The organism is Corallococcus sp. RDP092CA (assembly GCF_041903675.1).
Taxonomy (GTDB): Bacteria; Myxococcota; Myxococcia; order Myxococcales; family Myxococcaceae; genus Corallococcus.
In genome coordinates this window covers 513,458-608,674 of the sequence record NZ_JAYESI010000001.1, presented here as the reverse complement: position 1 = coordinate 608,674, position 95,217 = coordinate 513,458, and the positions used below count along the sequence as shown (strand labels likewise).

Here is a 95,217-nt window from a genome sequence, read left to right as displayed (position 1 = left end):
GGTAGTTGGACACGCCCCGGTGCTCAATCGCCACGCCCTTGGGCTTGCCCGTGCTGCCCGACGTGTAGATGACGTAGGCCAGGTTGCCCGCCCCCACCGTCGTCACCGGCGCGTCTTCACGCTCGCGGGCAATGCTCCGCTCCCAGTCCCCATCCAGGCTGATGAGCTGCTGGGTGGTGACGGGCAATTCATCCGCCAGCGCGTCCTGCGTCAGCACCACCGGCACCTGTGTGTCCTCCAGCATGAAGGACAGCCGGTCCAACGGGTACTTCGGGTCCAACGGCACATACGCGCCGCCCGCCTTCAGCACGCCCAGCACCCCGATGACCATCTCCAGCGAGCGCTCCAGGCACAGGGCCACCTTCACCTCGGGGCCTACGCCCAACCGGCGCAGGTGGTGCGCCAGTTGGTTCGCCTTCGCGTCCAGCTGCCGGTACGTCAGCTGCTCTCCCTCGAACGTCGCGGCAACCGCGTCCGGCGCCAGCTCCACCTGCGCCTCGAAGCGCTGGTGGATGCACGCCTCTCGCGGGAAGTCGGCCCGCGTGTCGTTCCACGTCTCCAACAACTGCTTGCGCTCGCCCTCGGTGAGCAGCGGCAGGCGCTGGATGGGCGCGTCGGGCGACGCCGCCACGCCCTCCAACAGCACCGCCAGGTGCGAAAGCATGCGCTCGGCGGTGCTCGCGTCGAACAGGTCGGAGTTGTACTCCATCGCTCCGCGCAGCTCGCCGTCGACCTCCGAGTGCGTCATGTTCAGATCGAACTGGGCCGTGCGGTGCTCCAGCGGCACGGCGCGCAGCGTGAGCCCCGGCACCTTCAGCTCCGGCACCGGAGCGCCGCGGAACGACAGCAGCACCTGGAACAGCGGCGTGCGACTGGTGTCGCGCGTGGGCGCCAGCTCCTCCACCAGCTTCTCGAACGGCACGTCCTGGTGCGCGTAGGCACTCAGGGTCGTCTCGCGCACCTGCGCCAGCAGCTCGCGGAAGCTCGGGTTGCCCCCCAGCTTCGCGCGCAGCACCAGCGTGTTGACGAAGAAGCCGATGAGCCCCTCCGTCTCCGTCCGGCCACGGCCCGCGATGGGCGTGCCGACGGTCACGTCGTCCTGGCCGGAGTAGCGCGACAGCAGCACCTGCCAGGCCGTCAGCAGCACCATGAAGGGCGTCACGCCCTCCTTCAATGCCAGCGCCTTCAGCGCCTCCGTCGCCTGCCTGCCCATCCGGAACTGGATGCTGGCGCCCCGGTACGTCTGCACCGCCGGACGCGGCCGATCCGTGGGCAGCTCCAGCGCGGACGGCGCGCCCGTCAACTGCTGCTTCCAGTACCCGAGCTGACGCGCGAGCACGTCGCCCTGCAACCAATCGCGCTGCCAGCCCGCGTAGTCGGCGTACTGCACCGGCAGCTCCGGCAGCGACGGCGTCCGACCCGTGGCGAACGCCTCGTAGAGGGCCGCCATCTCCCGCACCAGCACGCCCAGCGACCAGCCGTCCGAGACGATGTGGTGCATCGTCACGAGCATCACGTGCTGCTCCGCGCTCAGCTTGAACAGCTTCACGCGCAACAGCGGGCCCGTGTCGAGCCGGAACGGCCGCTGGGCCTCTTCATTGGCCTGCCGCGAGGCCTCGGCCTCACGCTGGGCCTCGGGCACCCCGGACAGGTCCACCTTCGTCACCGAGAACGGCGCCGGAGAATGGACGACCTGGGCGGGCTGGCCTTCTCGCGTCGGGAAGGTGGTGCGCAGCGATTCGTGCCGACGCACCAGCTCCGTGAACGCCTGCTCCAACGCCGCCACGTCCACCGTTCCGTCCAGCCGGACGGACAGCGGCATGCTGTAGAAGGCGCTGTCCGGTTCCAGTTGGTTGAGGAACCACAGGCGCTGCTGCGCGAACGACAGCGGCATCCGCTCCGCCCGGGTCAGCGCCACGAGCGGCGGCGCCTGCACGCCCCGCCCCTGCGCCACCAGCACGTCCACGCGCCGCGCGAGCTCCGCGACGCTGGGCGCCTCGAAGAGCATGCGCAGCGGCAGCTCCACGCCGAAGGCCTCGCGGATGCGCGAAGCCACCTGCATGGCCAGCAGCGAGTGCCCGCCCAACTCGAAGAAGTTGTCGTGCGCCCCCACCCGCTCCACGCCGATCAGCCGCGACCACAGGGCCGCCAGCAGCTCCTCCGTGGGCGTGCGCGGCGCCACGTACACCGGACGCGCGTCCGACGCGTCCTGCTCCGGCGCGGGCAGCGCGCGGCGATCCACCTTGCCGTTGGACGTCAGCGGCAGGGCCGCCAGCATCACGAAGGCGGACGGCATCATGTAGTCCGGCAGCCGCGACTTCAGGCCCTGGCGCAGCGCCCCGGCGTCCAGCGTGTGGCCGGGCACCGCGACGACGTAGGCCACCAGGCGCTTGTCGCCCGGCACGTCCTCGCGCGCCAGCACGACGACCTCCGCCACGCCGGGCAGGCCGCTCATCGCCGCCTCGACTTCAGGCAGCTCGATGCGGAAGCCGCGCACCTTCACCTGGAAGTCGACGCGGCCCAGGAACTCCAGCGCGCCGTCTGGCAGGTAGCGCACGCGGTCACCCGTGCGGTACACGCGCGCGCCCGGCACCGGATGGAACGGATCCGCGAGGAAGCGCTCCATCGTGAGGCCCGGCTGGCCCAGGTAGCCCCGGGCCACGCCCGCGCCGCCGATGAAGAGCTCACCCGGCACGCCCACGGGGACGGGCTGCATGGCCGCGTCCAGCACGTACATGCGCGCGTTGGGCAGCGGGCGGCCCAGCGGCACGGAGGCCGTCGCCGCGAGCTGCGTTCCCCGCGCCACCTTCCACGTCAGCACGCCGACCGTCGTCTCGGTGGGGCCGTAGTGGTTGAACACCTCCAGGCCGGGCGCGAGCGCGTGCACGCGGGCGACGAGCGCGGGGTCGGAGGCCTCGCCGCCCAGCACCAGCCGCTTGCGCGGCAACACGCGCTCGGGCGACGGCGACGCCAGGAGCGCCGTGAGGTGCGAAGGGACGATCTTGAGGCAGTCCACCGCGTGGCGCTGGAAGTAGTCGCCGAGCGCGGCCGGGTCCGTCGCCCGCTCCTTGGAGATGAGGTGCAGCGTCCCGCCGCCGCTCAACGTCGGGAACACGGCGGTGTGGCCCAGGTCCGCTGCCAGCGTGGACACCGACGCGAAGCTCGCCGCGGGCGGCAGCTCCAGGCGCAGCGTCACGCCGTCCACGTAGTGGTTGAGCTGGCGGTGCTCGACGGCGACACCCTTGGGCCGGCCCGTGGAGCCGGACGTGAAGATGACGTAGGCCAGCGAGCTGGAATCCCCCAGCCGCGCGGGGGTGTCTTCACGCTCGCGCGCGAGCATCGCGGCGTCGGTGTCCAGGCACACGTGTCCCCTGGAGGCGTCCGCCACGCTCGCGGCGAGCGAGGCCTGCGTGACGACGAGTGAAGCCGCCGCATCCTCCAGCACCGTGCACAGGCGCTCCGCCGGGTGCGACGGCTCCAGGGGCACGTAAGCGCCGCCGGCCTTGAGGATGCCCATCATGCCGACGATGGCGTCCGGGGTGCGCTCGGTGAGCAGGCCCACGCGCGCATCCGGCCCCACGCCGCGCGCGCGCAGCCAGTGCGCGAGCTGGTTGGCCCGGCGGTTCAGCTCGCCGTAGGTGAGCCGGCCGTCGTCGCAGACCACCGCCACCGCGTCGGGCGTGCGGGCCGCGTGAGCCGCGAAGCGCTCATGGACGCAGGTGTCATCCGCGGGCGCCGCGTCCGTGGCGTTCCACTCCACCAGCAGCTTCTGGCGCTCCGCGTCCGGCAACAGCAGCGCACGCTCGTGGCGCGAGTGCGGGTAGGCAGCCATCGCTTCGAGAGCGCGGAAGTAGTAGCCCGCCAGCGCCTCCGTCTGGTCCGCGTCGCGCTGCGTGCCATTGGTGCGCAGCACGAGCATCAGCGCGCCGGTGTCCGGGCGCTGGAGGAACAGCGTGCTCAGCGGCAGCTCCATCCACGCGGTGGACGGCGTCTCCTCCAACAGGCGCACGCCCTCCAGCTGCGACAGGCCTCCGGCCACGTGGAAGTGGACGAAGTTGAAGAGGTTATCGAACAGGCGCTGCCCCCCCAGCTGCTGCTGCAACCGCCCCATGGGGTAGCGGCGGTGCGGCCAGATGTCGGCGTCCGCCTTCGAGACCTGGCGCACCAGATCCAGCCACGTGCCGTCCTCCAGCGTCACCGGGAACGGGATGCTGTTGAGGAACAGGCCCACCATGCGCTCACTGTCGGCCGTCTCCGGACGACCGTTGGCGACCACGCCCGTCACCACCGAGCGGCGGCCCTCCATCAGCGCGCGCACGCGCAGGTGCGCCGCCAGCAGCACGGTCTTGAGGGGCACGCCGGCCACCTGCGCCACGCGCTGGAGTCCTTCCTGGAGCGCGGCGGGCACGTCCAGCTGCCGCATGCTCAGCACCGGCGCCTGTCCCTCGGGCAGCGGCGCGCGCGGCGCGGGACGGTCCACTTCCGCGAGGCGCGACTTCCAGAACCGCTCGCCCTCGCCGGACGTGAGCGACTGGTGCTCCAGCGCGACGAACTGGCGGTAGGTGACGGCCAGCGGCGCCGCCTCCGGGGCCGGCGTGCCGCGCAGCAGGTTCACGTAGCCGCGGAACAGCTCCGACAACAGCGTCGCGAGGCTCCAGCCATCCAGGATGGCGTGGTGGAAGATGAGCGAGAACTGGAGCGTCTTCTCCGTGCGGCGGTAGAGCGCGAAGCGCAGGAGCGGCGCGCGGCTCCAGTCGAACGGGCGGCAGCGGTCCTCCTCCACGAGCCTGCGCAACAGCGCGTCCTGCTCCGAGGCGGGGACGTGGCGCACGTCGTGGATGGACAGCGGCACCTGCGCCTCGCGGTGCACGAGCTGCAACGGCTGCTCGTAGCCGGTGAGGTCGAACGAGGTGCGCAGGAGGGAGTGACGACGGGCCAGCTCGGCCAGCAACTGGCGCAGCTTCGCCTCATCCAGCGCCATCTCCAGGTGGTAGCTGGTGGCGTCGTGGTACATGCCCGACGCCTGGTCCAGCTGACTCTGGAAGAGCATGCCGGCCTGGAGCACGGCCACCGGGTACGCGTCCTCCACGTCCGCGGGCAGGCGCGCGCGGTCCGCGTCGGACAGCAGGCTGAAGGGCTCCGAGCCCGGGACGGCCTGCCCCGCCGCCTTCGAGGGCGCCGCCTGCACCAGGTTCCCGAGCGCGCGGATGGTGGGCTGGCGCAGCAGCTCCATCATGGGCAGATCCAGCCCGCGCTCGCGCAGCTTCGCGATGAGCTGGATGCTGCGGATGGAGTCACCGCCCAGGTCGTAGAAGCTGTCGTCGATACCGACGCGCTCCACGCCAAGCACCTCTGCCCAGACCTCGCACAGCGCGGTCTCCTCCGGCGTGCGCGGGGCGGCGTACTCGGTGGCCATCTGCGGACGCTCGCTGCCGGGCACGGGCAGCGCGCGGCGGTCCACCTTGCCGTTGGGGGTGAGCGGCAGCGCGTCCAGCGCCATCAGCGCCGTGGGCACCATGTACGCGGGCAGCTTGTCGTGCAGGAACGCACGCATCGTGTCCACGCCCAGCGGCTCCGCGCCCTCCTCCGTGACGACGTAGGCCACCAGCGCCTTCTCGCCCGCGACCTCCTGCACGGCAACGGTGACGTCCAGCACGGACGGGTGTCCGCGCAGCACGGTCTCAATCTCTCCCGGCTCGATGCGGAAGCCGCGCACCTTCACCTGCTGATCGATGCGGCCGAGGAACTCCAGCGCGCCGTCCGCGCGGAACCGGACCTGGTCGCCGGTGCGGTACAGCCGCGCGCCCGGCGCGGTGCTGAACGGATCCGGGATGAACTTCTCCGCCGTCAGCTCCGGCTGGTTCAGGTAGCCATGCGCCAGGCCGTCGCCGCCCGCGAAGAGCTCGCCGGGGGCGCCCAGGGGCACGGGCTCCAGGGACGCGTTGAGGACGTGCACGCGCGTGCCGTTGATGGGACGGCCGATGGGCACGGAGCCGCCCAGCGCGCCCGCGCCCTCCACCGGGTAGCACGCGGTGAACGTCGTGTTCTCCGTGGGGCCGTAGCCGTTGATGACGCGGCAGCCCGGCAGCTCCTCCATCACGCGCAGCACGTGCGCGGGGGACAGCACGTCACCACCGGCCAGAAGCTGCCGCACGGGACGCAGGCCCTCCAGGTTGCCGTCCACCATCTGGTGGAACAGCCCCGCGGTGAGCCACAGCGTGCTCACGCCCTCGCGGGCGATGACCTGGCCCAGCTCGTCCAGCGTGGGCGCGCGCGGCGGGAACACCGCGAGCTTCGCGCCGTTGAGCAGCGCGCCCCACACCTCGAAGGTGGACGCGTCGAACGCGAGCGGCGCCAGCTGGAGGAAGACCTCCTTCGACGACAGGCTCACCCACTCAGGACCGCACACCAGCCGCACCACGGCGCGGTGGGGCACCGACACGCCCTTGGGGCGGCCCGTGGAGCCGGAGGTGTAGAGGACGTACAGCTCGTCCTCGCCCGCCGGAGCGGTGTCGAGGTTCGCGTCCGGGCGCTTCGCGAGCGCGGCCGCGTCGTCGTCCAGGCAGACCACCTGGAGCCACTGCGCTGGCAGCTCGTCCGCGAGCGCGGAGACGCTGACGAGCGCGGACAGGCCCGCGTCCTCGATGAGCAGCGACAGGCGCTCTGTGGGGAAGCTGGGGTCGAGCGGCACGTACGCGCCGCCCGCCTTGGCGATGCCCAGCACCGCCACGACGAGGTCCAGCGACCGCTCCAGGCACACGCCCACGCGCTTGCCAGGCCTGACGCCCAGGGCGCGCAGGTGGTGCGCGAGCTGGTTGGCGCGCGCGTTGAGCCGCGCGGCGGTGAGCGCCTCACCCTCGAAGCTCACCGCCACCGCGTCCGGGGCGCGAGCGGCCTGCGCCTCGAAGATGCGCGACACAGGCTGGCCGTGCGGGTACGTCCGCGGGCGGTCATTCCACGCGGCGAGCGTGTCGCGCTCGTCCCGCGTGAGCAGCGGCAGCGTGCCGATGCGCCGCTCGGGGTCGTCCACGACGGCGCGCAGCAGCGACTCGAAGTGGGCGAACAGGCGCTCCACCGACGCGCGGTCGAGCACGTCCGTGTTGTGCTCCACCGTGACGGTGAGCCCGCCCTGCCACGGGAACACGACGACGAGCAGATCCCACTTGGCGGTCCCATTCGTCTCCGCGTCCAGCAGGCTCAGCTCCAGGCCCGGCAGTTGGAGCGGCGGCAGCGGCGCGTTCTCCAGCACGAACTTCACGTTGAAGAGCTGCCCGCCCGGCTCGCGCGGCGGCTTGAGCGCCTGCACCAGGGTGCCGAAGGGCAGGTCCTGGTGTTCGTAGGCGTCCAGCGTCCCCTTGCGCACGCGCTCCAGCAGCGCGCGGAAGGACAGGTCGCCCGTCACCTGCGTGCGCAGGACGAGCTGGTTCGTGAAGAAGCCGACCAGCGACTCCAGCTCCTCGCGGGCGCGGTTCGCGATGTCCGTGCCCACGACGATGTCGTCCTGGCCGGTGCGCCGGTGCAGGAGCGCGTCGAACGCGGCGAGCAGCACCATGAACAGCGTGGCGCCCTCCCCGCGTCCCAGCGCCTCGATGCGGGCCGTGAGGTCCGGGGGCAGGTGGAAGCGGCGGCTGTCACCGTGGAAGCGGTCGCCCGCGGGGCGCGGCGCGTCCGTGCGCAGCGCGATGCGAGGCGCTCCGGCGAGCTGCTGCTTCCACCAGGCGATCTGCTGTTCCAGCACGTCGCCGCTCAGCCACTGGCGGTGCCAGAGGGTGTAGTCCGCGTACTGCACGGGCAGCGCGGGCAGCGGCGAGGGCTCGCCGCGCAGGAACGCGGTGTAGAGCGCCTGGAGCTCGTGCATGAACACGCCCACGGCCCAGCCATCCACCACGATGTGGTGCTGGACGAGGCACAGGACGTGCTCACGCGCGCTCAGCCGCAGCAGTTGGGCGCGCAGGAGCGGTCCCTCGACGAGGTCGAAGGGCCGCGCGGCCTCCGCGTTCAGCTGCTTGCGGGCCTCGGCCTCCGCCTGCGCGGCGGGCAGCGAGGACAGGTCCACCAGGGGCAGCACGAACGGCTTCGCGGGCAGGATGACCTGCGTGGGAGCGCCGGATGCGTCCTGGCGGAAGACGGTGCGCAGCGCCTCATGGCGCCGGACGATCTCCTCCAGGCCCCGGCGGAGCACCTCGGCGTCGAGGTCTCCGCTCAGGCGGGCCGCGCTGGGCACGTTGTAGATGGGCGTGCCCGGCGTGAGCTGCTCGAAGAGCCAGAGGCGCTCCTGGTCGAACGACAGCGGCAGCGCGCCGTCGCGGGGCGCGGGCTGGAGCGGCGGCGTCTTGAACTTCCGCTCGGCGCCAGGGGCCTCGTCCACGCGGGCGGCCAGGGCGGCCACCGTCGGGGACTCGAAGAGCGCGCGCAGGGGCAGCTCCACCTGGAACTCGCCGCGCAGGCGCGACACGAGCTGCGTGGCCATCAGAGAGTGGCCCCCCAGCTCGAAGAACGAATCCTCCGCGCCCACGCGCTCCACCGTGAGCACGCGCGCGAAGAGGGCCGCCACGCGAGCCTCCGTCGTCGTGCGTGGGGCCACGTAGGCATCGGGACGCGTGAGCGCACCCGAGGGAGCCGGCAGGGCCTTGCGGTCCACCTTGCCGGCGGGCGTCATCGGCAGCGCGCCCAGCACCACGAAGGCCGACGGCACCATGTACTCCGGCACGCCGTCCTTCAGGTGCTTGCGCAGCGATGCTGCGTCCACCGTCCGCTCCGGCTGCGGGACGACGTAGCCCACGAGGCGCTTGTCGCCCGGCACGTCCTCGCGCACCACGGCCACCGCCTCACGCACGTCCGCGTGGCGCAGCAGCACGGCCTCGATCTCACCCAGCTCGATGCGGAAGCCACGCACCTTCACCTGGTGGTCGATGCGGCCCAGGTATTCGAGCTCGCCCTCCGGCAGCCAGCGCACGCGGTCGCCGGTGCGGTACAGCCGCGCGCCGGGCGCCGGGCTGAACGGGTCGGGGACGAACTTGTCCGCCGTCATGTCCGGCCGGCCCTGGTAGCCGCGCGCGAGGCCCTCGCCCGCGACGTACAGCTCACCCGGGACCCCCACGGGCACCGGGTGGTGCTGGGCGTCCAGGACATACACGCGCACGTTCGCCAGGGGCCTGCCGATGGTCAGGCGCTCCGCCCGGACCCCGCCGTGGGTGAGCGTCGCGCAGACGGTGGTCTCGGTGGGGCCGTAGGCGTTGATCAGCGTCCTCCCCTGCCCCCACTTGCGCGCCAGCTCCACGCTCAGCGCCTCGCCGGCGGAGACGATGGTGGACAGGCCCTCCAGCCCGTCCGTGCTCAGCTGCGCGAGCACCGACGGCGTCAGCGTCACGGTGCTGATGCGCTGCGCCTTGAGCAAGGTGCGCAGCGGCTCATCCGGCAGCAGCCGGTCGCGAGGCGCGAGCACCAGGGTGGCCCCGGACACGAGCGTGCTGAACACCTCCCACACGCTGGCGTCGAAGCTGGACGCCGCGTACTGCAACACGCGGCGGCCCGTGCCCAGGCCCTTCGCCTCGGCGGCCTGCCGGGCGGTGTTGTTGAGGCCCCGGTGCGGCAGGAGCGTGCCCTTGGGGCGGCCCGTGGAGCCGGACGTGTAGATGACGTACGCCAGCGAGTCGGCGCTGGCGCCGGAGACCGGAGCGGACTCCGGCAGCGTCTGGAGGTGCGCCGCGTCCACGTCCATGCGCACCACGCGTCGGCCCTCGGCGGGCAGCTGCTGGCTCAGCGAGTCCTGCGTCACCAGCACGGGCGCGCCGCTGTCCTCCAGCATGAAGGACAGGCGCTCGCGCGGGTAGGACGGATCCAGCGGCACGAAGGCGCCTCCGGCCTTCTGGATGCCGAGCATCGCCACCGCGAGGTCCAGCGAGCGCTCCACGCAGAGCGCCACGCGCACCTCGGGCCCGACGCCCAGCGTGCGCAGGTGGTGCGCAAGCTGATTCGCCCGCGCATCCAGCCGCGCGTACGTCAGCGAGGCCTCCTCGAACACCAGCGCCTGCGCGTCCGGCGCGCGACGCACCTGGGCCTCGAAGAGCGCTGGGAACGTCACATCGCCCGCGAGCTCGCCGCGCGTGTCGTTCCACGCCACCAGCACCTGGTGACGCTCCTGCGCTCCCATCAGCGCGAACTGGGACACCTTCGCCATGGGCCGCACGACCACGGACTCCAGCAGCACCCGCAGGTGCTCCGTCATCCGCCGCGCCGTCGCCGCCTCGAACAGGTCCGTGTTGTACTCCAGCGTCCCTTCCAGCCCGCTCGCCGTCTCCGTCAGCGACAGCGTCAGGTCGAACTTCGCCGTCTTCGCCTCCACCTCGTACGGCGACAGCTCCACTCCCGACAGCTTCAGGTGCGGCAGCACGTCCTGCTGCAACGCGAACATCACCTGGAACAGCGGCGCGTGGCTCAGGCTGCGCTGCGGCTGCAACTCCTCCACCAGCTTCTCGAACGGCACGTCCTGGTGCGCATACGCCCCCAGCGTCGTCTCCTTCACCTGCCGGAGGACCTCCTGGAAGCTCGGGTCGCCCGAAAGCTTCGTGCGCAGCACCAGCGTGTTGACGAAGAAGCCGATGAGCCCCTCCGTCTCCGCCCGCGTCCGGCCCGCGATGGGCGAGCCCACGCTGATGTCGTCCTGCCCGCTGTAGCGCGACAGCAGCACCTGGAACGCCGCCAGCAGCAGCATGTACGGCGTGACGCCTTCCTGCTTCGCCAGCGCTCCCAGCGCCCTGCTCAGCTCCGCGCCCACCTTCACCGGCACCGTCGCCCCCCGGTACATCTGCACCGCCGGGCGCGCGAAGTCCGTCGGCAGCTCCAGCAGCGCCGGCGCCCCGGCAAGCCGCTGCTTCCAGTAGCCGACCTGCTCCTCCAGCGCCCCTCCCAGCAGCCACTCCCGCTGCCACTGCGCGAAGTCCGCGTACTGCACCGACAGCTCAGGCAGCGGAGACTGCTGGTTGAGGACCTGGGCCTCGTAGAGCGCGGCGACTTCACGCACGAGCACGCCCAGCGACCAACCATCGGAGACGATGTGGTGCATCGTCACCAGCAGCACGTGCTTCGCCTCCCCCAGCTTCAACAGCTTCGCGCGGAACAGCGGGCCCGTCCCCAGATCGAACGGGCGCGCGGCCTCCTCCTCCGCCAGCCGCCGCGCTTCCGCGTCCTGTGCACCGGAGACCTCCACCACCGGCAGCTCGAAGGCCTTCGCTGTGTGGACGACCTGCACCGCCTGACCGTCTTCACCGCGGAACGTCGTGCGCAGCGACTCATGTCGGCGGACGATCTCTTCCAGGGCCCGCCGCATGGCTTCCACATGCAGCGCGCCATCCAGCTTCACGCCCCCCGCGACGTTGTAGAAGGCGCTGCCCTGCTCCAGCTGATCCAGGAACCACAGGCGCTGCTGCGCGAATGACAGCGGCTCCGCGGCACTCCGGGGCCGAGGCGTAATCGCCGGAGCATCGGACGCATCACGGCCCGAGATGGCCATGTCCACGGCCGCGGCCAGCGTCGCCACCGAGGGCGACTCGAAGATCGCACGCACGGGGAGCTCGACGCCGAAGGCCGCGCGCAGCCGGGAGACCAGCTGCATCGCCAGCAGCGAGTGTCCCCCCAGCTCGAAGAATGAGTCCTCCGCCCCGACCCGCTCCACGCGCAGCAACTGTGCGAAGAGCGTCGCGACTTGCTCTTCCGTCGCCGTGCGCGGCGCCACGTACTGGCCCTGCGCCGACTGGGCCTCCGGCACTGGCAGCGACTTGCGGTCCACCTTCCCGTTTGGATTCAGAGGTAGCGCGTCCAGCACCACGAACGCAGACGGCACCATGTACTCCGGCAGCCGCGACTTCAGTCCCTTGCGCAGCTCCGCCACGTCCAGCGACGCGCCCGCCACATACGCCACCAGGCGCTTGTCGCCCGGCACGTCCTCGCGCACCACCACCACCGACTCACGCACTCCGGCTTGCGAGGACAGCACCGACTCCACTTCGCCCAGCTCGATGCGGAAGCCACGCACCTTCACCTGGAAGTCGATGCGGCCCAGGTACTCCAGCTCGCCTGTCGCCAGCCATCGCACCCGGTCGCCCGTGCGGTACATCCGCGCGCCTGGCTCCTGGCTGAAGGGATTGGGGATGAACCTCTCCGCTGTGAGCGACGGCCTGGCCAGGTAGCCACGCGCGAGACCCGCGCCCGCGATGTACAGCTCGCCCGGCACGCCCTGCGGCACCGGGCGCAGCCATGCATCCAGCACGAACCCCCGCGAGCCCGTCAGGGGGCGGCCCACGGTCGGCTCCCGCGCCGCACCCTTCTCCACTCGCAAGTACGTGGAATACGTCGTGTCTTCCGTCGGACCGTAGAGGTTGTAGACGCTCTCCACGTTCTTCAGTCCGTACACCGCCTGCACCAGCCGGTTCAGCAGCGGCTCGCCCGCGAGGTTCACCGTCCGCACGGACTCCGGCACGCCCTGGCTGCGCACCAACTCCGCCATCGCGGAAGGAACCGTGTTCAGCAACGTCACGCGGCTCGCGTCCTTCAGCGTCGGCAATGCCAGCGCGTTCTCCGCGACGATGACGGCACCCCCGACGCTCAGCGGCGCGAAGATCTCGAACACCGAGATGTCGAAGTTCAGCGACGTCGACGCCAGCACACCCGCGAGTTGTTGCGGCGTGAAGAACGTCGTCGCCCAGCGCAGGAAGGCCACCACGCTGCGCTGCTCGATGGCCACACCCTTCGGGCGGCCGGTCGAACCCGAGGTGTACAGCACGTAGGCCAGGTTCCTCACGCCCGTGCGCGCATCGACGGGCGAAGCAGGGTTCTTGGAGAGGTTCTCCCAATCGGTATCCAGGAACACGTTGCGCGCCGAGTGCTCGGGGAGCACGCCCAGCAGCTTCTGCTGCGTCAGCAGCACCGGCGCCTGCGCATCCTCCAGCATCCAGCCCAGGCGCTCCCGTGGGTACGCAGGATCCAGCGGCACGTACGCGCCGCCAGCCTTCAGCACCCCCAACAGCGCCACCACCATCCGCGACGAACGCTCCAGGCTCACCCCTACCAGCGTGTCCGGGCCAACCCCCATTCCGCGCAGGTGGTGCGCCAGTTGGTTCGCCTGCGCGTCCAGCTGCGCGTACGTCAGCGACTCCCCATCGAAGAGCACGGCAGGCGCATCCGGAGTCCGCGCCGCCTGCGCCTCGAAGAGCGCCTGCATCGTCCCGCTCACCGGGCCCGGCAGGTCCGTCCCCGACACGTCCTTCAGCAGCGCTTGCTGCTCCTGCGCTCCCATCAGCGCGAACTGGGACACCTTCGCCATGGGCCGCACGACCACGGACTCCAGCAGCACCCGCAGGTGCTCCGTCATCCGCCGCGCCGTCGCCGCCTCGAACAGGTCCGTGTTGTACTCCAGCGTCCCTTCCAGCCCGCTCGCCGTCTCCGTCAGCGACAGCGTCAGGTCGAACTTCGCCGTCTTCGCCTCCACCTCGTACGGCGACAGCTCCACTCCCGACAGCTTCAGGTGCGGCAGCACGTCCTGCTGCAACGCGAACATCACCTGGAACAGCGGCGCGTGGCTCAGGCTGCGCTGCGGCTGCAACTCCTCCACCAGCTTCTCGAACGGCACGTCCTGGTGCGCATACGCCCCCAGCGTCGTCTCCTTCACCTGCCGGAGGACCTCCTGGAAGCTCGGGTCGCCCGAAAGCTTCGTGCGCAGCACCAGCGTGTTGACGAAGAAGCCGATGAGCCCCTCCGTCTCCGCCCGCGTCCGGCCCGCGATGGGCGAGCCCACGCTGACGTCGTCCTGCCCCGAGTAGCGCGACAGCAGCACCTGGAACGCCGCCAGCAGCAGCATGTACGGCGTGACGCCTTCCTGCTTCGCCAGCGCTCCCAGCGCCCTGCTCAGCTCCGCACCCACCTTCACCGGCACCGTCGCCCCCCGGTACGTCTGCACCGCCGGGCGCGCGAAGTCCGTCGGCAGCTCCAGCAGCGCCGGCGCCCCGGCAAGCCGCTGCTTCCAGTAGCCGACCTGCTCCTCCAGCGCCCCTCCCAGCAGCCACTCCCGCTGCCACTGCGCGAAGTCCGCGTACTGCACCGACAGCTCAGGCAGCGACGGCGTGCGCCCCGTCGCGAACGCCTCGTAGAGCGCCGCCATCTCCCGCACCAACACGCCCAGCGACCAGCCGTCCGAGACGATGTGGTGCATCGTCACCACCAACACGTGCTTTGCTTCGCCCAGCTTCAGCAACCGCGCGCGCACCAGCGGGCCCGTGCTCAGCTCGAAGGGCCGCAGAGCCTCCTCGTCCACGCGGCGCTGGGTCTCCGCCTCGCGGTCCGCTTCATCCACGGACGACAGCTCCACCACGGGCAGCTCCATCCGACTTGCGGCATGGATGATCTGCACCGCCTGACCGTTGTCCTCCCGGAACGTCGTACGCAGCGACTCGTGCCGCGCGACGATCTCCTGGAGCGTCAGCCGCAGGGCCTCCACGTCCAGCTCGCCATCCAGGCGCACCGCGCCCGGGACGTTGTAGAGCGCGCTGCCCTGCTCCAGCCGGTCCAGGAACCACAAGCGCTGCTGCGCGAACGACAGCGGCTGCGCGCCCCCACGAGCCCTCCGCTCCAGCGGCGGCAGGCTCGCGGCCCCCGCCTGCTGCCTCCTCCCGTCGATGAACGTCGCGAGCGACGCCACTGTGTTCAGCTCGAAGAGCGAACGCAACGGGACCTCGACGCCGAAGGCGGCACGCAGCCGGGAGACCAGCTGCATCGCCAGCAGCGAGTGTCCTCCCAGCTCGAAGAATGAGTCCTCCGCCCCGACCCGCTCCACGCGCAGCAACTGCGCGAAGAGCGTCGCGACTTGCTCTTCCGTCGCCGTGCGCGGCGCCACGTACCGGGCCTGCGACGGGCCCTCCGGCACAGGCAGCGCCTTGCGGTCCACCTTCCCGTTCGGCGTCAAAGGCAGCGCGTCCAGCACCACGAACGCCGACGGCACCATGTACTCCGGCAGCCGCTGCTTCAGCCCCGCGCGCAGCTCCGCCACGTCCAGCGACACGCCCGCCACATACGCCACCAGACGCTTGTCGCCCGGCACGTCCTCGCGCACCACCACCACCGACTCGCGCACTCCGGCTTGCGAGGACAGCGCCGACTCCACCTCGCCCAACTCGATGCGGAAGCCGCGCACCTTCACCTGGAAGTCGATGCGGCCCAGGTACTCCAGCTCGCCCGTCGCCAGCCACCGCACCCGGTCTCCCGTGCGGTACATCCGCGCGCCCGGCTGCGCCGAGAACGGGTTCGGCACGAAGCGCTCCGCCGTCAGCGAAGGTCTGGCCAGGTAGCCACGCGCGAGGCCCGCCCCCGCGAGGTACAGCTCGCCCGGCACGCCTCGCGGCACCGGCCGCATCCACGCGTCCAGCACGTACGCACGCGAGCCCGTCAGCGGGCGCCCAATCGTCGGCTCTCGCCCTGCATCCCTCTCCACGCGCGAGTACGTCGAATACGTCGTGTCTTCCGTCGGGCCGTAGAGGTTGTAGACGCCCTCCACGCCCTTCAGCCCGTACAGCGCTTGAGCCAGGCGGTTGAGCAGCGGCTCACCAGCGAGGTTCACCGTCCGCACAGACTCCGGCACGCCCTGGCCGCGCACCAACTCCGCCATCGCCGACGGCACCGTGTTCACTAGCGTCACGCGCCCCGCGTCCTTCAGGGTCGGCAATGCCAGCACGTTCTCCGCGACGATGACGGCCCCACCGCTGCTCAGTGGCGCGAAGACTTCGAACACCGACAGGTCGAAGTTCAGCGACGTCGCCGCCAGCACGCCCGCGAGCTGCTCCGGCGTGAACGCCGCCGTCGCCCAGTGCAGGAAGGCCACCGCGCTGCGCTGCTCGATGGCCACGCCCTTCGGACGACCCGTCGAACCCGACGTGTAGAGCACATACGCCAGGTTCCCCACGCCCGTGCCCGCATCGACGCGCGAAGCAGGGTTCCGAGCAATGGTCTCCCAATCCGTATCCAGGCACACGCTGCGCGCGGCGTGTTCAGGCAGCACGCCCAGCAGCTTCTGCTGCGTCAGCAGCACCGACGCCTGCGCGTCCTCCAGCATCCAGCCCAGGCGCTCCCGTGGGTACGCAGGATCCAGCGGCACGTAGGCGCCACCCGCCTTCAGCACGCCCAGCAGCGCCACGACCATCCGCGCAGAGCGCTCCAGGCTCACCCCCACCAGCGTGTCCGGGCCTACGCCCATTCCACGCAGGTGGTGCGCAAGCTGATTCGCCTGCGTGTCCAGCTGTGCGTACGTCAGCGCCGCCCCATCGAAGAGCACGGCAGGCGCATCCGGAGTCCGCGCCGCCTGCGCCTCGAAGAGGCCCTGCATCGTCCCGGTCACCGGGCCCGCAAGGTCCGTCCCCGACACGTCCCTCAGCAGCGCTTGCTGCTCCTGCGGCCCCATCAGCGGAAGCTCCGACAGCTTCCCGCCCGGATTCGAGACCAGCGACTCCAGCAGCCCCCGCAGGTGCTCCGTCATCCGCCGCGCCGTCGCCGCCTCGAACAGGTCCGTGTTGTACTCCAGCGTCCCTTCCAGCCCGTTCGCCGTCTCCGTCAGGTAGAGCGTCAGGTCGAACTTCGCCGTCTTCGACTCCACCTCGTACGGCGACAGCTCCACGCCCGGCAGCCGGAAGTGCGGCAGCACGTCCTGCTGCAACACGAACATCACCTGGAACAGCGGCGCATGGCTCAGGCTGCGCTGCGGCTGGAGCTCCTCCACCAGCTTCTCGAACGGCACGTCCTGGTGCGCGTATGCGCCCAGCGTCGTCTCCTTCACCTGGGCCAGCAGCGCACGGAAGCTCGGGTTGCCCTCCAGGTTCGTGCGCAGCACCAGCGTGTTGACGAAGAAGCCGATGAGCCCCTCCGTCTCCGCCCGCGTCCGGCCCGTGATGGGCGAACCGACGCTGAGGTCCTCCTGCCCCGAGTAGCGTCCCAGCAGCACCTGGAACGCCGCCAGCAGCAGCATGTACGGCGTGACGCCTTCCTGCTTCGCCAGCGCTCCCAGCGCCCTGCTCAGCTCCGCGCCCACCTTCACCGGCACCGTCGCGCCCCGGTACGTCTGCGCCGCTGGACGCGCGAAGTCCGTCGGCAGCTCCAGCAGCGCGGGCGCTCCGGCCAACCGCTGCTTCCAGTAACCGACCTGCTTCTCCAGCACCCCGCCCAGCAGCCACTCCCGCTGCCACTGCGCGAAGTCCGCGTACTGCACGCGCAGCTCCGGCAGCGGCGAGCCACGGCCCGCACGGAACGCGTCGTAGAGCGCGGCCACTTCACGCACGAGCACGCCCATGGACCAGCCGTCGGAGACGATGTGGTGCATCGTCACCAGCAGCACGTGCTTCGCTTCGCCCAGCTTCAGCAACCGCGCGCGCACCAGCGGGCCCGCGCCCAGGTCGAACGGGCGCACGGCCTCCTCATCCACACACCGCCGCGCCTCCGCCTCGCGCGACGCCTCCGGGAAGCCCGTCAGGTCCACCACCGGCAGCTCGAAGGCCTTCGCCGGATGGATGAGCTGCACCGCCTCGCCGTTCTCCTCGTGGAACGTCGTGCGCAGCGACTCGTGCCGGCGGACGATCTCCTCCAGGCTCCGCCGCAGCGACTCCGCGTCCAGCGCGCCGTCCAGGCGCACCGCGCCCGGGATGCTGTAGAGCGCGCTGCCCTGCTCCAGCCGGTCCAGGAACCACAGGCGCTGCTGCGCGAACGACAGCGGCTGCGTGGCGCCCCTCGGCCCGGGCGCGAGCACCGCCGCCTTCGTCGCGTCCTGCTTGGAGGCCGCGATGCGCTTCGCCAGCTCCACCAGGCTTGGCCCCTGGAGCAGCAGCTCCATGGGCAGCGCTGTCCCCAGGCCCTTCTCCACCGCGTGCGCCAGCTCCACCGCGCTCAGCGAATCCAGGCCGTAGCGCGTGATGGGCTCACGCACGTCCACCGTCTTCGCCGGCACCTTCAGCTGCTCCGCCACGCGCTCCACCAGCCACGCCAGCGTGGCCCGCACGGGCTCCGGCACGTCCTCCCGGACCGGCGCCGCGACCGGCGCCGCGGACGCGGTGGGCTCCGTCTCTTCCGCCTCCTCGAACCCCGGCTCGCGCCACACCAGCACCGTGCGCAGCTCGTCCGTGAGGAACTGCGCCTTGCACGCGTGCCGCTGGATCTTCCCGCTGGAGGTCTTCGGGATGCTGCCGGGCTCGATCAGCGCCACGGCGTGCACCTGCACCTCGTGGCGCTCGGCGACGCGCTGGCGGATCTCCTTCACCGCCGCCTCCGCCATGTCCACCTGCTTGCGCAGGTTGCCCGCCTTGCGCAGGTCGATCTCCTGCACCACCACCAGGCGCTCCTCGCCCGCCACCTCCAGCGACACCGCCGCGACGCTCCCGGCGCGCAGCGCGGGGTGGCTCTCCTCCACCGTCTGCTCGATGTCCTGCGGGTAGTGGTTGCGGCCACGGATGATGATCAGGTCCTTGGCCCTGCCCGTGACGAACAGCTCACCGTCCCGCAGGAAGCCCAGGTCGCCCGTGCGCAGGAACGGGCCTTCGTCCGTGCCCTTCACCCGCGCCTGGAACGCCTCGGCCGTCGCCTCCGGCTTGTTCCAGTAGCCCTGCGCGACGCTGGGGCCGCGCACCCAGATCTCCCCCACGCCACCGGGCGCGCACGCCTCGCGCGTCTGGGGATCCACGATGACGACGGGGTGCCCCGGCCGCTGCTCGCCGCAGCCCACCAGGACGCGCGCCTCCGGCTTCGCCGCGTCCACCAGCACCGCCCGGCGCTGCTCCAACGCGGGAGCATCCAGCGCGCACCGCACCGGCGGCGCCTCCACGCGCCCCCCCGACACCAGCAGCGTCGCCTCCGCCAGGCCGTAGCACGGGTAGAAGAACTCGCGCTTGAAGCCGTGCGGCCCGAAGGCTTGCTCGAAGCGCTCCAACGTCGCAGGCCGGATGGGCTCCGCGCCCGTGAACGCCACGCGCCAGGAGCCCAGGTCCAGCGTCTGGCGATCCTCCGCCGGGATGCGCCGCACGCACAGGTCGAACGCGAAGTTCGGCCCGCCGCTGACCGTCGCCTTGTAGCGGGTGACGGCCTCCAGCCACACGCGCGGGTTCTTGAGCATCGTCAGCGGCGACATCAGCGCCGCGTGGAACGTCGCATACAGCGGCGTGAGGATGCCGCCGATGAGCCCCATGTCGTGGTACGGCGGCAGCCAGATGACGCCCGAGCTCGTGGCGTCCAACTGGAACGCGTCGGAGATCAGCGCCAGGTTGTGCGCCAGGTTGCCGTGGCTCAGCATCACGCCCTTCGGCGAGCCCGTGGACCCCGACGTGTACTGGAGGAACGCCAGCGTCGCCGCGTCCACCGCCGGCGGCGCCCAGTCCACCTCTCCGCCCACCGGAAGCTCGTCCGTCGCCACCCAGTGCAGCGAGCGCAGGTCGGGCGCCTGCTCGAAGACGAACTCCGTCATGCCCAGGATGCCGGACGTGGTGAGCACCACCGTCGCGTCCGCGTCCTGGATGATCGCGCGCAGGCGCGGCAGCGTGCGCTCCAGCCGCATCGGATCCGGCGGATACGCCGGCACCGCGATGAGCCCCGCGTAGAGGCACCCGAAGAACCCCGCCACGTACTCCAGGCCGGGCGGATACAGCAGCATCACGCGCTCACCGGGCTTCGCCACCGCCCGCAGCGCCACCGCGATCCGCCGCGCCCGAGCGTCCAGCCCCGCGTAGCTCAGCGTCCCGTCTTCCTGACCCGCATCATCCAGGAAGGTGTACAGCGGTTGTTCGGACCGCGCTTCGGCCCGGCTCCGCAAGACATCGACGAGGGTGGACTGCGAGGGCGTCAACTCGAGGGAACGCGACAAGGAAGAACCCATCAGGAAGGCCAGAGCACATCGCAAGAGGTCCCGAGGGCCGTCGGTTCATGTCACAGGCACGCACTCCGCGTGCGTGACACGGGCGCCCTTGCAATGGGTCTGGGGGAGCAGGACTGCGTACGAGATTACCACTGCGATAGGGTTCTACCGAACTTGAAAACTTTGCTCGAATCGCTCAGATTCGCTCGCTAGCCCTGCTTCCTGCTTTTCAGCACGCACCGTGTCCTTCCTTGACTCCGCGAGTTCCATCTTCGGAACCGCTGTGAGTCTTGTCCGGAGATAGGTGCCTCCCTCGATCGCACACCATGACCGCTCCCCTGTATCGCCTCGCGGACGCCACCCTCGTCGAACCGCTCGTCCAGGACTTCCAGGCCTGGTGGATGACGGTGGCGCCCATGCCCGCGAGCCTGCACCTCCAGGCCTACCTGTTGCCGTTGCTGAAGGCCTACCTGCAGACGCCGGACTTCCACGCGAAGGCGGCGAAGGATCCGGCGCTCAGCGGCAGCTCGTTCGTGGGCATCGCGCCCGAGCGCGCGAACGAGGTGCGGGCGCTCGTCCAGCGGATCACCACCGCGCAGGAGGACCGCCTCAAGCTGGCGGAGGCGTTCGACGAGTTCCAGACGCAGCTGCTGGCGGAGGCCAAGGGCCAGTCCCTGGAGCCGCTGTACGCGCGGCTGCCGGAGCCGCTCAAGGGCGTGGTGGAGCTGGTGTACGACTACGTGAACCGCCCGTCCATGCGCGTGCACGAGGGCCTGCTGTACCGCGGGCGCCACCACAAGACGGAGCTCCAGTCGATGCGGCTGCGCCGGCTGAAGGCGGACTCGGCGCGCGACTCGCTGCTCACCACGCCGCGCCTGCTGGAGGCGGGGCAGCTGGACTGGAAGGTGCCGTTCCACGACGAGCGCCTGGACAAGCTGTTCAGCCTGGACCTGGAGCCCCGGCCGCTGGCGTGGATCCGCGACGTGCTGGGCGACGCGGTGACGTCCGACGCGGACCTGCTGCCCCTGCTCACGGAGGCGCCGCAGACGGCCTCCGACACCTGGAACGGGCCGGGCCCGCGCATCCGCTACGTGGGCCACGCGTGCGTGCTGGTGGAGTGGAAGGGCACGTCCATCCTCATCGACGCGGTGGTGCCGGTGCGGCCGGAGACGATGGGCCCGCTGGCGCGCATGTCCTTCGCGGACCTGCCCCGCCGCATCGACTACGTGCTCATCACCCACAGCCACCCGGATCACCTGGACATCGAGACGCTGCTGCGCCTGCGCCACCGCATCGGCACGCTGATGGTGCCGCGCGCCAGCGGCGCCCTGGCCGGGGACTACTCGCCGCGGCTCCTGGGCAGGTCGCTCGGCTTCCGCGACGTGCTGGAGCCCTACTTCTACGAGTCCCTGCCCCTCCCGGACGGAGAGATCATCGCCGCGCCGTTCCTGGGCGAGCACGGCGACGTGGCCCACGCCAAGACGGCGTGGATCATCCGCACGGGCGAGGAGCGCCTGTTCTTCTCCGCGGACTCCATGTGCGTGGACGAGACCACGTACCGCGACCTGCGCGACACCGTGGGCGAGCTGCACACGGTCTTCATGAACACGGAGATCGAAGGCGCGCCGCACACCTGGATGATGGAGGGCTTCTTCCCCAAGAAGCGCGACCGCAAGCTGGAGAAGAACCGCCGCTGCCGCGGCAGCAACTCCACCGAGGGCCTGCGCCTGCTGGAGCTCGTCGGCGCGAAGCGGCTCTTCAACTACGCCATGGGCCTGGAGCCCTGGATGGAGCACATCATCGGGCCCGCCGCCACGCCGGAGACGCCCCGCATGAAGGAGTCGGACGTGCTGCTCGCCACCGCCCGCGAGCGCGGCCTCCAGGCCGAGCGGCTCCAGGGCGCGCAGCAGGTCCACCTGAGGACCTGAGCGGCCAGCCCTCCCTCCCCGCTCCCAGGTCACGCTCGACGGGGCAACCACAACCGGTATGCTCCGGAACATGAGGAATCCCAGGAAAGAAACCCTCACGTTCATCGCGGTGACGCTGGCGGTGAGCTGGACGATGGCGGTCCTCTTCATCGCCGGGGGCGAGCAATCCCCATGGCTGATGCGCTGGATGATGTGCGTGCCCGGCATCGTGGGCCTGGGGTGCTCGTGGCTCTTCCGGCGCGAGCCCCCGTCCGCGGTGGGCTTCGCCTTCCCCGGCTGGGGGTGGTGGTTCCTGGGGCTGGCGCTGCCCCTGGCGTACGGCGCCGTCATCGCGCCGCTGGCCTACGCGGTGCGGTTCGTGACCGGGGACGCGGCCTTCGTCCGCTACCAGCCGGAGCTGCTCAAGGGGCCGTTCGGCGTGACGGGCGTCGCGACGGTGCCGGTGATGATCCTCTTCTTCTGGGCGCTGACCGTGACGTGGTGGCTGGCCGCGGCGGCCGTGCGCTGGCGCTGGGTGGAGAAGCTGGGCGCGAGGCTCCCCGAGCGCTGGCGCTGGCTGCGCTACGGCCTGGCGGCCCTGGTGTGGTGGCCCGTCGTGGGCTTCGGCGTCCCCAGCGAGCTGGGCGAAGAGGTGGGCTGGCGCGGGACGCTGCTGCGCTGGTGGATGGATCGGCCGGCGCTGGCCGCGGCCATCACCATGCCGGTGTGGGCCGCCTTCCACCTGCCCCTCATCTTCTCCGCCACGCAGCGCGGGCACGTGGCGCAGAACGTGACGTTCCTCCTGTCCATCGCCGCGGCCGCGGTGGTGTTCGCGCAGCTCTACATGGCGTCGCGCTCCATCTGGCCGCCCGCCCTGTTCCACATCAGCTGGAACCTCATCAACCCGCTCCTCTTCGGCAGCGTCTACAACGGCCGGCCGGGGCTCTTCGGGGGGCAGGTCTGGGTCTTCAACGGCGAGGGCGTGTTCGGGCTGCTGCTCCACGGACTGGTGGCCGCGTGGCTCTTCCGCCACTGGCGGCGCAGCGCCCGGAGCGCGGAGCGCGGCGTGGTACCGGAGTCCGCCGCCACGCCCGCCTGAGCCCGTGCGGCCCGGCGAGCGCAGGCTTTTCCGCATGTGACATCCCGGGCGGGGTCCAGTTACTCTCCCGCGCGCGATGACCCCTGCCGCCCGGGCCGACATGGAAGCACGTGCCGACCGCGCCCTGCGCCGGGGCGAGCTGGCGGAGGCCTTCGAGCTCTTCGAGCACCTGCTCGCCGCCTTCCCCCGCGAGGAGGCCCTGGCCGTCAAGGTGGCCCACCTGCGCGACAGCCTCCAGCCGGAGGAGCTTCAGCACCTGAAGAACCGCGTGCGCGAGCCCCAGCACCTCCCGCTGGGCCCGCCCTCGCCCATGCAGGAGGGCGAGCGCCTCTTCATGCTGGGGGACTACGTGGGCGCCGCCGCCGCGTACCGCCGGGCGCTCCAGGAGCGCCCCGGCAACGAGCTGGTGCTGGAGCGGCTGGAGGAGCTGTACCAGATGGCCCGTGAGATGCCCTTGCAGTCCCCCACGGATCGGGCCCTCCCCCCGAAGAAGGAGGACCGCCTCCAGGCGCTCCTGGACCGGCTGGCCTCCCGCCGCCGCCTCAAGCGCGGCTGAGGGCCGGCCCCGCATTCCAGCGAGCGCGGATCCGACGTTCCCCGCTGATTCGCGCGTTGCACCCCCCTGGGGTGGCACCTACAATCCGCACCGACGTTGCTGTCATAGTGCCGCCCGTCCCCACTGACACCCGCGTCCGACTTTCCACGATCCCATGGCTCGACCTCTACGACTTGGCGTCCTCACCGGCGGTGGCGATTGTCCGGGGCTCAACGCGCTCATCCGAGGCCTCGTCCGCCGGGGCGTGCACGAGTTCGGCCACTCGTTCGTGGGCATCGAGAACGGCTACATGGGCCTGGTGGAGCCGGAGCTCGTCCGCCCGCTCGGCGTGGAGGACACGCGCGGCATCCTGCCCAAGGGCGGCACCATCCTCGGCACGTCCAACAAGGCGAACCCGTTCCGCTACCCCGTGCGTGAGGGCTCCGGCTGGGTGGAGCAGGACGTGTCGGATCAGGTCCTGCGCCGCTGCGAGGAACTGCGGCTGGACGGCCTGGTCGCCATCGGCGGGGACGGCACGCTGACCATCGCGCACCAGTTGGCGGAGAAGGGGCTGAAGGTCGTCGGCTGTCCGAAGACCATCGACAACGACCTGTCCGGCACGGACCAGACGTTCGGGTTCGACACGGCGCGGCTCATCGTCACGGAGGCGCTGGACCGGCTGCACTCCACCGCGGAGGCGCATGATCGCGTGATGGTGGTGGAGATCATGGGCCGCCACGCGGGGTTCCTCACGCTGGAGAGCGGCATCGCGGGCGGCGCGGACCTCATCCTCATCCCGGAGATCCCCTACCGGGTGGAGGCCCTGCTGGAGACGCTGAAGCGCCGGGCCACGCGCCGGCGCAGCTTCTCCATCATCGCCATCTCCGAGGGCGCGTACCCAGAGGGTGGCGCGCTGTCCGTGCTGGCGGAGGCCGCGGACATCCCGGGCCGGGGCGTGGTGCGGCTGGGCGGCTCCGGCAAGGTGTGCGCGGATCTGCTGGCGCGGCACATCGACGCGGAGATCCGCGTCACGGTGCTGGGCCACCTCCAGCGCGGCGGCAGCCCCAGCGCGGCGGACCGGGTGCTGGCCACGCGCTACGGGTGCAAGGTGCTGGACCTGGTGCGGGACGGACAGTGGGGGCACATGGTGGCGCTCCGGAACAACGACGTCGTCCCCGTGCCGCTCAGCGAGTCGCGCAAGGAGCGACGCGTGGACGTCCAGGGAGACCTGGTGCGGTTCGCGCGGAGCATGGGCATCGGGTTCGGGGACTGAGGGGAGCGCACGCGCCAACGCCATGACGCTCGTCGGCCGCCATATCGGTCGCTATCGCATCCTGGAGGAGCTGGGCTCCGGGGGCATGAGCGTCGTGTACAAGGGCCTGGACACGGCCCTGGACCGCGAGGTCGCGGTGAAGGTGCTGCACCCGCACCTGGCCGGCAAGGACGAGTCGCGGCGGCGCCTCGCTCGCGAGGCCCGCGCGGTGGCCAAGCTGCACCACCCCAACATCCTGGAGGTGTTCGACTTCTCCTCGGCGGAGGCGCACGACGCCTTCATCGTCACCGAGTACATCCGCGGCCGGACGCTCAAGACGTACCTGGATGAAGGCCCGCTGGAGCCGCCGGAGCTGGCGGCGATGATCATCCACGAGCTGGCGGCGGCGCTGGCGCACGCGCACGAGGCGGGCGTCATCCACCGCGACCTGAAGCCGGAGAACGTCATGGTGCGCGAGGACGGGGTCCTCAAGCTCATGGACTTCGGCATCGCGCGGCTGCTGGACATCGAGGACCGGATGACGGTGACGGGCGCGCTGGTGGGCTCGCCCGCGCACATGTCGCCGGAGATCATCGAGGGCCTGGAGGCCGGGCCGGAGGCGGACGTCTTCAGCCTGGGGATCATGTTCTACGCGCTGATGACGGGCCGGCTGCCGTTCACCGCGTCGAACACCACGGCGACGCTGAAGCGCATCCTGGACGGGGCCTACGAGGACCCGCGCCGCCGCGTGCCCGCGCTGTCGGACGAGCTGGCGGAGATCTGCGCCACGTGCCTCCAGCGCGACCCGGCGCGGCGCTACCCCAACGCGGGGAAGCTGCGGGACGCGCTGGCGGATGCGCTCGCGGGACTGGGGTTCCCCCGGGTGGGCGAGGAGCTGATCTCCTTCTTCGCGGATCCGCCGTCGTACCAGCGGCTCGCGCGCCAGCGCATCGTGGCGGCGCTCCTGGAGCGCGGGGAGCGGCAGCTCGAGGAGAAGCGGACGCCGCGCGCGCTGGCGAGCCTCAACCAGGTGCTCGCGCTGGACGCGACGAACGAGCGGGCGCTCGGGCTGCTCAAGGGCATCCAGCGCCAGCAGCGGCGGCGCACATGGCGCAGGCGCGGCATCCGCGCGGGCATCGGGGCGGGCGTGGCGCTCGCGCTGGGGCTGGGGGGCTGGCAGCTCTCCCGGATGAACGCGAGCGCGCCCGAGACGCCGGAGGAGGGAGCGGCGGATCCGCGCGCTGACGGCTCGAAGGCCCCGGGCGCCCAGCTCGCGACCGGCGCCGCCGCGTCCACGGGCACGCAAGCCCCGGGTGCACCGGATGGCACCGGCACTCCGAGCGGCGCACGAGGCGCAGGCCCCGTTGCGGGCGCGCAGGGCTCGGCGGGCTCGCCCGACGGCACGGGAGCCACTCGCGGCACGCACGGCACCGGCCCCGTCGCCGGCGCGCAGGGCACGGCGGGTACACCGGACGGCACGGGCACTCCGAGCGGCGCCCACGCCACGGGCGGCGCCACCGGCCCGCCGGGCGGTGCACCGGGCGCGGGCGAGGACCCGGGCGGCGCACGGACCGCGAGCGCCCCGGGCACGCCGAGCGGCGCGCGTCCCTCCGGCGCGCAGGGCACGGGCGGCACCGGCCGCGACGCCCTCGGGACTCCGAATGAACCCGCCCCGCGCGTCGCCGCCCCCCCGGACCGCGCGCCTTCGCGCCCCACCGTCGTCGCGAGCGCCGAGCCGCAGGACGACACCAAGCACCCGCGCGGCGGCAGGCTCCCCGTGTCCATCCTCGTGCGCCCCTACGGCTCCATCCGCGTGGACGGCGGCCCCTCCGGCACCCAGCAGCTGGCGCAGCACGATCTGCAGCTGGCCCCGGGGGAGCACATCGTCACCGTGTCCTGCGGCTACTGCGAGGACGCCACGGAGACCATCTCCGTGAAGCCGTACGGCGAGAACGTCTTCCGCCTGCGCGCGCTGCTGAAGCCCGCGCAGCTCGCCATGGACTACGAGCCCCCGGACGCCACCGTGCGCGTGGGCGACGTGGAGCGCACCGCGAGCGACAGCCTCCAGCACCCCTTCGACATCCGCTCCCCCCGAGGCCCCGCCAGCTTCCAGCACCGCGTGGAGGTGGAGATCTCCTCCCCCGGCTACAAGACGGAGAAGCGCGTCGTCCTGCTGGAGCCCGGCAAGCCCACCACCCTGCGCGGGAGCCTGGCCCCCGAATGATCCGCGGCCCGCTGCTTCTCTTCCTCCTCGTGGCCCTGCTCGGCCCCGCGTCCGCGCGCGCCCAGACGGGCACGCCCGCGGATCCGGAGGTCGCCGCCCTGCGCTCGTCGTTCGAGTACGGCAAGTACGCCGAGGTGCTGGAGCGCGCCGGCCAGCGCATCGACCGGGGCGACCTGCCGGAAGAGGACCTGGTGGAGCTGCACAAGCTCGCGGGCCTGTCCGCCTTCAACCTCAACAAGACCGAGGACGCGGAGCGCCACCTGCGCGCCGTGCTCCGGCTGGACCCCGACTTCAGCCTGGACCCCTTCGTCGTCCCGCCCCCGGCCGTCGCCTACTTCGAGGACCTGAAGAACCAGATGTCCGGCGAGCGCGAGTTCCTCCGCCAGGAGCAGCGCCTGCGCCTGGAGCGCGAGAAGGCCGAGCAGGAGCGCCGGGAGCAGGAGCGCGTCGCCCTGGAGACGCAGCGCCGGCGCGCGGAGGAGCTGGCCCGCCAGGTCACCGTGCGCACCGTGGAGAAGCGCAACTTCCTGGTCAACTTCGTCCCCTTCGGCGCCGGCCAGTTCCAGCAGGGCCGCAACGGCATGGGCATCGCCTTCGCCGCCACCGAAGGCGTGCTGGCCATCACCAGCATCATCGCGTTCTTCGCGTACGACTCGCTGTTCGAGGAGCGGCTCGTCAACCTGGACAACGTCCTGGACGAGGACGGCCGCGCCTCCATCCCGGTCCGCTACATCCCCACGGACCGCGCCCGGCAGGCGGACACCTGGCAGCTGCTCAAGCTCGCGTCCGCCACCGGCTTCTACACCGTCTACACCCTGGGCGTGGTGGACGCCGTCTACCACCACGAGGACCAGGTGGTGACCAGCACCACCGTCGAGTCCCGTCCCGAACCGAAACCCGCTCCCGCCGTCTCCCAGGCCGCGCCGCCGCGCGTGCGGCTGTACTCCACCCGCGGTGGCCTGGGCGCCGGCTTCTCCCTCACGTTCTAGCCCTCACCCAACGCAAAGTCCGCCCATGGCCAGCCTCACCGTCCGCACCCCCGATGGAAAGGTCCGCACGGTCTCCCTGCTCAAGCGCATCACCAGCCTGGGACGGGGATCCGACAACGACGTGCCGCTGGAGGACGCCAGCGTCCCCGCCAGCGCCCTGCACGTCACCTTCGACGGCACCCGCTACGAGGTAGGCAGCCTGGGCGCCACCTTCCACGTCAACGGCAAGCGCCGCGACAACCACGCGCTCTCCACCGGCGACGTGGTGAAGGTGGGCGGCACCGAGCTGACCTTCTCCCGCGAGGACGCCCCCCGCGAGCCCCCGCGCCGCGACGTGCCCGAGCGCGAGGTGCCCCTCTCCGCCGCCACCACGGCCTCGTCGGATTCCCACACCGCGGAGCTGCCCGGCGTGGTGGGCCGCGAGCTGGTGCTGCTCAAGCGGCTCACGGCGTTCAGCGAGCGGCTCTTCGGCAGCTACGACGTGGACCGCATCCTGGAGAGCCTCCTGGACGAGGCCATCGAGGTCACCCGCGCCGACAAGGGCTTCCTCATCCTGATGGAGAGCGGCGAGCCGCGCGTGAAGGCCGCGCGCAACGTGGCCCGGGAGAACATCGAGGACGCGGTGGAGAAGCTGTCGGACTCCATCATCGCCAAGGTGGTGAAGGACCAGAAGGCCATCATCGTCGCGGACGCGCTGGACGCGCCGGAGTTCAAGGCCAGCGAGTCCGTGGTGAACCTCAAGGTCCACTCCGTCATGTGCGTGCCCGTGATGCACAAGGGCGACCTGTTCGGCGTGCTGTACGTGGGCAATGACCGGCTGGTGAACCGCTTCGAGCCCAAGAGCCTGGACATGCTCACCGTGTTCGCGGCGCAGGCGTCCCTGCTGTTGCAGAACGCGCTGCTCGTGAACGACCTGAAGCTCGACAACACGGAGCTGCGCCGCAAGCTGGAGGACCAGCGCTACGGCGACATCGTGGGCGCGTGCCAGGGCATGCGGGACGTCTACAAGCGCATCGACAAGATCGCCCCCACGGACATCTCCGTCCTCATCACCGGCGAGACGGGCACGGGCAAGGAGCTCATCGCCCGGGAGATCCACCGCCGCTCGCCGCGGACGAAGGGCCCGTTCATCACGGTGAACTGCGGCGCCATCCCGGAGAACCTGCTGGAGAGCGAGCTGTTCGGCCACGCCAAGGGCGCCTTCACCGGCGCGGTCGCCACGCGACCCGGCAAGTTCCAGGCGGCCATCGGCGGCACCCTCTTCCTGGACGAGATCGGCGAGATGCCGCTCCAGCTCCAGGTGAAGCTGCTGCGCGCGCTCCAGGACAAGGTCGTCTACAAGGTCGGCGAGAACCGCGGCGAGCCGGTGGACATCCGCGTGGTGGCCGCGACGAACAAGATCCTGGAGGAGGAGGTGAAGCGGAACACCTTCCGCGAGGACCTCTACTACCGGCTCAACGTCGTCACCGTGAAGCTGCCCCCGCTGCGCGAGCGCGGCGAGGACGTCATCGTCCTGGGCCGCTTCTTCCTCCAGAAGTACGCGCGCGAGTTCAACTCCAAGGCGCGCGGCTTCACGCCCGCGGCCGCCGTGTCCATGAAGAAGTACGGCTGGCCGGGCAACATCCGCGAGCTGGAGAACCGCCTGAAGAAGGCCGTCGTGCTGGCGGACAAGCCGCTCCTGGGCCCGGACGACCTGGACCTCAAGCCGGAGAACCTGGAGCCCATCATGCCGCTGCTCCAGGCGAAGGAGGAGTTCCAGAAGCGCTACATCAACGAGGTGCTGGCGCGGAACAACGGCAACCGCACCAAGACGGCCAAGGACCTGGGCGTGGATCCGCGCACCATCTTCCGCCACCTGGAGAAGCTGGAGGCGGAGAAGACGGGCGGACCGCTTCCTCCCGACGAGCACGAGGAATTGCTATAGCGTTCCCCGTCCACGCCATGCACCGTCACGCGACGCGACAGTCCCGGGGCCTCCTCCAGCCGCTCGTGGCGGCCCTGGCGCTGGCGGTGAGCGCGGCGGGCTCCGGCTGCCTCATCCCCCAGGACGAGGCGCTGCTGGAGAGCGTGCCCCAGTTCAAGAACCGGCCGCCGCGCATCGTGGAGGAGCAGGTGGAGCCCTCCGAGCGCATCCTGCGCGCCTTCGGCGTGGGCGGCTGCACCCAGGACTTCGGCGTGGTGGTGGAGGACCTGGACGTGGACGACCAGATCATCGTGGAGTGGTACGTGGACTACAACCCGTCCGCGCCCAAGGGCCCCGACCTCCAGCTCGCGCTCGCCGCCACCGGCCAGCCCCGGCGCGACAGCCGCGGCACGCTGCACGTGGACCTGCGCACGGCCAACAGCCCGCTGGCCCCGCCGGGCATCCACCTGGTGGAGGCGCTCGTCACGGACCGGCACCTCATCAACCGCCAGCCGGCGCCGCCGGACGACGTGCTCCTCCCGGACGGCGGCGTGGTGAAGGACCCGGGCTTCGTCACCTCGTATTCGTGGGTGGTGAACACCGTGGCGGGGGACTGCCAGTGAGGCGCGCGCTCCGGGCCCTGGCGCTGGCGCTCGGGCTGACCGGGGCCGGGTGCGCCTTCTTCGAGGATGAGCCGCCGCCGGAGCAGCTCGTGTGCCGCTCCGACGCGGAGTGCGCCCCCGGCCAGGTGTGCTTCGTGGACGGCTGCGGCGACCCCGGCGGCGACATCGTGGTGGAGGTGCAGGCCCTGCCCCGGGCGGGCCTGTACGCGCAGGACTTCCCCGTGGACCGGCTGCGGCCGGAGCAGAACCTGGAGCTGTTCAGCCCCGTGCGCCTGCGGGGCACCGTGACGCGAGGCACCGCCGCCACGGCGGACGGCGGCGCCGAGCCCGCCCCCTACCGCGGCCCCATCCACCTGCTGGCCACGGGCGAGAGCCGCCTCATCCCCGGCGTCGCGCGGCGCTACGAGGCGACGCTCGACCCGCTGGACGGCACGTGGGCGCTGCCCGTGGGCAGCGGCGACTACACGGTGACGCTCACGCCGAAGGACCCCTCCCTGCCGCCGCTGTCGCGCCCCGCCTCCGTGGACCCCGCCACGGGCGGCGTGGTGACGTTCGACCTGCCCACCGCCTCACGCGTGGCGACGCTGAACGGGACGCTGGTGCTCCAGGGCTCGAAGCGGGTGGACGCGGACATGGAGGTCCAGGCGCTGGACGAGTCGCTGCGCCCGCTGTCCCAGCGCGTCCGCGTGGAGCGCGGCACCGGCGCGTTCCAACTGGTGCTCACCCAGGAGGACGCCCAGCGCGCCACGGTGCTCCTGCGCGCGACGCCGGTGAACGCCGAGGACCTGGTGCCCTGGAAGACCTTCGTGGTGGAGCCGTCCAGCGCCCTGCCCGCTCCTCTGGAACTGGGTGACCCCGGCGCGGCCGTGAAGGTGGAGGGCCGCGTGCTGGAGACGGACGGCCTGACGCCCATGGCCGGCGCGCGCGTGTCGCTCCAGGGCCGCGTCGCCGGCGGCGGCACGCTCAAGGGCGCGCCGGTGATGACGGACGCGCAGGGGCGCTATCAGCTCATGTCCCTGCCCGGCGTCACGGAGTCCCCGCTCACGCTGGTCATCTCCCCGCCGCCGGGCTCGCCCTCGCGCCTGACGTTGCAGCCGGTGACGGTGGCGGAGGTGGACACGGCGCTGCCGGACGTGACGTGCCCGACGCGCATGACGGTGCTGGGCAACGTGAGGAACCCGGAGGGCACGGGCCCCGCCTCGGGCGTGCGCGTGGTGGCGGAGCCGGTGGGCGCCCTCGCCGGCTGGCCGCAGCCGCCCCTGGGCTTCGAGTCGCCCTTCACCACCGACAGCGACGGCAACTTCGCCCTGGCCCTGGACCCGGGCGAATACCGGCTGGACTTCCTGCCCGGGGAGAACCTGCCGCGCGTCAGCCGCTTCGTCACCGTGCCGCCCGGCGGGCTCGGAGCGGACGTGATGACGCTGGCCGCGTTCAGGCTGTCGCGGGGCCGTTCGTTGAGCGGCCGCATCACCCTGCCCCCGGACCCGGTGCTGGCGCCGGACGGCATCGCGGCGAACGCGTCCGTGCGCTTCTTCCGCGTGGTGACGGTGGAGGGGCGGCCGGCGTCGCTGCTGCTCGCGCAGACGGTGTCCGACAGCACGGGGCGCTACTCCACGGTGCTGCCCACGCGCTGAAGCGGCGCGCTAGCGGCCGCTGTCCTTGCGTCGCGCGGTGTCGAAGGCGGCGTGCAGCGCGTCCACCGCGCCGCCCACCTCGCCCGCGTACTGCACCGCGTGGATGGTGTAGAGGTCCTGCACCCGCGTGAGGTGGCGGTAGACGGAGCGCAGCTCCACGCGCGCGGGGTCGCGCGACTCCAGGGCGCACTCGGCTTCGGACCCGCGCACGCGCGTCAGCCAGTCCGTGCGGAAGCGCATCCACTCCTGGTCGACCTTGCGGGCGGGGAGGACGTGGACGAGCTTCTCGCGCTCGGCCTCCAGGTCCTTCCAGTGCGCGTCCGCGGCGTCCAGGCACTCGCGCACCGTGAGCGGCGGCGTCACCGGCGGGGGCCGCTCGGGCGTCATCGCCGCGACGGAGCGCCCCACGTTCCAGATGAGCCACACCGACACCAGCGTGGCCAGCGTGATGTGGACCGCGTACGCGGCGCCACGGTAGCGGCGGAAGCGAGGGTCTTTCGGCGAGTCGGGAACGGACACGGGGTCCAGGTCTTACGACCCTGGACCCCGGGTGGCAATCCTTCCCTTCCACTCCGTCCGGAAGCGCAACTCCCGCCTCCGGAGGGAGGGCCGCGCGGGGCCTACTGGCCCGCGGCGGGGGCCGTCTGCACGGCCGGCGCGGCCTGGGGCGCGGCGGCCGGGGCGGCGGCGGGCACCGCGGCGGCGTCCGCGCCACCGGCGGCGGCGCGCTTCGCGGAGCTCAGGCGGCCGCGGAACTGCGCCAGGTACTGGGTGGCCGGGTACGTGGCCAGCGCGTCACGCACCGTGTCCGCCGCCTTATCGAACGCGCCCGTCTCCTGGTACGACTGGGCGAGCAGCAGCATGGCGTAGTCACGCGTCTTGGACTTCTTGTCGCCTTCCACGAAGCGGGCCAGCAGCGGCACGGCCTTGTCGTGCTGACGCAGCTGGTTGTAGGCGGTGCCCAGGAAGAAGGACGCGTCCAGCGCCTCCGCCTCCGCCGGGTTCATGGCCAGGAAGCGCGACAGCTCCGCCACCACGGCGGACATCTCGTTCCTGCGGAAGGCGAGCTTCCCGCGCTCGAAGGCGGCGTCGCCCGTCTCGCGGCGCAGGATGGCGGCGCGGTCGTTGAGCGCCTGGCGCTCCAGCGAGGACAGCTTCGACGTGTCCAGCTTCACCAGCGCGTCGATGCCCTTGAGGCGCTCGTCGCCCGGCAGCGTGGTCATCATCTTATAGACCTCGTTCGCGGCGCGCTGGGACGTCAGGTGCGCGGTGGTGTCCGCGCGCTGCTTCTCCAGCTGCGTGGAGAGGTCCGCGACCTGCTTCTCCAGCCGCTCGCGCTCGTTGGTGTTGCTGGAGCTGCGCGCGCTGTTCACCAGCACCGCGCCACCGACCGCCAGCACGGTGAAGAGCGCGTAGGCCACCGCCGAGGAGAGCCACTGCCGCTTCTGGAAGTCCTCGTGGCGCTTGCCCACGGCCTTCACCTCCGCATGGAGGTTCTTCAGCAGGTTGTCCGTCTTGATGACGAGGTTGCGTGACTCGATGACCTCGCGGCGGAGCTCGGCGAGTTCCTTCTCCAGGTCGGTCTTCGGCTGTTCAGAGGGGGGCATGGACATCTTCCTTGGACCGGAAACGACTTCGGCCGACTCACGCATGCTAGGGGACTCTCCGGAATGAGGGCGGGTTCTTTTTCCGCTCCCCAACAGGGCGCTGCGTGCCCGCCATTCCCCGAAAATCCCCGCGCCGTGCGCGCTCGGCTGCTCTCGTTCTGGAACTTTCCGCGGGACTAGAAGTTGGACAACGGGCGCGACGGATCCGGCGGGAACGCGTAGGTCACACCGAGCGCGAACCAGCTGCCGCCGCTGCTGAAGCTGAAAGGCCCCGCCCACGTCTCCCCGTTCGGGGACTCCACGGGGCCGCGCAGGAACATGAAGCGGTACTCGGCGGTGAGGCCCCAGTTCGCGGACAGGCGGAGCGTGGCGCCGAGCGAGCCCACCCAGGCCTGGGAGACCTTCTCCTGGAGGGACGAACCCTCGCGCGTGGAGGACACGACCGCGGGCCCCGTGAGCACGCCCGCGAAGGGCACCAGCCCGTGGGGCCCCACGTCGAGCACGCCCTGGAAGCGCAGGCCGATGAGCAGGCCATACGCCACGGTGCTGAGCTTGCGGGAGACGGTGGTGCCGTCGCCCGCGGGCTCGGTCAGGCGCAGGCTCTGGGCGGTGCCGAACAGGTCGATGCCCACCTCCACCAGGTCCGACATCGCGTAGGCGAACGTGGCCGCGCCCAGGGGCGCCCCCGAGGACTCGGCCGAGCGCTCCAGGCCGTTGCCCGGCCCCCTGGCGCCATACCAGGCGTCGTACAGGGTGCTGTTGGAGGTGAGCCGGTAGCCGGCCTGAAGGGTGATGCGGCCCACGCCGTCCAGGTTGGTGGGGGCCTTCTCTCCGCCGCTGTCGCCGTCGTCCTGGGCGAGGGCGACGGCGGGCGCGGCGACGAGGGCGAGGACGAGCGGCAGACGGCGGAGCATCAAGGCGCGGGACCCGGGGCTTTCTGCTGGCACGGGCTCGGACGGCCCGGTGCTACAGGCGTGTCGCGCACCGTAGCCGGGGCCCCTCGTGCGTCAACTTTCCGGACCGGTCCCCGCCGTGTCGATTGCGCGCCGGACCGTTCGTCGCCCGGTTGAACCCGACGTTCCAGGAGAACCCCCATGCGCTTCATGATGATCGTCAAGGCCAACGCGGACAGCGAGACCGGTCGACTGCCCTCCACCGAGGAGCTGACCGCGATGGGCCGGTACAACGAGGAGCTGGTGAAGGCCGGCATCCTGCTCGCGGGCGAGGGGCTGCACCCCAGCGCCAGGGGCTCCCGCGTGAAGTTCTCCAAGGCGGGCACCACGGTGACGGATGGCCCCTTCGCGGAGACGAAGGAGCTGGTCGCCGGCTTCTGGATCATCGAGGTGAAGTCGCGCGAGGAGGCCATCGCCTGGGCGCGCCGCATCCCCTTCCAGGAGGGCGAGGTGGAGATCCGCCAGGTGGCCTCCTCGGAGGACTTCGCGCCCAGCGATCCCACCGGCGAGCTGCGCGCGAAGGAAGAGGCGCTGCGCGCCCGGGTCGAGGCGAAGGCCAAGGCCTGAGGAGGCCTTCAGCGGGCGCGCCGCTCCAGCTCCAGGAGCGGCATCTCCAGCACCACCACCGTGCCGTGCGTGCACGGGGGCGTGAAGTCCGCGCGGTCCAGCTCGCCCAGGAGCGCGCGCAGCTGCGCGTCCGTGAGCGGCGACGAGGACGCGCGGCGCGCGGCGTGACAGGCCATCACGCGCACGGCCTCCGCGAGGCTCGTCACGTCCAACGGAGCGCTGCGCGGGGGCAGCGCGCGCGACAGGGCCTCCAGGAGCGCGCGGGGCTCCACGCCCTCCAGGCCCGGCGGCACCGACTTGAGCGCCAGCGCCGTGCCGCCAAAGGGCTCCACGTCCACGCCCAGCTTGAGCAGGGCCTCGCGGCCGTCCACCAGCGCCTTCACCGCCGCCAGCGACAGGTCCACCGTGGTGCCGAACAGCGACGGCGGCGGCGCCTTCGCGTCCCCGTCCAGGCGGCGCAGGTACGAGGTGAGGCGCGCGCGCTCCAGCGCGGCGTGCGGATCCAGCACCACCAGCGTGCCGCCGGGGCCCTCGCACACGTGGAAGCGGCTGCCCAACAAGCCCATGGGGCGCAGCGCCGCGAAGTAGCCCGGGGGCGGCGCCTCGTTGAGCTGGGGCTGGGCCTCGCCGAACGCGGGCGTGCGGCCCGGCACCTGCGGGCCCTGGAACGGCCCGGGGAACGCACCGCCCTGGGCCCCGCCGCCCGGCGTGAAGTAGGACGGCGTCAGCGGGCGCGAGGGCGTGGAGGCCCCCGAGCCGGCGCCAGGGCCTCCCGGCGCGTCCATCGCGGTGGGCAGCGGCGCGCCCCAGGTGGCCTCCTGCGCGCGGGTGAGGAAGCGCTCCACGGCGTGCGCGTAGTGCGCGGCGTCGCGGGGCTGGGGGTTGGCGGCCTGCGCTTCCGGCGAGCCCAGCCACGGGGCCGCGCGCAGCACGCGGGACAGGGCCGCGCTGACCGCGTCCTGCACGCCCCGCGCGTCCGCGAAGCGCACCTCCATCTTCTGCGGGTGCACGTTGACGTCCACCGCGCGGGGCTCCACGTCGATGTGCAGCACCACCACCGGCTGGCGGCCCGCGGGCAGGTAGTCCTGGAACGCGCGCTGCACGGTGCTGATGAGGCCGCGGTCGCGGATGTAGCGGCGGTTGACGAAGGTGTAGAGGCCGCGCGCGTTGGGCAGCGTGTACTCCGGCGACGCGAGGTAGCCCGTGACGACGACGCCCAGCCGGCGCTCCTCCACCGGGAACAGGTGCGGGAAGGACGCGGGCCCCAGGGCCGCGGCGATGCGCTCGCGCGGGTCGTGCTCGCTCGCGGGGCTGGAGAAGAGCTCGTTGCCCTCGTGCGAGGCGAAGAAGCCGACCTCCGGGTGCGCGAGCGCCAGGCGCACCACGGCCTCCTCGCAGTGCTTGAGCTCGGTGGCGCCCTGGCGCATGAACTTGCGGCGCGCGGGCACGTTGAAGAAGAGGTCCTCCACGGTGATGACCGTGCCCACGCGCGGCGGCGCGTCCTCCACCGTGGGCGGGCCGCCGCCCTCCACCGTGACCTTCGTGCCCTCGTGCGCGTCCGCCTCCGCGGTGTGCAGCGTGAAGCGGGACACGGAGGCGATGGCGGGGATGGCCTCCCCGCGGAACCCCATGGAGTCGATGTGGAAGAGGTCGTCCAGCTCGCGCAGCTTGCTGGTGGCGTGGCGCTCCAGGCTGAGCGTGGCGTCCTCGCGGCTCATGCCGTGGCCGTCGTCGGAGATGGTGATGCGGCCCACGCCGCCGGCCTCCAGCTCCACGCGCACGGTGCGCGCCCCGGCGTCGAGCGAGTTCTCGCACAGCTCCTTCACGACGGAGGCGGGGCGCTCCACCACCTCGCCGGCGGCGATCTTGTTGATGAGCACGTCGCTCAGGCGCGCGATTCGGGACATGGCGATCCACCACCCTCCGCCACCTGGATGACGTTGTCCAGAACATCACGGGCGCGCGCGGCTGACATTCCCGGACGGCTGGGCTAACACCCGTCCCCGCGAATGGAAGTGATCCGAGCAAGCAAGGGCCCGATGCGCATCGCGGTGACAGGCGCCAATGGCGACTACGGCAAGCTGCTCCTGCCGAGGCTGGAAGCCGACCCCGGCGTGGAGAGCATCCTCGTGCTGGACACGAAGGAGCCCCAGGGGACGGGCAAGGTGGAGTTCCACCGCGTGGACCTCACCCGCTACGACGCAGAGGGGGAGCTGACGGACGCGCTCACCGAGCGCCCCGTGGACGCCCTCTTCCACCTGGCGTTCCTCTTCGGGCCCATCCTCAACGGCCCGCTGGCGCACGAGCTGGAGGTCATCGGCACCATGAACGTGCTGACGGCGGTGGGCCGCGCCCGGCTGCCGAGGCTGGTGGTGCCGTCCCTGACGGTGACGTACGGCGCGCGGGGCAACAGCCCGGCGCTCCTGCGCGAAGGCGCCCCGCTCTTCGGCTGTCCCAACAGCCGGTTCGTGAACGACAAGGTGGAGGTGGAGGGACAGGTGCGCGCGTTCCGCGAGCGGCACCCGGACACGCGCACGCTGGTGTTGCGGTTCGCGCCCCTGCTCGGCCCCAGCCTGGACAATCCGGCGACGCGGTTGCTGTCGCACGCGGTGGTGCCCACGCTCCTGGGGTTCGACCCGCTCTGGCAGGCGGTGCACGAGGACGACGCCGGCCGGGCGCTGCACCTGGCCCTGCGGGCGGAGGCCTCCGGCGAGTTCAACATCGTGGGGCGCGGGGTGCTGCCCCTGTCGGGGCTCATCCGCCAGGCGGGCGCGCGCCCGCTCCCCCTGCCGGGGCCGTTGTTTCGTGCTGCACTTCGCGCGCTCGGGGCAGTGGGGGCGGGCACGTTGCCGGTGGCCCTGCTCGACTACATGCATTACTCCTGGGTCGCGGACGGCGAGCGCGCTGAGACCGCGCTGGGGTTCGTGCCCCTCCACCATGTCAGTGACGCCGCCTCGGCGCTCAGAAGGAGCCACTCATGACCAAGGGTGTCCTCGGGAATGATCCCTTCCAGCGGGGGGCCGCGCCTCGCGCGGGCGAGGTGAAGGACGACGCGGCCACACCGAAGGCCGCGAAGAAGGCCGCGGCGCCGAAGTCCGGCAAGGGTGCGAAGTCCGGCGGGCCGAGGTCCGGGAAGGGCGCGAAGTCCGGCGCGTCGAAGTCGGGCGCGCAGGCGAAGGCCCCGAAGGGCGGCAAGGGCGTGGAGGCGAAGCGGGCCGCCGCGACGCCGCCGAAGACGCCCGCCGCCAAGGTCCACATGTTCGAGCCCCGCGCGAATGGACGCGGGGACGCGAAGCACGAGCAGGCCCCCCACGCCCAGGCGCCACACGCTCCCGGCGAGGAGACCGCTCCGCTGCGCGAACCCTCCACTCCGGGCCCCACCGCCGAGCCCGGTCCGTCCCGGCCCCAGGTGCTCGCGGACGAAGTGCACGGCGCCCGCCCGCGGGAGCGCACGGTGGACCGAGCCCTGACGGAGGCGCTCGCCTCGGACGCGGCGGAGGCCGCCGCGAAGACGGCCGTGGACGAGCTGTTCGTGGGGCGACAGACCCCGGACCGCGACATCGAGCGCGTGCTCGCGACGGAGATGGTCGCGGAGCTGGCCGAGTCCGCGGTGCGGCAGGTGCTGGACGACGGCAACGGCAACGGCCCCGAGCGGGAGATCGCCACCGCCGTCGCGACCCAGGTGGCCGAGGCGACCGCGGGCGTCGCCGTGGACGAGGTGCTGGATCGCCACGCCGCGAACCCCGAGGAGCGCGCCTTCCCCGTCGTGGAGGAGCACGACCCACGAGGGCCCGACGAGGACGACGAAGAGGTCTGGACCGCCGACGCCTGGCGCCGAGACCCAAAGGACGTGCCGCCTCCCGAGGACGACGAAGAGGTCTGGACCGCCGACGCCTGGCGCCGAGACCCGGCGGCCTCCGACGAGGACGACGACCTGCCCACCGGCGTCGAGCGCGTCGAGCAGGACGGCGTGCACATCTCCGTCTCCATCATCGAGGGCACGGCCGCGACGGACGTGGAGCCGGGGGTCGAGCTGCCCGACGAATCCCACGACGAGCTGCCCCCCAGCCGCCGGCCGCTGTCGCTCGTGAACGACCCAGGCGCGGCGCCCCGCCAGGAGGAGCCGGAGCGCGAGGAGCCGGCCTTCGACCGTCCGGAGGAACCCGCTCAGCCAGCCGGCTTCGCGGGCCGCGCCGCGGGCGTGTTCTCCCTGGCGAAGGAGATCGCCGGTCAGGCGCTCGCGAGCGAGGGCCTGGGCCGCGCCGTGGGCGCCATGCACGGCCTGGTGGAGGCCGTGCGCACCAGCCTGGGCACGGGCGGCGGCAGCCAGCTGGATGACTACGGCAAGGACGCCGGGCTGGTGGAGAGCCTCCAGCCCGTCCTCGACTTCCTCTACGAGCAGTACTGGCGCGTCTCCGTGGAGGGCGTGGATCAGGTGCCGCGCGGCGCCTCCATCCTCGTCGCCAACCACTCCGGCGCCCTGCCCTACGACGGCCTGGTGATGGCGCAGGCGCTGCTGCGCGAGCGCCCGGACCTGCTGGAGGCCCGCTGGCTGGTGGAGGATCAGGTCTTCCACGCGCCCATGCTCGGCACGCTCTTCAACCGCCTGGGCGCCGTGCGCGCCTCGCCGGAGAACGCGCTGCGGCTGCTGGACGAGCGCCGGCCGCTCGTGGTCTTCCCGGAGGGCTACCAGGGCGCGAGCAAGCCGTTCGCGGAGCGCTACCGCCTCAAGCGCTTCGGCCGCGGCGGCTTCGTGAAGCTGGCCCTGCGCACGGGCGCGCCCATCGTCCCGGTGGCCATCGTGGGCGCGGAGGAGACGTCGCCGCTGCTGGGCCGCCTCCCCGGAGGCTTCCTCGGGTTCCCGTCGCTGCCGCTCACCGCGCCGGGCCCGCTGCCTGCCAAGTGGACCATCCGCTTCGGCGAGCCGCTGACCATGGACGACCTGCCGCCGGAGGCCGCGGACGACCTGGGCGAGGTGCAGCGGCTCACCGAGCGCACGCGCGAGTCCATCCAGGCCATGCTCCAGGCCCTGCTGCGTGAGCGCCGCTCCGTGTTCGCGGGCTGAGGGGCCTTCGCGTGGGACCGCCAGGGACGTCAGCCGCAGACGCGGTTGCGCCCCTGGCTCTTCGCATCGAAGAGGCGCTCGTCCGCGGTGCGCACCAGCTCCGCGGGCTCGCGGTGGTGCGGCTCCAGCGTGGCCACGCCCATGGACAGCGTGACGGGGATGACCTGCTTGTCGAACTCGAAGCGCTGCCGCTCCACCAGCTTGCGCACCTTCTCCGCGAGCTGGCGGGCGCCGGTCAGGTTGATCTCCGGGAGGAGGAGCGCGAACTCCTCGCCACCGTAGCGGGCGAAGACGTCCTCGCGGCGGATGCGCGTGCGCACGGTGGACGCCAGCTGCTTGAGCACCGAGTCCCCCGCCAGGTGCCCGTAGGTGTCGTTCACTTCCTTGAAGTGATCCAGGTCGAACATCACCAGCGACAGCACGCGCTCGTAGCGGCGGCTGCGGGAGATCTCCCGGTCCACCTGCTCGTCGAAGTAGCGGCGGTTGTAGATCTGCGTGAGGCCGTCCATCGTGGTCAGCCGGTAGATCTCGTCGTGGTACGCCGCCTCGATGTTGCCGCCCGCGATGAACTTGAAGATGGTGCGGCCAATCTTCACCAGGTCGCCGTTCTGCAGCGACCGCACCGCCGCCGCGGCCTCGTCGTTGACGAACGTGCCGTTGGTGGACCCCAGGTCCTCGATGCGCACGCCCTTGGTGGTGTTGGTGATGCGCGCGTGGTTGCGGCTCACCGCCTCCTGATCAATCTGGATGTCCGCCTTGGACGACCGGCCGATCAGCGTCTCCTCACGCGACAGGTCGTACTTGCGCCCCAGGTCCAGGCCGTAGATGACCACCAGCGCCGCGTCCAGATTGACGGGGCGCTCGGAGATCTTCGAGATGACGGTGACAACCGTCTCCTTCTGGCCCATGACGGCTCCAAACGTATCACCGCGCAATTCGCGAAAGCGAATTCACGGCCAGCACGGGCGCCCCAGCAGGTCGCAGAAGGACTGACACCCCGCGACGTCAGGGCACGCGCACCGTGCGCGCGACACTGACGGCGGGCCGCAGCGGCAACCCGAGCCCGTCCACGAGCGACACCACCAGCGTCACCTCCGGCCCGGAGCAGGCGGCGGGCAGCGGGAGCGCCACCTCACCCGACCGGCTGGCCACGTCGCCGCGCACGAGCACGCCGTCGCAGCCCAGGCCGCCGCCGCGCACCGCGAGCAACACCCCGCCCTCGTCGCCGTGGGAGGTGTCCGCGCCCACCTGGAAGCCGTCCACCCGCACGCGCACGGTGGCGCCCCGGGCGATCGTCGCTCCCTCGCCGGGCTCCAGCCACGTCACCAGCGGCCGGCCGTAGTCCAGCGTGGACACGGCGCGCACCGTCTCCATGAGCGGGTCGGGCGCCAGGCCTCCGGACTCGGCCAGCGCGGAGAGGTTCAGCGCCTGGCCCTCGGGCGTGGCCACGGCCAGCGCCTCCACCGACAGCGACGCGCGCGAGCCCTCCGTGTCGCCCTGGAAGGTGCGGTCCTCCAGCCCCGCGGGCGGCACGGGCAGACGCACGCCGGTGACGGCGCGACGGCCATCCACCCACACCGTCCAGCGCCGGCCGGCCGCGTTGGTGAAGGTCGCGCGCACGAGCGTCGCGCCGGGCACGGAGGCATCCATGCGCCACTCGCGAGGCAGCAGCCCATGCCACAGCGACGTGTCCGGGTTGTAGTGGGCGCCCTCTGGGATGGCGAGGAAGGCGTCGCCCAGCGTCACGGGAGCCCAGCCCTCCGGGTCGAAGAGGGGCCCTCCCAGGGCGGACATCACCGCGCTGGTGGCCCGGCCCACGGGCTCCTCGCCGCCGAACGCCCCCGACGACGCGACCGCGGTCATCCGGTAGGCCCGCCCCTCCAGGCCGTGGTGGGCCGGCGCCATGCGCACGCGCACGAGGCCCGGCGAGGTCAGGCCCGGCTGCGTGTCCGTGTTCGGATCCACCGGGTTGGCGTTGACGGCGGCGCCCAGGCCCAGCGGCACCGTGCCCCGTCCGGGCGCGCTCACCGAGCCCACCACCAGCGCGCGCTCCAGGTAGCCGCCGCGGAAGCGCGGCAGCGGCGGGACGCGCACGACGAAGGGGAAGGCCAGGGGCACCTGCTGGAAGTCCAGGGTCGTGAGCGGCGCCGGCGACTCCGGCCCCCCCGGGTTCGGCGAGCGCAGGGCGAACTGCACGTCGCGCTCGACGGAGGAGAAGAACCGCCCCGACGGAGGCAGCGCGCGAGCCAGGAGCAGCAGCGGATCCGTCCGAGGATCCATCATCCCCGCCGGAAGCTCACCGGACGGCACCTGCGCGGTGAGGGCCCAGGCGGTGCGCGTGCCACAGCCCCCCACGCGCATGGCCGCGTCTGGATCCACCGCGTCCTTGAGCCCCGAGTCACACACCCCGGCGATGCCCGGCACGTCCACGGCATCCGGGGCGAGGGCGCCCAGCCCGTTCACCCAGACGTTGGTGGGCACCTGGAACTGGCGCGTGGCCCCGCCCAGCGTGAGGTCCACGGCCTGGTCGGGCCCCTGCACCTGGGAGGGCGCGGCGTCCGACAGCAGTCCCGGCACGGACAGCCCCGTCAGCCCCAGGGACAGCGCGCCGCCCGACCCCGCAGGCACGGCGCGGGTGAACCCGACGCGCACCCCGCCCACGCGCTCCACGGGGTTGCGGCGCAGCGGCAGGCGCAGGTCGCGCGAGCCGTTCACGTCGTAGTTCGCCACGGTGAGGTAGCCGAAGTCCGGGTGGAAGACGGACACCGTCGAATCGCTCCGGGCCGCGATCACCGCCACGCCCTGCGCATCCGTCGAGTCGCGCGCCATCACGCTGCCCAGCACGTCCGCCATCACCACCGCCGCGCCCTCGACGGGGGAGCCCGTGAGCGCGTCCGTCACCACCACGCGGAGCGCTCCCTCGGCCGTGTGCGGGGGCAGCGCGGTGACGCGCGCGCGACAGGCGGCGGGGCCCGCCCGGGCCTCCACTGCCTCCTCCTCCTCACCCGCCGACTCCAGCGTGAACGTGGCCCCGGAGCCGAAGCCCCCGCCCTTCACGCGCGGCGACACGGCGGACCAGGTGAACCCCTCTGGCAGGACCAGGGGAGTACCCTCGGGGGTGGTCACCCAGCCCTCGAAGCGCAGGGGGGTGCCCACGGGCGCGACGACGCGCTCGGGCACCACGTGGCAGGCCCCGGCCGTATCGCCCGGCGCGGGCGTGACACACGCACCGCTGCGACACACCGTGTCGCCATGGCATTCTGAGTCCTGGCTACAGAGCGCGGGGACGCAGCGGCTGGCGTCACAGCGGCAGCCCAGCGACAGGGACTCGCACGCGGCGATGGCGTTCAATTCCCCGCGGCGCTCCACCGAACAGTCGAGGTCCGTCCGGCACGCGGGCTCACAGCGCGACAGGGCGGTGTTGCAGAAGAACAGCGACGGATCCGCGCAGTCCTGATCCACCGTGCAGGCGCCGTCCGTCCTGCCGCCGTGGATGAACGGCGCATCCATGTCGGACATCCCGCAGCCCATGACGCAGGCCAGCAGGCATGCGAGCACGAGGCCGGGGAACCGGACCGGATGGGGGATGGAACGCATGGGGACTCCGAGGGGGACCGGCCTTGCCCCGACCTTACAAGGGGAAGGGCCGTGACGCGACGGGGGATGGCACCGGCCGCGCTTTCGCCGGACACCCGGCCCGGGGGCGGAGTCCGGGGCCTTGGGAAATCAGACGGGCGGGCAGGCAAGTGTTGGTTGGCTTCCGGCGCGAGGGGTTCCAGAATCGCCCGACGATGGCGCGCGGTGAACCGAAGACCTTGGAGAGCCTGCTGCCCCGGGTGCTGGCGCGCCTGGCGGGAGAGTCGGGCCGCGCGTCGTCGCTCATGCCCCTCTGGACCGCCGCCGTGGGAGAGAACATCGCGCGCCACAGCCGCCCGCACCAGTTGGACGGCTCCACGCTGATCATCTCCGTGGAGAGCGCCGAGTGGGCCCAGGTCCTCTCCCGCCAGGCAGACTCACTCCTGGAGCGGCTCAACGAGAAGCTGGGCGCCGGCACGGTGAAGTCGCTCGCCTTCCAACTGGAGTCGCGATGAGGGGCGTGCTCCTGGGCCTGCTGCTCACGGGCATGGCCGTGGCTCCGGCGTCCGCCGAGCCGCCCTCCCCGGCCGTGGCCTCCGTCTCCGTCTCCGTCACCGACGCCGCGAGCCAGGACCTGGCGCCCCCCCTCCCGGAGGAGACGCCACAGACCCAGGAGGCCCGGGCCCGGCTGCACGTGCTGCGCGAGTTCGAGCGCGTGGGCCGCCGCGCGCCCACGAACGACAAGGCGCTGGAGGCCGCGGCCCGGAGGCTCGCGCGCGAGGCCCTGAGCAAGTTCACCACCGGCGCCCCGGACCTGCTCACGTTGACGGAGGCGGTCAGCGACTCGGGCGCCGCGGATCCATCCCCCAAGGCGCTGGTCATCCGGGCCTGGGTGCGCGCGCACGCCATCGAGACGTTCCTCGCGCGCAGGGACTTCAACAACGAGCGCGTGAGCCACTTCGGCGTGGGCATCGCCTTCCTGGGCGAGCGCGCCGCGCTGGTGCTGCTCACCGTGGACCGCAAGGCGGAGGTGCTCCCCTTCCCCCGGTCCATCGCCAAGGTCGGGACGGAGAAGCGCGTGTGCGGCCAGCTCGTGTCGCCGCTGCGAAGCCCGCAGGTCTTCGTCACCCGGCCGGATGGCGAGGTGGAGGGCGTGGCCCTGAGCCGCGCGCCTGCTGGCACCAATGGCTTCTGCGCCCTGGTGAGCTTCGCCGGGCCCGGCGGCTACACCGTGGAGGTGGTGGGCGAGGCGGAGGCGGGGCCGGAGGTGGCGGCCCTGTTCCTCGTGCAGGTGGGCGCCCGCGCCGCGCGCGGTGACCCGGAGGCGCAGCGCGAGCCCACCACGCTGGCGGAAGCGCGCACCGCCCTCTACGAGCGCATCAACACCCTGCGCCGCGCGCACCAGTTGCCGGAGCTCGCGCCCAATCCGACGCTGGAGGAGGTGGCGCTGCGCTACAGCACGCGGATGGCGACGGAGGGCTTCTTCGCGCACATCGCACCGGACGGCTCCACGCTCACCCGCCGCCTGCCGACGGGCACGCGCTACGTCCGCGCCGGAGAGAACCTGGGCATGGCGGCGGGCCCGCTCGCGGCGCACTTCGGCATCGAGCACAGCCCCGGCCACCGCAAGAACCTGATGGACCCCGCCTTCCGCTTCATGGGCGTGGGCGTGGCGTTCCAGAAGGTGGACGGCCGGGACCAGGCCATCGTCACGGAGGTCTTCACGGCGGCCTCGCCCGGCGCGACGCTCCCTGCGGACCCGGTGTCGGACGTCTACGAGGCCCTGTCCCGGCAGCGCGCCACGCTCAAGCTGCCGCCCCTGGTGCGCAGCGAGGCGCTGGAGCGGCTGGCGCGCGACCACGCCCGCCACGCGCTGGCACAGGACGAACCGACCGCCGGAGACGGCGACCCCTCCCCCCTGCACGAGCGGGTGTTCTCCGCGTTGCCGGACGCCGGCACCGCCTCGGTGGACTTCTTCGTCGTGGGAGACCCGAGCGCCGTCCCGGAGTCACGCAGCCTGGCCACCGCCACCAACACCCGGGTGGGCGTGGGGCTGGTGCGGGGCAACTCCAAGCGCTTCGGCCAGGGCCAGTACTGGGTGGCCGTCATCTACGCCGCGGTCCCCTGAAGCGGTGGCTCCGGGGGAGAACGTCTCCGCGGCCACCGGCCACGGCCCGACTTCGGGCGTGACCGGGTGCGAACGCGAACAGGCCCGGGTGGAAACGGGCCGGATGTCAGACGTCCCGGTTAGACAGGACGGCGCTGCGTGGCGTACGCCTCCAGCCCCATCTGCGGAGGAGCGAGGTTGGCGTACATCGGGCACTTCATGCACGTGAAGGACTGCCAACCGCGACGCACGGCCTCATCGAGGCAGTTGTCGTAGTGGTTGCAGTTCAGATTGCGATGCGTCTCGACGCCTGCCCGCTTCGGGCCGGCTTCGGGATTGATGGTCTGCGGCAGATCGGATGGACACGGCTTCATGGAGCCTCCCCTATGAGCTGTTTCCCCCCCCGAGGTCTGTGAACGAGCAGTGCTACCGACGACAGGTCTGACTGACACACATCGGTCCGGAGTAGCGCTCAACGGCGGCGCAACGTAAGGATTCCCTCCGGATAGCGCAACGGGTCGACAACCCCGCGGGACCAGCCCGCGGCGGCGGGATCTAGGACTTGTCAGGCCAACTGTCAAACCGACCCCCGCCCACCTGGTGGGGAATGTCGGTTGCGAACCTCTCGTTCCGAAGCCGCAAGCCCGCGAAGTGAAAGGAAGAAGCTCATGAGTTGGACCGGCTGGGTGGCGGGGTGGGTGGCAGGGGTGGCGCTGGGGCAGTCCCCCACGACGCTCGAGGCCGTCCGCCTGCACCGGCCCGACGCGGCGGCGCTCGCCCAGGCGGAGCTCACCGCCTGCGAGCAGGCGAAGTGCCCGGAGGCGGGGAGGCTGGGCCTGCTCGCCGGAACGCTCGTCCTCTCGGACGGGGACGCCGCCCAGGCCCGGGACCTGCTCACCCGCCACGCGCCCCCCGCGCCCCTGGAGGCCTTCCATGCCTTCTACCTGGGGCAGGCGCGCTTCTACTCGGGCGACCCCAACGGCGCGGCGAAGGACTTCGAGCGGGCCCTGGAGAAGGCCTCCCCCGCCCTGGCCGTGCGCGCCCGCGCCCGCCTGGGGGAGTCCCTGCTGGACGCCCACCGCCCCAAGGACGCCGCCCCGGTGCTGGAGTCAGCGGCGGCGGCGCAGCCCACCCCGGAGCTGCTCTTCCAGCGCGCCCAGGCGCGCGCGGCCACCGGCAACGCCGCGGGCCTGCGCGCGGACCTGAAGTCGGTGGCGCTGCGCTTCCCCACCCACCCGTACGCGGACGCGGCGCTGGAGCAGCTCGCCACGCTGAAGCCCGCGGTGACGCTCGCGCTCCCCGAGCACCTCCAGCGCGCCCGGGGCTTCCTCGCCAACGACGCGGCGAGGCGGGCCGAGGAGGAGCTGTCCACCGCGGAGAAGCGGGGGCTGGTGAAGGGCGCTCCCGCCCAGGCGCAGGTGGCGCTGCTGCGCGCGCAGGTGCTGTTCGCGCTCGGCAAGCGCGAGGACGCGGAGAAGGCGCTCGCGGTGGCGCGCAAGGGGCCGCCGGCCATCGCCGCGGAGGCCGCGCTGGTGGTGGCGCGCCGGGCGCTGCGCTCGGACGACAACGAGAAGGCGCGCAAGCTGATGGCGGCGCTGGACAAGGCCTATCCGTCCCAGGCGGCGGGGGAGGAGGGCGCGTTCTTCGCCGCGTGGTTGGACATGCAGGGCGGTCGCTTCGCCGACGCGGCGAAGTCCTTCGCGGACTACGAGAAGCGCTACAAGGGCTCGCGCCGCCGCGACGAGGCGATGTGGTTCCGCGCCCTCTCGCACATCCGGCTGGAGCAGTACGCGAAGGCGCGCCAGGCGCTGGACGACCTGGTGACGGCCTATCCGAAGACGTCCCTGGCGCCGCAGGCCCGCTACTGGATGGCGCGCACGGAGGAGCTGGGCGGCGGCAAGGCCGCGGCCGTGGGGCCCTCCTACGAGGCGGTCATCAGCGCGGCGCCCGCGTCGTTCTACGCATTGCTCGCCACGGAGCGGCTGCGCGAGCTGGGCCGCACGCCGCCCGCGGCCTTCCCGCAGCCTCCGAAGCAGCTCACCCTCCCCCGCCCGCCGGAGCTGGAGCTGGCGGTGGCGCTGACGCGCGCGGGCCTCTTCCGCGACGCGGCGGACGAGGTGCAGTCGCGCGTGTCGGGGCTGCGCTCCGCGGACCAGGCGCTGCCGTTCGCGCACGCGCTGCTGCAGCTGGGGGAGTTCGGCCACGCGCACGTGGTGGCGGCGCGCTACCTGTGGGGCCGGGCCTTCGGGGCCAGGGCGCCGGACGCGCTGGCCGCGTTCTACCCGCGCGCGTTCGCCCAGGCGGTGGAGACGGAGGCCACCCGGCAGGCGCTGGATCCGTTCCTCGTGTGGGCCATCATGCGGCGGGAGAGCGCCTTCCGCCCGGAGGTCATGAGCGCGGCGGACGCGCGCGGCCTCATGCAGCTCATCCCCCCCACGGCGACGGAGATCGCCCTGAAGATGGCCGAGCCCGCGCCCGCCCCGGCGGACCTCTTCGCCCCGGAGCGCAACATCCGCTACGGCGCGTGGTACCTGGCGCAGCTGATGAAGCGCTTCGCGCACCCGGCGCTCGCGGCGGCGGCCTACAACGCGGGGCCCAAGGCGGCGGTGCGCTGGACGCAGGAGCGAGGCAGCATGCCCCTGGACCTGTTCGTGGAGTCCATCCCCTACCGGGAGACGCGCGGCTACGTGAAGCAGGTGGTGGCGGACCTGTACCTCTACCACCGCTTCTACGAGAAGAACGGCACCGAGGCCCGGCTGGCCATGACGGTGCCCGCCCCCACCCCGGACGGCGTCAGCTTCTGATGCCCGGGTGAGGGCTCAGGCGCCGCGCGAGGCCCGGCGGCGCTCGATCTCATGCTCCAGCGACCGCACGACCTCCGACAGCGGCATGCTGCTGGAGTCCACGTGCACCGCGTCCCCGGCGGGCTTCAGGGGCGCCACCTCGCGGCCGGAGTCCGCGGCGTCGCGGCGCGTCTGGTCCTGGAGGACGCCCTCCAGGCTGCTGTCCACGCCCTTCTGGAACAGCTCCTCGAAGCGGCGGCGCGCCCGCACCTCCGGGTCCGCCTGGAGGAAGAACTTCACGTCCGCGTCCGGGAACACCACCGTGCCGATGTCCCGGCCCTCCAGGATGGCGCCCGCCGGGGCCTCCAGCGCCAGCCGCCGCTGGAGCGCCAGCAGCCCCGCGCGCACCACCGGCCGCCCGGACACCTGCGACGCGCCCATGGAGATGGGCGGCGTGCGAATCTCTCCGGACACGTCCTCGCCGCCCAGGAAGACGTGGTTCTCCTCGCCCACCACCTGGAAGTGGATGCGCACGCGCCCGAGCAGCTCGCCCAGCTTCACGTCGTCGTCGAAGGCGATGCCCTCGCGAGAGGCCATCAGCGCCACGCAGCGGTAGATGGCGCCCGTGTCCACCAGCGCGAAGCCCAGCCGCCGCGCGAGCAGCTTGGACACGGAGGACTTGCCCGCCCCGGCCGGCCCATCGATGGCGACGATGAACGGGCGCGCGCTCACGACAAGGCCTCTTTCAGCGCGGCCACGCAGCGGGCGTTCTCCTGGGGCGTGCCCACGGAGATGCGCAGGCAGCTCGGGTGGCCGTTGCCCGCCATGGGCCGCACGATGACGCCCCGGCGCAGCAGCTGCTCGTACACCTCGGCGGACGGACGGTGGCAGTCCACGAAGACGAAGTTCGCGTGGCTCTCCGTCAGGGTGAGCCCCAGCTTCGGCAGCTCCTCGCCGAAGTAGTCCAGCCCCACGCGGTTGTTCTCCCGCGTGCGCTTCACGTGCTCCGTGTCCTCCAGCGCGGCCATGCCCGCCGCCTGCGCCACCGTCGTCAGGTTGAAGGGCATGCGCGTGCGGTGCACGTAGCCCGCGAGCTTCGCGTCCATCACCGCCGAGCCCAGCCGGATGCCGGCCAGCCCGTGGATCTTGCTGAAGGTGCGCAGCCCCACCAGGTTCGGGTGCGCGTGGAACAGCTCCACGGCGCTCGCGTAGTCGGGCCAGTCCACGAACTCCGCGTAGGCCTCGTCGTGGACGACGAGCACGTCCTGGGGCACCGCCTGGAGGAACGCCTCCAGGTCCTTGCGCCCGAACGTGGTGCCCGTGGGGTTGTCCGGGTTGGCCAGGAACACCATGCGCGTGCGCGGGGTAACGGCGCGGGCCATGGCCTCCAGGTCGTAGCGGAAGCCCTCGCGCATGGGCACCTCCACGAACGCCCGCCCGTGCGCCTGCGCGGAGATGCGGTACGCCGGGAACGAGCCCTTGCACAGGAGGATCTCCTCCTCCTGCGTCGTGAACGTGCGGATGAGCAGCTCGATCAGCTCGTTGGAGCCGCTGCCCAGCACCACCTCCTCCGGCTTCACGCCCAGGTGCGCGGCCAGCCGGCGCACCAGGTGGAAGCTCGTGGCGTCCGGATAGAGGTTCACCTGCGCGACGGCGTTGCGCATGGCCTCCACGGCGCGGGGCGACGGGCCCAGCGGGTTCTCGTTAGAGGCCAGCTTGATGACGCCCTTGAGGCCGTACTCCCGCTCGGTCTCCTCGATGGGCTTGCCCGGGACGTAGGCCTTGAGCGTCTCGACGTAGGGAGGGACGAGCGGTCGCATGGGGTAGGGATCCTCTACTTGCCGGAGAACATGCCGAGGGCGCGGAACTTGTCGTAGCGGTCGCGCACCAGCGCGTCCGGCTTCAGCTCCGCCAGCTGGCCCAGGTGCTTGCGCAGCGCCTTGCCCAGCGCCTCCGCGGCCTTGGACGGATCGCGGTGCGCGCCGCCCGGAGGCTCCGGGATCACCTCGTCGATGATCTTCGCCTCCAGCAGGTCCTGCGCCGTGGGGCGCATCGCGTCCGCGGCCTTGTCCGCCTTGGTCGCGTCGCGGAAGAGGATGGAGGCGCAGCCCTCCGGGGAGATGACGGAGTAGACGCTGTTCTGGAACATCAGCACGCGGTTGCCCACGCCGATGGCCAGCGCGCCGCCGGAGCCGCCCTCGCCCACCACGGTGGAGATGATGGGCACGCGCAGCCGGCTCATGACCTCCAGGTTCACGGCGATGGCCTCCGCCTGGCCGCGCTCCTCCGCGCCGATGCCCGGGTACGCGCCCGGCGTGTCAACGAAGGTGAGGATGGGCTTCTCCATCCGCTCGGCCAGCTCCATCAGCCGGCGCGCCTTGCGGTAGCCCTCCGGGCGCGGCATGCCGAAGTTGCGCGCCATGTTCTCCTTGGTGTTGCGCCCCTTCTGATGGCCGATGAGCATCACCGTCTTGCCGTCGAAGCGCGCGAAGCCCCCGACGATGGACGGGTCCTCGCCGAAGTGCCGGTCGCCGCACATCTCGAAGAAGTCCGTGAAGAGGTGCTGGACGTAGTCCAGGAAGTACGGGCGCGCGTTGTGCCGCGACAGCTGCACCACCTGCCAGCGGGACAGGTCGCTGAAGATCTCCGACTGGAGCTTCTTCGCCTTCTTCTCCAGCTTGGAGATCTCCGAGGAGAAGTCCACGGAGCCACTGGTGGAGAGGGCCTTCAGCTCCTCGATCTTCTTTTCCAGCTCGATGAGCGGGCGCTCGAAGTCGAGCGCGTAGCCAATGCCGGTTGCCATGGCGCCGAACTAGCACCAGGGTTCAGGCCAATCAACGCGCAAGCGGTTACGCACCCCTGGAATGTCCTGGGGGACCGCCCGTCTGGTGAAACATGGTCCTTGCCCTGTCCCTGCTGGCCGTGACGCTGTCCGCCGCTCCCGCCGCGCCCCCTTCCGGCCGGGCCCTCAACACGCAGGGGTTCCGCCTCTACCAGTCCGGCCGCTACGCGCAGGCCCTGGAGAAGTTCCAGGAGGCGGCCCGGGCCGCGCCGGACTACGCCCTGGCGCACTACAACGCCGCCGCCACCCTGGGCGTCCTGCGCAAGCAGGGCAAGGTGTGCGAGTACAGCGCCCACCGCGACGTCATCGTGGAGAAGCTGGCCACCGCCGTGCGCCTGGACCCGCGCCGCCTCCAGCGGGCGAAGGAGGACCGGGACCTGGACGTCATCCGGGACACGCTCGGGTGGCAGAAGCTGCTGGGCCGCACCCCCGAAAAGGAGTCCGACGTGCCAGCCCTCCTGCGCGCGGTGTCCTGGTACGGCCCCGGCGTGGGCGTCTACGGCACCACCCGGGCCCTGAGGTTCCAGGACGGGGGCCGCGTGGAGCTCTGGAAGAAGGACGTGGACGACTCGGGCACGCCCCACGAGTCCCGGCTCCCCGGCACGTACACCGTCCAGGGCCGCACGGTGGAGGTGAAGCTCCCCGGGAGCGCGCCCGTCACCGGTACCCTGGGAGAGGGCGGCGCCCTCACCTTCCCGGAGCCCCTGGGCGCCTTCACTGACAGTCCGTCCGAGTGCGACGCCTGACGTGAAGTGACGACCCGTTCACGCCAACACACCCCGAGGGGCGCCGCCCTGGCGCGCCTGCCCGCCGGTGCCCACCTTCCGCTCGGGAGCGGAACGGGGGGAAAGCAGTGCACCGACTCAACGCCAGACACTGGGGGCTCGTCGCATTGATCGCGGTCGCCCCCTTCGTCCTCGCCTTCATGCTGGGAGCCACCGCGCCCCAGTTGCTGGAGCCGGTGCTCGGCACCCCGGTGGGCGGCCTGAGCTGGGGGCTGGCCACGGTGCTCGGGCTCCTGGGAGGCGCCCTCTTCGCGCGCATCCTCGCGGCCCTGCAGCGCCCGCGCATCCAGGCCTCCCCGGTGCTGCGCGTGCTGGGCACGGTGGGCGGCGCCAGCGTGGCGGTGACCCTGTGCATCGTGCCGGCGGTGGCGCTGATGCTCATGGGGCCGGGCTGGGTGCTCCAACAGCACCTGTCCGCGCCGGAGGCCCCGACGGTGCGCTCGCTCAAGGCGAGCGCCCTGAACCTGCTGGGCCAGGCGCGCCGGGCCTATCCGCACCGGCTACCCCTGTCCCTGTTCGTGCCGGGCCCCCACTAGGAGCGCCCGACCCCGGCGGCGTCAGGCCGCCTTGATCTTCGCCGGCGGCGCGGACAGCGCGTACCAGGCGGTGCGGAACGCCTTCAGCTCGCGCAGCCCCGCGGGGTGACGGCCCAGCGCGGGCGCCATCGTCACCGGCAGGCCCATCTTCTTCTCCATGGCCTTGGCCGCGTTCAGCTCCAGCTTGCGGCGGTTCTCGCACTTCTCGCAGGTGGACTTGGGGCCCACGCGGTTGACGAGCACCCGCTCCACCTGGAGCTTGCGCTCCTTGAGGTACTCCACCAGCCGCTCCGTGCGGGACGCGGCCAGGTCCTCGCCGCGCGTGACGACCACGAAGCGAGACTCGCTGGGGGACGCCAGCGCGTCCTCGAAGCGCTTCACGTGCTTGAGCATCGCCGCCAGGTCATCTGCCAGCTCGCCCAGGCCCCTGGCGCGGTGCTTGTTGAGGATGCCGTGCAGCGCGCCCAGCCACGCCTTCGCGGTGTCCGCCAGCTCCACCACGCGGACGTTCATCACCTGCGGCGACGAGTCCACCACGATGCGCTTGAAGCGCTCCTGCACCAGCGCGTCCGTCAGCACGGACATGGCCGCCAGCTCGTCGATGCCCGGGGGCGCGCACTCCAGCAGGTTGCGCAGGTAGAGCAGGTCCGCCGGCACGTCGTTGCCCGCCTTGGGCGCGCCCTCGAAGGCCTTCTCCGCCTTCTCCTTCAGCCGCTTGCGCAGGGCGTTGAACCAGCCCGCCATGTCCAGTTCGCGCGCGTACAGGCCCTTGGTGCCCTTCACCTGCGTCTCGGTGTCGGTGAGGCGGCTCTGGAGCACGTCCGACAGCGAGTGCGCGGGGTCCGTGGAGATGAGGAGCACCGGCCCCTCCTTCTCCGTCAGCGTCACCGCCGCGGCGGCCGCGCAGGAGGACTTGCCCACCCCGCCCTGCCCCACGAAGAAGATGAGCCGCGTGGGCGGCAGCGGCGGCGCCGCGATGGGCGGCATGGACGGGGCGCGCACCAGCGCCGGAGGCCCTTCCGCCGCGCTGAACTCCAGCGCCTTGGTCTCCTTGCCCGCCGCCCACTCCCTGGCGAACTCCTTCAGCCCGTCCAGCCCGCGGGGCGCCACCTCGCGGCGGCCCAGGAGGTTCACGGGCACGTTCTTGTCCAGCGCCTGGTACTTGCGCACGTGCGGCGCCTGCAGGCCGCGGCGGCCCTGGCAGGCGGGGCACCCCTCGTGGTCCTCCACCTGGTTGACCACCACCTCCGTCACCGGCAGCCCGCGCTCGCGCAGCTGGGTGAAGTACATGCGCGTCTGCGACTCCGGCACCGGCTCCGCCAGCGCCACCAGGTGGAAGGCCGTGCGCACCGGATCCTTCAGCAGCGCCAGCAGCTTCTCCGCCTTCTGGCCCACCTGCTCCAGGAAGCCACCGGCGGCCTCCGCCGCCGCGGCGGCCGCCTTCTTGCCCTTGCCGCTGGGGGCCGGGGCGGCGCGGTCCTGGCCCACCTTCACGAAGCCGAGGAACTTGCGCAGCTGCGCCGGCAGGTCGAACAGGCGCAGCGTGTGGCTGGTGGGCGACGTGTCCACCACGATGCGATCGAAGTCCCCCGACTCCAGCAGGTCCACCACGTGGAAGAGGGCCACCAGCTCCTCCAGCCCCGGCACCGCCTGCTGGTAGAGCTTGCCCAGCTCCTCGTCCGACAGGTGCGTGCCCTTCACCGCCGCCTTCGCCAGCGCCGGCAGGTACTCCGCCAGGAACGGCTTGAGCAGCGCGGGCGGGTTCAGCTCCGCCCCGAAGAGGCCACCCTCGCCCTTGCCCGCCTGGAGCTTGGTGGGCTTCGCCGGCAGCTTCTTCTTCACCAGGTCCGACAGGGACTGGACCGGATCCAACGAGACGACCAACACCCGGTGCTTGGGGGATTCCTCGGAGAGCCTCACCGCGTACGCTGCCGCGAGCGTGGTCTTGCCGACCCCGCCCTTGCCGCCGAAGAAGTGAAGAACTCGCGCGTCGCTCATTGCGTTGTGGCCTTCCTTGTGCCCCCCCGGCGGCACCCCAGATGACTCACGTCGGACGACCGCGCCCGTGGGGCGGAAGTGGCCCGAAGTGAGACGTCCCAGCCGGGCCCTCACCAACGGGTGGGAGAGGCCCGGAGGATCCCCCGTCCAGGGGGGAAAAGTCAAGGATTGACAGGGGTTTTCGAGACCTCCCCCGCCCGCTTAAGCCGGCCTGGGGAGCCCCCATGCGCGCCCTCCAGGAGCCCCGCCAAGGGCCCGGAATCCGGGCGTTCTCGCCTACCTATCAGGTCAGCGCCCGGCCCCCGCCGGCCCGCCGGCCTCCGGGGCCCGGGCGGATCAGCGGGTCAGGAAGCTGCTGGCCCCCATGGGGCCCTCATTGCCCTGCCCGCCCAGGGGGCCGCCCCCGCTCGGGGTGCCCTGGGCGCGGCTCTCCGCCGCGTAGCGGTTGAGCTTGTTGTAGAGCGTCTTCTCGCTCACCCCCAGCACCTCCGCCGTGCGGGCCTTGTTGTTCCCGTTCCGCTGGAGGCTGCCCAGGATGTACTCGCGCTCCACGGCGTCCAGGCTCAGGCCGAACGGCAGCTTGAACGTGTGGCGCTCCGGGGACTTGCCGGCCATGTCCGGCGGCAGGTGCTCGCGGGTGATCAGCTCCCCGTCGCAGAGGATCACGGCGCGCTCCACGGCGTTGCGCAGCTCGCGGATGTTGCCCGGCCAGTCGTAGTTCTTCAGCACCTCCATGGCGTCCGGGTGCACGCCGGAGACGCGCTTGGCCGAGTCCCCGCGGAACTTGTCCACGAAGTGCTGGACCAGGATGGGCACGTCGTCCCGGCGCTCCCGCAGGGGCGGCAGGTGGAGCTGGAACACGTTGAGGCGGAAGTAGAGGTCCTCGCGGAAGCGCTGGTTCTTGATCTCCTGCTTCAGGTCGCGGTTCGTGGCGGACAGCACGCGCACGTCCACCTCGATCTCAACCTTGCCGCCCAGGCGGCGCAGGCGGCCCTCCTCCAGCACGCGCAGCAGCTTGGCCTGCAGGTCGATGGGGATCTCCCCCAGCTCGTCCAGGAAGAGCGTGCCGCCGTGGGCCATCTCGAAGACGCCCGGGCGGCGCTGATCCGCGCCGGTGAAGGCGCCGCGCTCGTGGCCGAACAGCTCGGATTCGATCAGCGTCGCGGGGATGGACGCGCAGTTGATGGCGATGAAGGGCTTGTCGCGGCGCAGGGACAGGTTGTGCACCGTGCGGGCGACCACCTCCTTGCCCGTGCCGGACTCGCCGCTGATGGAGACGCTGGCCTTGGAGGGGGCCACCTTCTCGATCATCTCGATGACCTTGCGCATCGCGGTGGAGCCGGCGATGAGGTCCGTGGAGCCCAGCTGCTTGAGGCGCCGGCGCAGCGTCTGCACCTCGCGCATCGTCTCCTTCTTCTCCAGCGCGCGGTCGATGCAGACCTTGAGCCGCGCCGTGTCCAGCGGCTTCACGATGAAGTCGTAGGCGCCCTCGCGGATGGACTCGACGGCGGTGTCGATGGTGCCGCGGCCGGTGAGGAACACCACCGGGCAGTCCGGGAGCTCTTCACGCAGGTTGCGCAAGAGCCAGAGGCCATCCGTCTCCGGCATGGCGAGGTCCGACAGGACGACGTCGGGCCGGAACTCACCGGCCTTGCGGAGGGCGTCATGCCCGTCGAACGCGGTCTCGACCTTGTGCCCCCAGGCGGACAGCATCTCCGCCAGGGCCTCGCAGGTCTCACGTTCGTCATCCACGGCCAGGATTCGTGCGCTGCCCAAGGTGAAAACCTCCACTGCGATGAAGCGTGATGAAACCGGATGGAAGACCGTCCGCGCCCTGATGGGGGAAGCTCAGGCGCGCGGGAACACCAGGCGGCACGTCCCCGCCTGCACGATGAATTCGATGCCCAGCTGAGCCGCGCGGAGCGTCAGCGCGGTCACGGTGTCCCTCGCCTGCTCGGGCGCGGAGGAGCCGTCCACCACCTCCAGCACCGCCGAGGGCCCCTCGCCGCGCACCGAGACGACCACGGTGCTGCCGGGCTCCGCGCGCTGGAAGGCGCGCATCAGCACCTGCACCAGGAAGAAGCCCAGCTCGGTGGTGTCCTCGAGCCGGGCATGCACGTCCGGGTCGATGGCGCGCTGGATCTGGAGACGGCGCCGGCGGCTCTCGTGGCCCAGCACGTCCAGGGCCTTGCCGGTGGCGTCCGACAGCGGCGCGTCCCCGGAGGGGCCCGCCCCGCGAAACACGATGAAGTCGGAGAAGAGCTTGAGCAGGCTGTCCACGCGGGCGATCTGCTCGCGCATCGCCTTGAGGTTCTTCTCCTGCGCGGCCGGGACCTGGCCGGACTCACCCTTGAGCTTCTCGGTGAGGACCTCGAGATGGATGGCCAGCGCGTTGAGCGGGTTGCGCACGTCGTGCAGCAGGCTGTCCATCAAGGGCGGAACCGCGTCGTAGCGGGCCGCGCCCACCACCGGGTCCGACACATCCTGGACAGAAGGCACACTGCTGGCCATGGCTGATGAGATAACCACCTGAAACTCCTGGGAATTTCCGTCTCCCCACCCCCGCCGCCGCCCTACCGGAGCCAGGATTTAGGGAGCACCCCTGGGATCGTCAACCCTGGGTCGGTAATTCTTGCCGGAGTTCTAAAATTCCCGTGTCGGAACGGCCACTTAGGGGCGCTCCCAAGTGTCATTCAACGAACGGGGAGCCCACCCTGGGCGATCAACGCGTCCAGGGATTGACCACCCCCGGACAGCGCGCCGCGCTCAGGTCCCGGTGGCGGGCGCCGGGGGCTGCGCGGCGGCGCCCAGGCCCACGAGCTGGAGGCCCAGGCGGGCGGCGTACTCGAAGATGCGCGGGTCCCGGTAGAACTCGCCGAAGACGATGCGGGTGCAGCCGCTGTTGGCGATCAGCTTGAAGCACGGCCAGCACGGGCTGGCGGTGGTGTAGATGGTCGCCCCGTCGATGGCGACGCCGTTCTTCGCCGCCTGGATGATGGCGTTGGCCTCCGCGTGGACCGTGGCCACGCAGTGGCCGTTCTCCATCATGTGGCCCACCTCGTCGCAGTGGGGCAGGCCGCGGATGGCGCCGTTGTAGCCGGTGGAGAGGATGGTCTTGTCCCGCACCAGCACCGCGCCCACGTGCTTGCGATCACAGGTGGCGCGGGTGGCCACCTGCTGGGCGATGTCCATGAAGTACTGATCCCAATTGCCCCGAGCGGCCATGCGGCTCAACCCTCCAGAGGATGAGCCGCAGCTCTAACGCCGGACGCGGGCCGGAACCACTTCCTGGCCAGGCCGCTGTCGGCTCAACGACTCGCCGTCTTCTGCGGCCCCGCACCGTCCACGTCAGCGGAGCGCTCCAGCAGCCTGCCGAAGCCCTTCGCCTGGAGGAAGCCGCGCACCTTGGCGCTGGGCGCGGCGAACGTCTCGCCGGGCATGGGCACGTCGAAGCTGAAGTTCTGGGACGCGACCTCGAAGTCCACCTTCGCGGTGCGGTAGCCCTCCACGATGGCCAGGAGCCGCCCCGTCTCCAGGCTGAAGATGCCGCCGCCGGACGCGCCGTACCCGATGGGCGCGTCCGTCTTCAGCATGCGCGGGTGCTTCGTCTGCTGATCCCACTCCACCTGGGACACCATGCCGCCGGAGATGGACAGCGCGCGGCCGTACGGGGACGCCGCCACCACCACGTCCTCGCCCGGCTCCGGCTCGTCGTCGGAGGCCAGGTCCGCCACGGGCCACGTCACGCCCGTCACGCGCAGGAGCGCCAGGTCCAGGTCCGGCACCTGGCCCGTGGCCACGACCTCCGCCAGGTACTCGTGCGACTCCGCGCGCCGGTCCAGCACCACCTTGAGCACGGGGTCCTTCAGGTCGCCCGGCTCCACCGCGTGCGCGTTGGTGAGCACGTAGCTGACGGGCCCGGACTCGCCGGCCTCCGTGCCGATGACGACGCCCGACGCCGCGCGGCGCACCTTGCCGGCCTCCGTCGTCACCAGCCGCACGTTGAGCGGGAGGATGCGCCGCACCATCGCCTTGCGCGTGGGCCGGGGCGCGGGCTCGGGGCGGGACAGCGCCCGCTCCACCTGCACGGGAGCCTGGGCGTGCGTCGCGCCCGGCGCGTCCGCCGGGGACTGCGACGGGGCGCTGGCGCACGACACGAGGGCCCACAGGAGGGGGGTGCCCAACAGCAACCGGTTCATCAACGCTCCAGGCGCGAAGAGGGGGAGGGACGAAAAGACGACGACCGGGGCGAAACCCGGTCCGCGGTCCCATCATCCCGAGCCCCGGCCCGGAATTGAAAGCAGGCGGGCAGGCACCGGCCCCCCGGATGCCTGCCTCCCCCGCTCAGGTGTAGCGCTGTCGCATCAGGAACAGGATGGCGTCCTTCGCGCAGAACTCGCAGTAGCCGTAGCGCGCCGCCATCGTCTTGAGCGTGTCCTGCACCTGGGCCTGCTCGCGCGCGGTGAGCTGGTTGCGGTCCTCGGAGAGGTACTTGAGGACGTTCTCCTTGTTCTTGCGCAGCACGCGCTTGCGCTCCTCGAAGTAGTGGTCGCGCAGGCGCTTGAACATGTCCGGGAAGATGCGCGGGTAGTCGATGACGCCGTCCGGGTTGTCCAGCCGGTGCGCGCCGATGCTCGCGATGAGGCCGCGGCGGAAGTCCGCGGGGGCCTCGCCCTGCGGCATCACGATGGCCTCCACCTCCGCCATGCGCGCCTCGTCCGGCTTCTCCATCTCCCCCGTCACGCGGTTGCGCATCTTCTCCCCGCGCACCCAGTGGCTGACGCTCTGGATGTAGCGCTCCACCAGCTCGCGGTACTGGCCCTCGGACACCAGGCCCATGGAGTCGCGCACCTCGGAGTCCACGCGGTCCAGGTACTCGCCCTCCACCACGCGCACGAAGGTCTCGTGGTCGTGGTAGCCGTCCATCACCTCCTGGAGGAGGAACTCGTAGACGCTCTTGTCCTTGCAGAGCGCGTGCAGCTCCTCCAGCACCGCCAGCGCGTGGAGGCACTTGTAGTCCGGGTTCTGCGCGGCGTTGAAGAGGGCCGTCTTGATCTCCCGCGCGCTCGCGCCGGAGCGCCCCTCGTAGTTGGGGTACGCGTCGGACTCCTCGTACATCTCCTCGCGCAGCTTGAGCAGCTCCTTGGTGTTCGCCGAGGACAGCCGCGCGGGCACCCCCGCCTCCTGGTACAGGTGCAGCTTCTCCACCGGGGCCACCTGGTCCACCAGCGGCTTCACGTTGACGGGGTAGCGGTCCGGGAGGGGCTTCTTCAGGCGCGTGAGCACCGCCCACATCGCGGCCACCTCCGTGGCGTGCGGCGCCACGTGCTTGCCCACGGACGTCGCGGTGATCTGCGCGTCGTAGATCTCCTGCTCGACCTTGTAGCGGCGCAGGTACGGCACGCGCACCAGCTCGATGCGGCCCTTGAACGACGCGAAGTCCGGCAGCTCCTTGAACGCGTTCAGGTGCTTCTCGTTGGAGGACGCGATGAGCACCTCGTCCAGTTGGAGCACGAAGGGCTCCAGGGGCACCTCGCCCGTCTCGCTGAAGCCCAGCAGGTACTTGAAGGCCTCCAGCGGGCGCTTGAGCAGGTCCGCGTACTCGATGAGGCCGCGGTTGGCGTGCACCAGCGGGCCGTGCGGCTCGAAGAGCACCGTGCTGTGCAGCGCGGCCGGCATGTTGAGCTGGGTGCGGTCCGCGCTGATCTGCTGCGCGATGGCGTCCACGCTCATCTGCGGCTCCACCGTCACCGTGCCCACCTGGTAGCGGCGCGACACGTAGAAGCGCTCCACCTGCACGTGCCGCAGGACCTTGAGGTAGTCCCCACCGTACGAGTTGAGCAGCGCGGTGTAGATGCGGCGGCACTTGGCGCACAGCTCGCCTTCGCGCACGTAGTCGGACAGGAGGAAGTCCCCCGTCGCCCCGTCGCCGTTGCCCAGCCCCTTCTTCTTGAGCGCCCCCTCCAGGAGGCCCTTGCGCTCCGCCGGGGGCACCGCGAACAGCGGGTGGTCTCGCAGCTCGCAGGGCAGCCGCAGGTCCAGGGCCTCCGCGTCCAGGTGGGCGTACGAGGTGAGCTCGCCCTCCGTGGACTGCGCGCCCGCGCGCTCGCCGAAGCCGATGGAGCCCTTGATGAGCTTCTCCGAGGGGAACACCCACGCGATGCGGTAGAGCGCCCCCTGCGGCTGGCGCGAGTAGTCCTCCATGCCCTGCTTCAGCGCGTTGACCAGGCTGGACTTCGCGCTGCCGTTGGGGCCGTGCAGCATGATGAGCTTGTTGATGCGGCCGGCCCTCACGAAGTTGCCCAGGATGCGGTAGAGGGCGTTCTGCACCTCCTCCTGCCCGGCGACGCGGCCGTCGCGCTCGGCGGACGGGGCGTCGAAGACCTTGAAGCGCCGGATGGTGCCCGTGGGGTGCGGCACCTGCTCCGTGCCGTAGTGGTCCATCATGTCCCGCAGGTACTGCGCCGCGTTGCGCGACTGCCCCTTCGGGTCCGCGAAGAAGAGCGTCAGGTACTCCTCGAAGGACAGGATGGACCGGTTCTTGACGAAGTCGGCGCTGACCTGTGCGCCCACCTCCTGCAGATAGCCCTTCGCTTCCACGGCGGCTCCCCTCTGTGGGTGGGTGAATCTCTCGGATGTAGCCACGGCGCGTGGCCGTCGCATGAACCCCGGGGGATGACCTTCGTTCCCGGCCGTTGGGATGTAAAGCGAGGGGCCCTGCCCCCGGGGACGGTGTGTTCGGGGCCGCGCGCTTGGCCGCCGGCCGGGTCCCACCCGGCCAGGCGGGCGGGACGGAGCGGAAGGTCCAGGCGCGCTGGAAGTTTGAGGGCGTCCGTCGGATGACGGATGGTTTGCGATTCGCGCCCCCGGGACGGGTGAGATACGGTCCCGGACGGCCACACCCCATCACGCCGCAACGCCTCACCCGGAGCTCACACGCGATGCATAAGGAGCCCATCATCGGCATCGACCTCGGCACGACGAACTCGTGCGCGGCGATCGTCGAGGACAGCGGGAACGTCAAGCTCATCCCCTACAAGGGTGGCGAGTACACCATCCCCTCCATCTTCGCCATCGATGACAAGGGCAACGAGCTCATCGGCTTCGAGGCGAAGCGCCAGTGGCAGCTCAACCCGCGCAACACCGTCTACGGCTCCAAGCGCCTCGTCGGGGTCAACTTCAGCAGCGACGTCGTCGGCACGATGAAGAAGGCCGTGGCGTACAACATGCGCGCCGGCGCCAGGAACGACGTCACCCTGGACGTCGGCAAGAAGGAGTTCTCCCTCCAGGAGATCAGCGCGAAGATCCTCGGGAAGATCCGGGATGTCGCCTCCAACTACCTGAAGACGCCCATCAAGCGCGCGGTGGTGACGGTGCCCGCGTACTTCAACGACCGGCAGCGCCAGTCGGTGAAGGACGCCGGCAAGCTCATCGACCTGGAGGTGGTGCGCATCATCAACGAGCCCACCGCGGCGGCGCTCGCCTACGGCGTGGGCAAGACGCTGAAGGAGAAGGTCGTCATCTACGACCTGGGCGGCGGCACCTTCGACGTCTCCATCATCGAAATCCGCGACCGCGTCTTCGAGGTGAAGGCCACCGGCGGCGACGTGTTCCTGGGCGGCATCGACTTCGACAACGCCATCATCCACCACGTCCTCAAGGACTTCGCGGCCAAGACGGGCATCGACCTGGCCACGGACCCGGTGGCCATGCAGCGCATCAAGGACCTGGCGGAGCGGACCAAGATCGACCTGTCCGCGCGCGAGGAGGTGCCCTTCAACATCCCCTTCATCACGATGACGGCGCAGGGCCAGCCCCTGAACATCGAGATGAAGTTCACGCGCAAGATGCTGGAGCAGCTGACGAACCAGCTGGTGGACCGCACCCTCCAGATGGTGGCGCGCGTGCTGGTGGACTCCGGCCTGTCCACCAAGGACATCGACGAGGTCATGCTGGTGGGCGGCCAGACGCGCATGCCCGTCGTGCAGGACCGGCTCACGAAGTTCTTCGGCAAGCCGCCCAGCAAGGGCGTGCACCCGGACGAGGCGGTGGCCATTGGCGCGGCGCTCTACGCGCACTCGCTCGAGGACAACACCAACCTGCGCATCCAGCTGCTGGACGTGATCCCCATGGCCATTGGCCTGGAGCGCGGCGACGGCGGCTTCCACGTCGTCTTCCCGCGCAACGCGTCCATCCCCAACGCCAAGCAGCTCCTGGCCACGACGAGCTTCGACAACCAGACCGAGCTCGCCATGCGCATCTACCAGGGCGACCACGACACGGTGGCGCGCAATGACCTGCTGGGTGAGTTCACCTTCTCCGGCATCATGCCCGCCAAGGCCGGCACGGTGAACGTGGAGATCATCTTCGACGTGAGCGTGGAGGGCATCCTCACCATGCGCGCGAAGGACCCCGCCTCCGGCCGCGAGATGAAGACCACGGTGCGCGTCACGCAGAGCTGAGGGCGCCGGAAACACCACGGCGCCCCTGCCTGCCATGAGGCGAGGGGCGCCGGTTGGAATACCGACCGTCTGGGGGAAACCTCAGGCGGTCTTCTTTTCCTTCTCCATGACGATCTGCGGGGGCTCGTGCTTGGTGATCACCTGCTCGGTGATCTTGCACTCCTTGACGCCCTCGCGGAACGGCACGTCGTACATGATCTCCAGCATGGCGTCCTCCATGATGGCGCGCAGGCCGCGCGCTCCGGAGTGACGGCGCATCGCCTCGCGGGCGATGGCGCGCAGCGCTTCCTTGGTGAAGGTGAGCTTCACCTTCTCGATCTCGAACATCTTCTGGTACTGCTTCACCAGGGCGTTCTTGGGGATCGTGAGGATGGTGACGAGGTCATCCTCCTTCAGGTCGTTGAGCGTCGCGATCATCGGCAGGCGGCCGATGAACTCCGGGATCATCCCGAACTTCATCAGGTCCTCCGGCTCCGTCATCGCCAGGAGCTCACCCACGCTGCGCTCCTCCTTGTGGGTGATCTTCGCGCCGAAGCCCAGGCCCTTCTCCCCCACGCGGCGCTTGATCACGCCGTCGATGCCGTGGAAGGCACCGCCGCAGATGAAGAGGATGTTCGTCGTGTCGACCTGGACGTACTCCTGCTGGTTGTACTTCTTGCCGCCGCGCGGGGTGACGTTGGCGCGGGTGCCTTCGATGATCTTCAGCAGGGCCTGCTGCACGCCCTCGCCGCCCACGTCGCGGGTGGCGCTGGGCATGTCGCCCTTGCGGGCAATCTTGTCGATCTCGTCGATGTAGACGATGCCGCGCGCGGCCTTCTCCACGTCGTAGTCGGCGTTGTGGAGGAGGTTCTGGATGATGTTCTCCACGTCCTCGCCCACGTAGCCGGCCTCGGTGAGGCTGGTGGCGTCCGCGATGGTGAAGGGGACGTTGAGGAAGCGCGCCAGGGACTGCGCGAGCAGCGTCTTGCCGGAGCCCGTGGGGCCGATGAGCAGGATGTTGCTCTTCTGCAGCTCCACGTCCTCGCCGCTGGGGTTCTTCACGCCGGGGCGCGGCCGGGAGGTCGGCTTCTTCTGATAGATGCGCTTGTAGTGGTTGTAGACCGCGACCGAGAGGACCTTCTTCGCCTGGTCCTGACCGATGACGTAGTCGTCGAGGAACGCCTTGATCTCCAGCGGCGTGGGCAGGCTGACCTGCGGCTTGCCCTCCTCGCGTTCGTTCTCGTCCGCGATGATGTCGTTACACAGCTTGATGCACTCGTCGCAGATGTAGACCGTGGGTCCGGCGATGAGCTTCCGGACCTCGCGCTGCGACTTGCCGCAGAACGAGCAGGACAGGTTGACGTGGTGCTCCTTCTTCACTGCCGCCTCCGAGTTCGCCGGCCCCGGTTCGGGACCTTCTCCGCCGACCACCGCACTCCGACACCCGCGAAGCCGCCCACGTCTTTACGACGGCTCCAGGCCCACGTGCGACAGGCCCTGAACCCACTATAGGGCCCTCCCCTCCGGGCAGGAAGCCCGGTGGAAGCGCCCTGCTCCAGGAGCGTTCAGCCCAGGTCAACGGGTCGGTCTTGGATAACAGCGACTCAGGCGTCCGTCACGCTCGACGCGATCTCTTCGACATCGTCCGCCAGGGCGGCCGCCCGCTCGGCGACAGCGTTGGGGATTCGACGGCTTCCCGCCAGCTCGGAAGCGAGCTTTCGCGCCATCTGCGCCAGTTTCCGCACCTGGAGGCTCTCCGGGGGCGGCTCCGGCGGGGGGCGGGGGAAGCGCTCGGCGAACTCCTTCTTCAGCTCCGCGGGAGACTTCTCCGGGCTCCAGATGCTGTCGCGCAGGGACTTGTATTCCGTGGGGGACAGCTGCCCCCGCTCCTCGGCGTCGGCCAGGACTTCCACCACCTCGAAGGCGGGGGCCTTCTCCGGGAACTCCTGCTGCTGGAGCTCCTCCGGGGCCTCGTGCTTGGCCAGGAAGCTGAACGAGCGCGTGAGCTTCAGCGCGGTCTGCTTCTTGATGTGCAGCTCCTTGAGGCAGTAGGCCTCGAAGGAGGCGTGGCCCCACTCCTCGTATTTGGCCTCGTCCCGGACCTGGACGAGCAGCTTGCCCAGCTCCGCCCAGGTGGACTTGAAGCGCTTGGCGGCGAGCAGGACGGTGTGGCGGAACGTCCCCGGGGGGACGCTCAGGGCCTTCTTGGCGATCTCGACTTCGGCGACGGATGCGGCGGACATGCCCTTTCTATCGGGCACGTCCGGAGGGTGGGCAAGAAAGTCGCCCTACCCTCGCTTGCCGATGTTGAACGAGAGCCCCACGGTGGCGCGCTCGCCGTCGTAGGCCTTGAAGGGCCACTTCTTCAGCTCCGCGAGCAGGCACTCGTAGAGCGGGCCCTGCTTGAACTGGGGGTTGTCCACCCAGAGCTTCGCCACGCGGCCGTCGTTCCCGATGACGAACTCCATGGGGATCTTCGCGGCCAGGCCGGGCGTGCGCTCGGCCTCTTCCTTGAAGCAGTGGAAGAGCTTGGACTGGTTGCCCGCGACGACGCGGTTGATGGCGCCCTGGTCGAACTGCTGGGCCATCTCCAGGCCGTCCGGGTCCGTGGAGACGCTGCCCGTGCGAGGCGGCCGGTTGCCCACCGCGGCGCTGGCCACCGCGCCGCCGCTCTTCCCGCTGGCGCTGCCCTGCCCCGCGGGGCGATCCGGGCGGCGCGGGTCGTTGGTCGGGTAGGCGAAGAGGTCCTCGTCGTCCGCGCGCGCCTGGGCCAGGCGGATGGTGGGCGGGTCCATGGTGATGCCGTCGCCCTCCTCCGTCGCGCCGAACAGGCCGTACACGGCGGCGTTGCGCGCCAGGTACCAGCCGGTGACGCCCAGGAGGAGCGCCACGCCCGCGGCGACGCCGGCCAGCACCTTCACCCGCTTCTGGTTGCGCGCCTGCTCGACGAGCATCGTCTGCGCGACGCGGCCCTGCGCCTCGAAGCGGGCGATGTGCACCTGGAAGGCGGCGGTGTCCCGGAGGTTGCGGAACTCCCGCTCACCGGCCGGGGCCACCAGGCTGTCCGGGGTCAGCTCCCCTGTGTAGAGCTTCTCCACCACCTGTGAAGCGGTGATGGGCCCCAGCACCAGGTCGCCCATTCGGAAAAGCCACTGCCCATCACTGTCCACCGCGAGTTCTTGTCCGGCCAGCATTCGCGCGGGAGTATCGTGTTTCTCCCCACAATCTCGCAACGCCGTGGCCAGGCCCTCTTCCCGACGAATTCCCGCCGTACTGTGGACTTGGTATCGCGGCGGAAACTTCCGCGGCTTCCAACGCCAGGTGGAGGGCCCCACGGTCCAGGACGCGCTCGAAGGCGCGCTCGGGCGGGCAGGCTCGCCGGCGACGGTGATGCCCTCCGGGCGCACCGACCGGGGCGTGCACGCGCGGATGCAGGTCATCAGCCTGCGCCTCCCCGAGGACGTGCCGCCGGAGGCGCTGCCCGCGCGCCTGGCCCCGCACCTGCCCCCGGACGTGGGGCTGTGCGTCGCGAGGCGGCCGCCAGGGGCCTTCCACGCGCAGTGGAGCGCGAGCGGCAAGGAGTACCGCTACCACCTGACGCTGGGCGCGCCGCCTCCGGAGGCGTGGCGCCCCTACGCCCTGGACGTGGCGGCGGAAGCGGCGCTCCAGCCGGGGCACCGGGTGACGCCGGAGCGGCTGGAGGCGCTGCTCGCCCGCGCCGTGGGCACGCGGGACTTCACCGCGTTCCACGAGCGCTCCAGCCCCCAGAAGCCGCGCACCCTCCAGACCGCCACCCTGCGGGAGCTGGGCGGAGGCCTGTTCGAGGTGCGGCTGGAAGGAGCTGGCTTCGCGCGCTACCAGGTGCGGTACCTGGTGGGCAGCGCGCTGAAGGTGGCCGCGGGGCTCCTGTCCGAGGAGCAGTGGCGCGCGGCGCTGGATGCGGGCGCGGCCCTGGCCGGCTTCAAGGCCCCGGCGCATGGGCTGGTGCTGTGGGAGGTCCGCTATCCTTCCGCGGTGGACCCCTTCGGGCCCGACGAGCGCCTCCACCCGCCCGGTCTGCCCGACGCGCCGCCCTTCACGGGAGCGCCGCCGGGCTGACGTGACGCTTCAGTCCACGAAGCGCGCTTCGTACTTCGCCAGCAGGTCCGAGATGGCCTCCCGGAGGTACTCGCTCTGGCGGATGCGCGTGGAGCGCGACAGCTCCTTCAGGGCATCCAGCTTCTCGCGATTGAGACGAAACACGACCGAGGTGAGGCGGGGATTCATGTCCAAGTGCGTGGCCTCCGACAGATGCCCACACCATCTCACAATGTCGGACAACCTCAAGAAAACAACCTACGAGGCCGAACCCACCGGGATGATCCACTGCAACCCGGTGAAGAGCTCGGTGTCCGCGCGCAGTCCGGAGCCGAACCCGAAGGTGAACCCGAGCCCGCCGTACAGCGCGAAATGATCCGAGAGGGTGTGTCTGGCGCCGAACCCTATGCGAGGCCCCAGCCACGGCCCAGAAATCGGACGCACGGAGACGCCGAGATCAAAGAAGGTCCGCCAGGACTCGGATCCGAAGACGCTGCGGTAGCCGGTGATCAGCGCCAGCTCCTCGCCAGGGCGGCCGGTGCTGCCGCGCGCGAGGAGGAACACCTCGTCCCCCTCGTAGCCCACGGTGAGCGCCGCCCCCAGGTCCAGGTGCCCGGCGAGCCCGGACACGGCGGCGTCCCCGCTGATCCGCTCGGTGTACGTGGCCCCGGGCCCCACCGTGAGGATCAGCGAGCGCCGGCGCGCGTAGGGCCCGTCGTCCACGAACTCCGCCGCGGCGGCGGGGGCGGCCGAGGCGAGGCTCCCCGCGATCAGGAGGGCAGCGGGGAGGCCCTTCACCCCACCACCGGGAGCTTGAAGCCCTCGGTCCGCCCCTGCGCGGGGGCGATGCCGGCGGCCTCGTTGAGGCGGCCGGAGCGGAAGGGCTCCAGGTCCAGGGCCACGAACTTGAAGCCCAGGGACTTGAAGGCGCCGTTGATCCGCTCGCGGATGCCGGCCTCGAAGAAGCGGGGGTACTCCTCGCTGGCCAGCTCGATGCGCGCCACGTCCTGGTGGTAGCGCACGCGGAACTGCTTGAAGTCCAGCGCGCGCAGCTCCGACTCCGCGGCGGCGATCTGCAGGAGCCGGTCGCGCGTCACGGACGTGCCGTAGGGGATGCGCGACGCCAGGCACGCCATCTGCGGCTTGTCCCAGGTGGGCAGCCCCCGCTTGCGGCTCCACGCGCGGATCTCATCCTTGGTGAGCCCGGCCTGCGCCAGGGGAGACACCACCTGGTGCTCCTTCGCGGCCTTGTGGCCCGGGCGGTGATCCTTGAAGTCGTCCGCGTTGAAGCCGTCCAGCACCACGGCCAGCCCCAGCTCCGCGCGCTTCGCCTCGCAGAGGTCGTACAGCTCCGTCTTGCAGAAGTAGCAGCGGTTGGTGGGGTTGGCGGCGTAGCTGGGGTTCGCCAGCTCGTTGCTGGAGACGACGACGTGCCGGGCGCCCAGGCGGGCCGCCAGCTCTCGGGCCTCGCGCTCCTCCTCCGGGGCCACGGACGCGGACAGCGCGGTGAGCGCCAGGGCGCGCTCGCCCAGCACCTCCACCGCGACCTGGAGGACGAAGGTGGAGTCCACCCCGCCGGAGAACGCCACCAGCGCGCTGCCGTGGGCGCGAAGGGCGTCGCGCATCGCCTCCAGCTTGGGGCGGGACGCTTCACAGAGGGCTTCGATCCGCTCGGGGCTCAGCATGGGGGACTCCTAAAACGGAAGGGCCCCGGATTGCACGCGCATCGCGCGCGCAACCTGGAGCCCTTCGACGGTCCGGACGGCGGTGGGGACCTAGCGGCCCTTGCCCTTGGCGGCCTTCTTCTTGGCGGCCGGGGCCGGCTTGCCCACGCGGGCGGCGCGGGTGGCCGGACGCGCCTTGGCGCCCTTGGAGCCCTTGTCCGCCTTGGGGGCCTTCGCGGCCTTCGCGGCGGCGACGCGGGCCGGCGGGGCCTCCTCGTCGCGGCGGGCCTTCTTCGTCGGCAGCGGGTTGGCCTTCATCTTCTTGCCGGTGATGATCTTCAGCTCGTCCGTCGACATCAGGCCCAGGTCCAGCAGGGCCTGGAAGATCTTCGTCCCGCCCTCCTCCACCGACTCCGTGTCGGAGTAGATGGTCACCTCGGGCGAGGTGGGCGGCTCGTACGGCTCCGTGATGCCGATGAAGTTCGGGATCTCCCCGTTGAGCGCCTTCTTGTAGCGGCCGGTGGTGTCGCGCTCGATGAGCTTCTCCGTGGGGCAGTCCACGTAGACCTCCACGTACTTGCCCACCGAGCGGCGCACCTCCTCGCGGCTCGACTTGTAGGGGCTCACGCAGGGGACGAGCACCGCCACGCCGTTGCGGGCCATGAGGCCGGCGACGAAGCCCAGGCGGCGCACCACCATGTTGCGCTCGTCCTTGGTGTCGCCCACGCCGGCCCACAGGTCGTTCTGGAGTTCGCCCTCGTCGAGGACCTCCACGTTACGTCCGACCTGGCGGAGCCGGGCCGCGATGTAGGCGGCCGTCGTGGTCTTCCCGGTTCCGGACATGCCGGTCAGCCAGAGGGTGAATCCAGTGTTGGTGGCCATAAGGGTTCTAACTCCCTGCGTCCGGAGCGCTTCTTGCACGCGGCGTGGGACGCGGCAGATCCAATAGACCGCCGCTTTATAGACGAAAACCCAGTCACTTGACAATTCGGACCCACCTTTCCGCAGGTGGGGTCGCTCGCCGGGCAAGTTCCCGCCCTTACACGGGTTTTTCAAACCTGAAATCCGCCAATACAAGCGGAACAGTCTGAAAATCTCCCGCGCACCAGGAGGACCGCGAGGCGGAGGCGACACGGCCTCCGCGTATGGCGACCACCACGTACGACACCCCGGGCAGCAGTGGGATTCCCGAGGGAGCGGCCTGGCGGCGGTCCTCCGCGGAGAACACGGCGGGCGCGTCCACGTGCGAATGGAAGACGCACACCACCGCCTCGTGTCGCGCGTCCGCGTCCAGGCAGACCTGGAGCCACGCCTCCGGCGCGAAGGCGTAGGCGACGCGAGGCGTGGGGGAGGCGTTGGGCAGGGGGACGACCCGCCAGGCCCCGCCCTCCCCCGCCCCGCTCCGGAGGATCACGCCGCAGCCCTCCAGGGGCCACGCGGCCTCCAGGTGGCGGATCATCCGGGCGAGGACTTCCGGTGGGGCGTCCTGGATCAGGGCGTCGCGTCCGCCGCCGCGCAGCGCGAGCACCGGCGCGGCTCCAGGTCCGTCATCGCGCCCGGGGCGCCCAGCCACCGGCCGCCCAGCGACGGGCCCAGGCCCAGCCGCAGCCGCTGGAACACCAGGGCGCCCAGGGCGCCCAGGGCCACGCCCAGGGCGCCGTCCGGCGGCGTGCCCAGGTGGCGCACCGTCTCGCCGAAGCACCAGACGCACCCGTCCGCGCCCCGGAACACCACCGCGCCGCGCACGCCGTCGCCGCCGAGCGCGACCCAGGGGGCCTCGCCGCTCCAGGCCGCCGGCAGCTCCGCGAGCAGTCCACCGCCGGGCGTGCCCACCGCGTCCGGGTTCAGCTCCGGCACCACGCGCGCCAGCACCTCCGGCACGGGCTGGCCCACGTCCCGCGCGGACGCGAGGAACCCCGGCGACCAGGGCCCCATCGTCAGCGTGCCCACGCCCGTCACCGGGGTGCCGCCGCCGGCCAGGTACGCCGTGGCCGTGAGGCCGGACGCGCCCAGCCCGTCCACGCGCGCGCCGCCCGACAGCAGCGCCTCCTGTCCGCGCCCGCCCACGTCCCGCAGGAGGATCTGCCGGGAGTAGCGGAGAATCTGGTCCTCGCGCAGCGCCATGACGCCCCCGTCAGCCTCCCGCCATGGCGGGGATGAGGGTGATCCGGTCCGCGTCCCGCACCGGCGTGTCCAGGGACTTGAGCGCGCGCACGTCCTCGTCGTTGAGGAAGACGTTCACGTAGCGGCGCACGGCGCCCTTGTCGTCGAAGAGGCGCGCGCCCATGCCGGGGTAGCGCGCCTCCAGGTCGCGCAGCACCTCGCCCACGGTGGCGCCGGTGGCCTGGACCTCGGCCTGGTTGCGCGTCAGCGGCCTCATCGGCGTCGGGATGCGGATCGTGGCCATGGCTCATGTCCCCCGCTTGCGGATGATCAGCCGGTGCGTACCGTCCCCGCGCGGCTCCAGGGCCACCACGTCGTGGCCCTCGTCCTTCGCGCTGCGGGGCACGTTCCTCAGGGGCTCGTCGCCCTTGAGCAGCACCTCCAGGAGCGCGTCCGGGGGCAGCGACTCCAGCTTCAGCTTGGTGCGCACGTAGGTCATCGGACACACCTCGCGGGTGATGTCCAACGTCGCCGTCACGTCGGGCATGCGGTGTCCTCCTGGGACGAGGGGAACGGGGGCAGCGCCCGGATGGCGCACCCGGGGCAGTCGGGGGCGCGCGTCACCTTCACGGTGCGCCCCTCCAGCGTCTCGCCGTCGAGCACGTGCAGCGTGGCCTCGCCGCGGGGGCCCCTCGCCGCGCCGGCCAGCAGCTCCAGCGCGAGCAGCGCCTGCACCGCGCCGATGAGCCCCGCCATCGCGCCCAGGACGCCGGCCTGCGCGCAGGTGGGCACCGCGTCCGGGGGCGGCACGTCCTCGTAGAGGCAGCGCAGGCACGGGCCGCCGGGGTCGATGCGCAGGGCCTGCCCCTGCATGCGCAGCACGCCGCCGTAGACGAGCGGCACGCCGGTGAGCACCGCCACGTCCGACAGGAAGAACTTGGTCGCGACGCCGTCCGTGGCGTCCACCACCAGGTCGTGCTCGCGGAAGAGCGCCTCCGCGTTGCCCGCGTCCAGCCGCTCCGGCAGCGCCTCCACGCTCAGGCCCGGGAAGGCGCGCAGGAGGCCCTCGGCGGCGGACTCCGCCTTGAAGCGGCCCACGTCCCGCGTGCGGTGCCAGAGCTGCCGCGGCAGGTTCGTCGCGTCCACCCGGTCCGGATCCACCACCGTCAGGTGGCCCACGCCGCCCTGCGCCAGCGCGAGCGACGCCGGACAGCCGAGGCCGCCCGCGCCCACCACCAGCACCCGCGCGCGCTCGATGCGGCTGGCGTGGGGAATGCGTGCGTGATGGTCGGTATCCGGCGAACCGTGCATGGGGCTGGTGCTCCGCGAGGAACGAAAGGAATATGGTGCGGCGACTCCACGTCCGGACTCCGGAACGCCCCGAAGCCTTCTCAACCGCTATCGCCACCGCCGCCGTCACAAGCGGCCCTCACCTGCCAGGACATATGAAAAACCTGACCGGCGCGCTCGTGTTTTCCACCCTGCTGTCCCTGGCTGTCGGCTGCCACAAGAACACCGGCGAGAGCCCCGACGCGGCCACGCAGACCGGCACCGTCCAGGAGGAGCTCCAGGCGGGCCGCGAGGCCGCTCCCCCGGCGGCCACCGAAGAGGCCGGCACGAAGGACGCGAGCTCCGTGAGCTACGACTCCGGCGCCACCGACCGCCTGACCCTGGAGGCCTGCGTGGACGGCTGGCTCAAGTCCCACAACCTGGACCGCTTCGGCAACGCGAAGGGCACCATGTACGCGGGCGGCACGCCCCTGTTCGACGAGCGCACGGGCCAGAACACCGACCGCCTGGACTACATCCTCGCCCACCAGCCCGAGGCCAAGAAGGCGTGCGTGGACGAGGGCGCGCCCCAGTAGCGCCCGTGCCCACCGCCCCGCCAGGCTGTCGACCTGACGGCCTGCCGGGAATTCCGCACCCGGGGGGAGGTCTCGTAAGCTGCCGCCCGCATGGACAGCGACCCCCGACCCGGCGACGACCACACGGCCCATGACCTGAAGGCCCGCGTCCGCGCCGTGCTGGAGCGCCGCAACCTCACGGACAAGGTGTCCGCGGAGCAGGCGGCGGCCTCGTGGGAGCAGGACCGCTTCGTGGCCCGGGCCCGCGCGCTGTTCTACGCGCGGATGATGTTCCTCTCGCTGGGCCTGCTCATCCTCGCGGTGCCCGCGTGGAGCGGCTACTTCGGCTTCAACGGGCCCATCTCCTTCCTGGGCTACTTCGCGATGCTCATCTACAGCGTCGCGAACCTGCTCGTCATCGACCACCCGAAGGCGGGCCGGTGGGTGACGTACCTGTCGCTGTGCTGCGACCTGCTGATCACCGTGGTGCTCATCGCCCGGCCGCAGGTGGGCGGCGGCCTCCAGAGCCCGCTGCTGGCGACGCAGCTGCTCTTCACCACCCTCTTCGCCATCCTCTTCCCCAAGCCGCTGGCCATCCTGCCGCCGCTGCTGGCGCTGCCCATCACCACGCGGTTGGACCTGCTCCTCAACCGCTCCGTGACGGCGGTGGAGCTGCTCACGCTGCTCTGGTACCTGGGGCTCAACTTCATCATCGTCTACGTGCTCGTGTACCTGAACGAGCGCGAGGCCACGGCCCACCGCGAGGTGGTGGCCCTCCAGGGCGACCTGAAGGAGCTGGCGGTGGTGGAGGAGCGCAACCGGCTGGCGCGCGAGATCCACGACGGCCTGGGCGCGTCCCTGTCCTCGATGATCATCCAGGCGGAGTACATCCTGAACCTCGCGCGCGAGGAGGGGCTGCGCACGGAGATCCTCGAGATGAAGGCCACCGCGGAGGAGTCCATCGAGGAGCTGCGCCGCAACCTGCGGATGATGCGCGACGACTTCGAGCTGGCGCAGGGCCTGGAGGACTACATCAAGACGTTCCGCGACCGCACCGGTCAGTCCATCCGCTTCGAGCGCACGGGGCTGGCGCGCAAGCTGCCCCCGGACGCGCAGCTGGCCCTCTTCCGCATCCTCCAGGAGTGCCTGTCCAACGCCGCGAAGCACGCCGAGGCGAAGGAGGTCCAGGTGCGCCTGGACTTCAGCGCGGAGGGCGTGCACCTGGTGGTCCGCGACGACGGCAAGGGCTTCGACCCGGCCCGCACGCCGCGCGGACATTACGGCCTGCTCAACATGCGTGAGCGGGCCATGAAGCTCGGGGGTTCCATCGTGGTGGACTCGGCGCCCGGCGCCGGGGCCCAGGTGGCCTTCTCCCTTCCCTGTCTTTCCGCCTGACACGCACCGGAGCCCGCCCCGTGGACCTGACTTCCAGCGCCGCCCCCCTCCCCATCCGCGTGTTCGTCGTGGAGGACCAGACCAAGATCCTGAAGAACCAGCTGCGCCTCTTCGAAGGCCACCCGGACATCGACATCGTGGGCACCGCGCTGTCGGGCGAGGCCGCGCTGGTGGAGGTGGAGCGCGAGCAGCCGGACGTGCTGCTGCTGGACCTGGGCCTGCCGCGCATGAGCGGCATCGACGTCACGCGGGAGGTGAAGGCGCGCTTCCCGAAGGTGGAGATCCTGATCTTCACCATCTTCGATGAGGAGGACAAGGTCCTGGAGGCGGTGAAGGCGGGCGCGTCCGGCTACCTGCTCAAGGGCGCCACGGTGGACAAGATCGTCGAGGCCATCAAGGAGGTGCGCGCGGGCGGCACGGTCATCCAGCCGAACCTGGCGCGGCGCCTGCTGCGCCACTTCCGCGTGGAGCCGGACACCGCGCCCGTGCCCACCGAGCCGCTGGCCGTGGCGCCGTCCGCCGCGGAGCCCGTGGCCCCGGCGCCCTCCGCGCCCACGGACGAGGAGGCCGCCGCGCAGGAGCCGCTGCTCAAGCCGCTGTCGGACCGCGAGCGGGAGATCCTCCAGCTCATCGCCAAGGGCGTGTCCAACAGCGAGGCGGCCCGGCTGCTGTCGCTCTCCAAGGCGACCATCCGCACCCACCTGGAGCACATCTACCGGAAGCTCGAGGTGACGAACCGCGTGGAGGCCGTCACCGAGGGCATCCGCAAGGGCCTGATCTCCGTCTAGTAGCGAGCCCTGATGGGTGGGGCCGCTTCTTTTCACGGACGACGCGGTGCGTGGCCTCTACAGTGGGGAGGCTTCGTCTCCCCACTCACAGGAGCCCCACCATGGACGTCCGCGCCGCCGTCGCCTTCGAGGCCGGCAAGCCCCTGAGCATCGAAACCGTGCACCTGGAGGGCCCCAAGGCGGGCGAGGTGCTGATCGAGCTGAAGGCCACCGGCCTGTGCCACACCGACGAGTTCACCCGCTCCGGCGCGGACCCGGAGGGGCTGTTCCCCGCCATCTTCGGTCACGAGGGCGCGGGCGTCGTCGTGGACGTGGGCCCGGGCGTCACCAGCGTGAAGAAGGGCGACCACGTCATCCCGCTCTACACGCCGGAGTGCCGCGGCTGTAAGTCGTGCCTGTCTCGCAAGACGAACCTCTGCACGGCCATCCGCGCCACCCAGGGCAAGGGCCTGATGCCGGACGGCACCAGCCGCTTCCGCCTGGGCAAGCAGCTGATCCACCACTACATGGGCTGCTCCACGTTCGCGAACTACACGGTGCTGCCGGAGATCGCCGTGGCGAAGATCCGCGAGGACGCCCCCTTCGACAAGGTCTGCTACATCGGCTGCGGCGTCACCACGGGCGTGGGCGCCGTCGTCTACACCGCGCAGGTGGAGGCCGGCGCGAAGGTCGTCGTCTTCGGCCTGGGCGGCATCGGCCTCAACGTCGTGCAGGCCGCGCGCATGGTGGGCGCGGACATGATCGTCGGCGTGGACCTCAACCCCGCGCGCAAGGAGATCGCCGAGAAGTTCGGGATGACGCACTTCGTGAACCCGAAGGAGGTGGAGGGCGACCTCGTGCCCTACCTGGTGAACCTCACCGACGGCGGCGCGGACTACAGCTTCGAGTGCATCGGCAACGTGAAGACGATGCGCCAGGCGCTGGAGTGCTGCCACCGCGGCTGGGGCGAGAGCATCATCATCGGCGTGGCGGGCGCGGGGCAGGAGATCAGCACCCGGCCGTTCCAGCTCGTCACCGGCCGCGTGTGGAAGGGCAGCGCGTTCGGCGGCGCCCGCGGCCGCACGGACGTGCCGAAGATCGTGGACTGGTACATGGAGGGGAAGCTCCAGGTCGACCCGCTGATCACCCACACGCTGAAGCTGGAGGAGATCAACCACGGCTTCGACCTGATGCACGAGGGCAAGTCCATCCGCAGCGTGGTGAAGTACGCATGAGCGCGGTGCCTCCCACGCTCGTCAGCGAGCACGCGTGCTTCGGGGGGACGCAGTCCTTCTGGAGGCACCCCTCCGAGGCCTGCGGCAGCGAGATGCGCTTCAGCGTCTTCACCCCGCCCCAGGCGAAGCACGGCGAGGTGCCCGTGCTGTACTACCTGGCGGGCCTCACCTGCACGGAGGAGACCTTCCCCACCAAGGGCGGCGCGCAGCGCGTCGCGGCCGAGCTGGGGCTGATGCTCGTGTCGCCGGACACCAGCCCCCGGGGCGCGGGCATCCCGGGCGAGGACGCGGACTGGGACTTCGGCACCGGCGCGGGCTTCTACCTGGACGCCACCCAGGAGCCGTGGAAGGCGCGCTACCGCATGGGCACGTACATCACGCAGGAGCTGCCCGGCCTCCTCGGCGCGCACTTCCCCGCGCGCATGGACCGCGAGGGCATCTTCGGACACTCCATGGGCGGACACGGCGCGCTCGTCACGGCGCTGCGCAACCCGGGCCGGTACAGGTCCGTGTCCGCGTTCGCGCCCATCGGCGCTCCCATCCGCAGCCCCTGGGGCAAGAAGGCCTTTGGCGGCTACCTGGGGCCGGATGAGGCGACGTGGCGCGAGCACGACGCCACGGAGCTGCTGAAGGCCGGCCGGCGCGTGCCGGCGCTGCTCGTGGACCAGGGGACGAAGGACAAGTTCCTGCCGGAGCAGCTGCACCCGCACTTCCTCCGGGAAGCCTGCGAGGCGGCGGGCCAGCCCCTCACCCTGCGCATGCAGGAGGGCTACGACCACGGCTACTACTTCGTCTCCACCTTCATGGAAGACCACCTGCGCCACCACGGCGCGGCGCTGAACGCGGGCTGAGGCAGGCGCCTCGCGCTCCGGGCAGCCAGGGCCCGGGGCGCGGCGCCGCCGACTCCCCCACGCGCCGACAGCGGCCTTGCGCACGGGCATGCCGCGGAGGCTCCGCGCCCGGCCCCGGCCCGCCCTGGAAGCCCCGTGTCCCTCAATCCCCTTCCCTCCCCGGCCCGAAACGTGGGAGGCGTGGGGGTATGAGCGCCTCCTTCAAGTCCCTGGGCCTGTCCCCCGAAACGCTGGGCGCCGTGAAGCGCGCCCGCTTCGGTGCTCCCACGCCCATCCAGGCGCAGGCCATCCCGCCCGCGCTCGCCGGCCGCGACGTCATCGGCTGCGCGGCCACCGGCACCGGCAAGACGGCCGCCTACCTGCTCCCCATGGTTGAACGCTTCGCGGGCGCGAAGGGCACGCGGGGCCTCGTCCTCGCGCCCACGCGCGAGCTGGCGCAGCAGGTGGAGGAACAGGCCCGCTTCTTCGGCGAGCCCCTGGGCGTCGGGCCCGCGCTCATCGTCGGCGGCGAGGACATGAACGCGCAGGTGGAGGCCCTGCGCCAGCGCCCCGCGCTCATCATCGCCACGCCGGGCCGGCTCGTGGACCTGTTGGGCGTGAAGGCCGTGAACCTGTCGCGCATCCAGACCCTGGTGCTGGACGAGGCGGACCGGATGCTCGACATGGGCTTCCTGCCGCAGATCAACCAGGTGCTCCACGCGCTGCCCCGCGAGCGCCAGACGCTGCTGTTCTCCGCCACCCTGGGCGCGGACGTGACGCGCTTCGGACAGCGCGCCCTGCACAAGCCCGTGCGCGTGGAGGTGACGCCCAGCGGCACGCCCGCGCCGCGCGCCGAACAGCACCTCTACCTCGTGAAGCCCGAGGAGAAGTGGCCCCTGCTCCTCACGCTGCTCTCCCAGGACCAGGCCAGCGCGCTCGTGTTCGTGCGCACGCAGCAGCGCGCGGACAAGATGAAGGAGCTGCTCTCCGCCGCGGGCCACAAGGCCGCGGCCCTGCACGCGGGCCGCACGCAGGCGCAGCGGCGTCAGGCCTTGGAGGGCTTCCGCCGGGGGCAGTACCGGTGCCTGGTGGCCACCGACCTCGCGGCGCGCGGGCTGGACGTGGATGACATCGGCCACGTCATCAGCCTGGACGTGCCGCACGGGCCGGAGGACTACGTGCACCGCATCGGCCGCACCGCTCGCGCGGCGGCCAGCGGGCGGGCGTCGATGTTCGCGCTGGAGGTGGAGCGGCGCACGCTCCAGGACATCGAGCGCATCATCCGCCAGGAGCTTCCCCGCACGGAGGTGCCGCGCGCGGACCCCATCTTCAAGCGGGAGCTGGAGACGTTCCAGGCGAAGCAGCGCGACCCGGGGCCGCGCCAGCCCGACCATGGACGCTCCTCCCGGCCGCAGGGTGCCGCGCCCGGGCGGCACGCCCGGACGCACGGCAAGGACCGCCCGAAGGGGCCCCGCGGTCAGTGATCGTGGTGGTCGTCGGGGCCGTGCACGTGACCGTGCTCGAGCTCCTCGGGCGTGGCGGCGCGCACTTCCTTGATGGTGACGTCGAAGTGGAGCTCCTTGCCGGCGAACGGGTGGTTGAAGTCCACCAGCACCGTGTCCTTGCGGACCTCCTTCACCAGGAAGTCGACCTCGTCGCCCTCCGGATCCGTGGCGCTCAGGATGCCGCCGGGCTTGATCTCCAGGTCCTCGGGGAACTCCGAACGGGGGACCTCTTCGACGCCCTCGGGGTCGTAGTCGCCGTAGCCTTCCGCCGCGGAGACGACCGTCTTCAGGGACTCGCCCGCGGACTTGCCCTCCAGCGCCTTCTCCAGGCCGGGGACGATCTCCTCGTAGCCGTGCAGGTAGACGAGCGGATCGCCTGCCTCGCTCTCGTCCACGATCTTCCCGTCACCGAGGTGCAGTTTGTAGTCAATGGCGACAACGCTGTCCTTGCCGATTTTCATGGGGCCCTCATAGCGCATTCAGTCATGCCGCGGTGGAAGGATGATGCTCACCGTTACCGCGTGCACACGGACGTCCTACCAACGCATCCTCAGCTCGAAGCGCCCGTGGCCGTCGTCGGACTCCAGCACCGCGCTGGGGTTGGCGGCTCCGGACTGGCGCAGCGCTTCCTCGCAACACCCCGCCGCGGCCTCCGCCGGGAAGGGATAGCCCTGGAACGTCACCCGCCAGTCCCGGGGCCCGAGCTCCGTGGAGGTGATCTCCACCGGCTCCATCACCGAGCGGAAGCTCAGCGCCACCCGCTTCATCGCGCGGTCCGGGCCCGCGACCTTCAGGGCCACGTTCACCACCCTGCCCACCAGCGTCTCGAAGTAGCCGCGCACCAGGTCCCGGCCCATCTGCCGCAGGGCCTCCTCCCGGAGCCGGTCCGCGTAGGCCGCCTGGAGCACCAGGTTCTGGCAGCGCAGGAAGACGGACGCCGGATAGGACGCCCTCGGCCGGTCCGGGTCATACCCCGCCGCCGCCATGCGCTCGCGCAGCGCGTTGTCCAGCCGCACGCAGCGCAGCAGCGACTCGAACAGCGTGGACTGGATGACGACCTCGGCCGGGGACATGGACGCTCGAAGTGGGGAAACGCGTTGAAACCGGTAAGGCGCGCGACACTACCCTTTCGGGTCCGGGATGCGAGCCTCCTGGCGACATCCCGTTCAGGACTCGTGGTTTCAAGGCCTTGGAGCGTCCGGGGAGGCAATCGCCCGCCTTTGGAAACGATTTCCGGGCAGGGCCGTCCGTGACCCAGACGATGGACGGCGTCACGGACGAAGCACTCATGGACCAGTTCTGTCAGGGAGCGCCGCTGGCGTTCGAGGCGCTGTTCGCCCGGCACGCCGGGCGGGTGCACGGCTTCCTCGCCCGCATGGTGAGGGACGGCCCCCTGGCGGAGGACCTCTTGCAGACGACCTTCCTGTCCGTCGTCCGGGCGCGGGGGCGCTACGAGCGGGGCACGCGCTTCACCCCCTGGCTGCTCACCATCGCGGCGAACGCGGCCCGGGACGCGCTGCGGCACCAGCAGCACGTGGACGCGCACGCGCACGCGCCGCCGGAGGGGCCCACGTCGGCGCCCGCGCCGGACGGAGACCCGGCCATGCGCCGGCGCATCGAGGACGCGCTCCAGCAATTGCCCGTGGAGCAGCGCGAGGCGGTGGTGCTGAGCAAGCTGGAGGGCTGGTCCTTCGAGGAGATCGCCAAGATGCGGGGCATCCGCGCGGGCGCGGCGCGGCTGCGGGCGCACCGGGGTTACGAGAAGCTGCGCGAGCTGCTGGGTGGGTTGGAGGAGCTGGCATGAGCCCTCCGTTCAACCCGTGGGGGCCGCCCCGACCGGACCCGAAGGCGCTGGAGCGCGCGCTGGCGGCAGCGCACGCGGAGCTGGCCCTGAAGCGGCCGGTGCGGCGCTGGCGTTCGCAGGCGGTGGGGCTGTTCGCGGCGTCCGCGGGCCTGGCGCTCGCGGCGATGGGGGTGCTGCTGGCGCTGGGGAGCACCTCGGGCGCGCTGCTGATGGCCCGAGCGCCCCTGCTGACGCTGCTCCTGTCCACGGGCGCGGTGTGCGCCTGGGGGGCGATGGCGCCCCGGGGGCGCGGGCTGCGCTGGGTGGGCGTGGGCATGGCGCTGGTGAGCGCCGCGCTGCTGGTGCTGACGCGCGCGGCCCCGCGGGGCCCTTCCTCGCTGCCGGAGTGGGTGTGCACGGCGAGCCATCTGGCGTTGGCGCTGGGGCCCCTGGTGGCGGCGCTGGTGGCGCTGCGGTCGGCGGCGTTCGACCCGCTGCGCGCGGTGGTGGCGGGGCTGTCGGTGGGGACGGTGGGGGCGTTCGTGGGCGAGCTGGCGTGTGAGCAGGGCCCCGGACACGTGGCCACGTATCACCTGGGGGCGTGGGCACTCGTGGTGCTCACGACCTGGGCGCTGTCGAAACGCATCAAACCCCGGACCTACGCACCATGAAGCACGACCCTTCGCTCATCTTGACGGAAGACGTGGACGGCGCACCGGTGCGCATGGGCACGGCGGTGATGGTCATCCGCACCGAGCCGGACGACGCCGTGTCGGAGCGCTTCCTGGGCCGCGTGGGCGTCGTCGTGGCGCTGGTGTTCGACGATCCGCCCCGGCAGTACCCGGGCGACCCGCTCATCCAGGTGCGCGTGCCCGGCGTGGGCGAGGACCTGTTCTTCGCCCGGGAGCTTGTCGAGGTGCCCCAGGGTCACTTCGTCGCGTTCGGGTCATCCAGCTCCGGGTAGTGCCGGAAGATGCCCTGCATGGTGAAGGGCTGCGCGCGAGGGGACTTCTTGTACGCGGCGATGCGGGGGCGCTCCGCGATGCGCTGGCGCAGGGCCATCACGCCGGGGACCTCCGGGGCGATGCGGCGCATGGCCTTGGGAAAGGCATACAGCAGGCCTTCCACCAGCTGGTACAGCGCCAGCTCCGGATAGGAGAAGTCGTGGCCCAGGAGGTGCTTGCCGCCGCCCTGCGGGTTCGCCTTCAAGACGCGCTCGAAGTAGCCCAGGAACTTCGGGATGCGCTGGGTGCGGAAGTCCTCGGCGCGCTGCTTCGCGGCGTCCTTCTGCTCGTCGTAGTACTTCATCACGGCGAGGGGGTGATGCGTGTCGTGGGCTTCCGCGACCGCGTCCGCGACGGTGAGCTGGAATTGGCGGGCGTGCAGGCGCGACGCCTCGCCCGAGGGGACCAGGCCGAAGCGCTCGCCCAGGTAGGAGCAGATGTTGGGTGCCTGGGAGAAGACGACGTCGCCGACCTTGAGCACGGGCGGCGCGTACGCGGGCACGGGGCCCTTGCCGATCATGGCCGTCACGGCCCTGGCTCCTCCGCCCTGGGCTTCGGGCAGGAGGCCCACGTCCACCCAGTCCGCGCCCGCCTCCTCCAGCACCAGCCGCACGAACTCGCCGCGGCCGGGGATGCCGGGCCAGTAGTAAAGCTCGAACTTCGCGTCGCGCATCTCCGTCACCTCGCGTGATGGGAACCGGCGCGCATCCTGTGCTCACGGGCTGCGGCTTCCGGAACCCATCCGCGGGGAGGATTCACTCCCCCACAGTCCAGCGCGGTCGACTGTCCGCCCGCGGTCAGGCGCTGGGGCCGCGCCGGTGGCTCAGTGCGTGCCGCTGGTGACCTTGAGCCCGATGATGGCGACGATCATCAGCGTCAGGAAGAACAGGCGCGCGGGGGTAGCGGGCTCCTGGAAGAGCACCATGCCGGCCACGGCCGCGCCGGCTGCCCCGATGCCCACCCAGACCGCGTAGGCCGTGCCGATGGGCAGCTGCTTCACCGCGAGGGACAGGAGCCCCATGCTCGCGATGATGGCCGAAGCCGTGAGCACGCTGGGCAGCGGCCGGGTGAAGCCCTGGGTGTACTTGAGGCCCAGCGTCCAGGCGACTTCGAGCAGGCCGGCGATGATGAGGAGGATCCAAGACGACGACATGGCGCACGACTCCCGTTCAGGCGTCGTCTTGTCGTGACCGGGTACGGCGCACCTCGTCCGGGCTCGGTGGCCCCACCCTGGGGCCGCCGCACGCGGGGCGGAAGCTAACCGGGATGGGCGCGTCCCGCCACTGCTCTCATGACTGAGGAGGAGCTCATCGTCGGGACCGAGGGGACGCCAGCCCGGGATGGGGGCATGGCAACGAGCGGCCAGGACCTCATTGCTCCACCTGCTCCGGAGGGAAGGACTGGAGTCGGTTCAAGCTCGGCTCAATCCAGCCCTGAACGCGTGCGAGGTCAACGAACGACGGCCGCGAAGGCAGCGGAGTTCGTCGTCCCGGCTGGCGCGGCGAGGTCCTCCCCCGCCGCGCCGCCAATCTCACGGCAGCTGCGACTGGAACGCGCTCCACCGCGCGTGGATCCACTGCCGCAGGTACTCCACCTCTTCCGCGTGCGTCTTGAAGTCCTGCCGCAGGTGCCAGTCCGGGAAGTTGCCGTAGCCGTCCTGGCCCGGCCTCGCGAAGTCCCGGTACTGCTGCCCCCACCGCGCCTCGTCGCGCTGCGCGTTGGGCCCCAGCTCCTTCACGTAGCCGTCGATCAGCGCCTGTACCGTGGCCTCGCTCAGCTCGTTCTTCAGGGCCTGGCGGTAGCGCTCCCGCAGGGGGCCCGCGATGGCAGGCTCCGCCAGCATCTTCTGGAACAGCAGGTTGTCCAACACATACGTGGGCCGCGCGGTGGCGACGGAGCGCGTGGTGTCGAAGTTCTGTCCAAGGCTCGCGTCCAGGTCCCAGGGGATGAAACGCCACGGACCGCCCGCCTTCGGGTCGTAGGCGTGATAGGCGTTCTTCCCCTGCGAATCATTGCCCTGGATCAGCGTATTGAAGATCCACCAGTCCTCGTAGTCCCGCGCCTTCAGCTTCGTGCCGAACTCCTGGCGGAAGCGCTCCGCGCTGGAGTCCGCCACCCACGCGACGAAGGCATCCAGCGTGTCGAAGGCGTGGGCCTGGTTCTCTTCCGGCGTGCCCTCGTCCTTCTCGAAGCCGACGTGGAGGTGCTCCTTCGGCTGCCCGTTCCGCTTGAGGCGGGAGAAGTTGGCGTCCGCGTCCACGGCCTTGAAGAGGTCCGAGTCGTCGTCGATGCCATTCCACTCCATCAGCCGCTTGTCCACGTGGTCCGCCGCCGTGTAGAGGCCGCGATACTTGTTGTTCGCGTACACCACCACGCTGAAGGTGCGGATGCGCACGGCGTCCGGAGACAGCCGGTGCCACAGCTCGAACGCCAGCCGCGAGCGCATGTAGGAGTTGTCATTGAACGTGGTGATGAGCACCACGCGCTTGCGGTCCTTGAAGCCGTCGCCGAAGACAGGCTCGGAGAACAGGTCGTCCTCCGCGAACTTGAACGTCAGGCTGCGCTTGGGGAACACGCTGGACGTAGCGCCCCGGTACTTCGCCTCGATGGTGTAGCGGTGGCCCCGGTACACGACCTCCGCGGGCCGGTAGCCGCCAGCCGTCAGGCCCACGGCCGGATCGAAGAACAGGTGCACCACCGGCAGCCCGTACTCCTCCGTGTAGGCCACGGGATCGACGATGTCGACCTTGCCCGGCGCGTCGTCGTTGTTGGCCACGCCCACCTTGAGCGTGCCCGTCTCGCCGGTGGTGCGCTCCTCCAGCGAGAGCATCCACACCGCGCCCTGGCTGAGTGACGGCGTCCAGCGCAGCGTGGCGGTGGACGCGTCGAACGTGGCGCCCGGCGGCAGGTTCCTCACCCCGAAGCGCAGCCCGGCCTCCGCGAGGCCCGTCGCGCACCTCACCTGCGCGCTGAAGGCCTCCCCCTCCAGCACCCAGCGCGTGTCGCCCGCCGTGGGCGCGCAGACCTGCGGCGCCGTGCCCGCGTCCGGCGTCACGGTGCCCGCATCGGACGGCGCCTCCGTGCCCGCATCGGCTTGCGCGTGCGTGCCCCCATCCACCACGCCCGCGTCGAAGGTCGCATCGGAAGGCGCTCCGGTCGCGGGCGCCTGGGGATCCTCACCGCCGCCACACGCCACCAGGGCAAGGCACGCCAGCCCCGCCAGTCCCCGCGTCCACCATCCGCTTGCTCGCACCGAGAGTCGTCCCCCTTGAGCCCACGGCCCGAAGCAGACCGTGGAGGCAAGGGGTAGTCATCGGTCCCGGGTCCCGGCACCCGCGCGCCCGACCGGTGTCGCGCGCCCGACAACGACAACGTCAATACGTCGCGATCAGCCCCACATGGAGGCTGGAGTACGTCTCCTCCGCCGCGCCTCCGGCGTCCCACCCGGTGAGCGTGCCGGCCCCGGAGAACCGGTCGCGGAAGTGCGCCAGCCGCCAGGCCACATCGTAGCCGAACGGGCCCCAGATGTCCCCGGACACGCCCAGCTCCGCGCTCCAGCCGAAGCTGGACACGGACGCGCCGAAGTCGCTGACCTCCTGCGCGCGCCGTCCCCCGTCCGCGTCCGGCGAGTGCCCCGGCCTGGGTGACAGCAAGAGGCCGCCCGACGCATCCAGCCGCACGGAGCTGAACAGCGGCACCGACAGGTCCAACGCCACGGACGGGAACACGCGGTGCGTGCCGGACAGTGGGTTGTCCGCGGACGGCTCGACGTTGAACGCGCGCGACTGGATGCCGGCGCGCGCGCCGACGTAGCCCTGCTGCGGCCGCGTCGTGCCGAAGCGGAAGTAGTAGCGGTACAGCGCCTGCGCGGTGAAGGCCGTGTCGGTGGCGGAGACCTCGCGCACCGGCGTCTGCCCGCCGTCCCCGGTGAGCGTCACGTCGGAGCTGGAGAAGCCCCGCTGCACGCCCAGTTGGATCCCCAGCCCGCGCAGCACCGACCGGGGGTCGCGCGCCAGCGGCAGCACCTCCGCCTCCAGCGCCAGCCCCAGGTAGGGATAGGACGAGGAGAAGTCCGACGTGTCCCCGAGCTGCTCCTCCTCCGGCAACCGCTCATACGCGCCGCAGCTGTCCACGCCGGGCCGCGCGCAGTAACGCCGCCACGTCGCGGTGAGGGACAGGTTGAGTCGCACCCAGGTGGGCTCCCCCACCTCCGGCTCCGCCTTCGCGGGCGCCTTGCCCGACGCCCCGGTGCCCAGCCGCAGCGACAGCCACGCCGGGGACTCCCGGCTGCCGTGGAGGGCCGCTCGCGTCAGGGCGTCGGAGGCCGCCGCGGCCGGCGCCGCCAGGGCTCCGGCGAGGGCCAGGGTCCGCAGCAGGCCCGAGGGGACCCTCGCGCTTCGGGTGGTCGTCATGCGCCGAGCAGGTTCACCCAGCGCCGGGGCGAAGTCCAGGCTCGGGGCTCAGGCGTTCATCACGTGACCCACGCTCGTCGTGGAGGACACTGGCGCGGGCTCCGACGCGAGCGAAGGCGAGGAATCCTGGGACACCACTGGAGCCGGCTGGGACTCCTGCGCACGCCCCAGGAAGTCGCGCCGGTAGATGCGCACCATGGCCATGAAGATGGACGCGATGAGCGGCCCCACCAGCAGGCCCATCATCCCGAACACCGCCAGCCCGCCGAACATGGACAGGAAGACGAGCAGCGGGTGCAGCGCCATGCGCGAGCCGCACAGCCGCGGGCGGATGACGTTGTCGATGCTGCCCACCAGGAACGTGCCCCACGCGAGCAGGAACACGCCCTCGCTCACCCGGTTCGCCGCGATGAGCACCACGCCAATGGGCCCCCACACGAGCGCGGTGCCGCCCACCGGCACCAGCGCCACCAGCACCATGGCCGCGCCCCAGACCCCTGCGTGCGGCACGCCCGCGATGAGCAGCCCCACGAAGCCCACCGCGCCCTGCACCAGCGCGGTGACGGTGTTGCCGTAGATGATGGCGTACGCGACGTCCGTGAACTCGTGCGAGAAGGCGTCGAAGTAGCGGCGCTCCAGCGGGAGCAGCCGCGCCACCTCGTTCACCAGACGACGGCCGTCCAGGAAGAAGTAATACATGGCGACCGTCATCAGGAACATGTTGACGACCAGCTCCGTGCCGGCGCCCACCAGCTCCGCGAGCAGCCCCGCGCCGCCCGACACCGCCGTCATCAGCAGGCGCTCCGTCTCCGAGCTCTCCGGGTCGAAGTGCACGTAGCGGGCAAGACCGCGGGGCAGGCTGTTGAGGAAATGGTGACGCAGGTCCACCTGCTCCAACAGGTCCTGCGCCTGGCCCACGAACTGGAGCACCTCGCGGGCCACCATCCAGCCCACCAGCGCCAGCGGGGCGAGAATCAGCAGGAACACCGCGAGGGTGGACACTCCCGCCGTCAGGGACTTGCGGCCCTGGAGCCGCCGGTCCAAGGAGTCCTGGATGGGCATGAACAGGACGACCAGGAAGCCGCCCAGCAGCACCGGCATCAGGAACGGCAGCAAGATGCGCGAAAAGAGAATCAGCGCGAGCGCGAACAGCCCCGCGAAGATGAAATTGGACCACCGCTTCGAGTCGCCCGCCGTCACCGCCCCACCCCGTCCCCCAGACCTGCTGCACGCAACGTAGGAACGGCATTTCCCACCAGGAAGTCCGTCCCGCCTTCACCCAAGAGGCCATCCATGACTTCTGGACGTTTCGTTCCGCTGGCAACCGTCACCACGGCCGTGGTGTCCAGCACCCTCCTGATGCTCGGCCCCGCCTGTCACGAGGGGGGAACCCTGGACTGCGGCGACGCCTGCGCGCCCGTGGAGGGCAACTACCCGCTCGCGTTCCAGGACGACGCGGGCCTGCCCGCCGAGTGCGTGAACCTGGACGTGCAGGCCGTGGCCAGCGGCGAACGGCTGAGCATCCAGCCAGCCGCCGATGGCGGCATCCTCACCGGCACGCTGACGGGGGTGGCGCTGACGGGCCAGGTCTACCCCTCAGGCAATCTGTCGCTGAACGGCACGCCGCTGCCCAGCAGCGACGGCGGGTTGAGCACCTTCCTCAACGTCAACGCGACCTTCACCGGGGGCCCCGACGACGCCGGCAGCCTGTCCGGGACCTTCACCGGCAACTACTCGCGCATCCAGGGCACCAGCGCCCTGAGATGCACCGTGACGCGCCCCTTCACGGCGACCCGACAGTGAAGCCAGGGCCGCCGGGAGCGGCGCCAGGGCGGAAGAACTACTTCTTCTTGCCTTCGGCGGCGGCGGCCTTGGCGGCTTCCTTCTGCTTCTTGATCCGCTTCTTCCAGTGCTGACGGATCTTCATCTGCACGCGGCGGTGCTTGCTCTTGCTGTTGGCCATGTGGGTGGCTCCTGGTCTCCGGAATGGAGCAAAGGGGGGCTTACCTATCAGAAGCCGACGGGCTCCCGGAAGAGGAACCCTCGGGGTCCTCCCGGGCGGGCGCCGCGGCCGCGGCCGGCGCGGGCCCGGGCCCCCCGTCCGGCGGGGGCTCGTTGGGGGCCGGGCGGGTCGGGAAGGGAATGCCCTCCGCGCTGCGCACCTGGGTGGGCAGCGCGCTGCCCAGCGTCACGTCCCCCTCGCGGTCCTCGTCGCTGGGCCGCTCCTTGGAGGCCGGCACGCTCGTCTGGTGGGGGCGCTTCTTCACTGAGGCGAAGATGGGGCGGCAGGCGTCCACGAAGCGGCGGACCTCGTCCAGGGGCAGCGCCGGGGAGTAGTTGTCGTTCACCCCCGTCATGGGCTCCGCCATGCACATGGCGTTGAGGATGGCCTCCTCCGTGCACTCCATCACCGCCTCGTAGAGGGGGTCCAGGCGCTGATCCAGGAGGATCTTCATCTTGTAGACCATCTTCTGGGTGCGCCGGGGGATGATGTTCGCGGTGGAGAAGCCCACGACGATCTCCCCGGAGCCGTGCGCCGCGTAGCTGCCCACCCGCCCGATGCCCAGGCCCACGCGCTTGCAGAGGCGGTTGATCTGATGGCTGAGCAGCGGCGCGTCCGTGGCGACCACGGCGATGATGGAGCCGTAGGACTTGCCGCGGTGGGGGGTGTTCTTGAACTTCTCCACCAGCACCTCGCCCACCGGCAGGCCGCCCACGCGCAGGTTGTGCATCTTCCCGAAGTTGGACATCACGAGCACGCCCAGCGTGTAGCCGCCCAGCACCTCCGGCAGCTTGCGCGACGACGTGCCGATGCCGCCCTTGAAGTCGCACGTCACCATGCCGGTGCCGCCGCCGACGTTGCCCTCCTGCACCGGACCGGACTTCGCGTTGTTGATGGCGGCGAAGACGTGCTCCTGGCGCACGTGGCGGCCGGAGATGTCGTTGAGCCACGAGTCGTCGCACTCGCCCACCACGGGGATGATGACGTCGTGCTCGTCGCCGATGCCCGGGTAGCGCTGGACCAGGTAGTTGGCCACGCCGTCGGACACGGCGCCCACGGCCATGGTGTTGGTGAGGAGGATGGGCGTCTCGATGAGGCCCCACTCCATCAGCTGCGTCATGCCGGAGACCTCGCCCGCGCCGTTGAGCACGAAGCCGCCTCCGCTCATGCGTTCCATGAAGATGTTGCCCAGGTTGGGCAGGATGGCCGTGACGCCCGTGCGCACCGGACCGAAGCCGGGCCGCAACGCCCCCGAGCCTTCGATGATCGTGGTGTGGCCCACCAGCACGCCTTCCACGTCGGTGATGGCGTTGTACTTCCCCGGCTTGAAGCGCCCCAGCGGAAGCCCCAGCTCCCGCGCCCGGACCCTCGGCCCATTCTCTTCCGGTATCCGCACCATGCCGGCGACCGTACCCGACAATCTCCGACGGTCAACCCGCTTCCCCACCGACTGTCGCGCACCTCAGCCGCGCGGCGGCAGCTTGAGCCCCTCGACGAGCAGCCGCGTCTGCACGCGGGCGAGCGCCTCCGCGGCCTCCGCGCCCTGGGGGGACTCGCCGAGCTGCCGGTCCACGAACAGCGAGGCGAGCCCGTGCACGAGCGACCACGCGGTGAGCGTGAGGGGCCGCGATTCACCGGGCCGCAGGAGGCCCGCCGCCTGCCCCGCCTCGATGGTGCTCACCAGCAGCGTGAAGGCGTCCGCCTCCCCTTCCACCGCCGGCGGCGGTGAGAGCGGCCGCGTGAAGTGCGGACCGAACATCACCCGGAAGTGCGGTGGGTGCCGCACGGCGAAGAGCACGTAGGCCTCGCCCGCCGCGTACAGCCGCTCCAGGGGATCTGCCTGGGGGGCCATGCGCTCGCGCATCTCGCGCGCCATGGCGCGGAAGCCCTCGTGCGCCACCGCCTCCAGCAGCGCCTCCTTATCCGCGAAGTGCCGGTAGGGCGCCGCGTGGGTGACGCCCGCCCGCCGGGCCACCTCCCGCAGCGTCAGCGCGCTGAAGCCCTCCTCGGCGATGAGCGCCACCGCCGCGTCCACCAGCGCCTGCCGCAGGTCCCCGTGGTGGTAGCGCACCCGCTCGGCCGGGGCCTCCTCCTGCTTCCGCTTGCCCTTCGTCGCCACCGTCCGTGCCTTTCCCTCGAGTGTCGAGCACCGCACGCGGAACCTACCCCGGCGCCGCGCGAAGTTTCCAGCGTCAACATGTATGTTGACATCGGAAACATGCGATGTTTACAGTGACTACAAGATGGGCGGCGCGGGGTGGGCCCGCGCCGGGACACCGCATTGGGCAGTGGGAAAGGGAGCTGTCATGACGACCGCGATGAAGCAGACGATGTCCTCCTCCGCACCGGGCTGGCTGCGGGCCTTCCGCACGCTCCCCCGCCAGCACGGCTTCGAGCCGCTGCGGGTGGAGGGACAGGTGCCGGAAGGGCTGCGGGGCTCGCTGTACCGGGTGGGGCCGTGGACGTTCGACGTGCACGGCCGGCAGTACCAGCACTGGTTCGACGGGGACGGCGGGATACTGGGCGTGCGCTTCGGCGCGGACGGGGTGACGGGCGCGTCGCGGCTGCTGGACACGCCCACCATGGTGGCGGAGCGCGAGGCCCCCTCGCAGCGCTACGGCGCGTACGGCACGCCCACGCCGCTGCTGCACAAGCTGCGCAACGTGCGCAAGAACTCCGCGAACACGTCCGTGATGGCGTGGAACGGCAAGCTGTACGCGCTCTTCGAGGGCAGCATCCCGGTGGAGGTGTCCCAGGACGACCTGTCCACGCTGGGCGAGACGGACCTCGACGGCACGGTGGTGGAGACGTTCTCCGCGCACCCGCACCGCGTGCCGTCACGCAAGGCGTCCTACAACTTCGGCATCCGCTACGGCCGCGAGACGCTGGCGGACCTCTACGCGCTGCCGGACGGCGGCAAGGCGCAGCGGCTGGGCGCGGTGAAGCTGCCGGGCGCGACCATGGTGCACGACTTCATCGCCACGGACCGCTCCCTTGTCTTCTTCCTGTCACCGCTGCGCCTCAACATCTTCAAGATGCTGCTGCGGGTGGGCTCGTACTCGGAGAACCTGCGCTGGCGGCCGGAGGCGGGCACGGAGGTGCTGGTGGTGCCCATCGACGACGTGGCGCATCCGCTCCGCATCTCCACGGAGGCCTTCTACCTGTGGCACTTCGGCAACGCGTACGAGCAGGGGGACACGCTGGTGGTGGACTACGTGCGCTACCCCGACTTCACGACGAACCAGTGGCTGGGCGAGCTGGTGCACGGCCCCACGTCCCTGGACGCGAAGGGCATGCTGCACCGGGCGGTGGTGGACCTGAAGGCGCGCACCTTCCGCACCGAGCAGCGGCTGGACGTGAGCTGCGAGTTCCCCCGCGTGGCCCCCGGCGTCGTGAACCGCGCGAACCAGACGGTCTACGTGGGCACGCACCGCAGCGACGAAGCGCGGCGCGGCCTCTTCGACGGCGTGGCGCGCGTGGAGGTGGCCACGGGCCGCGTCACGACGGCGAACCTGGGCGAGGGCACCTACCCCTCCGAGCCCGTCTTCGTCCCCCGCCCGGGCGCCAGCGCCGAGGACGACGGCTGGGTGCTCACGCAGGTCTACGACACGAAGACGGACACGTCCCACGTCGCCGTGCTGGACGCGCGCCGGCTGGAGGAGGGGCCCGTGGCCCGGTGCCACTTCGACCACGCCCTGCCGCCGACGTTCCACGGCGGCTTCGCGCCCGCGAAGTGACCCCGACTCCCGCCATCTCTGCTTTTCAAGTCATTTCAGATTAAATGACCTGAGGCGGCGAATGGGAGGCAGGTCATGAGACGGCTGTTGGCGGTGGCAGGACTGGTGGTGGCGCTCAGCGGGTGTCAGCCCGAGGCGCAGACGGATCCGAACCTGGCGGAGCAGGCCCAGGGCGCGACGAACGTGCCCGGGCTCTACGCCGTCTTCAACCAGCCGGACAACACGGGCGCGCGGGACTACCGCATCAAGGACGAGCTCGTCCGGCTCATCGAGAACAGCCCGAAGGGTTCCTACATCCGCATCGCGATGTTCCTGTGGACGACGGACCACCTGAACGCGGCCCTCAAGGCGGCGCTGTGCCGGGGCGTCGTCGTGCGGCTGGTGGTGGACGAGCAGAACGGCGGCGCCGCCTCGGAGTTCGCCTCCGGCGGCGTCATCCATGACCTGAGCAGCTACGTGCCACCGGCGGCGACGTGCCCGGACGGGCTGCGGCTGGAGCTCACCCGGTGCCACGGCACGGGCGCGGGGAGCGCGTGCATCGCGGGCTTCGACCGCGAGGGCACCATCATGCACGACAAGATCTTCACCTTCTCCACCACCAGGGATCCGCAGGGCAACCGCATCCAGCGCGTGGTGGTGCAGGGGTCGTGGAACAACACCTACTCCCAGAACAACTACTGGAACGACATGGTCGTCAGCTACGAGGACTGGGACTGGTACGACTACTGGGTCGGCTACCACAACGACCTGCGTGGCGGCACGAAGACGACGGACTACTACAACCCCACCACGGGCCAGGGCTACTACAGGTCCCCCAACGCGCCGTGGACCGCGTACTTCTTCCCGCGCGAGGGCAACGACAACGAGCTGTCCAGCGACACCGTGGCGAACAACTTCACGGACTCCATCAAGACCTACGTCTCCGGCTGCACGCTGGACGTGAACCAGAACCACTTCAATGACAGCCGCGCCATCGTGGCCACGGAGCTGGTGCGCATTGGCAGGCTGGGCTGCCGGGTGCGCGTGCTCTACACGGACATGGACGCGGGCATCCGCGCGAAGCTCACGGGCGCGAAGAACGTCACCGTGCGCCAGCTGTACGACGCCTCCGCCAACAACGTGAGGATGAGCGACGGCACGCCGCGCGAGGTCCTCACGCACAGCAAGCACTTCGTCTACTCGGGGAACTTCAACGGGACGGTGCGCAAGCTGGTGCTGACGGGCTCGCACAACCTGTCCAAGAACTCGCTGCGCTACAACGACGAGAACCTGGTGAAGTACTCCTCGGACGCGCTGTGGCAGGCGTACCACGACAACTTCGAGAAGGGCTGGGCCCAGGCCCTCAACGACGGCTGAGACGACAAGGGGACGGCGCCTCCGCGGCACCGTCCCCATCCCCGCCGCGCTTCAGCGGCGGCTCAGGACTTGAGCTCCGGGCGCGGCGGAGGCGTCGGCTCCTGGGGAGCGGCCGTCGCGGCCGCCGTCGCGGCGGCCTGCGCCGTCTGCTCCTCGATCCGCTGCACCACCTTGTTGAGCGGCGGTGCGTGGGCGCCGGCCGGGTTCTCCGTCTGGGCCCGGCGCGCCTCGCGCTCCTTGTAGCGGCGGATCGCGGGCGCCATGATCTCACCAATCAGCGTCCGGTAGTCCATGCCCGCGCCCTGGGCGATGAGCACCAGGTCGCTCCAGCCGGGCGTGAGGCCGGGCAGCGGGTTGCACTCGATGAAGTAGATGCGCCCCTTGTCGTCCATGCGGAAGTCGATGCGCGCCACGTCGCGGCACCCCAGCGCCATGAACGAGTTGCGCGCCGCCGTGCGCAGCTTCTCCAGGAGCGCGGGCTCCAGCTTCGCGGGCGCGTCGTAGCGGATGCGGTCCGTCCAATCCAGCTTGTGCTGGAAGCTGTAGACGGGGTTCTTCTCCCCCTTGTCCAGGAAGACGATCTCCATGGGCGGCAGCACGCGCGGGCGCCGCTCGCCCAAGAGGCCCACCGTGAACTCGCGCCCGCCGATGTACTCCTCGATCAGCGCGGGCTGCTGGTACTTGCCGGCGATCTCCCGGACCACGTCGCGCAGCTCCGCCTCGGAGTTGCACACGCTCTTCGTCACCACGCCCTTGGAGCTGCCCTCCGCCACCGGCTTCACGATGAGCGGGAAGGTGGTGAACTCCTTGTTGAGGCGCTCCTTGCCCGTCACCATCAGCTGGAAGTTGGGCGTGAGGATGCCGGCCTGACGGACGATCTTCTTCGCCAGCGCCTTGTCCAGCGCGAGCGACAGCGTGGCCGGATCCGAGCCCGTGTACGGGATGTCCAGGAGCTCCAGCATCGCGGGCACCTGGCTCTCGCGGTTGCGGCCCTTGAAGCCCTCCGCGATGTTGAAGACGATGTCCAGGGGCGTGCTGGAGAGCACCGTGGGCAGCTCCGCCGTGGCCTCCAGGTCGATGACCTCGTGGCCCCAGGAGGCGATCGCCTCGCGGATGGCCTGGAGGGTGTTGGGCGAGTCGTACTCGGCCTCGCTGTCCTCCTGCACCGTCTCCGCCGTGGCGCTGGGCTTCACGCGCTTCACGTTGAAGCTGAAGCCCACCCGCAGCGGGCCGGACTTGCGCGCGGGCTTGCCCTGGCGGCGCGCGGAGTCGCGGATCTTGTAGCGCTTGCCCGCGCTCTGGATGATGGAGTTGATGACGCCGTCCAGGTGCAGCCCCTCCAGCTCCGCCGCGGCGTAGATGCCCGCGCCCGGCTCCAGGCTGGGCAGCGCGTTGATCTCCAGGAAGTACGGCACGCCCGCGTCGGACACGCGGAAGTCCAGCCGGCCCAGGTCGCGGCAATCCAGCACCTGGAGGATCTTCTGCGCCGTCCCGCGGATGTCCTCGGACATCTTCACCGGGATGTTCGCGGGGGCGCGCACGGACACGGACTTCTCCCGGTGCGTCTTCAGCTCGTAGTCATAGATGGCGTACTTGCGGCCCGCGGACGCCTCCGGGTCGATGACGTACTCCACCGGCGCGAGCACGCCGTCGTAGTCGTTGTCCACCGAGGCCAGGTACGGCACCGTGAGGTCGCGCCCGCTGATGTATTCCTCCACCAGCACGCCCGCCGGGTACTTCTCCAGCGCCTTCGCGACCTTCTCCTTCGCCTGCTCCAGCGTCTCCGCGATGGAGTCCTGGGTGATGCCCTTGGAGGAGCCCTCGAAGTTGGGCTTCACGATGACGGGGAAGCGCAGGTTCTCCAGCCGCAGCTCGCTGAGCTTCTCCACGTACTGCCAGCCCGGAGTGCGGATGCCGTGCTTGGAGAGGATCAGCTTGGTGAGCTGCTTGTCCAGGGTGAGCGCCAGCGCGTACGCGTCCGAGCCCGTATACGCGAAGCCCAGCTCGTCGAAGAGCGCCGGGTAGAAGGCCTCACGGAAGCGGCCGCGGCGGCCCTCCGCCGTGTTGAAGATGAGGTCCGGGCTGTAGGCCTCCAGGCGGGCGACGGTGCGCGATGCGGGGCCGCTCACCTCGAAGCGCTCCAGGCGGTGGCCCAGCCGCTCGATGGCTCCCGCCAACGTGTTCACCGTCTCCTGCGTGTCGAACTC

The 95,217-nt window shown here is 71.3% G+C and carries 71 protein-coding genes and 1 riboswitch (1 of these 72 running past the window's edge); of the genes, 31 read left to right on the top strand and 40 right to left on the bottom strand.

Annotation, left to right across the window (positions count from 1 at the left end):
* Positions 1 to 19,879, bottom strand: a 19,879-nt coding sequence (locus tag U8525_RS02330; RefSeq protein ID WP_374260503.1) for a non-ribosomal peptide synthase/polyketide synthase, incomplete at its 3' end; no start/stop codon positions are given.
* 317 nt (positions 19,880 to 20,196) lie between these two features.
* On the opposite strand from U8525_RS02330, the gene U8525_RS02325 reads away from it, so the two are divergent.
* From U8525_RS02325 to U8525_RS02285, 9 genes are all read left to right on the top strand, one after another.
* Positions 20,197 to 21,798, top strand: coding sequence for an MBL fold metallo-hydrolase (locus U8525_RS02325; protein ID WP_374260500.1), 1,602 nt, complete (start codon positions 20,197 to 20,199; stop codon positions 21,796 to 21,798).
* A gap of 70 nt (positions 21,799 to 21,868) precedes the next feature.
* The gene (locus U8525_RS02320) at positions 21,869 to 22,876 is read left to right on the top strand and encodes a lysostaphin resistance A-like protein (protein WP_374260497.1); all 1,008 of its coding nucleotides are present in this window, start codon (positions 21,869 to 21,871) and stop codon (positions 22,874 to 22,876) included.
* A 76-nt stretch (positions 22,877 to 22,952) separates the two neighbouring features.
* Positions 22,953 to 23,432, top strand: a complete 480-nt coding sequence (locus U8525_RS02315) for a hypothetical protein (protein WP_374260494.1) — start codon at positions 22,953 to 22,955, stop codon at positions 23,430 to 23,432.
* 154 nt (positions 23,433 to 23,586) lie between these two features.
* Positions 23,587 to 24,684, top strand: coding sequence for a 6-phosphofructokinase (locus U8525_RS02310; protein WP_374260492.1), 1,098 nt, complete (start codon positions 23,587 to 23,589; stop codon positions 24,682 to 24,684).
* Between the two features lie 22 nt (positions 24,685 to 24,706).
* Positions 24,707 to 26,887 (top strand): protein kinase, encoded by a 2,181-nt coding sequence (locus U8525_RS02305; protein WP_374260490.1) that lies wholly within the window; start codon positions 24,707 to 24,709, stop codon positions 26,885 to 26,887.
* Entirely contained in the window at positions 26,884 to 27,876 is a 993-nt protein-coding gene (locus U8525_RS02300) for a hypothetical protein (protein ID WP_374260487.1), read from the top strand. Before U8525_RS02305 ends, U8525_RS02300 begins: the two co-directional genes overlap by 4 nt.
* 25 nt (positions 27,877 to 27,901) lie before the next feature.
* Positions 27,902 to 29,800, top strand: a complete 1,899-nt coding sequence (locus U8525_RS02295; protein WP_374260484.1) for a sigma 54-interacting transcriptional regulator — start codon at positions 27,902 to 27,904, stop codon at positions 29,798 to 29,800.
* A 17-nt stretch (positions 29,801 to 29,817) separates the two neighbouring features.
* Positions 29,818 to 30,402, top strand: a complete 585-nt coding sequence (locus U8525_RS02290; RefSeq protein ID WP_374260481.1) for a hypothetical protein — start codon at positions 29,818 to 29,820, stop codon at positions 30,400 to 30,402.
* The gene (locus U8525_RS02285) at positions 30,399 to 32,036 is read left to right on the top strand and encodes a carboxypeptidase regulatory-like domain-containing protein (protein ID WP_374260476.1); all 1,638 of its coding nucleotides are present in this window, start codon (positions 30,399 to 30,401) and stop codon (positions 32,034 to 32,036) included. Before U8525_RS02290 ends, U8525_RS02285 begins: the two co-directional genes overlap by 4 nt.
* 9 nt (positions 32,037 to 32,045) lie before the next feature.
* On the opposite strand, the gene U8525_RS02280 is transcribed toward U8525_RS02285, so the two are convergent.
* The 3 genes from U8525_RS02280 to U8525_RS02270 all read right to left on the bottom strand — a co-directional run bounded on the left by U8525_RS02280 (position 32,046) and on the right by U8525_RS02270 (position 34,557).
* Complete coding sequence (locus U8525_RS02280; RefSeq protein WP_374260473.1) at positions 32,046 to 32,555, bottom strand: hypothetical protein; 510 nt, start codon at positions 32,553 to 32,555, stop codon at positions 32,046 to 32,048.
* Between the two features lie 101 nt (positions 32,556 to 32,656).
* Complete coding sequence (locus U8525_RS02275; protein ID WP_374260471.1) at positions 32,657 to 33,643, bottom strand: tol-pal system YbgF family protein; 987 nt, start codon at positions 33,641 to 33,643, stop codon at positions 32,657 to 32,659.
* A 176-nt stretch (positions 33,644 to 33,819) separates the two neighbouring features.
* Entirely contained in the window at positions 33,820 to 34,557 is a 738-nt protein-coding gene (locus U8525_RS02270; RefSeq protein ID WP_374260547.1) for a hypothetical protein, read from the bottom strand.
* A 180-nt stretch (positions 34,558 to 34,737) separates the two neighbouring features.
* On the opposite strand from U8525_RS02270, the gene U8525_RS02265 reads away from it, so the two are divergent.
* Positions 34,738 to 35,163 carry a YciI family protein gene (locus U8525_RS02265; protein WP_374260468.1) on the top strand — a complete coding sequence of 142 codons (426 nt, stop codon included), beginning with the start codon at positions 34,738 to 34,740 and terminating at the stop codon, positions 35,161 to 35,163.
* An 8-nt stretch (positions 35,164 to 35,171) separates the two neighbouring features.
* On the opposite strand, the gene mutL is transcribed toward U8525_RS02265, so the two are convergent.
* Positions 35,172 to 37,070 carry a DNA mismatch repair endonuclease MutL gene (gene mutL / locus U8525_RS02260; RefSeq protein WP_374260465.1) on the bottom strand — a complete coding sequence of 633 codons (1,899 nt, stop codon included), beginning with the start codon at positions 37,068 to 37,070 and terminating at the stop codon, positions 35,172 to 35,174.
* A gap of 102 nt (positions 37,071 to 37,172) precedes the next feature.
* Here mutL and U8525_RS02255 point away from each other — a divergent pair, with 102 nt between their 5' ends.
* Positions 37,173 to 38,144, top strand: coding sequence for an SDR family oxidoreductase (locus U8525_RS02255; protein ID WP_374260462.1), 972 nt, complete (start codon positions 37,173 to 37,175; stop codon positions 38,142 to 38,144).
* The gene (locus U8525_RS02250) at positions 38,141 to 40,228 is read left to right on the top strand and encodes a 1-acyl-sn-glycerol-3-phosphate acyltransferase (RefSeq protein ID WP_374260459.1); all 2,088 of its coding nucleotides are present in this window, start codon (positions 38,141 to 38,143) and stop codon (positions 40,226 to 40,228) included. The genes U8525_RS02255 and U8525_RS02250 overlap by 4 nt, the downstream gene beginning before the upstream one ends.
* A gap of 29 nt (positions 40,229 to 40,257) precedes the next feature.
* On the opposite strand, the gene U8525_RS02245 is transcribed toward U8525_RS02250, so the two are convergent.
* Entirely contained in the window at positions 40,258 to 41,136 is an 879-nt protein-coding gene (locus U8525_RS02245; protein ID WP_374260457.1) for a diguanylate cyclase, read from the bottom strand.
* A 97-nt stretch (positions 41,137 to 41,233) separates the two neighbouring features.
* Entirely contained in the window at positions 41,234 to 43,825 is a 2,592-nt protein-coding gene (locus U8525_RS02240) for a carboxypeptidase regulatory-like domain-containing protein (protein ID WP_374260454.1), read from the bottom strand.
* A 194-nt stretch (positions 43,826 to 44,019) separates the two neighbouring features.
* Between U8525_RS02240 and U8525_RS02235 the strand changes: the two genes are divergently transcribed.
* Both U8525_RS02235 and U8525_RS02230 read left to right on the top strand, forming a co-directional pair.
* Complete coding sequence (locus U8525_RS02235; protein ID WP_374260452.1) at positions 44,020 to 44,319, top strand: DciA family protein; 300 nt, start codon at positions 44,020 to 44,022, stop codon at positions 44,317 to 44,319.
* Positions 44,316 to 45,932, top strand: coding sequence for a CAP domain-containing protein (locus U8525_RS02230; protein WP_374260450.1), 1,617 nt, complete (start codon positions 44,316 to 44,318; stop codon positions 45,930 to 45,932). The genes U8525_RS02235 and U8525_RS02230 overlap by 4 nt, the downstream gene beginning before the upstream one ends.
* 119 nt (positions 45,933 to 46,051) lie before the next feature.
* Here the strand turns inward: U8525_RS02230 and U8525_RS02225 are convergent, their stop codons facing one another.
* On the bottom strand, positions 46,052 to 46,285 hold the full coding sequence (locus U8525_RS02225) for a hypothetical protein (protein ID WP_014396719.1): 234 nt from the start codon (positions 46,283 to 46,285) through the stop codon (positions 46,052 to 46,054).
* 294 nt (positions 46,286 to 46,579) lie between these two features.
* Here U8525_RS02225 and U8525_RS02220 point away from each other — a divergent pair, with 294 nt between their 5' ends.
* The gene (locus U8525_RS02220; RefSeq protein ID WP_374260447.1) at positions 46,580 to 48,715 is read left to right on the top strand and encodes a transglycosylase SLT domain-containing protein; all 2,136 of its coding nucleotides are present in this window, start codon (positions 46,580 to 46,582) and stop codon (positions 48,713 to 48,715) included.
* Between the two features lie 15 nt (positions 48,716 to 48,730).
* Here the strand turns inward: U8525_RS02220 and cmk are convergent, their stop codons facing one another.
* From cmk to U8525_RS02205, 3 genes are read right to left on the bottom strand one after another with little or no spacing between them, the layout of a single operon-like run.
* The gene (cmk, locus tag U8525_RS02215; RefSeq protein WP_374260445.1) at positions 48,731 to 49,426 is read right to left on the bottom strand and encodes a (d)CMP kinase; all 696 of its coding nucleotides are present in this window, start codon (positions 49,424 to 49,426) and stop codon (positions 48,731 to 48,733) included.
* Positions 49,423 to 50,514, bottom strand: coding sequence for a histidinol-phosphate transaminase (hisC, locus tag U8525_RS02210; protein ID WP_374260442.1), 1,092 nt, complete (start codon positions 50,512 to 50,514; stop codon positions 49,423 to 49,425). Before hisC ends, cmk begins: the two co-directional genes overlap by 4 nt.
* Before the next feature lie 14 nt (positions 50,515 to 50,528).
* On the bottom strand, positions 50,529 to 51,497 hold the full coding sequence (locus U8525_RS02205; RefSeq protein ID WP_374260439.1) for an acetyl-CoA carboxylase carboxyltransferase subunit alpha: 969 nt from the start codon (positions 51,495 to 51,497) through the stop codon (positions 50,529 to 50,531).
* Between the two features lie 92 nt (positions 51,498 to 51,589).
* Here U8525_RS02205 and U8525_RS02200 point away from each other — a divergent pair, with 92 nt between their 5' ends.
* Together U8525_RS02200 and U8525_RS02195 are read left to right on the top strand one after the other, a co-directional pair.
* Positions 51,590 to 52,282 carry a hypothetical protein gene (locus tag U8525_RS02200; protein WP_374260436.1) on the top strand — a complete coding sequence of 231 codons (693 nt, stop codon included), beginning with the start codon at positions 51,590 to 51,592 and terminating at the stop codon, positions 52,280 to 52,282.
* 107 nt (positions 52,283 to 52,389) lie between these two features.
* Positions 52,390 to 52,857: a hypothetical protein gene (locus U8525_RS02195; protein ID WP_374260433.1), complete on the top strand. Its 468-nt coding sequence runs from the start codon at positions 52,390 to 52,392 to the stop codon at positions 52,855 to 52,857.
* Between the two features lie 21 nt (positions 52,858 to 52,878).
* Here U8525_RS02195 and U8525_RS02190 read toward each other — a convergent pair whose 3' ends face one another.
* The 6 genes from U8525_RS02190 to U8525_RS02165 all read right to left on the bottom strand — a co-directional run bounded on the left by U8525_RS02190 (position 52,879) and on the right by U8525_RS02165 (position 61,455).
* Complete coding sequence (locus U8525_RS02190; protein ID WP_374260430.1) at positions 52,879 to 54,855, bottom strand: ArsA family ATPase; 1,977 nt, start codon at positions 54,853 to 54,855, stop codon at positions 52,879 to 52,881.
* Between the two features lie 336 nt (positions 54,856 to 55,191).
* On the bottom strand, positions 55,192 to 56,631 hold the full coding sequence (nla6, locus tag U8525_RS02185) for an enhancer binding protein Nla6 (RefSeq protein WP_374260427.1): 1,440 nt from the start codon (positions 56,629 to 56,631) through the stop codon (positions 55,192 to 55,194).
* Positions 56,632 to 56,703: 72 nt separating this feature from the next.
* A complete protein-coding gene (locus tag U8525_RS02180; RefSeq protein WP_374260425.1) occupies positions 56,704 to 57,366 on the bottom strand; it encodes a histidine kinase in 663 nt (220 codons plus the stop codon).
* A 255-nt stretch (positions 57,367 to 57,621) separates the two neighbouring features.
* Entirely contained in the window at positions 57,622 to 58,080 is a 459-nt protein-coding gene (locus tag U8525_RS02175; RefSeq protein ID WP_374260423.1) for a cytidine/deoxycytidylate deaminase family protein, read from the bottom strand.
* Between the two features lie 83 nt (positions 58,081 to 58,163).
* Positions 58,164 to 59,054 carry a S1C family serine protease gene (locus tag U8525_RS02170; RefSeq protein ID WP_374260420.1) on the bottom strand — a complete coding sequence of 297 codons (891 nt, stop codon included), beginning with the start codon at positions 59,052 to 59,054 and terminating at the stop codon, positions 58,164 to 58,166.
* A gap of 145 nt (positions 59,055 to 59,199) precedes the next feature.
* A complete protein-coding gene (locus U8525_RS02165) occupies positions 59,200 to 61,455 on the bottom strand; it encodes a PrkA family serine protein kinase (RefSeq protein WP_374260418.1) in 2,256 nt (751 codons plus the stop codon).
* Between the two features lie 341 nt (positions 61,456 to 61,796).
* Between U8525_RS02165 and U8525_RS02160 the strand changes: the two genes are divergently transcribed.
* A complete protein-coding gene (locus U8525_RS02160; RefSeq protein ID WP_374260416.1) occupies positions 61,797 to 63,317 on the top strand; it encodes an Hsp70 family protein in 1,521 nt (506 codons plus the stop codon).
* Positions 63,318 to 63,398: 81 nt separating this feature from the next.
* On the opposite strand, the gene clpX is transcribed toward U8525_RS02160, so the two are convergent.
* From clpX to U8525_RS02145, 3 genes are all read right to left on the bottom strand, one after another.
* Positions 63,399 to 64,676 carry an ATP-dependent Clp protease ATP-binding subunit ClpX gene (gene clpX, locus U8525_RS02155; protein ID WP_374260413.1) on the bottom strand — a complete coding sequence of 426 codons (1,278 nt, stop codon included), beginning with the start codon at positions 64,674 to 64,676 and terminating at the stop codon, positions 63,399 to 63,401.
* A 224-nt stretch (positions 64,677 to 64,900) separates the two neighbouring features.
* On the bottom strand, positions 64,901 to 65,539 hold the full coding sequence (locus tag U8525_RS02150) for a hypothetical protein (protein ID WP_374260410.1): 639 nt from the start codon (positions 65,537 to 65,539) through the stop codon (positions 64,901 to 64,903).
* Positions 65,540 to 65,584: 45 nt separating this feature from the next.
* Complete coding sequence (locus U8525_RS02145) at positions 65,585 to 66,436, bottom strand: AgmX/PglI C-terminal domain-containing protein (RefSeq protein ID WP_374260407.1); 852 nt, start codon at positions 66,434 to 66,436, stop codon at positions 65,585 to 65,587.
* A 97-nt stretch (positions 66,437 to 66,533) separates the two neighbouring features.
* Here U8525_RS02145 and U8525_RS02140 point away from each other — a divergent pair, with 97 nt between their 5' ends.
* Positions 66,534 to 67,394: a tRNA pseudouridine(38-40) synthase TruA gene (locus U8525_RS02140; RefSeq protein WP_374260405.1), complete on the top strand. Its 861-nt coding sequence runs from the start codon at positions 66,534 to 66,536 to the stop codon at positions 67,392 to 67,394.
* A gap of 9 nt (positions 67,395 to 67,403) precedes the next feature.
* Here U8525_RS02140 and U8525_RS02135 read toward each other — a convergent pair whose 3' ends face one another.
* The 9 genes from U8525_RS02135 to U8525_RS02095 form a co-directional block, all read right to left on the bottom strand.
* Positions 67,404 to 67,568: a ribbon-helix-helix domain-containing protein gene (locus tag U8525_RS02135; protein ID WP_120563010.1), complete on the bottom strand. Its 165-nt coding sequence runs from the start codon at positions 67,566 to 67,568 to the stop codon at positions 67,404 to 67,406.
* Positions 67,569 to 67,631: 63 nt separating this feature from the next.
* Positions 67,632 to 68,171, bottom strand: coding sequence for a hypothetical protein (locus U8525_RS02130; RefSeq protein WP_374260401.1), 540 nt, complete (start codon positions 68,169 to 68,171; stop codon positions 67,632 to 67,634).
* Positions 68,168 to 69,058: an ATP-dependent sacrificial sulfur transferase LarE gene (larE, locus tag U8525_RS02125; RefSeq protein WP_374260399.1), complete on the bottom strand. Its 891-nt coding sequence runs from the start codon at positions 69,056 to 69,058 to the stop codon at positions 68,168 to 68,170. The genes U8525_RS02130 and larE overlap by 4 nt, the downstream gene beginning before the upstream one ends.
* A 90-nt stretch (positions 69,059 to 69,148) precedes the next feature.
* The gene (gene cysC / locus U8525_RS02120; protein ID WP_374260396.1) at positions 69,149 to 69,919 is read right to left on the bottom strand and encodes an adenylyl-sulfate kinase; all 771 of its coding nucleotides are present in this window, start codon (positions 69,917 to 69,919) and stop codon (positions 69,149 to 69,151) included.
* Between the two features lie 157 nt (positions 69,920 to 70,076).
* The gene (locus U8525_RS02115; RefSeq protein ID WP_374260393.1) at positions 70,077 to 70,565 is read right to left on the bottom strand and encodes a Mov34/MPN/PAD-1 family protein; all 489 of its coding nucleotides are present in this window, start codon (positions 70,563 to 70,565) and stop codon (positions 70,077 to 70,079) included.
* Positions 70,529 to 71,161 (bottom strand): ThiF family adenylyltransferase, encoded by a 633-nt coding sequence (locus U8525_RS02110; protein ID WP_374260390.1) that lies wholly within the window; start codon positions 71,159 to 71,161, stop codon positions 70,529 to 70,531. Before U8525_RS02110 ends, U8525_RS02115 begins: the two co-directional genes overlap by 37 nt.
* 10 nt (positions 71,162 to 71,171) lie before the next feature.
* On the bottom strand, positions 71,172 to 71,444 hold the full coding sequence (locus U8525_RS02105; protein ID WP_374260388.1) for a ubiquitin-like small modifier protein 1: 273 nt from the start codon (positions 71,442 to 71,444) through the stop codon (positions 71,172 to 71,174).
* Between the two features lie 3 nt (positions 71,445 to 71,447).
* Positions 71,448 to 71,687, bottom strand: a complete 240-nt coding sequence (locus U8525_RS02100) for a sulfurtransferase TusA family protein (RefSeq protein ID WP_374260385.1) — start codon at positions 71,685 to 71,687, stop codon at positions 71,448 to 71,450.
* A complete protein-coding gene (locus U8525_RS02095) occupies positions 71,675 to 72,451 on the bottom strand; it encodes a ThiF family adenylyltransferase (RefSeq protein WP_374260383.1) in 777 nt (258 codons plus the stop codon). The genes U8525_RS02100 and U8525_RS02095 overlap by 13 nt, the downstream gene beginning before the upstream one ends.
* 134 nt (positions 72,452 to 72,585) lie before the next feature.
* Between U8525_RS02095 and U8525_RS02090 the strand changes: the two genes are divergently transcribed.
* The 6 genes from U8525_RS02090 (at position 72,586) to U8525_RS02065 (ending at position 78,695) form a co-directional block, all read left to right on the top strand.
* Positions 72,586 to 73,005: a hypothetical protein gene (locus U8525_RS02090; RefSeq protein ID WP_374260380.1), complete on the top strand. Its 420-nt coding sequence runs from the start codon at positions 72,586 to 72,588 to the stop codon at positions 73,003 to 73,005.
* 90 nt (positions 73,006 to 73,095) lie between these two features.
* Positions 73,096 to 74,379, top strand: coding sequence for a sensor histidine kinase (locus U8525_RS02085; RefSeq protein WP_374260378.1), 1,284 nt, complete (start codon positions 73,096 to 73,098; stop codon positions 74,377 to 74,379).
* A 20-nt stretch (positions 74,380 to 74,399) separates the two neighbouring features.
* A complete protein-coding gene (locus U8525_RS02080) occupies positions 74,400 to 75,167 on the top strand; it encodes a response regulator (protein ID WP_374260376.1) in 768 nt (255 codons plus the stop codon).
* A 101-nt stretch (positions 75,168 to 75,268) separates the two neighbouring features.
* The gene (locus U8525_RS02075; protein WP_374260373.1) at positions 75,269 to 76,381 is read left to right on the top strand and encodes an S-(hydroxymethyl)glutathione dehydrogenase/class III alcohol dehydrogenase; all 1,113 of its coding nucleotides are present in this window, start codon (positions 75,269 to 75,271) and stop codon (positions 76,379 to 76,381) included.
* A complete protein-coding gene (gene fghA, locus U8525_RS02070) occupies positions 76,378 to 77,232 on the top strand; it encodes an S-formylglutathione hydrolase (protein ID WP_374260371.1) in 855 nt (284 codons plus the stop codon). Before U8525_RS02075 ends, fghA begins: the two co-directional genes overlap by 4 nt.
* Positions 77,233 to 77,420: 188 nt before the next feature.
* Positions 77,421 to 78,695, top strand: a complete 1,275-nt coding sequence (locus tag U8525_RS02065) for a DEAD/DEAH box helicase (protein WP_374260369.1) — start codon at positions 77,421 to 77,423, stop codon at positions 78,693 to 78,695.
* Here U8525_RS02065 and U8525_RS02060 read toward each other — a convergent pair.
* Complete coding sequence (locus U8525_RS02060) at positions 78,689 to 79,177, bottom strand: peptidylprolyl isomerase (protein WP_374260367.1); 489 nt, start codon at positions 79,175 to 79,177, stop codon at positions 78,689 to 78,691. The two genes, U8525_RS02065 and U8525_RS02060, sit on opposite strands and share 7 nt — an antisense overlap.
* A 75-nt stretch (positions 79,178 to 79,252) precedes the next feature.
* A complete protein-coding gene (locus U8525_RS02055; RefSeq protein ID WP_374260365.1) occupies positions 79,253 to 79,789 on the bottom strand; it encodes a DUF2378 family protein in 537 nt (178 codons plus the stop codon).
* 188 nt (positions 79,790 to 79,977) lie between these two features.
* On the opposite strand from U8525_RS02055, the gene U8525_RS02050 reads away from it, so the two are divergent.
* The 3 genes from U8525_RS02050 to U8525_RS02040 are packed head-to-tail and all read left to right on the top strand — an operon-like array spanning position 79,978 to position 81,463.
* Positions 79,978 to 80,520, top strand: coding sequence for an RNA polymerase sigma factor (locus U8525_RS02050; protein ID WP_374260545.1), 543 nt, complete (start codon positions 79,978 to 79,980; stop codon positions 80,518 to 80,520).
* Positions 80,517 to 81,170 (top strand): DUF1109 domain-containing protein, encoded by a 654-nt coding sequence (locus U8525_RS02045; RefSeq protein ID WP_374260361.1) that lies wholly within the window; start codon positions 80,517 to 80,519, stop codon positions 81,168 to 81,170. Before U8525_RS02050 ends, U8525_RS02045 begins: the two co-directional genes overlap by 4 nt.
* A complete protein-coding gene (locus tag U8525_RS02040; RefSeq protein WP_374260358.1) occupies positions 81,167 to 81,463 on the top strand; it encodes a Carotenogenesis protein CarS in 297 nt (98 codons plus the stop codon). The genes U8525_RS02045 and U8525_RS02040 overlap by 4 nt, the downstream gene beginning before the upstream one ends.
* On the opposite strand, the gene U8525_RS02035 is transcribed toward U8525_RS02040, so the two are convergent.
* The 5 genes from U8525_RS02035 to U8525_RS02015 all read right to left on the bottom strand — a co-directional run bounded on the left by U8525_RS02035 (position 81,427) and on the right by U8525_RS02015 (position 87,115).
* Positions 81,427 to 82,176 carry a glutathione S-transferase gene (locus tag U8525_RS02035; protein WP_374260356.1) on the bottom strand — a complete coding sequence of 250 codons (750 nt, stop codon included), beginning with the start codon at positions 82,174 to 82,176 and terminating at the stop codon, positions 81,427 to 81,429. The genes U8525_RS02040 and U8525_RS02035 overlap by 37 nt on opposite strands.
* 150 nt (positions 82,177 to 82,326) lie before the next feature.
* Entirely contained in the window at positions 82,327 to 82,656 is a 330-nt protein-coding gene (gene sugE / locus U8525_RS02030; RefSeq protein ID WP_374260353.1) for a quaternary ammonium compound efflux SMR transporter SugE, read from the bottom strand.
* A gap of 17 nt (positions 82,657 to 82,673) precedes the next feature.
* A riboswitch (guanidine-III (ykkC-III) riboswitch) is annotated at positions 82,674 to 82,738 on the bottom strand.
* A 296-nt stretch (positions 82,739 to 83,034) separates the two neighbouring features.
* Positions 83,035 to 84,756 carry a CotH kinase family protein gene (locus U8525_RS02025; RefSeq protein ID WP_374260350.1) on the bottom strand — a complete coding sequence of 574 codons (1,722 nt, stop codon included), beginning with the start codon at positions 84,754 to 84,756 and terminating at the stop codon, positions 83,035 to 83,037.
* A 121-nt stretch (positions 84,757 to 84,877) separates the two neighbouring features.
* Positions 84,878 to 85,915, bottom strand: coding sequence for a hypothetical protein (locus U8525_RS02020; RefSeq protein ID WP_374260347.1), 1,038 nt, complete (start codon positions 85,913 to 85,915; stop codon positions 84,878 to 84,880).
* 48 nt (positions 85,916 to 85,963) lie between these two features.
* The gene (locus U8525_RS02015; protein ID WP_374260345.1) at positions 85,964 to 87,115 is read right to left on the bottom strand and encodes an AI-2E family transporter; all 1,152 of its coding nucleotides are present in this window, start codon (positions 87,113 to 87,115) and stop codon (positions 85,964 to 85,966) included.
* A 93-nt stretch (positions 87,116 to 87,208) separates the two neighbouring features.
* Here U8525_RS02015 and U8525_RS02010 point away from each other — a divergent pair, with 93 nt between their 5' ends.
* Positions 87,209 to 87,718, top strand: coding sequence for a hypothetical protein (locus tag U8525_RS02010; protein ID WP_374260342.1), 510 nt, complete (start codon positions 87,209 to 87,211; stop codon positions 87,716 to 87,718).
* Between the two features lie 37 nt (positions 87,719 to 87,755).
* On the opposite strand, the gene U8525_RS02005 is transcribed toward U8525_RS02010, so the two are convergent.
* The 3 genes from U8525_RS02005 to U8525_RS01995 all read right to left on the bottom strand — a co-directional run bounded on the left by U8525_RS02005 (position 87,756) and on the right by U8525_RS01995 (position 90,036).
* Positions 87,756 to 87,878 (bottom strand): hypothetical protein, encoded by a 123-nt coding sequence (locus tag U8525_RS02005; RefSeq protein WP_014396669.1) that lies wholly within the window; start codon positions 87,876 to 87,878, stop codon positions 87,756 to 87,758.
* A 40-nt stretch (positions 87,879 to 87,918) separates the two neighbouring features.
* Positions 87,919 to 89,316: a P1 family peptidase gene (locus U8525_RS02000; RefSeq protein WP_374260542.1), complete on the bottom strand. Its 1,398-nt coding sequence runs from the start codon at positions 89,314 to 89,316 to the stop codon at positions 87,919 to 87,921.
* A gap of 63 nt (positions 89,317 to 89,379) precedes the next feature.
* Complete coding sequence (locus U8525_RS01995; protein WP_374260339.1) at positions 89,380 to 90,036, bottom strand: TetR/AcrR family transcriptional regulator; 657 nt, start codon at positions 90,034 to 90,036, stop codon at positions 89,380 to 89,382.
* A 187-nt stretch (positions 90,037 to 90,223) separates the two neighbouring features.
* Here U8525_RS01995 and U8525_RS01990 point away from each other — a divergent pair, with 187 nt between their 5' ends.
* Positions 90,224 to 91,654 carry a carotenoid oxygenase family protein gene (locus U8525_RS01990; RefSeq protein ID WP_374260336.1) on the top strand — a complete coding sequence of 477 codons (1,431 nt, stop codon included), beginning with the start codon at positions 90,224 to 90,226 and terminating at the stop codon, positions 91,652 to 91,654.
* A gap of 75 nt (positions 91,655 to 91,729) precedes the next feature.
* Positions 91,730 to 93,010, top strand: a complete 1,281-nt coding sequence (locus U8525_RS01985; protein ID WP_374260334.1) for a phospholipase D-like domain-containing protein — start codon at positions 91,730 to 91,732, stop codon at positions 93,008 to 93,010.
* Between the two features lie 62 nt (positions 93,011 to 93,072).
* On the opposite strand, the gene U8525_RS01980 is transcribed toward U8525_RS01985, so the two are convergent.
* On the bottom strand, positions 93,073 to 95,217 hold the 3' portion of the coding sequence (locus tag U8525_RS01980) for an ATP-grasp domain-containing protein (RefSeq protein ID WP_374260331.1). Its footprint extends 54 nt past the window's final position; 2,145 of the gene's 2,199 nt are visible here — the last part of the coding sequence; the start codon falls outside the window, past its right edge; its stop codon occupies positions 93,073 to 93,075.

Bases quoted from the DNA above. Each gene is read 5' to 3' on its own strand.
- U8525_RS02325 (WP_374260500.1), top strand. From the start codon at position 20,197: ATGACCGCTCCCCTGTATCGCCTCGCGGACGCCACCCTCGTCGAACCG.
- U8525_RS02320 (WP_374260497.1), top strand. From the start codon at position 21,869: ATGAGGAATCCCAGGAAAGAAACCCTCACGTTCATCGCGGTGACGCTG.
- U8525_RS02315 (WP_374260494.1), top strand. From the start codon at position 22,953: ATGACCCCTGCCGCCCGGGCCGACATGGAAGCACGTGCCGACCGCGCC.
- U8525_RS02310 (WP_374260492.1), top strand. From the start codon at position 23,587: ATGGCTCGACCTCTACGACTTGGCGTCCTCACCGGCGGTGGCGATTGT.
- U8525_RS02305 (WP_374260490.1), top strand. From the start codon at position 24,707: ATGACGCTCGTCGGCCGCCATATCGGTCGCTATCGCATCCTGGAGGAG.
- U8525_RS02300 (WP_374260487.1), top strand. From the start codon at position 26,884: ATGATCCGCGGCCCGCTGCTTCTCTTCCTCCTCGTGGCCCTGCTCGGC.
- U8525_RS02295 (WP_374260484.1), top strand. From the start codon at position 27,902: ATGGCCAGCCTCACCGTCCGCACCCCCGATGGAAAGGTCCGCACGGTC.
- U8525_RS02290 (WP_374260481.1), top strand. From the start codon at position 29,818: ATGCACCGTCACGCGACGCGACAGTCCCGGGGCCTCCTCCAGCCGCTC.
- U8525_RS02275 (WP_374260471.1), bottom strand. From the start codon at position 33,643: ATGCCCCCCTCTGAACAGCCGAAGACCGACCTGGAGAAGGAACTCGCC.
- U8525_RS02270 (WP_374260547.1), bottom strand. From the start codon at position 34,557: ATGCTCCGCCGTCTGCCGCTCGTCCTCGCCCTCGTCGCCGCGCCCGCC.
- U8525_RS02265 (WP_374260468.1), top strand. From the start codon at position 34,738: ATGCGCTTCATGATGATCGTCAAGGCCAACGCGGACAGCGAGACCGGT.
- mutL (WP_374260465.1), bottom strand. From the start codon at position 37,070: ATGTCCCGAATCGCGCGCCTGAGCGACGTGCTCATCAACAAGATCGCC.
- U8525_RS02255 (WP_374260462.1), top strand. From the start codon at position 37,173: ATGGAAGTGATCCGAGCAAGCAAGGGCCCGATGCGCATCGCGGTGACA.
- U8525_RS02250 (WP_374260459.1), top strand. From the start codon at position 38,141: ATGACCAAGGGTGTCCTCGGGAATGATCCCTTCCAGCGGGGGGCCGCG.
- U8525_RS02245 (WP_374260457.1), bottom strand. From the start codon at position 41,136: ATGGGCCAGAAGGAGACGGTTGTCACCGTCATCTCGAAGATCTCCGAG.
- U8525_RS02240 (WP_374260454.1), bottom strand. From the start codon at position 43,825: ATGCGTTCCATCCCCCATCCGGTCCGGTTCCCCGGCCTCGTGCTCGCA.
- U8525_RS02235 (WP_374260452.1), top strand. From the start codon at position 44,020: ATGGCGCGCGGTGAACCGAAGACCTTGGAGAGCCTGCTGCCCCGGGTG.
- U8525_RS02230 (WP_374260450.1), top strand. From the start codon at position 44,316: ATGAGGGGCGTGCTCCTGGGCCTGCTGCTCACGGGCATGGCCGTGGCT.
- U8525_RS02225 (WP_014396719.1), bottom strand. From the start codon at position 46,285: ATGAAGCCGTGTCCATCCGATCTGCCGCAGACCATCAATCCCGAAGCC.
- U8525_RS02220 (WP_374260447.1), top strand. From the start codon at position 46,580: ATGAGTTGGACCGGCTGGGTGGCGGGGTGGGTGGCAGGGGTGGCGCTG.
- hisC (WP_374260442.1), bottom strand. From the start codon at position 50,514: ATGCGACCGCTCGTCCCTCCCTACGTCGAGACGCTCAAGGCCTACGTC.
- U8525_RS02205 (WP_374260439.1), bottom strand. From the start codon at position 51,497: ATGGCAACCGGCATTGGCTACGCGCTCGACTTCGAGCGCCCGCTCATC.
- U8525_RS02200 (WP_374260436.1), top strand. From the start codon at position 51,590: ATGGTCCTTGCCCTGTCCCTGCTGGCCGTGACGCTGTCCGCCGCTCCC.
- U8525_RS02190 (WP_374260430.1), bottom strand. From the start codon at position 54,855: ATGAGCGACGCGCGAGTTCTTCACTTCTTCGGCGGCAAGGGCGGGGTC.
- U8525_RS02180 (WP_374260425.1), bottom strand. From the start codon at position 57,366: ATGGCCAGCAGTGTGCCTTCTGTCCAGGATGTGTCGGACCCGGTGGTG.
- U8525_RS02175 (WP_374260423.1), bottom strand. From the start codon at position 58,080: ATGGCCGCTCGGGGCAATTGGGATCAGTACTTCATGGACATCGCCCAG.
- U8525_RS02170 (WP_374260420.1), bottom strand. From the start codon at position 59,054: ATGAACCGGTTGCTGTTGGGCACCCCCCTCCTGTGGGCCCTCGTGTCG.
- U8525_RS02160 (WP_374260416.1), top strand. From the start codon at position 61,797: ATGCATAAGGAGCCCATCATCGGCATCGACCTCGGCACGACGAACTCG.
- U8525_RS02150 (WP_374260410.1), bottom strand. From the start codon at position 65,539: ATGTCCGCCGCATCCGTCGCCGAAGTCGAGATCGCCAAGAAGGCCCTG.
- U8525_RS02145 (WP_374260407.1), bottom strand. From the start codon at position 66,436: ATGGGCGACCTGGTGCTGGGGCCCATCACCGCTTCACAGGTGGTGGAG.
- larE (WP_374260399.1), bottom strand. From the start codon at position 69,058: ATGCTGAGCCCCGAGCGGATCGAAGCCCTCTGTGAAGCGTCCCGCCCC.
- cysC (WP_374260396.1), bottom strand. From the start codon at position 69,919: ATGGCCACCAACACTGGATTCACCCTCTGGCTGACCGGCATGTCCGGA.
- U8525_RS02110 (WP_374260390.1), bottom strand. From the start codon at position 71,161: ATGGCGCTGCGCGAGGACCAGATTCTCCGCTACTCCCGGCAGATCCTC.
- U8525_RS02105 (WP_374260388.1), bottom strand. From the start codon at position 71,444: ATGGCCACGATCCGCATCCCGACGCCGATGAGGCCGCTGACGCGCAAC.
- U8525_RS02100 (WP_374260385.1), bottom strand. From the start codon at position 71,687: ATGCCCGACGTGACGGCGACGTTGGACATCACCCGCGAGGTGTGTCCG.
- U8525_RS02095 (WP_374260383.1), bottom strand. From the start codon at position 72,451: ATGCACGGTTCGCCGGATACCGACCATCACGCACGCATTCCCCACGCC.
- U8525_RS02090 (WP_374260380.1), top strand. From the start codon at position 72,586: ATGAAAAACCTGACCGGCGCGCTCGTGTTTTCCACCCTGCTGTCCCTG.
- U8525_RS02085 (WP_374260378.1), top strand. From the start codon at position 73,096: ATGGACAGCGACCCCCGACCCGGCGACGACCACACGGCCCATGACCTG.
- U8525_RS02075 (WP_374260373.1), top strand. From the start codon at position 75,269: ATGGACGTCCGCGCCGCCGTCGCCTTCGAGGCCGGCAAGCCCCTGAGC.
- fghA (WP_374260371.1), top strand. From the start codon at position 76,378: ATGAGCGCGGTGCCTCCCACGCTCGTCAGCGAGCACGCGTGCTTCGGG.
- U8525_RS02065 (WP_374260369.1), top strand. From the start codon at position 77,421: ATGAGCGCCTCCTTCAAGTCCCTGGGCCTGTCCCCCGAAACGCTGGGC.
- U8525_RS02060 (WP_374260367.1), bottom strand. From the start codon at position 79,177: ATGAAAATCGGCAAGGACAGCGTTGTCGCCATTGACTACAAACTGCAC.
- U8525_RS02055 (WP_374260365.1), bottom strand. From the start codon at position 79,789: ATGTCCCCGGCCGAGGTCGTCATCCAGTCCACGCTGTTCGAGTCGCTG.
- U8525_RS02050 (WP_374260545.1), top strand. From the start codon at position 79,978: ATGGACGGCGTCACGGACGAAGCACTCATGGACCAGTTCTGTCAGGGA.
- U8525_RS02045 (WP_374260361.1), top strand. From the start codon at position 80,517: ATGAGCCCTCCGTTCAACCCGTGGGGGCCGCCCCGACCGGACCCGAAG.
- U8525_RS02040 (WP_374260358.1), top strand. From the start codon at position 81,167: ATGAAGCACGACCCTTCGCTCATCTTGACGGAAGACGTGGACGGCGCA.
- U8525_RS02035 (WP_374260356.1), bottom strand. From the start codon at position 82,176: ATGCGCGACGCGAAGTTCGAGCTTTACTACTGGCCCGGCATCCCCGGC.
- sugE (WP_374260353.1), bottom strand. From the start codon at position 82,656: ATGTCGTCGTCTTGGATCCTCCTCATCATCGCCGGCCTGCTCGAAGTC.
- U8525_RS02020 (WP_374260347.1), bottom strand. From the start codon at position 85,915: ATGACGACCACCCGAAGCGCGAGGGTCCCCTCGGGCCTGCTGCGGACC.
- U8525_RS02010 (WP_374260342.1), top strand. From the start codon at position 87,209: ATGACTTCTGGACGTTTCGTTCCGCTGGCAACCGTCACCACGGCCGTG.
- U8525_RS02005 (WP_014396669.1), bottom strand. From the start codon at position 87,878: ATGGCCAACAGCAAGAGCAAGCACCGCCGCGTGCAGATGAAGATCCGT.
- U8525_RS02000 (WP_374260542.1), bottom strand. From the start codon at position 89,316: ATGGTGCGGATACCGGAAGAGAATGGGCCGAGGGTCCGGGCGCGGGAG.
- U8525_RS01990 (WP_374260336.1), top strand. From the start codon at position 90,224: ATGACGACCGCGATGAAGCAGACGATGTCCTCCTCCGCACCGGGCTGG.
- U8525_RS01985 (WP_374260334.1), top strand. From the start codon at position 91,730: ATGAGACGGCTGTTGGCGGTGGCAGGACTGGTGGTGGCGCTCAGCGGG.